Genomic DNA, 115,343 nt, shown 5'->3' with positions numbered 1-115,343 from the left:
GCCGACACGCCCAGAGCCATCCCCGGATGCACGCCATAGGTAATCATCGGCTCAATATCGGCGGCATTCAGCGTGACAACATGGTCATAACGCGCGCCATCATCGCTTCGCAGCGTTCGCCAGTCCGCCAGCGCCTTGTCCCAGGCCTCGCCTTTGGGCGCAAACGGGCGCCCGGCCAGATAATCAAACGTCGTCTGGTCAGGCGCAATCAGGCCGACGCGTGCCCCGGCCTCAATGGCCATATTGCAGACGGTCATGCGTCCTTCCATCGACAGGTCGCGAATGGCGGAACCCGTAAACTCAATGGCGCACCCCGAACCGCCGCCGACGCCGATTTTAGCGATAATCGCCAGAATGACGTCTTTCGCGGTGACGCCGGGCGCAAGCGCGCCCTCGACGCGAACTTCCATGGTTTGAGACGGCGTTTGCAGCAGGCATTGCGTGGCCATTACGTGGGCGACCTCGCTGCCGCCGATGCCGTGGGCCAGCGCGCCGAACGCGCCATGGGTGGCTGTATGGCTGTCGCCGCAGACGATGGTCATACCGGGCTGGGTCAGGCCTAATTCCGGGCCGATGACGTGGACGATGCCCTGATTTTCGTGATCCACGTCAAACAGCGTGACGCCAAATTCGCGGCAGTTCCGCGTCAGGGTGTCGACCTGATGACGCGTCGCGTCGTCGTGATAATTCAAGCCGCCGTCGCTGCGTCGCGGCGTGGTGGGGATGCTGTGATCCATGGTCGCCACAGTCCGATCCGGACGTCGCAGGGGCAGGCCGCGATCGCGCAGTTCTTGAAACGCCTGAGGCGAGGTGACTTCGTGAATCAGGTGGAGATCGATATACAGCAGGCTGGGCAGGCCCGGGCCTTCATGGACGACGTGTCGTCGCCAGAGCTTTTCGTACAGGGTCTGGGGTCCGGTCATTGCGAGTTCCTGAGCTTGTGGGGGAACGCGCCTCTCATTGTAATCGCCGCAGGCGCGCCAGAAAACCCCCATGCTGTTCGCTTGCTCTGGCGCGCGCGCCTTTTTGTTAGAGTGGAATCGCTGTGAGATGCCAGAGGAAGTCCGCTATGTCCGCAACCGTTTTGATGCGCCTGCGCGCCGCGATGCTATTAATCGGGGGCGTGTGGCTGGCTGTCTTTGCGGCGCAAGCCCCTGCGCAGAAAATCCCCGCTGTTGCGCCTGCGCCTGTTGGCGCTGCCGCACAACTGGGCGCTGCGATAATGGACGGCGACCTGATTCGCGTTGGCATCAGCGATGACGCCATGCGCGATTACGAATACCCGCAGGCGCGACTCGGCGCGACCGGCCCCTGCGTAATCTGGGATGTCGCCTCCAGGCGCGTCCTTGCCACGATGCCAGCCGGAGCGACGGCCCTGGCGACTGTCACCAAACGCGGGTTTCTGATTCGGCGTTCGGGGTTAGCCGCGCCCCTTGGGCCAATCGCCGGGCCCGTTCTGTTTCGTCCTGTTAATGCGCAATCGCTGATGCTGCTGCCATCGAGTACGCGTCGGGGTCAGACGCCGCGCTACCGCGGATCGCTGGAGTTGGTGCGCGGGTTCAGCGCTCCCAACAAGCTGACGGTGGTCAATATCTTGCCGATTCAGGACTATCTCAAGGCGGTTGTTCCCAACGAGCTGCCGCCGCGCTTCGGGCTGGAAGCCATCCGCGCGCAGGCTGTCGCTGCGCGTAATTATGCGATTCGTCCTCGTGAGAAGCCGTGGCCGCAGTTCGATATCTGCGATTCGCAGTATTGTCAGGTATATTTCGGCGCGCAGACAGAGCATCCTGCTACCACCAAAGCGCTGGAAGAGACGCGCGGTTTAATGGCTCTGTACGACGGCGAGCCGATTCTCGCCCTGTACAGTTCTTCTCACGGCGGCGTGTCTGAAAATTATGAGAACGCCTTCTCAGAGCCGCGCACGGAGCGTTTTCCGGCGACGCCCTTGCCGTATCTGGTGAGCGTGTCGGATTCGGCGACGATGACCGAACGCTTTGGCGATCTGCGTCTGGAGGCCAATGCGCGCGCGTTCTGGAGCGCTCGCGGTCTGCCCAGTCACGATTCAGGGTCTTCGTACAATCGCTGGCAACGCGAGTGGACGGCGCTGACGCTGCTGCAAACCCTGCGAAAAACCCTGCCGGAACTGGCTCAGGATAAACTGACTCGGGCCTTTGTTCAGCCGCCGCCGAGTCGCGCAGTGGGCGCGCTGCAAGAGATGCGCGTTACCCAGCGCGGGGCTTCTGGCAAAGCGATGACGCTTGAAATTTTTACCGATCAGGGCGTCTGGACGGTGCGCAAGGAATTTGTCATCCGTAAGGCGCTGGCTGTGGGCGGGCGGATGCTGCCCAGCGCCAATATTGTCTTCACCCTGCGACGAGACGCCGATGGACGGCTTGCGGCGCTGACGGTTCATGGAGGGGGATTCGGCCATGGCGTGGGCATGAGCCAATACGGCGCCGGGGCCTTAAGCGCCAAGGGGTGTACGTTCGTCGATATTCTCCAGCATTATTATCGCGGCGCGGCCATTGGCGCGATTCCCTTGCGGGTGGGAAGCGGGGCGTCGCTGATTCCGGCGCGCGTGACGTTCTACGCCAAAAAGCGCGCAGGCGTTTTGTATTACGTCGCCGAAGAGGCCGACGGCGACGCCGCGCCGCGCGTCTCGCTTAACGGCAAGGTAATTTCTCTTGCTGGCGTGGCCAGTGGTCCGCACAGCGGCAAGCGACTCGCTCCTGAGGATCTGCGCGCGCCCGGCGTCAATGAGCTGACGCTCTGGCCCGATGTAAAGCGCCCTGAACGCCGCATCCGCGCGTGGATTGAGCTGTATCCGGCGCGAGGCGAGACATAAACCGCATCGGTCCGCATACCGCACGTCGCGACTTCCCCATTTAGGGTATAGTGAAGGGCGTTTGCGATAAGCGCAAGAGAGATCCTCTAGAGAAATCTTCTCAAGAGATCTTTTTAGAGATTGGCATGACACGGGAGGGCTCTATAAATGGCATCCACAGCTCAACGAATCCTGATTGTGGGCGGCGTTGCAGGCGGCGTCAGCGCGGCGGCGCGCTTGCGACGGCTGAACGAAGACGCTGAAATCATTATTTTTGAGCGCGGCCCTCATGTGTCGTTTGCCAACTGCGGATTGCCCTACTACCTGGGGCGCGAGATTCAGGAGCATGGCGCCCTTACGCTCGAATCGCCCCAAACGCTGGCCGAAAAGCTCAATCTGGATGTGCGCATTCATCATGAGGTCAAGTCGATTGATCGCCAGCGACGTGAAATCGAGGTATGGGATTCCCACAATCATGTGGCCACGCGCGAGTCGTACGATGCGCTGATTCTAGCGATGGGCGCCGCGCCAATTCGCCCGCCGATTCCCGGTATTGATCGCCCCGGTCATTTCACGCTGCGCAATATTGCCGATATGGACGTGATTGAAGCGTGGATTCGTGAGGAGCGCCCGGAAACCGCTGTTATCGTCGGCGGCGGATTCATCGGGCTGGAACTGGCGGAGCAGTTGGATCAACGCGGTATTCGCGTGACGGTAATCGAAGCGCTCGATCAAGTGATGGCCCCGCTCGATCTGGAGATGGCCACGCTGTTGCACGAAGAACTCGATCGCAACGAAATCGCGCTGTCGCTGGGCGATCCGGTGACGGCCTTCGTGGATCCGTCTTTGCCCGACGAGCGCGGAAAAGCTTCTACCGTCCTGCTGAAGAGCGGCGAGCGCGTTGCGGCGGATCTTGTCGTGATTGGCATTGGCGTTCGCCCTGAGACCTCGCTGGCGCGCGAAGCCGGGCTGGAACTGGGCGACTTGGGCGGTATTCGCGTCAATGAACGCATGCAGACGTCTGATCCGTCGATTTGGGCTGTGGGCGACGTAATCGAGGTTAAAAATCCCGTGACGGGTCAATGGTCGCTGGTTCCCCTCGGGGGGCCTGCGAATCGACAGGGACGTATTGCGGCCGATACCATTGTCGGGCGTCAAAGCGTCTATCGGGGAACGCTGGGGACTGCGATTCTGCGCTTATTCTCGCTGACCGCCGGCTGCACCGGCGTGAACGAAAAGACGCTTCAACGCTTGCACGTCGATTACCGGGCGGTTCACCTGCACCCCAATCACCATGCGGGGTATTATCCCAATGCCAGCCGTATGGCGATGAAAATCCTGTTTTCGCCCGGCGACGGTCGCCTGCTGGGCGCGCAAATTGTGGGCGCGGCTGGCGTCGATAAGCGAATTGACGTCTTTGCCACGGCTTTGCAAGCGGGCATGACAGTTCATGATCTCGCGGCGCTGGAGCTGTCGTACGCGCCGCCCTTTGGCTCGGCCAAGGATCCTGTCAATCTGGCGGGCATGATTGCGCAAAACATTCTGGCGGGCGATGTCTCGATGGCGCATTGGCCTGAAGCGCTTGCCGCTTCTGAATCGTCAGACTCTCAAAAGCCGCTGATTATGGATGTGCGCGATGAAGACGAGTTTGCCGAAGACAGCTTGCCCGGCGCGGTGAATATTCCCCTGTCTCAAGTTCGCGATCGGCTGCCGGAGCTGGCCTCGCATGCCGAGCGCGATATCATTGTCCACTGCGCCACGGGACAACGCTCTTATTACGCATGCCGGATTCTCAGTCAGCGCGGATTTCGCCGTGTGCGCAATCTTTCCGGCGCGCTTAAGACGCTGAATCCCATGCGCGTCGCGCGCGCAAGCGCTGCGGCGAACGCAGACGCCTTGCCTTCGTCCAGATAATGCCGTCTGGCGCGCTCGCCGGCAAATCGGCGCTGGTGACCGGCGCTTCGACCGGCATCGGACGCGATTGCGCGCTGACGTTGGCGCGTGTGGGCATGACGACGTATGCAGGCGTTCGACGCGCTGAAGACGCCCAGGCATTGCAGGCCCAGGCAGAAGGCGATCTGCGTCCGATCTCCCTTGATGTCACTGACCCGGCGTCGATTACGGCTGCGCGTGAACGCCTTCAGGCTGACCAGGGCCCGCGCGGACTGGATGCGTTAATCAACAACGCGGGTTTCTGTCTCGTCGGCCCATTGGAAACAACGTCGATGACCGCGCTCCTGAATCAGTTTCAGGTCAATGCAATCGGGCCGATTGCTGTTACTCAGGCCTTCTTGCCGATGCTGCGCACAGCGCGCGGGCGCGTGGTCATGATGAGTTCCATCTCAGGTCTGTTCTCTTCTCCGTTTGTCGGCCCTTACGCTGGCTCTAAATTCGCGCTGGAGGCGCTGAGCGATTCGCTTCGAATGGAGCTTCTGGCGCAAGGGGTGACAGTCAGCGTGCTGCAGCCGGGGCCTATCCGCACGCCCCTGTGGCAAAAAACAACGTCTGAGGCGGCGTCAGCTTTCCCCCAAGTGCCGCAAGAAATCCAGCAATTGTATGCGCCGCTGTTTCTTAAAATGGGCGAGCGCGCCGCGCGATCCGGTCAAACGGGCGACGATCCCAGCGTCGTCACCCGCGTGATTCTGCGCGCATTAACGGATCGCTCTCCCAAATCCCGCTATGGCGTCGGGCGAGGCGGGTTCTTGTGGCGCACGATGCGCGCACTGCCCGATCGCTGGCGCGATGCGATGATTCTCTACGCTTTGCGTCACTAGGCGTCAGGAGCGACGGGTTTGCCCCACCGTCGGACGATGGCTGGAATCGTAAAATCGCGTATAGTGTCAGCAGCGGTTCTATGGACGTCCTGCAAGGCGTCCGCAGGCGGATAAAAAAGGCGGCTTGCTCATGTACGACATGAACTATTACGGCACCCAGGACGATCCCGGCGCACAAGACGAAACCAGGGCCGATTTGCCGGATTTCTGTCATAAATGCGGTCGCTGCTGTCGCTCCGCTACCACGTATGCGCCCTACGAAGAGCTTCAGGAAATGGCCGCGCGCGGAGAGGCCGAAGCCATCGAGTTTTTGAGTATCTTTCAGCCTTACGAAACCCTCGAAGACGCCCGCGCCGCCGTTCCAGATCAGGTGGATCAGGTGTTGCGCGAAGCCGAGCATAATCCCGATCTGCAGGGCAAGAAACTCACGTTTTATCATTGCCGCTATGTTACGCCGGAAGGTTTGTGCGGCATTTATGAGACGCGTCCGCGCTGTTGTCGAGAAGCGCCGGCGCATGGCTGGTCCGTAATGCCCCCGGGCTGTGGTTTTGAAGGCTGGCAGTTCTTGCAGCGCGAGAAGCAGAAGCGCGCCATTCGCGACTTGAAAACCAGCGCCTACGTCATCGAACAAATGTCCCCTGATGGCAAAACGCATCCCTTGCGTCCCGAAACCACGCTCGACGAGCTGCGCGCGATGGTGCAAAAGAGTATTCGTCCCTGGAAGCGCTTCGGCGCAGACTACTGGTAGGGGGCGTTCGGCACGGGCCCATGGCATATTGCGTTTGTGTCCAGCTCGCATCGGCGCACTCTCTGGCGGGAGGGCCGTTATGGCCTTGAGCGATTCAGAATCGCCTCTGGGAATGGCTCAGGAGGTTGAGCGTCTGCTCAAGATGCCGCAGACGCTTTGCAAGCAGCGCGGCATTTGTTGTCGTGTTGCGACCTTCAAGGGATCGCTGTCGATCGAGGAGATTCACGCTTTAGGACAGGGCGATACGCCGGATGCTGAGCATGCGCGCGCTTTTGCGTCTATCTTTGAGGCGTATCCGTCTCAAGCCGCCGTGCGCGAAATCGCCGACGCGTTTGTGGATCGCGTGCGCGAAAAAGCGCTCGCCAAGGGGAAAAATCCCGATGACGTGACGTTTTTCAAATGCCGCTTTGTTCTGCAGGACGGTCGCTGCGGCGTTCATGAAGATCGCCCGACGGGGTGCCGGGCTTACCCGTTTCCCCACAAAAACACGGTGTTTCATCCCGGCTGCGGCTTCGAGGCGCAAAGCGCTCAAAACTGGGCCAGAATCGAGGAAATCCTGCGCGAATTGGGGATGGATCCTGATTCGCTGGGGGCCTGGGCGTCAGATTCTTGATATAATACATAGGGCCATTGGCTTACAGCGCCGTCTGCGGGGGACAATCAGGTCAATTATTCGAGGGGCTGGGGTTTGCTTTGGCTATGACAGCCTGGGAAAAAACTTTCATGTCGCCCTCTTTCTCGATAAGACAAGGGCTGACGCGCCGTGTCGCGTTTGGCAAAGACCAGACGCCCCCGTCGACGCCTCATGGCGATTCTTTCAACGCCAATGCCGACGCTGATCCTGTATCTCCGGTAATGCCCGTCGACAAGCCGGATACCGCCTTGGGCCGCTGGATGCAATCGGCGATTGATCGCAGCGGCATTCTTCTGTACTACGTATCCGCGAATCCATTGACCCGCGCTCATGTCACGTATGCGCGCGAGGCGATGACGCAGGCGGGATTCGGGCATGTGGCGTTTCTGGTGGGTGGGCGTCCTCCGCATAAGCAGGGCAAGCCCGATTTCCTGCCAGGAAAAGAACGTCTGACTCTGGCGAAATTAGCGCTTTCGGACGAAAAGCGCATGGCGGTCGCTTCGCTGGATGTGTTGCTGTCGTTGCTGCGTCGCAGCAGCGCCATGTACGCTGAGAATCAACATGGGCAAGATTCAGCGCTGATCGCCACGCTGAAGGCGCTGCCTCGAAACGTACGTTTTCCGCTGTTGATCGGGCGAGACGCTCTGGAAGGGGATCAATTGTCGCATCGCGGGGTCTCTTCGGGTGCGCTGCTCGACCATGCGCTCATTATTCAGGGCGTTTGCGAAGGCGAAGCGCCGATCGAGCAGGTCTCTCTGAAAGGCGCTGCCGCGCCTGTGCCAATCGCGACGCGCGCGTTTCAGCGAAGCGCCGAGGGCATTCATTCGACGGCGGTCCGCCGCGCAATGGCCGCGGGCGAGTTGCCGCCTCGCGATAGCATCACCGTATCGCAAGGCGAGTATATCCGAGCGCGTCAACTCTATGGCGCGCCGCATCCACGGCCTTTCCCGCCATGGGATGATGCGCAGTAGACGCCCACGCTGGTAACAAAAATTTACACGCCTGCGCCGCTTGACTTCCCCCTGGCATTAAGGCATCATACTACTCCGCCGACGGTGATACCTTCGCCGCAGGCGCCAACCGTACCTTGACAACTGCATAGATCAGACGTATCTGCGGTACTTCGTTAGAAGCGCAAGTCTCACAAGGACGCGTGTTTTAAGCGGAGTTGGCGCAGATCTGTCGACGAAATGCGTAGAATGATTTCGACGAAATCATCTCGCACCAAAAGGATAAATCACTATGTTGAACTTAGTCAGTATCGACACAATCGAGGTGTGACTAGGTGAAGCTACAAAGAGCGCATGGTGGATGCCTTGGTACGAGCAGCCGATGAAGGACGCGTAAAGCGGCGATACGCCACGGGGAGCTGCAATGAAGCCTTGATCCGTGGAATTCCGAATGGGGCAACCCCGCCAGATGCTGTCTGGCGACCGTTATCTGAATACATAGGGTAACGGAGGCAAGCCGGTGAACTGAAACATCTTAGTAACCGGAAGAAAAAAGACCAACTCAGGGATTCCCCTAGTAGCGGCGAGCGAACGGGGACCAGCCTAAACCGATTGCATGTCATAGCGTGCAGGCGTTGTGCAGTCGGTGTAGTGGGAGCCTACGGCTGACGCTGCAAAGTCAGCAAGGAGTTACAAAGCCCAAGTTAGCGAAACACAGCTGGAAAGCTGGGCCATAGAGGGTGATAGCCCCGTATGCGAAAACGAACGGCCTCCTGTAGGATTTCCCGAGTAGCACGGCGCACGTGAAATGCCGTGTGAATCCGCCGGGACCATCCGGTAAGGCTAAATACTGCTCGTAACCGATAGTGAACCAGTACGGTGACGGAAAGGCGAAAAGAACAGTGGAAAGCTGAGTGAAATAGAACCTGAAACCGTGCGCTTACAAACTGTCAGAGCCCTATTGATAGGGTGATGGCGTGCCTGTTGAAGAATGAGCCGGCGAGTTAACGTCCGTAGCAGGTTAAGGGGTTGATACCCGGAGCCATAGCGAAAGCGAGTCCTAACCAGGGCGATTTATTGTTACTGGCGTTAGACCCGAACCCGGGTGATCTAACCATGACCAGCGTGAAGCGTGAGTAACATCACGTGGAGGCGCGAACCTTTGAGTGTTGAAAAACTCCTGGATGAGTTGTGGTTAGGGGTGAAATGCCAATCGAACCCGGAGCTAGCTGGTTCTCCCCGAAATGTATTGAGGTACAGCGTCGGATTTATCTTACCGGGGGTAGAGCACTGATTCGGTGCGGGCTGCAAATCGCGGTACCAAATCGAGACAAACTCCGAATACCGGTAATGTTACTGTCCGGCAGTGAGACTGTGGGAGATAAGTTCCATGGTCAAAAGGGAAACAGCCCAGACCATCGGCTAAGGTCCCCAAATGTATGCTAAGTGATTAACGAGGTGTTGTTCCATAGACAACCAGGATGTTGGCTTAGAAGCAGCCACCATCGAACGAGTGCGTAATAGCTCACTGGTCAAGGGACAATGCGCGGAAAATGTACGGGGCTTAAGCATACTACCGAAGCTGTGGCAGACGTCCGTTCAGGGCGGCTGGGTAGGGGAGCGTTCCGTTGTAGGTTGAAGCATGACCGATAAGGACATGTGGACGAAGCGGAAGTGAGAATGTCGGCTTGAGTAGCGAAAACAAAGGTGAGAATCCTTTGCACCGAGAACCTAAGGTTTCCCACGGAAGGCTCGTCCGCGTGGGGTTAGTCGGATCCTAAGGCGAGGCCGAAAGGCGTAGTCGATGGACATCAGGTTGATATTCCTGAACCACGGTATAACCGTTAGGAGCTGCGGAGGGACGCAGGAGGCTATGTGCGCCGGCGACTGGATGTGCCGGTCCAAGCGTGTAGCGAGTTCTTGTAGGCAAATCCGCAAGAGCGCTGAACGTGAGGCGTGACGGAAAGGGGCTACGGCCCCGAAGGCATAGACGCCACACTGCCAAGAAAAGCTTCGCAAGCCAGGTTATAACGTGTCCGTACCGTAATCCGCCACAGGTGGGTCGGTAGAGAATACCAAGGTGCGCGAGATAACTCTCTCTAAGGAACTCGGCAAAATAGCCTCGTAACTTCGGGAGAAGAGGCGCCCTGCTAGCGTGTAAGTCCCATGCGGACCGAAGCGCGATAGGGTTGCAGTGAAATGTCCCAGGCGACTGTTTACCAAAAACACAGGTCTCTGCTAAGTCGCAAGACGATGTATAGGGGCTGACGCCTGCCCGGTGTCGGAAGGTTACGGGGAGAGGTTAGCGACTTCGGTCGCGAAGCTTCGAACCTAAGCCCCGATGAACGGCGGCCGTAACTATAACGGTCCTAAGGTAGCGAAATTCCTTGTCAGGTAAGTTCTGACCCGCACGAATGGCGTAACGATCTGGGAGCTGTCTCGGAGAGAGACTCGGCGAAATAGGAATGGCTGTGAAGATACGGCCTACGCATGCCAGGACAGAAAGACCCTATTGAGCTTTACTCTAACTTGCTATTGAAATTTGACTTTGGTCGCGCAGGATAGGTGGGAGGCTTTGAACCACAGATTCCGGTCTGTGGGGAGCCATCCTTGAGATACCACTCTTCCAAAGTTGGATTTCTAACGGTTGGCCGCTAACATCCGGCAACCGGACAGTGGCAGGCGGGGAGTTTGACTGGGGCGGTCGCCTCCTAAAGAGTAGCGGAGGCGCCCAAAGGTTCCCTCAGGCCGTATGGAAATCGGCCGAAGAGTGTAAAGGCAGAAGGGAGCTTGACTGCGAGACCTACAAGTCGAGCAGAGACGAAAGTCGGGCTTAGTGATCCTGCAGTAGCGAATGGAAGCGCTGTGGCTCATCGGACAAAAGTTACCATAGGGATAACAGGCTGATCTCCCCCAAGAGTCCACATCGACGGGGAGGTTTGGCACCTCGATGTCGGCTCGTCGCATCCTGGGGCGGAAGTACGTCCCAAGGGTTGGGCTGTTCGCCCATTAAAGCGGTACGTGAGCTGGGTTCAGAACGTCGTGAGACAGTTCGGTCCATATCCGGCATGCGCGCAAGAGATTTGAGTGGAGCCGTCCTTAGTACGAGAGGACCGGGACGGACAGACCGCCAGTGTACCGGTTATCACGCCAGTGGTAAACGCCGGGTAGCTGTGTCTGGAGTGGATAAGCGCTGAAAGCATCTAAGTGCGAAGCCCACCACAAGATGAGATCTCTCACGGAGTTAATCCGGTAAGTCCCCTGCAAGAGAAGCAGGTTGATAGGCGGCAGGTGGAAGCGTGGTAACACGCGTAGCCAAGCCGTACTAATCGGACGAGGGCTTCTCCTAATTTCACCCTCGATTCAGTGATAATTGCCTTTTGGCTCGTTGGCAGCTTTACTCCGGTAACGGAGCAATCACGTCTGATTTTATGCAGTCGTCAGGGAACGACCCGATAAGTTCCTTGGTGGTTTAGCTGCGGGAAAACACCCGTTCCCATTCCGAACACGGCCGTAAAGACCGCACGCTGCGACAATACTTGGACCGAGAGGTCCTGGAAAGATAGCTTCCGCCAAGGGTTCATTTTAAAACCGCCTCTGGAGTCTCGACTCTGGAGGCGGCTTTCGTATGCGCCTATTTTCGAACAGCTCTGAGCCGGTTTTTGCTATTACGCCAGTAAGGCGGACATCGGCTCAATCATCGGCTTAATCATGCCATTGGCGTCCGGCGCGATAGCGACCATGTGGCCCACCGGGATTTCCGCCCACTGCGTCGTCGGTGGCGAATGCTGGGGCAATTCTGAGCATAAAATATACTGATAATGCGTCGAATCCACGAGCTGCTTGCCCAGAAACAGCCCGCGCGCCCCGCGATAGGCTAACTGAACGCCATGATCCGTTAAAATCAAAGACGGGTCGGGTCCGGTTTGAATTCGTCCGCTCAGCCCAAGGGCATTGGGAGCGACTGCATTGTAATCTGGCGTCGAAAGCGTGTTTACCTGATGCAGGAGTCGCGCAAAAACCTGAGCGCGGCTCCGCGCAGAGACTTGTTCGGGCGCGATCCCTTGTTGTTGGGCCATTTGCGTCAACCGTCCCTGATACAGATACAAGAACCGTTCGGCGCCTGTGCGCCCTTTGGGCCCCGCGCCTGTGGGATACTGTTGCGCGATTTCCTGTTCGAAGATGGGGTTCCAGATTCCCGAGAACTTGCCGTTCAGCATCAGCGTCGCGCCCCCGGCCTGAAAAGGCGGCGCCTCCAGTACGCTGCTTGGCGGGCTGTCAGGTTTGCGTTTGACGGCCGCAAGGGCGTGCGCCATTAACACTTGCGACCCGCTCTGCTGCATTGTCGCCACGCCTTGCGCAAAAACCCCCGGGTTGGCGCTGGCCGATCCTGGAAATCTAAACGCTTGATGCGGAGGGGTATTGGGTCCTGTTGCCACCAGGCCAAAGGCGTCTTTTGAGCCTTTCTGGTTCAAGCCGGCCAGATCCTCAAGCGTCGATGGCCGTCCGAGCGTTTGGGACGGCCAATGGCCTGGAGCGGCTTGCGCGATCAACGCGTTGGGATCTTGCTGAAGCATCCATGAGCGGGCCGCCTGTTCGTTTATAGAGGGCGTCTGATTGCTGTAAAACGCCATCTGACGACACCCGAAACGCGCACTGGGATTGGATAAAAAACCGGACGGATCCATGCTGCGAATCCCTTTGGAAAAGGACAATGCTTCTATAAACCCACTCAACGCGTCTTCGTGCGTTAGCTGAGCGGTTTGCCCTGTAAGAGTTCCATGGTGTACTTTTTTGCTTCCGCCATATCGTCTTCGTCGTCGGCGTAGTGGGGCTGAGGCGCTGGAGGCGGGGCTTCTACAGACGTCTCCATTGCCTCGGGCTCATCATCATCGGGCGGCGCTGGGGGAAGGGGCGGCGCGGGCTCGCTATCGGTGGGAACTTGATGCAACGGACGCGCGGATTCCATGGCTGGCGGCGCGGCGGAAACAGCTGCCACGGCTCGCGCGGGGCCGGGGGGGACGCTGGCCCCACGGGCCGGACGGGTTTTTTCAAGCACGATGACCACTTGCGTCGTGCGACCCATGGCCGCATCGACGGCTTTCTGCAAGTGAAAGAACCTGTCTTCTTTTTTGAGCATTTGCAGAACCGGTTCGCTGGGACACCCGATTGTCACGCGCGTGCCCTCAATCCCTAATAAGAACGCCTGTTGGGTCAGCTGCGCCCGAAGCGGCATACTGGGAATACTGGCTATCATGGCATCCCAGTCCAGCCCGCCGCCAGAAATGGACGGCTGGACTGAAGCCGGCGTTGCGGAAGCCGCCGCAGGAGAAGAAAATCCGGTCGCTGGTTGGCTCGCTGGCGTTGTCGAACGCTGAGGCGTCAGCGGCGCCGTTGCGCTCGTCGCGGGCGCAGTCGGCGGTAATCCGCCGCTGTTAGGCGCAGCAGACAGGAGCGTGCGCGCAGCCTCGCCGGCCAACGCGTCTTCTAACGACGCTACGCGCTCGGATAAGCCTTTGAGCGTGTGGACGTCGGTGCGAAAGGCGAGGTCCATCAAACCAATTTCCAGCCAGAGCTGCGGCTGTTGCGTACGGCGAAGATCGCGCTCCAGCGCCGCCAGCGATTGCAGCAGTTGCGGATACTCTTCGCGAGAAAACGACGGCGACTGCGTTTGCAATCTCGCCAGCGCATCGACGGAAACCCCGAGTTCCTGGGCTTGAACGCTGGGCCCGCACACGGCGGTAAGAAACAAATCCCGAAGGTGTTGGGCGAGGTCGCGCGCCAACAGAGCGGGGTCCACCCCGCGATCGTTGAGATTGCCGAGTTTGGCCAGCAGCGCGGCGGCGTCCTGACGCGCAATGGCGTCGGTCAATTCAAACAGCGCGTCCTGCTCAAGCGCCCCGATAAAACGGATGACGTCAGCCTGAGACACCACGGTTTGCGGATTGGCTTGTGACAGGACGCCGACCTGATCCAGCATGCTCAGCGCGTTTCGCATTCCGCCGCGCGCATGACGGGCGATTGCCTGAAGGGCTTCGGGCGCAATGCGAATCCCCTCTCGCTCAGCCGTCTGGGTCAGATGCGCAATGAGCTGATCGGTCGTGATGCGCGAAAAATCGAAGCGCTGACACCGGCTGATAATCGTGGGCAGGACTTTATGGGCTTCCGTCGTGGCGAAGATGAATACCACGTTGGGCGGCGGCTCTTCCAGCGTTTTCAGCAGCGCGTTAAAGGCGGCGGTACTGAGCATATGGACTTCGTCCACGATGTAAATCTTGTAGCGACCCGACATCGGCGCAAACTGGCAGTTCTCGATTAAATCGCGGGCGTTTTCCACGCCGTTGTTGCTGGCCGCGTCGATTTCAATGATGTCGATGGCTGCGCCGTTGGTGACGCCGACGCAGGCGTCACAGGTCTGGCAAGGGGTGGCGGTGGGTCCCTGGGCGCAGTTGAGAGATTTCGCCAGGATTCTCGCGGTGGAGGTCTTGCCGGTGCCGCGAGGGCCGCAGAGCAAATAGGCGTGCGCGACCTTCTGGGTCTCGATGGCGTTGGTCAGGGTCTGGACAATGGCTTCCTGCCCAACGAGATCGGCGAACGACTGCGGGCGGTATTTGCGGTAGAGCGGGACGTAGGTTTGAATGGCGGGCATGGGGGCGACGACGCCTCTTCTTCATCGCGGACCTTCGCTGTCAGCCTACCCCAAGCGTCCGGCGAAAAAAAGCGCCGCCCGCCACAAAACAGGAGAGCCAATTTGCCATGCGACTCGCTTGTGGGTAGAGTAAGGGCGGTGCGTCACGTCAGCCAGAGAGGTCGTCGGGAATATGACGGAGTCTTCGCAAAACCCGTGGCAAGTTTGCGTCATTGGCGCCGGGCCCGGCGGCTATGTTGCCGCTATTCGACTGGCCCAGCGCGGCATGCGCGTGGCGCTGATTGAAAAAAACGCCGTGGGCGGCGTCTGCCTGAACTGGGGATGTATTCCGTCCAAGGCGCTGATTCATGCGGCGAGCATACTGGATGGGTTACGCGGCGCCGACAAAATGGGTATTCTCGTGGACAATCCCCGGGTGGATTTCGCCCGGTTGATGGGCTGGAAAGATGGCGTCATTCACAAGCTTCAGGGCGGCATTCGTCAGTTACTGGGCGCTCATGGCGTGACGCTGATAGAAGGCGAGGCCGAATTCCTGACGCCCCATCGCTTGCAGGTTCGCCCTGCTCAAGGCGACGTCCTGACGCTCGATGCAGAGAACTTCCTGATCGCCACAGGCTCCAGCCCGCAAGCGCTGCCGGGATTGGCGGTGGATGGTCAACGTATGCTCGATGTGCGCGATCTTCTGTCGATGACGACGCTGCCCGCCTCGCTGGCCGTCATTGGCGGCGGGGTGATTGGGCTTGAAATGGCGATGGCGTTTTCCAAGCTCGGCGCGCAAGTCACGGTTCTCGAAGCGCTGGAAGACATTCTGCCTGACATAGACCCGGATTGCCGTCAAATCCTAAAACGCGCCTTGAAGCGCCGCAAAATCTCGCTGAAGACAGGCGTTCGCGCAGGCCTTTCGCCGGATGCGTCTCAATCGGGGCCCTTGCTGACGCTTTCTTGCCTGGATGACGCCGGTCAGACGACTTCTCTGGCTGTAGAAAAGGCGCTGGTTGCGGTGGGGCGCTCGCCCAATACGGCCTCATTGGGCTTGGCGCGCGCAGGCCTCGCCACCGATGAGCGCGGCTTTATCCCGGTGGATGCGCAATGCCGCTCGCGTTCGGCGCATATTTTCGCCATTGGCGATGTCACGCGCGGCCCGCTGTTGGCGCATCGCGCCTCGCACGAAGGCCTTGTCGCCGCCGCCGCGATTGCGGGCGATGGGGCGGCCAGCGTGGATACGCGCGCGATGCCCGCAGCCGTCTACACGGACCCGGAGCTGGCCTCGGTAGGATGGACCGAAGCTCAGGCGCGCGCCGCGGGAAGGGAGGTCCGTATCGGCTCGTTCCCGTTACAGGCGTCGGGACGGGCCCTCACCATGGACGCGGGCGATGGCTTGGTAAAGCTTATCGCGGATGCGCAAACCGATGAATTGCTCGGCGCTCACATTGCAGGGCCCCATGCGGCGGATTTAATCGCCGAAGCCGCTCTGGCCATCGAGCTGGGCGCGTCGGCCGCCGATGTGGCGATGACGGTTCATGCCCATCCGACCTTACCCGAATCGCTGATGGAAGCGGCGGAAGCCTTGCATCATCAGGCGATTCACTTGTACCAGAAGCCATGACGGCGGGGGCCGCCCCTGCGCTTCTCTCAAATACGGGCCTTTCCGTCGAAGATTTCGGCTTGGGCGAGTATGGCGAGATTCATCGTCGTCAGTTGGCTTTGGTAGAGGCGCGCGCAGAGGGTCGGGCGGGCGATACGCTGCTGATTGGCGAGCACCTGCCGGTGATTACCTGCGGCCGCGCCGCCCGCCCGACGGATTTGCTGTCGCCTGTTTTCCAGACAATCCCGGTGGAGCGCGGGGGGGGCGTTACGTTGCATGCGCCGGGGCAACTGGTGGCTTATCCCATTCGCTGGCTTGCGCCGCGAGAGCGCGATTTGCGTCAGCTTTTACGCGCGCTCGAGCAGGCGGTAATTGAAACGCTTGCCGCTTATGGCGTGGCGGGCGAGCGACGCGAAGGGTTCTCGGGCGTGTGGACGCGCCTGGACTCCGGCGGCGTCTGCAAAATCGCGGCGGTGGGCGTCGCGGTTCGCCGCTGGGTGACGTATCACGGCGTGGCCTTCAACGTGAATAACGCGTTGTCGGATTACGCCCAAATCCGCCCATGCGGGCTGGAAGCGATTTCTGTGACGTCACTGGCGGGCTGTTTGGGCGCGCCGCCGCCGTTGGAAGGCGTCAAGCGGCTCTTTACGTCGACGCTGCTTCAGCAGTTTCAGCAGGCGCAGGCTTCAGAAGAGACTCGATTGCGTTAAAAAAGCGGCTTGTTGCGCCTTCTAAATGTTTCACAGGAATGTCGACGAGGAGGGCAAATAAATTCTCGTGATTAGAGGGCTTTGGCAAGACCGGCTTTATGGCAGGGATTTCTGTCGACGCAATGCCCGGGGGCCATGTATATTCCTGACCTGTCGGTAATGTCAGCACCATACGCCTATTGGTGAGGGACTCTGGCGGTAAGCCATTAGCGGTTTGTGCAATAAATGCCGCCATTTGGCTTAAATGCCCAGCCGAGCCTGTCCAGGTGAATTGACGATCAGAGTCTTGAGTGCCTTGATACTTAAGGGTTAGCAAATCGGAAGGGGGGGCGCCATTTTGTTGGGCATATTCTATTTCTGTTGGGGTTCTGGGAATCACGATGGGTAAAAAGATTCTGTCGACATCTCCAGAATCTGGTTTTTGAGTTTGACATCTTGAAGAGACGCTCGGCAAAAAATTTTTAGTCATCTCCATTTTAGATGGCCTTAAAGGCCGACGGGGTGTTTGAGGGGCTTGAATAGTCAACGTCAGCGTTTGCGGCGTTTCTCGCTGAGGGGACTGAAACCCAAAATGCGCAGCCCGGGGCTGCGTGGATGTGATTTGCATGAGAAAAAGCGCCTCCAATGAGCGCGAGAGATTGTGAATACCGTGAAAATGAGCGTGTGCCCAAAATAGCTGCTGTTGCCATGTAATGTAACACGTCAAAATGATGCGCCACTAGGCGTTTGGCTTAGCCTGAAAGGGCAGCGTGCGGCTGGCCCGCTGGCAGGGGGCGCGTGGGACGCCTAGACGGTTCCAAACGTGCGATCGCCCGCATCGCCCAGGCCGGGGACGATATAGCCCTTCTCGTTGAGGCGCTTGTCCACCGCCGCCGTAATAATGCGCACGCCGGGATGCCGCTCCTGCAAGTGCGCAATGCCCTCCGGCGCGGCAATGACGCAGACCAGCCGCAGATGATCCAGCGAGGCGCCGAGGCGCAGAATCATATCAATGGCCGCAACGGCTGAACCGCCGGTGGCCAGCATCGGATCGAGAACGAAAACCCGCGCGCGCGAGTAATCGATGCTCTCGGGTAACTTGTTATAGTACGTGACAGGCGTCAGCGTGGCCTCGTCACGATACACGCCGATGTGATACACGCTGGCCTCCGGCAAAAAATCCAGCGCCACAGCCGATAATGCCAGTCCGGCGCGCAAAATCGGCGCGATTAAAATCGGAGCGTCCGGGGCCAGGGTTCGGCACTCGGCGCGCGCGACCGGGGTTTCTACCAGCGCGGGCGTCAGGGGTAAATCGTTGGCGGCTTCGTGCATCAGCAGGCGCGCGATCCGCGTCAGCGCGAGTCGAAATCGTTCGTTATCGCAGTGACGGCTACGCAAGACGCTCAGGTTATGCTGCGCCAGCGGATGCTCGCATAGCGTCACGGACTGCAGGGCGGCGGATTCGTTCATGTCGCTCATGGTCGGGGCGGAGTCTCCTGACAAGCGGGGATGCGCCAAGTTAGGTATGGCGAAGGGCGCGCTCGGTGGTTTTTCGTGATAGGTTCAGGGTAGAATACACGGCCCTGAATGCCAATCCCTAGAAGGAGTTTTGCTCCCATGAGCGCTACTGAATCGAGTGCTGCCGAACCGTCCCCCGCTGCCTTGAAGCCCCCTTTGTCCGCCACGTTTGGCCGCGACTTGATGGCGTCTCTGGTGGTGTTTCTGGTCGCCTTGCCCTTGTGTCTGGGGATTGCGGTGGCCTGCGGCGCGCCCCCTGCTATGGGTTTGATTGCGGGCATTATTGGCGGCGTTGTCGTTGGAACGCTCTCGGGCGTGCCGCTTCAGGTGAGTGGTCCTGCGGCGGGTCTGGTCTCTCTGGTGCATGATGTCATTCAGACCCATGGAATCGAAGCCTTGGGCGTCATTACGCTGCTGGCGGGCTTGATTCAGATTGCGGTGGGCGTCTTTAAATTCTCCGGCGTGTTTCGCGCCGTCTCCCCGGCGCTGGTGCAGGGAATGTTGTCGGGCATCGGCATGATTATTGTCGCCAGTCAGTTTCACGTGATGGTGGATGATAAGCCCAGTAGCAGCGCGCTTCAAAACCTGGCCCTGATTCCCCAGGCGGTCCAGAAAGGGCTGTTTCCGATGGATGGCGCCAGCCATCATCTGGCGGCGGCGGTGGGCTTGTTCACGCTGTTAATTATTTTGCTGTGGTCGGCAATGCCCAAGCGATTCCATTTGCTGCCTGCGGCGTTACTGGCGGTTGCGGCTGCCGTGATTGCGTGTCATTTCTTGCAATTGCCGATTAGTTACGTCCAGATTCCTGCTCAAACCTTCGCCTGGCCGTCTTTGCCTCAACCGGCGCAGTTGGGGGCGTTACTGATGAATCAGGATGTCTGGATTATGGCGATTTCTATCGGTTTTATCGCTGCGGCGGAAACCATTCTAAGCGTGACTGCGCTTCAGCGTCAGGATGTTCGCGTGACGGCCGCCTATGATCGCGAAGTGACGGCGCAAGGCGTCGGCAATGCGATGTGTGGTTTACTGGGCGGCCTGCCGTTGACGGGGGTGATTGTCCGTAGCAGCGCCAATTTCCAGGCGGGCGCGCAAACCCGGCTTTCGACTATTCTGCATGGAATCTGGATTGCGGCGTTGGTGCTGTTATTTCCGGCCCTGCTGGCGAAAATTCCGATTGCAAGTCTGGCGGCGATTCTGGTTTATACGGGCTTCAAGCTGATTCGCTTCCAGGCGATCCCTGAGTTGTTTCGCATCAGCAAGGGCGAATTGGTGGTATTTCTGGTGACGTTTATTGGCGTTATCAGTACCAATTTGCTGGAAGGCGTGCTGATGGGATTTATTCTGGCGTCTCTGCGCCTGCTGCATACCCTCAGCAAACTGAAAATTGATTGCGTCAGCGAGCCTGATTCCGCCAAGACCCACGTGTATTTACGCGGCAGCGCCTCGTTCTTGAGCTTACCGACTCTATCCGCAACGCTGGAGCAACTGCCTGCGGGGCGCGATATCCACTTACATGTGGATGGCCTGCATTATATCGATCACGCTTCGCTGGAGTCCCTGGCCTGCTTTCAGAACCGGGTGGAATGCTCAGGCGGCCAATGCCGCATCGAATGGGCGGATTTGTCCCGGAAAACGCCGCATCGCGTTAAACTGCCCATGGTCCTGTTGTAATTAACCAACCAGAGGAGAGACTGATCATGGTTCCCATGCCGCGTGACCCTCAGGCATCTTTAAACGACTTGATTCGCGGGGTGCGTAAGTTTCAGCGTGACGTGTACCCTGGTAAACAGGAGCTGTTCAAGACGCTGGCCAAAGGACAATCGCCAAAAATCCTGTTTATCACCTGCTCGGATTCGCGTATTGACCCCTCGCTGATTACCCAGAGCGATCCCGGCAGTCTGTTTTTGATTCACAACGCCGGTAACATCGTGCCGCCGCACGGCACGCCGTATGGCGGAACCGGCGCGTCGATCGAATATGCTGTTTCGGTGCTGGAGGTCGAGCATATTATTGTCTGCGGTCATAGCGCGTGCGGGGCGATGACGGCGCTGTGCGAGCGGCATCAGGGCGATGGCATTCCCATTATTCGCCAGTGGATTTCTTATGCCGACGCCACGCGCGCCATTCTCGACACGGTTGCTCATGGCGCCGATGAAGCCCAGCGTCTTGAACGTTGTATTGAAATCAATGTCGCTGTGCAAATGCACCATCTGGAAACCATTCCCTCGGTCGCGGCGCGCATGGCGGCGAAGACCCTCGCCCTGCATGGCTGGGTTTACCATATCGAAAGCGGCGAAATTGACGTCTACGACCCTCTCACAGAGGGCTTTAAATCTTTTGAGCAGGCCTATCAGGGCCAGACGTCTATCGTTTAGGCGTTTAAAAATCTGCCCGCTGAACGGGTAGCGTTATCCGTACATTTCGGCATATTCGCCGCCGCCAATCGAACCGATGGCCTCCACGCGAATATCCGGGATTAATTCGCTATAGCTGAGAACCGCGACCATTGGAATATGCCGATCCAGCAATTGGTATAACGGTAAACGAATGCGCGGCGAGCACAAAATCACGGGCATGCGCCGGTAGGTTTCTTGCGCGGTACGGAGCGATTCGGCGGTGGATTCCACCAGCTCCTGAACGTGGCGCGGATTGAGCAGAAACATCGTGCCCAATTCCGTGCGTTGGCACGAATCGTCCAGGAGTTTTTCCCATTCGTTTGAAAGCGTGACGGCAATCATGGTTTTGTTGGCGTCGCACTGCGACAGGCAGATTTGCCGTCCCAGCGCCGCCCGCAGGCGTTCTGAGAGCACGTCGGGCTCTTTGCTGAAGCGCGCGTAATCGGTGAGCCGCTCGAAGACGAAAATAACGTCCTTAATAGAGACTTTTTCGCGCACCAGATTGACAAAGATTTTACGCAGGTCATTCGGCGTTAAAATCGACGGCACCAGTTCCTGAATCAGCGATTGATCCTGCTGGCGCACCAGTTCCATGAGTTTCAGCACGTCCATCTTGGTCATTACGTCGTCGACGTATTTGACGATGATTTCCGACAGGTGCGCGATGATGGCGTCTGTGGCTTCCAGCGCGCGTTTCTGCATATCCGGCGGGAGTTGTTGCGGATCGAGCCAGTAGGCGGTTTGTCCGTAAATGGGGTCGCGATCTTTATGCGCGCCCGGCGGCGGTTGTTGTCCCATTTCATCAAAATGCGCGCTGGTCAGCATATAGCGATCCGGATACACGTTGCCGTTGGCCACCGGATTATTGCGAATTGAAATTAGATACTCGTTGGGACCCAGCGTCATGCTGTCCATAATGCGGACGTTGGGCATGATAAAGCCGAGTTCATCAGTCAGGCGCGAGCGCAATCCGGCGATTTTGCCGAGCAGTTGGCCGTCTTGCTCTGGATCGGCGATACGCAGGAGATCGGTGCCGACCTGCAGGCTCAGGACATCCACGCCGAGCTTTTCGTACATGCGGTTGGGGTTGATGAGTTCAGCCATACTTTGCTTGGTGGCTTCCAGTTGGCCGAGTTCGCTTTGCGCATGGCTGGCGACAAAGACGCTCAGCGCTACGATTCCCACTAAAATCGAAATGGGGATGAACGTCCACCACGGCAGGCCCGTCCAGCCGCTGGTGACGCCAATGAGAAAGAGAAATGCCGCTGCAAATAGCAAACCGTAAGGCTTGCCTTGCACCTGCTCAAAAAGTTCTTTCCCCAGGCTGTTGCCGCCCGAGGTGGAGCGCGTCATCATCAAGCCGCTGGAGACGGCCATCAGCAGGGCGGGAATTTGCGCTGCCAGTCCGTCGCCGATGGTCAGCAAGGTGTATTTGTTGACGGCCTCGCCGAATCCAAGGCCTTTCATCATCATCCCGACGCTCAAGCCGCCGATGATGTTGATGACAATAATAATAATCCCGGCGATGGCGTCCCCTTTGACGAATTTCATCGCCCCGTCCATGGCGCCGTATAGAGACGACTCTCGCTGAAGATCTTCGCGCCGCTTGACGGCTTCTTCCGGCGAAATCAGGCCCTGGTTGAAGTCCGCGTCAATGGTCATCTGTTTGCCGGGCATCGCGTCCAGAGCAAAACGCGCGCCGACTTCCGCAATCCGCTCCGACCCCTTGGTAATAACCAGAAACTGAACAATCGTGATAATGACGAAGATCACGACCCCTACTACCAGATTGCCGCCGGTGACGAATTTACCAAACGTGTCGACCACGTGCCCGGCGTCGCCCTTGTCCAGAATGGCGCGTACGGTCGCGATGCCCAGCGCCAGGCGAAACATCGTCCCCACCAGAATAACCGACGGAAAGGCCGCCATATCGAGGGGCTTTTGCACGTACAGGGCCATCATGAGCAGGACGACCCCGAGCGTGACGTTGAGCGAAATCGCGATATCAATAAACCACGATTCCAGCGGTAGAATTACAATACAGACCAGCCCCAGCACCAGCAGCGCCAGAATAAATTCGCTGGGAGAAGGCATTTTAAAGCTTTGCGGGCCTTGCGGTTGCGCCATATCGCTTTACCCTGCCCCGCCGAACAGACGCCGCAGCATCTCCAGCCGCGTGGAGAAGGTCGCGTCGATCAGGCCGCTATTGGTTTCGACCACGCAACTGCCGCGATCCACGGCAGGGTCGTCCATCACCATGATTTCTGCGTTGAGATGCGAGGGGGGCTTCTGGCGCAGGCTGTCTTTTACGAGTCTTACATCATCAGGGTGGACTTTAATCAGCACGCTTTTATTGCTGCGACTGACCTTTTGCAATGTGTCGTCCACAATGCCGCGCACCAGGGTCTCATCGCAGGACACTTCGGTTTTGATGATGCGTTCGGCGATTTCTACGGCCAGCGGCGCGATTTCATCGGCGATTGTCATCAGCGCGTCGGCGCGACCGGCCAGCAGGGCCTCAAGATTCTCCTGAAGCGCCCGGATCGATTCGTGCGCTTGTTGCAATCCATTTTCAAAGCCCTCGCGCGCAGCGTTTTCGCGGATAGCGGTCGCCTCGTCGTTGGCGCGACTAATCAGGGCGCGATCTTCCAGTCGGCGATAGCCTCGACGGCGTTCACCCGATTGACGATCCCGCGCGCGCCGGTCGCTGACCAGACCGTGTTCTACCGTTTGTTCGTTCCATTCCAGCGCCGGTTCTACAGGTTGGGCGTGGGCGGATGCTGATGTTTCGCTGCTGTCGGCTTCTCTGGAAGCGGGCGGAGGCGGGGGCGCTGCGATAAACGCGCCCTCTTCCAGCAGTTTTTCCAGCTTGCGTCGTTTGATAATCATGCCTAGGCGCTCTGATTTTTGAGATAAGCGTAAAGCGCGGCTTCAATCTTGAGCGGCAACGCAGCGGCGTCGCTTCTGGCGTTCAGCGCCCCTTCGATATAGGCGCGAATTGCCGGTCGCTCATGGCGTACGACGGCGCGCAGGGCCTGCGGCTGCCATTGCGCCGCCAGCGCAAGCATCGCCTTGCGCGTTTGATTCAAACCTTGAGACTGGGTGAATTGCTCCTTGAGCCGACCTAAGTGACGGACCACGCGTTTGAGATCCAGCGATGCGTCCAGATTCTCCGGCGCGCTGTAATGCGCGGTGAGTTGCTGCGCCTGCGGAGACAGCCTTTGTAGAATGGCGCGTCCGCGAGCAGGGGGCAGCGTGCTGACAAATAACGCTAGCGCCGCATAACGCTCATGCGCCAGTGCGTCATGAGGGGGTGGTGCGGTGGGAATCGCTGGCGCAGGCGCCGGCGGGGCCGCCTCTGGTTGAGGCGCTTCGGCGTGCGAGGCAGGCGCGTCTTCGATGGGCGCGGGTAATGCGGGGGCGTCCGCTCCCTGTGAGTCCGCGTCTTTATAAGGAATCGGGCCGTGCTGCTTTTCGTATTCGCCGCAATAATACGTCAGGGCGTTATCCGTGGTCTGGCAAATCATTTCAATCTGCTGGGCATCGGAAATCGTGACGCCGGGGGTATCTTCCTGGCCATACGTGGTCAGCGCCATTTGTTTGGCGTTTTCAAACAGCACCCCGGCCAGATTCTGCAGCATCCACGTGCGGAATTCATCCGGCACGTCGAGCGGATGCGATCGGATAATGCCGAAATACAGCCCTTCGCAAAAGAGCATCATCATTTGACTGGCCATCGGCGGGGTAATGGGGACGCCGGGCTGATCTTCCTGGAGCTTGATCACGCGCTCGTTAAAAATGAAATTTGCGGCGACCTCGGCCATGCGGCCCAGATAATCGGCCATCGCCTCGGCTTCTTCCGCCGTCATTTGTTCGCGCATCCGCTCCAAATACTGGTCGCGTTGTTGCGCGGCCACCTGCTGCGGATTAAATTCGTCCTCGAAACCCATGAACCACTCTATTATCCGGCGTTGACGCAGTGGGCTTGATTGTCCTGCGTAGAGGCTCCTCTTGTATCATAGCTTATCGGGCATAGCCTATCGGGTGAATGCTGTTCAGGAGGACTCAATCCAGCTTTTGACCTGCCGGTTGAGGGCGTCGGCGTCCAGATCGTCCTCGTCGTCGACGGCGGCGCGCAATTCGTTGAGGGTCTGGCGCAAGGCGGCCAGCGTTGCAGCGTCCGGGGATGCGGCGATTTGTACAGGGGCGGCTGTTGGGGCGCCGAGCGCAGGTTGCGCTTGCTGGTTTTCCATTAAGAGTTGGGTTTGACGGATGGCGGCTTGTAATTGCTGTTGCTGTTGCGAGGCGAACTCCTGCAAACGGCGGATTTCCTGTTGATGTTGTTCGGCCAGCGGTTCTTGCGGCTTTCCGCGAAACAGCAGGGTGGAAATCAGTAAAATCACAAGTAATCCGCCGCCTGCCGCCCACAGCATCCAGCTATTATCCGCGACGGGCTCGCTGATGGCGGTTGGGCGCACGGCGGGCGATTTATCACGGAAGCTGATCTTGGCCAGACTCACGTTCTGAAGCGATATTTTGGGGCTGGCCGCACTGGCGATGAGACGCTTCAAGTCGCTGCCATCCATTTGAACCTGTTGCCCGTAAGCGTTAAGCGTCATCGGATAATGATCTTCATCCAGCGTAACGGCGATGGAAATGTCTTCCACCATGCCGGGCAGGTAGGTTTCAATGGTTTGGGTTTTGGTATTGGCATAGCTCACTTCTTCGCCGCTGCGCTGATATCCGCGCGAATTCGACGACTGGGAACTGACGGCGCTTTGCAGCTCATTGGGAATAAAGCTGCTGGCGACGCCTCCCGCCGCGCCGGTTCCGCCGGATTTGGCGTTCAGATTTTCGCTGAACTTCTGACGCGTGGCGATGGCTGATTGATTGGGGTCGTAGCGCTGGGTCATGACCTCTTGCGGCGCCTCGCGCAGTTGCGTGCTGACGGTGACGACGTAGTTGCCTGCGCCCACGAGCCGATCCAGCTGATTCGCTACTTTTTGCTTCATGTAGTTATCCTGTTCCTCCAGCCGATCGTTCATCTGGCTTTCGGCGTCCAGGACGCTGTTATAGGTATTGCCATTGGTGTCGGAGAGGGCGACATGTTTGGCGTCCAGTCCCTGCACGCTGCCCACCATCAGGTTTATAATGGCGCGCACCTTGTCGCGCTCCAGCCGCGAACCGCTGGGAATGCTCACCTGGACGGAGGCCGACTTTGCCTGTTGATCGCGGGTAAAAATAGACGGCTCTGGAATCGACAGACTTACCGAGGCGTCCTCAATCGGATTGATTTTACGAATCAGGCGCGCCAGCTCGCCTTGCTGGGCGCGAATAAGCTTGATGTTCTTCTCTTCGCGAGAAGCGGTTAAATCGCCCTTGTCGAAGGCTTCCAGCCCGATATTTTTATCCATCAGACCCGATTGCACCAGCGTCACGAGCGCCTGATCGCGCTCGCAATAGGTCGCCTTCTCCCGCAGCGAGATGGTCGACTTGCCGCCCTCTTCGTCGCGACGCTCCGTGCGGATGCCTTCTCGCGCCAGCAGCGCCTGAATCTCGATAGCCTTACCCGCCCCGCCTTCTGTTTTGGCGAGCGTCCGCTCTTCATTGGTCTTCAGTTCCTGGCAGGAATTGTCTTTGCCGCCTTTATCGCCGCCGCTGGCGGCCACGCCCCAGATAATGCCGCCGATCGCCAGCAGTAAAACCGCGCCCGCAATAATGAGGAGCTGCGGTCGCTGGCGGAGCGTTTCAACCAGTTGTTGCGGATTGGCCATTGGCGTTTGCGCTGTTTCCGTCTGTATTCAGGTTGCCCTGAGAACCCCTGCAATGCCGCGCGCGTGCGCTTACCCTTATCTTAAGAGGATTTGCAAGGCGCGGTATCGGTCGAATCGCCGATTTTCCCGCCACGCGGCTCCTTCTGATGATAATCGGATTCCTGCATTTGGCAGGGTTTGTCGCGTTAGGGGTCGGCGTTCAGCGAGAGTGAAACTTGTTGCTGGAGCGCGTTCATATTAAAGCGCTTCGGCATTTCCGGGTTACTTACGACGCGTTGTACCGAGAAATCCTGCGTCTGGATGACGCATACGTCAGAAGAGCCCAGGTCGGCAACGTAGATTTTCTGGCCATCGCGGCTGACCGACACGCTGTACGGATTAACGCCGACGTTAATCGTGCGGGCGACCGTGTTGGATTTGGCGTCAATGACGCTGAGCGTGCCGTCTTGCGCATTCACGACGTAGGCTTCTGTTTTGCTCGGGTTGAACGCGATGGCCTCAGGCCCTGCGCCAACGGCGATCCTGCGAAGAATAGCGCCCGATTGCGCGTCAATCACGGCGACGGCGTTATCTCCGCTGCTAATCGCGTACAGCGTTTTGCCATCGGGCCGGATGTCGACGGCGGCGGGCCGGTTAACGCCTCGAATCGTCGCAATTACTTGATCCGACTGGGTATCAATCACACAGATGGAATCCGCGAGTCTGTTTGCGACGTAAAGGCGCTCGCCATCGCCGCTCATTGCCATACTTTCGGGCCGATTTTCGACGGGGATTTGTCCAATCACCTTTTGAGACGTCGTATCGATGACCGAGACCGTGTCGCTGAGGCTGTTTGATACATAGGCTTTCTTCATCTGGCGATTCACCAGAACCGTATGGGGCGAATTCCCGACCGGAATCATTTTAAGAACCTGATCATTGACTGGCGTAATAATATAAACGCTGTCGCTGAGCGAGTTGGCAACGTAATCGAGCGCGCCGACGTCTTTTGCTTCGTAGTTATACGATCCGTCGCCAAAGGCCACCGCCGCGTTCAGAACGTCGTCGGGCCGGTCAGCGACGATTTTGCCGTCGCCAATGTTGTTGATAATCGCATACGTAGGCGTGTTGCCGCTAAATGCGTCAATTTGTCCCAGGAAGTCGGAGAAATTCAGTAAAATGCCGGTATTAAACGACGCTTCGCTCAGGAGCGCTTCCAAGGGCGTCGGTCCTGCCGTTGTATTTAAATCGATGCCATTAAACAAGACCTGCCCTGGGAAAAAGCCTGATAATTGCAGCGTATTGCTGGGGTTGACCACGCCATTAATATTGACGGAAACGCCGTTCAGAATGCCGCCAGCCATAACGCTCAGATTGCCGCCCGTCAGGTTGACTTCAAATGCGTTGATATCCGTGCCGATAGTCCCGAGGAGCGCCGACAGGGAAGAATTGGCCCCGGCAGTGAAATTCATTGCGGCCCCGTTGCCGTCCAGCAGGCTGCCGATCGTCGCAGTTAGCGAGAATCCTGCGTTGCCGACATTAAAGGCGCCGATATTACCGCCCTCCGTCAAATTAATATAGGCGTCTGCATTATGGGTCAGCACGCTTAATAAGCCGCTTCCGCCAATACGAACGTCGAGATCCGCCAGCCCCGGCGCTGCAATCTGCCCGCTGCCCAGGCCGCCTGCGCCGCTGAAGCTCAAATTGCGATTATTCGCCAGCGTGATATTGGCGACCGTGTCATCGCCCGGCGTGAAGTCGGTGAACACGCCAGCAGTATTCAGAGTCAGATCCATCGCCTGAGCGGAGAGGTTCACTGTTCCAAGGCTGATATCGCCCGTTGTGGCGGCGTCGCCAATCGTCAGCGATCCTGCGTGAATATTACTTAATTCGCTCACATCCAGATTAAACGCCCCCGCGCCTCCACCCAGGCCAATCGTGGTCGCCGCCGATGTCGCGGCCAGCAAGATTGAGCCGGAACCTGAATCTAACATTCCATTATTGATATTGATTTGATCGGCAAGAATCGACATGGCGCCGTTGCTGGTTTGCAGTTGACTACCGCCCAGTAACGAAAACGTCCCGCCCGAGGCCGTCTGTAAGGAGACCGTATTGTCTCCCAGAGCTGTCACGCCGCCGAGGATGTTAATGTTCCCCACGCCGCCGGTGGTTGCTAAGGTCAACTCGTCGCCGACGCTTACCCCGCCCACAATGCTCAAAGAGTCGCCGGCGGAAATTTCAAGCGTGCCGCCGACGGCAGAGGCATTGAGGGTGAGGTTACTGGCTTCAGAGAGGAAGGCGTCGCCTGTGGTATTGAGAGAAGCTGCGGTGGCATTGGAATCGATGGCGTTGCCTGCGGTTCCGATGTCGCCGGAGGTCGCGCTCAGCGCGAGTGTTCCGGCGTTGAGTACGCCTGCGGACTGGGTAATATCGCCAGTGCCTGAGGCAGTAATGGTGAGGGAAGTAGTCCCTGTGACGTTATGATTGAGGGTAATATCGCCATCGGGGTCAGAGGAGGCGAGGGTTGTGGCATCGGCGGAGATGTCGCCAGCGGTGGTAATATCGCCAGCGGCGGCGATCTGGAGAGTGCCGCCGACGGCAGAGGCATTGATGGTGAGGCCGTTGGCTTCAGAGAGGAAGGCGTCGCCGGATGTATTGAGAGAGGCTGCGGTGGCATTGGAATCGATGGCGTTGCCTGCGGTTCCGATGTCGCCGGAGGTCGAGCTCAGCGCAAGGGTTCCGGCGTTGAGGACGCCTGCGGACTGGGTAATATCGCCAGTGCCTGAGGCGGTGATGGTGAGGGAAGTAGTGCCCGTAACGTTATGATTGAGGGCGATATCGCCATCGGGGTCAGAGGAGGCGAGGGTTGTGGCATCGGCGGAGATGTCGCCGGCGGTAGTAATATCGCCAGCGGCGGTGATATCGAGTGTTCCGGAGGCGGAAGAAGCGTTGATGGAGAGGTTATTGGCTTCGGCGAGGAAGAGGTGGTGAGCGGGCCCCTGGATAGTGGCGGAGAGGTTGGAGATATTGGTATCGAGCCTGTCGAGTGCGGAGCCGACGGAGGTATGGGTATCGAGGGAGAGAGTTTGCGCGGAGAGGACGCCTGCGGACTGGGTGAGGACGCCGGTTCCGTCGAGTGTGAGAGTGAGGTTGTTGGTGGCGGTGAGGTTGTCGTGCAGAGTGATATCGCCATTGGATTGAGTGATGAGTGAGATATTACTGGCGGAGAGGGTATTTGCGGCGTCGATATGTCCGAGGGCGGCGGTGATGGAGAGGTTGGTAGCGGCGGAGAGGGAGTTGAGGTTAAGATTGGAGGCGGTATCGGTGGGTGAGAAGCTGCCATTGGTGGCGTAGCCGGAGAGTTCGGCCTGGTTGAAGTTGCCTGAGAGGTTGAGGGAGTTATCGATATGGAACTGAACGCCGCCGGTGGCGTTAATGAGGAGTCCGGTTCCGGAGACGCTGTGGTTATTGGCGGTGGAAATGAGGACGTTGACGGAGTCGCCGAGGGCGGAGAGGGTTCCGTTATTGGCTGGGCCTGAGGGGAGGTCGTTGAGGAAGGTGATAGTACCGCCGCCGCCGCCGCCAGCGTTGATGGTGACGTTGGAGAGGTCGAGGTCAGAGTTCTGGTAGTCGATGGAGACGGTGCCGCCGGCTTGTGCCTGTAGGGTTCCGACGGAGGCGAAGTTGCCATCGATGGTGATGGTGCCGCCTGCTCCGAGAGCGTTAATGGTATCGCCGGGGTTGACGGCGGTTCCGCCGTGGTCGTCGAAGGAAGCGCCGCCGGAGTTGCCGATGGCGTGTACGAGAGTGCCGGCGTGAGCGATATCGATGTTATGTGCGGTAAAGGAGATGGTGGAGGACTGGTGAGTGAGCGCGGCTCCGTTATCGAGGTGGATATCGCCAGTGGCGGAGTTGAGGGTGAGGGTATCGGCGGCGTTGAGGTTGCCTTGCAGGGTGATATTGCCAGCGGCGGCGAGGTCGAGGGTATGGAGGGCGGTGGCGGCGTTGAGGGTAATGTTATCGGTTTCGTTGAGGAAGAGGTCGCCGGCGGTATTGAGTGTGAGTGTGGCGGCATTGATATCGAGTCTGTCGAGAGCGGTTCCGAGTCCGCCGTTTGAGTTAAAGGTGAGGAGTCCGCCTGTAATGGTTCCCGCGGACTGGGTAATATCGCCAGTGCCTGAGGCAGTAATGGTGAGGGAAGTAGTCCCTGTGACGTTATGATTGAGTGTAATATCGCCATCGGGGTCAGAGGAGGCGATGGAGGCGGCATCGGCGGAAATGGCGCCAGCGGTGGCGATATCGCCAGCGGCGGAAATTTCAAGCGTGCCGCCGACGGCAGAGGCATTGATGGTGAGGTTATTGGCCTCAGAGAGGAAGGCGTCGCCGGATGTATTGAGGGAGGCTGCGGCGGCATTGGAATCGATGGCGTTGCCTGCGGTTCCGATGTTGCCAGAAGTCGCGCTCAGCGCAAGGGTTCCGGCGTTGAGGACGCCTGCGGATTGGGTGATATCGCCAGTACCTGAGGCAGAAATGGTGAGGGAAGTAGTGCCCGTGACGTTATGATTGAGGGTAATATCGCCATCGGGGTCAGAGGAGGCGATGGAGGCGGTATCGGCGGAGATGGCGCCAGCGGTGGTAATATCGCCAGCGGCGGAAATTTCAAGCGTGCCGCCGACGGCAGAGGCATTGAGGGTGAGGTTACTGGCTTCAGAGAGGAAGGCGTCGCCTGTGGTATTGAGAGAAGCTGCGGTGGCATTGGAATCGATGGCGTTGCCTGCGGTTCCGATGTCGCCGGAGGTCGCGCTCAGCGCGAGTGTTCCGGCGTTGAGTACGCCTGCGGACTGGGTAATATCGCCAGTGCCTGAGGCAGTAATGGTGAGGGAAGTAGTCCCTGTGACGTTATGATTGAGGGTAATATCGCCATCGGGGTCAGAGGAGGCGAGGGTTGTGGCATCGGCGGAGATGTCGCCAGCGGTGGTAATATCGCCAGCGGCGGCGATCTGGAGAGTGCCGCCGACGGCAGAGGCATTGATGGTGAGGCCGTTGGCTTCAGAGAGGAAGGCGTCGCCGGATGTATTGAGAGAGGCTGCGGTGGCATTGGAATCGATGGCGTTGCCTGCGGTTCCGATGTCGCCGGAGGTCGAGCTCAGCGCAAGGGTTCCGGCGTTGAGGACGCCTGCGGACTGGGTAATATCGCCAGTGCCTGAGGCGGTGATGGTGAGGGAAGTAGTGCCCGTAACGTTATGATTGAGGGCGATATCGCCATCGGGGTCAGAGGAGGCGAGGGTTGTGGCATCGGCGGAGATGTCGCCGGCGGTAGTAATATCGCCAGCGGCGGTGATATCGAGTGTTCCGGAGGCGGAAGAAGCGTTGATGGAGAGGTTATTGGCTTCGGCGAGGAAGAGGTGGTGAGCGGGCCCCTGGATAGTGGCGGAGAGGTTGGAGATATTGGTATCGAGCCTGTCGAGTGCGGAGCCGACGGAGGTATGGGTATCGAGGGAGAGAGTTTGCGCGGAGAGGACGCCTGCGGACTGGGTGAGGACGCCGGTTCCGTCGAGTGTGAGAGTGAGGTTGTTGGTGGCGGTGAGGTTGTCGTGCAGAGTGATATCGCCATTGGATTGAGTGATGAGTGAGATATTACTGGCGGAGAGGGTATTTGCGGCGTCGATATGTCCGAGGGCGGCGGTGATGGAGAGGTTGGTAGCGGCGGAGAGGGAGTTGAGGTTAAGATTGGAGGCGGTATCGGTGAGTGAGAAGCTGCCATTGGTGGCGTAGCCGGAGAGTTCGGCCTGGTTGAAGTTGCCTGAGAGGTTGAGGGAGTTATCGATATGGAACTGAACGCCGCCGGTGGCGTTAATGAGGAGTCCGGTTCCGGAGACGCTGTGGTTATTGGCGGTGGAAATGAGGACGTTGACGGAGTCGCCGAGGGCGGAGAGGGTTCCGTTATTGGCTGGGCCTGAGGGGAGGTCGTTGAGGAAGGTGATAGTACCGCCGCCGCCGCCGCCAGCGTTGATGGTGACGTTGGAGAGGTCGAGGTCAGAGTTCTGGTAGTCGATGGAGACGGTGCCGCCGGCTTGTGCCTGTAGGGTTCCGACGGAGGCGAAGTTGCCATCGATGGTGATGGTGCCGCCTGCTCCGAGAGCGTTAATGGTATCGCCGGGGTTGACGGCGGTTCCGCCGTGGTCGTCGAAGGAAGCGCCGCCGGAGTTGCCGATGGCGTGTACGAGAGTGCCGGCGTGAGCGATATCGATGTTATGTGCGGTAAAGGAGATGGTGGAGGACTGGTGAGTGAGCGCGGCTCCGTTATCGAGGTGGATATCGCCAGTGGCGGAGTTGAGGGTGAGGGTATCGGCGGCGTTGAGGTTGCCTTGCAGGGTGATATTGCCAGCGGCGGCGAGGTCGAGGGTATGGAGGGCGGTGGCGGCGTTGAGGGTAATGTTATCGGTTTCGTTGAGGAAGAGGTCGCCGGCGGTATTGAGTGTGAGTGTGGCGGCATTGATATCGAGTCTGTCGAGAGCGGTTCCGAGTCCGCCGTTTGAGTTAAAGGTGAGGAGTCCGCCTGTAATGGTTCCCGCGGACTGGGTAATATCGCCAGTGCCTGAGGCAGTAATGGTGAGGGAAGTAGTCCCTGTGACGTTATGATTGAGTGTAATATCGCCATCGGGGTCAGAGGAGGCGATGGAGGCGGCATCGGCGGAAATGGCGCCGGCGGTGGTAATATCGCCAGCGGCGGAAATTTCAAGCGTGCCGCCGACGGCAGAGGCATTGATGGTGAGGTTATTGGCCTCAGAGAGGAAGGCGTCGCCGGATGTATTGAGGGAGGCTGCGGCGGCATTGGAATCGATGGCGTTGCCTGCGGTTCCGATGTTGCCGGAGGTGGAGGAAAGCGCAAGGGTTCCGGCGTTGAGGACGCCTGCGGACTGGGTAATATCGCCAGTGCCTGAGGCAGTAATGGTGAGGGAAGTAGTGCCTGTGACGTTATGATTGAGGGAGATATCGCCATCGGGGTCAGAGGAGGCGAGGGTCGTGGCGTCGGCGGAAATGGCGCCAGCGGTGGTAATATCGCCAGCGGCGGAAATTTCAAGCGTGCCGCCGACGGCAGAGGCATTGAGGGTGAGGTTACTGGCTTCAGAGAGGAAGGCGTCGCCTGTGGTATTGAGAGAAGCGGCGGTGGCATTGGAATCGATGGCGTTGCCTGCGGTTCCGATGTCGCCGGAGGTCGCGCTCAGCGCGAGTGTTCCGGCGTTGAGTACGCCTGCGGACTGGGTAATATCGCCAGTGCCTGAGGCAGTAATGGTGAGGGAAGTAGTCCCTGTGACGTTATGATTGAGGGTAATATCGCCATCGGGGTCAGAGGAGGCGATGGAGGCGGCGTCGGCGGAAATGGCGCCAGCGGTGGCGATATCGCCAGCGGCGGCGATCTGGAGAGTGCCGCCGACGGCAGAGGCATTGATGGTGAGGTTATTGGCCTCAGAGAGGAAGGCGTCGCCTGTGGTATTGAGGGAGGCTGCGGTGGCATTGGAATCGATGGCGTTGCCTGCGGTTCCGATGTCGCCGGAGGTCGAGCTCAGCGCAAGGGTTCCGGCGTTGAGGACGCCTGCGGACTGGGTAATATCGCCAGTGCCTGAGGCAGTAATGGTAAGGGAAGTAGTGCCTGTGACGTTATGATTGAGGGTAATATCGCCATCGGGGTCAGAGGAGGCGAGGGTTGTGGCATCGGCGGAGATGTCGCCGGCGGTAGTAATATCGCCAGCGGCGGTGATATCGAGTGTTCCGGAGGCGGAAGAAGCGTTGATGGAGAGGTTATTGGCTTCGGCGAGGAAGAGGTGGTGAGCGGGCCCCTGGATAGTGGCGGAGAGGTTGGAGATATTGGTATCGAGCCTGTCGAGTGCGGAGCCGACGGAGGTATGGGTATCGAGGGAGAGAGTTTGCGCGGAGAGGACGCCTGCGGATTGGGTGAGGACGCCGGTTCCGTCGAGTGTGAGGGTGAGGTTGTTGGTGGCGGTGAGGTTGTCGTGCAGAGTGATATCGCCATTGGATTGAGTGATGAGTGAGATATTACTGGCGGAGAGGGTATTTGCGGCGTCGATATGTCCGAGGGCGGCGGTGATGGAGAGGTTGGTAGCGGCGGAGAGGGAGTTGAGGTTAAGATTGGAGGCGGTATCGGTGAGTGAGAAGCTGCCATTGGTGGCGTAGCCGGAGAGTTCGGCCTGGTTGAAGTTGCCTGAGAGGTTGAGGGAGTTATCGATATGGAACTGAACGCCGCCGGTGGCGTTAATGAGGAGTCCGGTTCCGGAGACGCTGTGGTTATTGGCGGTGGAAATGAGGACGTTGACGGAGTCGCCGAGGGCGGAGAGGGTTCCGTTATTGGCTGGGCCTGAGGGGAGGTCGTTGAGGAAGGTGATAGTACCGCCGCCGCCGCCGCCAGCGTTGATGGTGACGTTGGAGAGGTCGAGGTCAGAGTTCTGGTAGTCGATGGAGACGGTGCCGCCGGCTTGTGCCTGTAGGGTTCCGACGGAGGCGAAGTTGCCATCGATGGTGATGGTGCCGCCTGCTCCGAGAGCGTTAATGGTATCGCCGGGGTTGACGGCGGTTCCGCCGTGGTCGTCGAAGGAAGCGCCGCCGGAGTTGCCGATGGCGTGTACGAGAGTGCCGGCGTGAGCGATATCGATGTTATGTGCGGTAAAGGAGATGGTGGAGGACTGGTGAGTGAGCGCGGCTCCGTTATCGAGGTGGATATCGCCAGTGGCGGAGTTGAGGGTGAGGGTATCGGCGGCGTTGAGGTTGCCTTGCAGGGTGATATTGCCAGCGGCGGCGAGGTCGAGGGTATGGAGGGCGGTGGCGGCGTTGAGGGTAATGTTATCGGTTTCGTTGAGGAAGAGGTCGCCGGTGGTATTGAGTGTGAGTGTGGCGGCATTGATATCGAGTCTGTCGAGCGCGGTTCCGAGTCCGCCGTTTGAGTTAAAGGTGAGGAGTCCGCCTGTAATGGTTCCCGCGGATTGAGTAATATCGCCAGTGCCTGAGGCAGTAATGGTGAGGGAAGTAGTCCCTGTGACGTTATGATTGAGGGTAATATCGCCATCGGGGTCAGAGGAGGTGATGGAGGCGGCATCGGCGGAAATGGCGCCAGCGGTGGCGATATCGCCGGCGGCAGAGACTTGAAGCGTGCCGCCGACGGCAGAGGCATTGATGGTGAGGTTATTGGCCTCAGAGAGGAAGGCGTCGCCGGATGTATTGAGGGAGGCTGCGGCGGCATTGGAATCGATGGCGTTGCCTGCGGTTCCGATGTTGCCGGAGGTGGAGGAAAGCGCAAGGGTTCCGGCGTTGAGGACGCCTGCGGACTGGGTAATATCGCCAGTGCCTGAGGCAGTAATGGTGAGGGAAGTAGTGCCTGTGACGTTATGATTGAGGGTAATATCGCCATCGGGGTCAGAGGAGGCGAGGGTCGGTTCCGATGTCGCCGGAGGTCGCGCTCAGCGCGAGTGTTCCGGCGTTGAGTACGCCTGCGGACTGGGTAATATCGCCAGTGCCTGAGGCAGTAATGGTGAGGGAAGTAGTCCCTGTGACGTTATGATTGAGGGTAATATCGCCATCGGGGTCAGAGGAGGCGATGGAGGCGGCGTCGGCGGAAATGGCGCCAGCGGTGGCGATATCGCCAGCGGCGGCGATCTGGAGAGTGCCGCCGACGGCAGAGGCATTGATGGTGAGGTTATTGGCCTCAGAGAGGAAGGCGTCGCCTGTGGTATTGAGGGAGGCTGCGGTGGCATTGGAATCGATGGCGTTGCCTGCGGTTCCGATGTCGCCGGAGGTCGAGCTCAGCGCAAGGGTTCCGGCGTTGAGGACGCCTGCGGACTGGGTAATATCGCCAGTGCCTGAGGCAGTAATGGTGAGGGAAGTAGTCCCTGTGACGTTATGATTGAGGGCGATATCGCCATCGGGGTCAGAGGAGGCGAGGGTTGTGGCATCGGCGGAGATGTCGCCGGCGGTAGTAATATCGCCAGCGGCGGTGATATCGAGTGTTCCGGAGGCGGAAGAAGCGTTGATGGAGAGGTTATTGGCTTCGGCGAGGAAGAGGTGGTGAGCGGGCCCCTGGATAGTGGCGGAGAGGTTGGAGATATTGGTATCGAGCCTGTCGAGTGCGGAGCCGACGGAGGTATGGGTATCGAGGGAGAGAGTTTGCGCGGAGAGGACGCCTGCGGATTGGGTGAGGACGCCGGTTCCGTCGAGTGTGAGGGTGAGGTTGTTGGTGGCGGTGAGGTTGTCGTGCAGAGTGATATCGCCATTGGATTGAGTGATGAGTGAGATATTACTGGCGGAGAGGGTATTTGCGGCGTCGATATGTCCGAGGGCGGCGGTGATGGAGAGGTTGGTAGCGGCGGAGAGGGAGTTGAGGTTGATATTGGAGGCGGTATCGGTGAGTGAGAAGCTGCCATTGGTGGCGTAGCCGGAGAGTTCGGCCTGGTTGAAGTTGCCTGAGAGGTTGAGGGAGTTATCGATATGGAACTGAACGCCGCCGGTGGCGTTAATGAGGAGTCCGGTTCCGGAGACGCTGTGGTTATTGGCGGTGGAAATGAGGACGTTGACGGAGTCGCCGAGGGCGGAGAGGGTTCCGTTATTGGCTGGGCCTGAGGGGAGGTCGTTGAGGAAGGTGATAGTACCGCCGCCGCCGCCGCCAGCGTTGATGGTGACGTTGGAGAGGTCGAGGTCAGAGTTCTGGTAGTCGATGGAGACGGTGCCGCCGGCTTGTGCCTGTAGGGTTCCGACGGAGGCGAAGTTGCCATCGATGGTGATGGTGCCGCCTGCTCCGAGAGCGTTAATGGTATCGCCGGGGTTGACGGCGGTTCCGCCGTGGTCGTCGAAGGAAGCGCCGCCGGAGTTGCCGATGGCGTGTACGAGAGTGCCGGCGTGAGCGATATCGATGTTATGTGCGGTAAAGGAGATGGTGGAGGACTGGTGAGTGAGCGCGGCTCCGTTATCGAGGTGGATATCGCCAGTGGCGGAGTTGAGGGTGAGGGTATCGGCGGCGTTGAGGTTGCCTTGCAGGGTGATATTGCCAGCGGCGGCGAGGTCGAGGGTATGGAGGGCGGTGGCGGCGTTGAGGGTAATGTTATCGGATTCGTTGAGGAAGAGGTCGCCGGTGGTATTGAGCGTGAGGGTGGCGGCATTGATATCGAGCCTGTCGAGAGCGGTTCCGAGTCCGCCGTTGGAATTAAAGGTGAGGAGTCCGCCTGTAATGGTTCCTGCGGATTGGGTGATATCGCCCGTGCCTGAGGCGGTAATGGTGAGGGAAGTGGTCCCTGTGACGTTATGATTGAGGGTAATATCGCCATCGGGGTCAGAGGAGGTGATGGAGGCGGCATCGGCGGAAATGGCGCCAGCGGTGGCGATATCGCCAGCGGCGGAAATTTCAAGCGTGCCGCCGACGGCAGAGGCATTGATGGTGAGGTTATTGGCCTCAGAGAGGAAGGCGTCGCCGGATGTATTGAGGGAGGCTGCGGCGGCATTGGAATCGATGGCGTTGCCTGCGGTTCCGATGTTGCCGGAAGGTGGCGCTCAGCGCGAGGGATCCGGCGTTGAGTACGCCTGCGGACCGGGAAATATAGCCAGTGCCTGAGGCAGAAATGGTGAGGGACGTAGTCACTGTGACGGTAGGATAGAGGGTAATATCGGCAGCGGGATCAGAGGAGGCGAGGGACGTGGTGTCGGCGGAGATGGCGCCAGCGGTGGTAATATCGCCAGCGGCGGAAATTTCAAGCGTGCCGCCGACGGCAGAGGCATTGAGGGTGAGGTTACTGGCTTCAGAGAGGAAGGCGTCGCCTGTGGTATTGAGAGAAGCTGCGGTGGCATTGGAATCGATGGCGTTGCCTGCGGTTCCGATGTCGCCGGAGGTCGCGCTCAGCGCGAGTGTTCCGGCGTTGAGTACGCCTGCGGACTGGGTAATATCGCCAGTGCCTGAGGCAGTAATGGTGAGGGAAGTAGTCCCTGTGACGTTATGATTGAGGGTAATATCGCCATCGGGGTCAGAGGAGGCGATGGAGGCGGCGTCGGCGGAGATGGCGCCAGCGGTGGCGATATCGCCAGCGGCGGCGATCTGGAGAGTGCCGCCGACGGCAGAGGCATTGATGGTGAGGTTGTTGGCCTCAGAGAGGAAGGCGTCGCCTGAGGTATTGAGAGAGGCTGCGGTGGCATTGGAATCGATGGCGTTGCCTGCGGTTCCGATGTCGCCGGAGGTCGAGCTCAGCGCAAGGGTTCCGGCGTTGAGGACGCCTGCGGACTGGGTAATATCGCCAGTGCCTGAGGCGGTGATGGTGAGGGAAGTAGTGCCTGTGACGTTATGATTGAGGGCGATATCGCCATCGGGGTCAGAGGAGGCGAGGGTTGTGGCATCGGCGGAGATGTCGCCGGCGGTAGTAATATCGCCAGCGGCGGTGATATCGAGTGTTCCGGAGGCGGAAGAAGCGTTGATGGAGAGGTTATTGGCTTCGGCGAGGAAGAGGTGGTGAGCGGGCCCCTGGATAGTGGCGGAGAGGTTGGAGATATTGGTATCGAGCCTGTCGAGTGCGGAGCCGACGGAGGTATGGGTATCGAGGGAGAGAGTTTGCGCGGAGAGGACGCCTGCGGATTGGGTGAGGACGCCGGTTCCGTCGAGTGTGAGGGTGAGGTTGTTGGTGGCGGTGAGGTTGTCGTGCAGAGTGATATCGCCATTGGATTGAGTGATGAGTGAGATATTACTGGCGGAGAGGGTATTTGCGGCGTCGATATGTCCGAGGGCGGCGGTGATGGAGAGGTTGGTAGCGGCGGAGAGGGAGTTGAGGTTGATATTGGAGGCGGTATCGGTGAGTGAGAAGCTGCCATTGGTGGCGTAGCCGGAGAGTTCGGCCTGGTTGAAGTTGCCTGAGAGGTTGAGGGAGTTATCGATATGGAACTGAACGCCGCCGGTGGCGTTAATGAGGAGTCCGGTTCCGGAGACGCTGTGGTTATTGGCGGTGGAAATGAGGACGTTGACGGAGTCGCCGAGGGCGGAGAGGGTTCCGTTATTGGCTGGGCCTGAGGGGAGGTCGTTGAGGAAGGTGATAGTACCGCCGCCGCCGCCGCCAGCGTTGATGGTGACGTTGGAGAGGTCGAGGTCAGAGTTCTGGTAGTCGATGGAGACGGTGCCGCCGGCTTGTGCCTGTAGGGTTCCGACGGAGGCGAAGTTGCCATCGATGGTGATGGTGCCGCCTGCTCCGAGAGCGTTAATGGTATCGCCGGGGTTGACGGCGGTTCCGCCGTGGTCGTCGAAGGAAGCGCCGCCGGAGTTGCCGATGGCGTGTACGAGAGTGCCGGCGTGAGCGATATCGATGTTATGTGCGGTAAAGGAGATGGTGGAGGACTGGTGAGTGAGCGCGGCTCCGTTATCGAGGTGGATATCGCCAGTGGCGGAGTTGAGGGTGAGGGTATCGGCGGCGTTGAGGTTGCCTTGCAGGGTGATATTGCCAGCGGCGGCGAGGTCGAGGGTATGGAGGGCGGTGGCGGCGTTGAGGGTAATGTTATCGGATTCGTTGAGGAAGAGGTCGCCGGTGGTATTGAGCGTGAGGGTGGCGGCATTGATATCGAGCCTGTCGAGAGCGGTACCGAGTCCGCCGTTGGTATTAAAGGTGAGGAGTCCGCCTGTAATGGTTCCTGCGGATTGGGTGATATCGCCCGTGCCTGAGGCGGTAATGGTGAGGGACGTGGTGCCTGTGACGTTATGATTGAGGGTAATATCGCCATCGGGGTCAGAGGAGGCGATGGAGGCGGTATCGGCGGAAATGGCGCCAGCGGTGGCGATATCGCCAGCGGCGGAAATTTCAAGCGTGCCGCCGACGGCAGAGGCATTGATGGTGAGGTTATTGGCCTCAGAGAGGAAGGCGTCGCCGGATGTATTGAGGGAGGCTGCGGCGGCATTGGAATCGATGGCGTTGCCTGCGGTTCCGATGTTGCCAGAAGTCGCGCTCAGCGCAAGGGTTCCGGCGTTGAGGACGCCTGCGGATTGGGTGATATCGCCAGTACCTGAGGCAGAAATGGTGAGGGAAGTAGTGCCCGTGACGTTATGATTGAGGGTAATATCGCCATCGGGGTCAGAGGAGGCGATGGAGGCGGTATCGGCGGAGATGGCGCCAGCGGTGGTAATATCGCCAGCGGCGGAAATTTCAAGCGTGCCGCCGACGGCAGAGGCATTGAGGGTGAGGTTACTGGCTTCAGAGAGGAAGGCGTCGCCTGTGGTATTGAGAGAAGCTGCGGTGGCATTGGAATCGATGGCGTTGCCTGCGGTTCCGATGTCGCCGGAGGTCGCGCTCAGCGCGAGTGTTCCGGCGTTGAGTACGCCTGCGGACTGGGTAATATCGCCAGTGCCTGAGGCAGTAATGGTAAGGGAAGTAGTCCCTGTGACGTTATGATTGAGGGTAATATCGCCATCGGGGTCAGAGGAGGCGATGGAGGCGGCGTCGGCGGAAATGGCGCCAGCGGTGGCGATATCGCCAGCGGCGGCGATCTGGAGAGTGCCGCCGACGGCAGAGGCATTGATGGTGAGGTTATTGGCCTCAGAGAGGAAGGCGTCGCCTGTGGTATTGAGAGAGGCTGCGGTGGCATTGGAATCGATGGCGTTGCCTGCGGTTCCGATGTCGCCGGAGGTCGAGCTCAGCGCAAGGGTTCCGGCGTTGAGGACGCCTGCGGACTGGGTAATATCGCCAGTGCCTGAGGCGGTGATGGTGAGGGAAGTAGTGCCCGTAACGTTATGATTGAGGGCGATATCGCCATCGGGGTCAGAGGAGGCGAGGGTTGTGGCATCGGCGGAGATGTCGCCGGCGGTAGTAATATCGCCAGCGGCGGTGATATCGAGTGTTCCGGAGGCGGAAGAAGCGTTGATGGAGAGGTTATTGGCTTCGGCGAGGAAGAGGTGGTGAGCGGGCCCCTGGATAGTGGCGGAGAGGTTGGAGATATTGGTATCGAGCCTGTCGAGTGCGGAGCCGACGGAGGTATGGGTATCGAGGGAGAGAGTTTGCGCGGAGAGGACGCCTGCGGACTGGGTGAGGACGCCGGTTCCGTCGAGTGTGAGAGTGAGGTTGTTGGTGGCGGTGAGGTTGTCGTGCAGAGTGATATCGCCATTGGATTGAGTGATGAGTGAGATATTACTGGCGGAGAGGGTATTTGCGGCGTCGATATGTCCGAGGGCGGCGGTGATGGAGAGGTTGGTAGCGGCGGAGAGGGAGTTGAGGTTAAGATTGGAGGCGGTATCGGTGAGTGAGAAGCTGCCATTGGTGGCGTAGCCGGAGAGTTCGGCCTGGTTGAAGTTGCCTGAGAGGTTGAGGGAGTTATCGATATGGAACTGAACGCCGCCGGTGGCGTTAATGAGGAGTCCGGTTCCGGAGACGCTGTGGTTATTGGCGGTGGAAATGAGGACGTTGACGGAGTCGCCGAGGGCGGAGAGGGTTCCGTTATTGGCTGGGCCTGAGGGGAGGTCGTTGAGGAAGGTGATAGTACCGCCGCCGCCGCCGCCAGCGTTGATGGTGACGTTGGAGAGGTCGAGGTCAGAGTTCTGGTAGTCGATGGAGACGGTGCCGCCGGCTTGTGCCTGTAGGGTTCCGACGGAGGCGAAGTTGCCATCGATGGTGATGGTGCCGCCTGCTCCGAGAGCGTTAATGGTATCGCCGGGGTTGACGGCGGTTCCGCCGTGGTCGTCGAAGGAAGCGCCGCCGGAGTTGCCGATGGCGTGTACGAGAGTGCCGGCGTGAGCGATATCGATGTTATGTGCGGTAAAGGAGATGGTGGAGGACTGGTGAGTGAGCGCGGCTCCGTTATCGAGGTGGATATCGCCAGTGGCGGAGTTGAGGGTGAGGGTATCGGCGGCGTTGAGGTTGCCTTGCAGGGTGATATTGCCAGCGGCGGCGAGGTCGAGGGTATGGAGGGCGGTGGCGGCGTTGAGGGTAATGTTATCGGTTTCGTTGAGGAAGAGGTCGCCGGCGGTATTGAGTGTGAGTGTGGCGGCATTGATATCGAGTCTGTCGAGAGCGGTTCCGAGTCCGCCGTTTGAGTTAAAGGTGAGGAGTCCGCCTGTAATGGTTCCCGCGGACTGGGTAATATCGCCAGTGCCTGAGGCAGTAATGGTGAGGGAAGTAGTCCCTGTGACGTTATGATTGAGTGTAATATCGCCATCGGGGTCAGAGGAGGCGATGGAGGCGGCATCGGCGGAAATGGCGCCGGCGGTGGTAATATCGCCAGCGGCGGAAATTTCAAGCGTGCCGCCGACGGCAGAGGCATTGATGGTGAGGTTATTGGCCTCAGAGAGGAAGGCGTCGCCGGATGTATTGAGGGAGGCTGCGGCGGCATTGGAATCGATGGCGTTGCCTGCGGTTCCGATGTTGCCGGAGGTGGAGGAAAGCGCAAGGGTTCCGGCGTTGAGGACGCCTGCGGACTGGGTAATATCGCCAGTGCCTGAGGCAGTAATGGTGAGGGAAGTAGTGCCTGTGACGTTATGATTGAGGGAGATATCGCCATCGGGGTCAGAGGAGGCGAGGGTCGTGGCGTCGGCGGAAATGGCGCCAGCGGTGGTAATATCGCCAGCGGCGGAAATTTCAAGCGTGCCGCCGACGGCAGAGGCATTGAGGGTGAGGTTACTGGCTTCAGAGAGGAAGGCGTCGCCTGTGGTATTGAGAGAAGCGGCGGTGGCATTGGAATCGATGGCGTTGCCTGCGGTTCCGATGTCGCCGGAGGTCGCGCTCAGCGCGAGTGTTCCGGCGTTGAGTACGCCTGCGGACTGGGTAATATCGCCAGTGCCTGAGGCAGTAATGGTGAGGGAAGTAGTCCCTGTGACGTTATGATTGAGTGTAATATCGCCATCGGGGTCAGAGGAGGCGAGGGTTGTGGCATCGGCGGAGATGGCGCCAGCGGTGGCGATATCGCCAGCGGCGGAAATTTCAAGAGTGCCGCCGACGGCGGAGGCATTGATGGTGAGGTTATTGGCCTCAGAGAGGAAGGCGTCGCCGGATGTATTGAGAGAGGCTGCGGTGGCATTGGAATCGATGGCGTTGCCTGCGGTTCCGATGTCGCCGGAGGTCGAGCTCAGCGCAAGGGTTCCGGCGTTGAGGACGCCTGCGGACTGGGTAATATCGCCAGTGCCTGAGGCGGTGATGGTGAGGGAAGTAGTGCCCGTAACGTTATGATTGAGGGCGATATCGCCATCGGGGTCAGAGGAGGCGAGGGTTGTGGCATCGGCGGAGATGTCGCCGGCGGTAGTAATATCGCCAGCGGCGGTGATATCGAGTGTTCCGGAGGCGGAAGAAGCGTTGATGGAGAGGTTATTGGCTTCGGCGAGGAAGAGGTGGTGAGCGGGCCCCTGGATAGTGGCGGAGAGGTTGGAGATATTGGTATCGAGCCTGTCGAGTGCGGAGCCGACGGAGGTATGGGTATCGAGGGAGAGAGTTTGCGCGGAGAGGACGCCTGCGGACTGGGTGAGGACGCCGGTTCCGTCGAGTGTGAGAGTGAGGTTGTTGGTGGCGGTGAGGTTGTCGTGCAGAGTGATATCGCCATTGGATTGAGTGATGAGTGAGATATTACTGGCGGAGAGGGTATTTGCGGCGTCGATATGTCCGAGGGCGGCGGTGATGGAGAGGTTGGTAGCGGCGGAGAGGGAGTTGAGGTTGAGACTGGAGGCGGTATCAGTGAGTGAGAAGCTGCCGCCCGAGGAGCCTGACAAAATTCCATTATGGAAATTTCCGCTCAACGTGCTATTACCGGCAACATTGAAAACAATATTATTGGCCGTGATGTTGGTATTGGTTCCTGAAACATTATGCCCATTGGTGATGTTCAGGGTGACCGTGCCGCCGCTGCTCCCGGCTTGAGCGTCAATAGTGCCATTATCTCCCGCGCCCGACGGCAGGTCGTTTAAAATGCTAATGCTTCCATTTGCAGCCGTTGCGGTATCAATTGTGACGTTATTGAGGTTTAAGTCGCTGCTGCTATAATTAATCGTAATATCGCCGCTGCCAGATGACGCGCGCAGCGTGCCGACGCTTGAGAAGTTTCCGTCGACTGTCAGTGCGCCTGCGCCTCCCACTGCGGCGCCGATGCTATCCCCTGGATTAATCGGCAGATAAGGCGTCCCGCCGTTATCATCATAAGTGGCGCCGATGCCGGTTCCGGTCGCCTGCACGAGAGAGCCAGCGTTGGACATGCTGATGGTTCCGCCGCCAGTGGCGGTAATGGTGACGTTTTGCCCTTTGTGCGTGCGCGCGCTTCCGGCGTCGTCCAGCGTAATATTACCGCCGCCGTTGGCTGTTAACGTTAAATTGCCGCCGGTCGTTTGAATATTGCCGTTGAGGTCAAGAAGTCCATTGGATTGCAGGATTAAATTGCCAAGGCTGGTAATCGCGCCATTCTGGGTGAGTCCACCGGTGCGGGCGTAAAGTCCTAAATTGTTGGCTCCGGTGGTAATGCTTCCGGCTCCGGTAATGCTGCCGCCGTACACGTCGATATCGTACGCTTTGCCGCTGAAATCCCAGCCGGTTGCGATGTTGACGGCGCCGGTCCCTGCGGCGCTGTCGCCGAGAATTATTTTGCTGGGCGAGGCCGTGGTGGTATCAATATAATTAAAGAAATTGGCGTTGGTAAAGCTTAATGCGCCTGCGCCGCCGTTAATGCCGATAGTCGTGCTGGCGGTTCGCGGTTTAAAGATAATATTACCGCCATTATTGCGAATCTGGCCGTAAGTAAAATCAAAACTGTTGCCAATCATGACGATATCACCCGTCATCGTGTTGGCGCCAATTGTGCTGGTTGCGCTGGGAAATGGCATGCCGATATCGGCTGAGTTGCCGTCAATGGCAGTGCCTGTAATCGTGAGCGTGCCGCTGGCGGTATAAACCTGGGCTGAACCATCAAATTCAACGCCGTTATTTTCCCAAATGCCGCCGCCATCAAAAGTGCCGAGTCCGCCCGTACCTGTCAGGGTGATATTGCCTGTGCCAGTGGTGAACACTTGTGCAGAGTTATAGATGCTAATTCCATTTACATATGCAGCGCTAGGATTATTACTCCCGCCCGTGCCGACCATGCTAATCAGTCCGTCAGCAGACGATATCGTTGAACTCTGTATTACAATTCCACTGCCTGCCCCGACGCTATTTCCAACTAGAGAAATATTACCCGTCGATGAAGAGATGGTTTGTCCAGACAAATGTATTCCCTCATCTCCTCCTAATCCAATGCCGGAAGTCCCCGTGATGGTCATAATGCCATCTTGCGTGGTTAGAGAACCCGATAAATAAATCCCCTTATTGTTTCCTCCGGTGCCATTGCCGCCAGTACCCGTCAGCGTGATGTCTCCGTTTTGCGTGCTGGCCGCAAGAGAGCCAAATATCCCGAAAAGATTGTCGCGTCCTGTGCCTCCGCTGCCAATCAGGGAGACATCGCCTGTGGTAGTGCTAATGACTGCACTCAGGTTGATCCCGTAATGGTTATCGGTTCCGGCCTGACTGAAGCCTTGCCCTCGGACAGAGATATTGCCGGCGCCTGTGTCCAGGCTGCCATTTAAATAAACGCCGTCATAATAAGTTGCGTTTCCTCTGGCTGCGCTCAGGCTCGGGTCGGCGCCGCCGCCGATGGTGATATTGCCGTTATTGGTGGTGAAATCAACATAATCCAGAAATACAGCCCCACTGCCGGAGGCGTCGCTGTCGGAGTTGATAACGACATGGAGTTTGTTGCTGCTGGAAGAGACAGTGTTATAGTTGCCGACGGTGGAATCCAGAATGACATTCCCGGCGGCCTTCAGGGTGAGTGTTGCGTCGCCGCCGGCGCTTTTGGTGATATCTCTTCCGGCGGTCAGTTGAACGTTGTTGGCGCTGGAATAAGCCGTAAAGTCATAGCCGCCCAGCGTAATATTGTTTTGCAGATTGATTTTATTCATATTCTGTAAGGTGAGCGCGAATTTACCGGCGCCGGCGCCGGACATGTTCAGCACGCCCATGGCGTAAAGCTGATTGTTGGTGGTGGTTGTATCGCCGATGGTGACGCTGGCGGCGGTGATTCGGTTGAGTTCCGGGTTTGAAACGTCAAAAAGCGTTGCCGTGTCGTTATTGTCGGTCGCATTGCCAACATCTATTCGAATATTATTACTGGCGGTAATGCTGACGCTGCCGCTTCCGGCGTTGAGCGCGTTGTTGAGGTCAAATTGATCGCCTTTGAGCGTGACATTGGCATTGCCGGAAGTGATATTGCCGCTGATCGTCAAGGCTCCGGCGCCGCTGCCGTCGTTGTCTGCCGTCAGGGTAATGGCGCCATTGCTGGTGGTGATGCCGCTGTTGAGCGTCACGTCGTCATTGGCGGTAAGGGTGACGGTATGGGCGCCAGCGGTAATGCCGGTGGCGGCGTCGAAAATAACATCGCGCTTATTCAGCAGTTGAAGATTAAATTTGCCAGCGCCGGAACCGGAGAGATCCAGCGCGCCTTTCAGGATGGTATCCGAATTGGGCGTCGTCGTATCGCCGATGGTGACGGTCGCGGCAGTGATTCTGCCTAATTCCGCGCTGGAAACGTCGAATATCGTGCCGCTGTCGGCGTTATCCGTTGCGCCTGCCACGTCAATTTCCTTATCGCTCATGGCCGTGAGCGTGACGGTGGAGGAACCGGCGTTGACGCTGGCGTTTATATCGGCTTGTGCGCCTTTGAGGGTAATGGCGTTATTATTACTGGTGAGAACGCCGTTGCTGGTGAGGGAGCCGGTGTTATTGCCGTCGCTGTCGGCAATTAACGTTAAAGCGCCGGTAGAAGTCAGCGCGCCGCCTGCGGTCAGGTGCGTGATGCTGGACAGGCTCAAGGCGCTCCCGGCGGTCAGGGCGCCGGTGGTAATGTCACTGGCGGTGTCGGTAAGCGAAAAGCTGCTTCCAGACGAGCCCGACAGAATACCGTTATGGAAATTCCCGCTCAAGTTGGCGCTGCCCGAAACGCCGAATATAATATTGCTGCTGGTGATATTCACGTTGCTTCCAGAAACGCCGTATCCGCCGGTTGTATTGAGGGTGACCGTGGAGCCGCCGGTTTGTTGCGTGAGCGTGCCGTTATTGCCGCTGCCCGATACGTCGCCCGATAAATTAATGGATCCGCTGCTGCCGGTGACGGTTATCGTAACGTTATTCAGGTTTAAATTGCTGCTGTCATAATTAACCGTGACGCTGCCGGTTTTGCCAAGAGCGCGAAGCGTCCCTGCATTCGCCAGATCGCCGGTGCTGTTAATAATGCCGCCTGCGCCGCCGGTTGCGCTAATGGTATCGCCGGGCGTGATGGGTAAAATGCCGGCCGTACCCGCATTGTCATCGTAACTTAAGGTTGTATTGCTGCCGCTGCCGGTGGCTTCAACAACGGTACCGCTGTTGGCCACGGTAATGCTGCTGCCGGTTAAATTAATATTTTTCGCCTGATGCGTTCTGCTCGTCCCGGCTGTATCGAGCGTTAAAGCCCCGGTCGCGCTCAGGCTCAAGTCTCCTGAGGACGTGAGATTCCCGCCCGCGGCGTCCAGCGTGCCGGCCGTGGTTTGAAGCGTCAGGTTGCCCGTGGTGGTAATGGCGCCGGCGGTTGTAATATTACCGCCCGCAATCACGCTGACGGCTTGCGTTGCGCTGGAAGCGTTAATGGTGATGGCATTCGCTTCGGTAATACTGATGCTGCCGGCTCCTGTGCCATTAATTGCGAGCGAGCCCACTGACGTATTAAAAGTAGAGGTATTGCCGACGTTGCCGCCCGCATTCAGCGTAAGAAGTCCAGAGGTCGACACGCGATCGGTTGCGCCGTCGTCGTTAATCGTGCCAGAAGCCTGTAATAACACGTTACCTGTTCCGCTGATGGTATTATTCAGCAACAAATTGCCGCTGAGCGCATAGAGTCCCGCATCGTTGGCGCCGGTGGTCAAGGCGCCTGCCAGCGTCACGCTGCCGCCGGCGATATCAATATCATAGGCCTTGGCGCTGTAGTTATACGCGTTAATATTCACCGCGCCGCTGCCCAGCGATTTATCGCCCAGGATAATTTTGCCCGGAGAAACCGTCGCCGTATCGATAAAATTAAAGAAGCTGGCGTCCGTAAAACTCAGCGCCCCCGCGCCGCCTGCCACGCCAATGCTGGTGCTGGCGGTTCTGGGTTTAAACGTCAGCGTCCCGCCGTTATTCTGGAATTTAAAATCCGAGAACGTGTAACTATTGCCAATCAGCGTAATATTACCCGTCATGGTATTGGCGCCGATCACATTACCCGTTCCGGTAGAGAGCGATTCAAACCGAAGGTCGTTATTGGCGCCGCCGCCCGTGCCAGTCAGCGTAATATTGCCAGAGGCTGCAATCACCTTGCTGCTGCCTTCGAGCCAGATCCCATACGAGTCTGCGGCGCTGCCGGTGGCGGTTCCGGTAATCGAGATGTTCCCAGTGCCGGTGGCTTGAATCGTGGACAGGTCCCACATATCAATACCCGCGCCGCCGCCGGAGCTGCCGCCCCCGGTGGCGGTGATGTTGATGTTACCATTCTGAGAAGAAATACCAGAAGAATACCCTAATAGCACTCCTAGATTCCAACTGCCCGTCGCGCTAGCCAGTCCGTTCCCCACGATGGTGAGGTCCCCAGACGCCGTACTCACGCTGGACGTCTGGCGAATATCGACCCCATGGTTATCATTGGTCCCCTTACCCCCGGTCCCGGTTAAGCTCAACGTCCCCGCGCCGGTCGTAGAGACAGACGATGCATTGATAAAAACGCCATGATTCTCAATTCCCGTAGCTGTGCTACTGCCGGTCCCGGTAAACGCAATATTCCCGCCCAGAGTATTGATGGTAGAAGCGTCAACAGAGACGCCATTGTTATAATTCGCGCCGGTGCCGTTGCTAGTGCCTGACAGGCTGATAGCGCCCGTATTGGTCTGAAAGGTATTAACAACTTTAACCGCGACGCCATAAGCATTATTGCCGCTCCCGGTTCCGGTTCCCGTGATACTGATTCCCCCAGAACCGCTGGCGGAAAAGGAGCCGTAGTTGAACTCTACGCCTGTATTTTCTGTTGCTGCGCTAGCCCCGCCTGTGCCGGTTAAAGAAATCGCGCCATCTGCGGTCGTGAGTGTGAGGTAAGAGGTTAGAATTCCGCGGTTTCCGGTGCTACTATTGCCGGTGCCGCCTGTTCCGACGAGGGTCATATTTCCGCTGGTGCTGGAAAGTGTTGTGCCGTCAATATTAATCCCATGATGAGCGCCGGACGTACCGATACTATAGCCTTGGCCCCGAATGCCGAGATTGCCGGCGCCTAATGTAAAGGCGCTCTGACTGATGTTGACGCCATTGAAATAAGTTGCGTTTCCGCGGGCGGCTGTTGTGGTGGGGTCTGCGCCGCCGCCGAAGGTTACGTTGCCGCTATTGCTGGTGAGGTTGACATAATTTAAATAGATGGCCCCACTGCCAGAAGCGTCGCTATCCGAATTGAAAATGACATTGAGTTTATTGCTGCTGGAGGTAAGGTCACTGGTTGCGCCTGCTGCCGCGTTGAGAATAATATTGCCCGCAGCTTTGAACGTGAGCGTCGCGTCTCCCCCGGTGGTTTTGGTGATGTCTTTATTACTGGTCAGTTGAACGTCGCCGGCGCTGGAGTAGGCAGTAAAGTTATAACCGCCCAGCGTGATATTATTCTGCAGATTGATTTTGTTCATATTCTGCAGGGTGAGCGCGAATTTACCGGCGCCGCTTCCAGAGAGATCCAGATCGCCCATCGTATAGAGCTGGTTGTTGGTGGTGGTGGTATCGCCGATAGTGACGCTGGCGGCGGTAATACGGTTGAGTTCCGGGTTGGAGACGTCAAAAAGCGTGGCGCCGTCGCCGTTATCTGTCGCGTTGCCCACGTTAATACGAATATTATTACTGGCCGTGATGCTCACGCTGCCGCTTCCGGCGTCGAGCGCGTTATTCAGGTCAAATTGATCGCCTTTGAGCGTGACGTTGCCGCCGCCGGAGGTGACGTTGGCGCTGACGGTGAGGGTCCCGGCGCCGCTGCCGTCAGAATCCGCATTGAGGCTAATGGCGCCGTTGCCGGTATCAATCGTCCCGCTGGCAGTGAGCGCATCGCGCGAACTGACGCTGATCGCGCCGCCGGTTTTATCGCCCGCCGCGCCCTTGGTGCTGAGTTTGCCCAGCGTGACCGACGCGCCGCTGATGGTGATATTACCGCCCTCTGTGCGAATGACGTCGGCCGTATCGGCCATCGAGAACGTCCCGGCCCCGCTGTTGTCGGCGTCGGCGGTCAGCGTGATGGATCCGGTGGTGGCGGCCAGCCCCAGCGTGTTATCCGTCAGGTTGTTTACGGTGATGTTGTTGTTGGCCTGAAGCACCACGTTGGAAGTGGCGGCCATCGATTCCAGCTTGGTTTCGCCGATGTTCATGGTGGCGGGCGCGTCTGCGGCGAGAATCTGGTCGTCATTGAGTTGCGCGTCGTCCGCCCCGGCGCCGTCGACGATGTTGATATCCGTCGGATCCAGCAGGACGGTCCCCATGGCGCCGTTGACGGCGCGGGTGTCGACGTCGCCCATAAAGGCGAGGTTTTCTTTGCCGGAGACTTCTACCAGGCCGCCGTCGCCGCCTTGTGCGCCGCCTTGGGCGCTGATATGGCCATAGTATTGGGTCGATTGATCCGCCCAGACGATGACTTTACCGCCGTCGCCCTGTTGCGTGGCGTCCGCCTTGATTTGAACGTCGCGGGTCACCCATGTTTTCTGCGCATTGCGGATTGCGGGGTTTTGGCCCTGGAAGTCGCCGCCGATAAGCACTTCGCCGCCGCCGGTCCCGCCGGATGCATCTACAATGGCGGTTCCATGAAACGCCACCTGTCCGCCCAAGGCGTGAATACGGCCGCCGTGGCCCGTGTCGGCCCCGCGCGCCAGCAGGTTGCCCGTATTATCAACCCGATCGCCTTCCATCGTCAGTTCGCCGCCGTCAAATGTCGTGACGGCGTTGGCGCTTACGTCGAGGGTTCCGGCGTTGCGGATCTGCGCGAGCTGATTATCCGTGTAGCCCAGGACCTTGATGCTGGCGCCTTCGCGCGTGGCGCTGACGGTACGCATCACGCCTTCATTGTTGATCGTGCGTTCATAAAGCGCTTCGCTCAGCTTGGCCTGAAGCTCAATGGTATGAGCGTCAATCACGCCCGTGTTGCCGATCGCGTCGCGCAGGCCCTCTATCGCGCTGAGCAGACTCTGGTCGATGGTGACTTCTACCGCCTGCTGCCCACTCATCGACAGGCGGATTCGGTCGCCGACCGCGAGTTTTACCGCGCCATCAGGCGCAAAGATATTGCCGCTGTTGCTGACAGCCCCGCCCGACAGGACGACAAAGCCGCCTGATTGCGCGGCGATGTTGCCGCTGTTCTGGATCGCGCCGGGGCCCATCCCGTCCACCCGCCCGAAGGTCCAGTTATTGGCGAGGTAGTCGGCGCTGGACAGATGCAGACTGGACGCAATCAGGCTCCCGACGTTCACGTTGGCCGTGGCGCCAAAGTTAATGCCCGCCGGGTTGGTCAAAATGACGGTTCCGGTATTGGCGCTGAGGTTGCCCATAATCGAGCTCGTCCCCCCGCCCAGAATCCGGTTGAGAATAGAGGAGAAGTTATTGCCCAGAAAGAAGTTGACGCTTTCTCCCTGGGCGATATGAAAGCTCTGGTAATTGACGATAGCCTGCTGGCTCTGGCTGGTGATATTGAGCGTATTGCCGTTGACGACCTCGAAATTGACGTCGCCGCTCTCGACCTGCCAGCCGGTGGGAAGGGCCTGAACCTGCTGCATAATCATCATCGAGAGCAGCAGCGCGCCCACAAAGCGTTTGAGGGCTTTTCCCCAAGTCAGGCCGCCGTTGAGGACGCCGAAAAGGCGTCCAATCCATCCCACCAGGTCGTCTTCGTGGGTCTGAAGGGTGCGTGCGCCTTTGGCGGTCAGGCAAATATACCGGTGTTGATTCCCGGCTCGTCTGACTATGCGGTTTTCCGAAGGAGGCGGCATGCGCGCAATACCCATATCACACCCATCTGATACGCTATCGGCGCCCGGTCAAATTTCTTGAGGGTCCGCCGTGGGCGCGCGCCCTGCGCCGTGGGCGCGAGAATGCGGGCGGCGAGGGCGCTTGTGGTAAACTGGCGGGAGTTGGTCGGATCCTCTTTTCACAGTAGTTATTGGCAGGAGAGTCGTGGTGACTGCTTCTTTTTCTCCTCAGGATGCTTTTCCGTCAGATTCTGGCTCGCCCAGCGCTTCTGCGGGGTTTTCCCGGGCGGCGATTCGGGTGGTTTTCGGGGCCGATCATGCGGGATTCCCGCTCAAGCAGGCGCTGATTCAAGCCCTGACGGCTCAAAACGTCGCAGTTCAGGATATGGGCTGCTATGACGCTGCGCCCGTCGATTACCCGCCGGTCGCCGCGCGGGTGGCGCAGGCGGTTTTACAGGCCGGGGCCGACGAAACCGTCATGGGCGTGCTGTGCTGCGGTAGCGGCGTGGGGATGGGCATCGCCGCCAATCGATTTGACGGCGTGCGGGCCGTAGTCGCCCATGACGTGACCACTGCGCGACTCAGTCGCCAGCATAACGACGCCAACGTCTTGTGTCTGGGCGCGCGTTTTCTCGCCGCGCCGCTGGCTCAGGAGATTCTCGACGTATTTCTGGCGACGGACTTCGACGGCGCTCGTCACGCCGATCGCGTCGCCCAGCTCGATTGTCTGATACGACCGCAAGGAGACGCCCTTTCGCCATGTTGAATCTTGATGCCCTTCGCCGCTGTGATCCCGACATTCACGCGCTGATTCTGCGTGAACTGGCGCGCGAGCAGCAAACGCTGGAGATGATCGCCAGCGAGAACTTCACCAGCATGGCGGTGATGCAGGCCATGGGAACGGTTCTCACCAACAAATACGCCGAAGGCCTGCCCCATAAACGCTATTATGGCGGATGCGAGTTTGTCGACGAGGTGGAAGTTCTGGCAATCGAACGCGCCAAACGTATTTTTGGCTGCGATCATGTCAATGTTCAGCCTCACAGTGGCGCTCAGGCCAACATGGCGGCCTTTCTCGCCGCCGGGCTTCAGGCCGGCGATACCATTCTGGGCATGAACCTCTCTCATGGCGGCCATTTAACCCATGGCTCGCCGGTGAATTTCTCCGGTCTGTTTTTCAACATTGTGCCTTACGGCGTGAATCCGCAAACAGGGCGCATCGATTACGACGCTGTGCGCCAACTGGCGCTGGAACATCGTCCCAGGCTGATCATCTGCGGCGCGAGCGCCTACGCCCGTACGCTCGACTTCCCCGCCTTCCGCGCCATTGCCGATGAAGCGGGCGCGCTCTTGCTGGCCGATATCGCCCATATTGCCGGTCTGGTGGCCACAGGCCATCACCCGAGCCCGTTCCCGCATTGCCAGTTGGTGACCACTACGACGCACAAGACCTTACGCGGTCCGCGCGGCGGTATCGTCATGTGTCAGGCGGATCTCGCCAAGGCTGTCGATAAGGCCGTCTTCCCCGGCATTCAGGGCGGCCCGCTGATGCATGTGATTGCCGCCAAGGCTGTTGCGTTTCAGGAAATCCTCTCTCCGGCCTTCAATGCCTACTCCGCCGCCGTGATTGCCAATGCCAGGGCGCTGGCCGCCGCACTAAGCGCCGATGGCGTCGATCTGCTCAGCGGCGGTACCGACAATCACTTGATGGTGCTGGATCTGCGCCGCCTCAATCTCACCGGTAAAGAGGCTCAGGCCCGCCTTGAAGCCATCGGCATCACCGCCAACAAGAATACCGTCCCCGATGACCCGCAAAGCCCCTTTGTTACCAGCGGCATCCGTTTGGGGACGCCCGCGCTCACGACCCGTGGCTTCGACGTCGACGCCATGGCCCAGATCGGCGCGATTATTGCGCGCTCCTTGAAGCCGGCGTATGACGAATCCCAGCTCGCTCAGGCCGTGGCGGCGCTGGCGCAACGATTCCCGCTGTACCCGGAACTCTCTGCGTCGGCCGCTGTCGTCTAGGCCGCCCACTTACAGGAGACCGCCGCTATCGTCCCTCACGTGTTTACCGACTTGCAACTGACGGGGTTTCTGCTCGCCCTGACGCTGGCGCTGATTCTGGCGCCTCTTGTTGCGCGGACCGCCTTGCGTCTGGGTCTGGTCGATCAGCCCGGCGAACGTAAAATTCACCAGACGCCCGTACCGCGTTTTGGCGGCGTGGCGATCTGGATGGCCTACATGATTGCCATCCTCATCCTGATGCTGCTGTCGGGCGGCTATCCGCACGGGGCCAGCATGTTCGGCATCCTCACAGGCGCAACGCTGATGTTTTGCGTGGGCGTGCTGGACGATCGTTTCAACTTGTCGCCGTATGTCAAGTTTGCCGGTCAGATTGCTGCCGCCTGCGCCGCTTTTTATCTCGGGGTGCAGATTCAGACCATTGATCTGCCCGGAAACGTTGTCCTGTTGCTGCATGCCTTTAGTCTGCCGGTGACCGTGCTGTGGCTGGTGGGCATTGCCAACGCCATGAATTTTATCGATGGCGTAGACGGTCTGGCGGGCGGCGTCGCGACGATTTCCGCCGTGACGATGGCTGTTGCCGCCGGATTTACGCATCAGCCAATCGCGGCTGTAATGGCGGCGTTGCTGGCCGGGGCCACGCTGGGTTTTCTGGTCTACAACTTCTTTCCCGCGCGGATTTTTATGGGCGACAGCGGGTCGCTCTTCTGCGGCTTCGTGTTGGCCAGCATCGCGGTGACAGGGGTGATGAAAACCCCGGTCGTCGTCGTCGTCGCGCCCGTGGCGATTCTGGCCGTCCCGATTCTGGATGTCGCCTATTCCACACTGCGGCGGGTTTTTAAGGGGCGTAATCCATTTATTGCGGACGCTGGGCATATTCACCATAAACTGCTCGACGCGGGGCTAACGCAGGTGCGCATTGTCGGCCTGTTATACGCCGTCTGCGCCGTCACGGGGATGGCTGCGACCTATTATCTGCATCTGTTAGGGTCGTACCTGCTGCTGTTGGGCGGCCTGCTGGCCTTGACCCTGGGGCTGCTGATGCTGCGCTTTTCTTCCAACGTTGAAGAATTCCGAAAGCTGGAGACTGCCGAGCGTCGCCGGGCTGCCCGTATCGTTACCCCAGACGCCCGCTCGCCGCAAGCATTGACGCCTTCCTCGTAAAAATTTAATATTCAATTTTTCTCCGTCGGCGCCGATAGGCCATTCACGACCCCCAATGAGGGATGTGTTGCGTGATGCGTCTATCTCTGTCTCGATTTCTGACGGCTGTGCTGTGTTTAAGCGCTCTGCTGCTTCCTGCTGACGTCTGGAGTGTGGCTTTAACGCCTGCGGATGCCTCGTCTGCCGATATTGCCATTGTCTCCGGGCTGGAGCCGCTTGAACTCATCAGCGATCCCGCTGTGGAGAAGTCCGGGGCGGTGCAGTACGGCGAGGTTTCCAATCAAACCCGCGTGCGTATTGCGGTCGTTCCCTTCGATTATCGCGATCCGTACAACGTCGGCCCCTTCGATGAGCGCCTGGGCGCGGTCGACTGCTCGATGAAAGGCGTCTATGCCCGCTGCACCTATACCCAAAGCGACGCCGACGCGCCGCAACTCGCCGACGATCTGCCGCCCGAGCCCGCAAAAATCGCCTCGCACTAAGGCTGCCAGTTTTTCCGCTCTATGGTAAAAGGCTCCCTGCATCAAACAGGGAGCCTTTTATCGGACCGACTGGATTCGAACCAGCGACCCCTACCACCCCAAGGTAGTGCGCTACCAAACTGCGCTACGGCCCGTCGTGACAAAGCGTCCAGAAAAAGCGGGGGGGTCTCGAAGCCTCTATTATGATCGAAAGCCACAGGCGCTGACAAGGGGAGGTCCTCGCCGCAGGGCCTGCGGCGTCTGGGGGGCGGGTTACCGCGCGGGCGTAGGGCGCGTGATGACGAAAAGCCCCGACGCGGCCAGCACATTGGCTGAGCGCTGGGCAAGCGTCCCCATGCGCCAGTGGCCGCCAATCAGATACTCGCCGTGGATGACCTCAATGCCTTCCTGGGCGCACAGATCAAAGAAGTCGAGCATCGTACACAGGTGAATATTGGGCGTGTCGTACCACGAGAACGGCAAAACGTCCGACTTGGGCATGCGTCCGCGCGACAGAAAGCTCAGACGAATGCGCCAGTGAGCAAAATTGGGGAAGCTGACCACGCCGTAGCGCCCGACGCGCAGCATTTCCAGCATCACCTCGCGGGGGCGGGTCAGCACTTGCAGGGTCTGGTTGAGGATGACGAAATCAAAGGCCCCGTCAGGATATTCGGCGAGCCCCTCGTCGATATTCGATTGATAGGCCGATAATCCTTGCTCGACGCAACGGATGACGTTTTCTTCGTTGAGTTCGACGCCACAGGCCTGCGCGTTTCTCTCGTGGGTCAGACGGCGCAGGAGTTGGCCGTCGCCGCAGCCCAGGTCCAATACCTGCGCCTGGGGTGGAATCAGCGCGAGAATGCGGTCATAGTCCGAACGGAAGACGTTGGGACCGACTCCCGCGCCCGGGCGGTTCAAAGACGATGGGGGGGCGGGAGACGCCATGGGCCGCAAAAGCCTCCGATTTCATGCGCTTGACGGTTTCGACCTTGTTCAGAAACGACTGAATCAGCCGCGTCATTTGGGCGGTTTCCAACAGGAAGGCGTCGTGGCCGTAGTCGGAATCCAGCGTCACAAACGTAACATCCTTGCGGTTCTGTTTCAAAGCGTTGGCGATCTCGCGCGACTGCTCCACCGGAAACAGCCAGTCGCTGCTATAGGCGATGACCAGCGCGCTGGCCTGAATTCGCGCGAAGGCTTCCTGTAAAGGCCCGTACTTCTGGCGTAAATCGAAGTAGTCCATCGCCTTGGTGAGATATAGATAGCTGTTGGCGTCAAATCGCTCGATGAAACGCTGTCCCTGATGATGTAAATACGATTCAACGGCGAATTCGGCGGCAAAGTCGTAACGAATGCGGTCGGCCCACTGGAGCTTGCGTCCGAATTTGCGCTCCAGCGATAGTTCCGACAGGTAGGTAATATGCCCGAGCATGCGCGCCGTCGCCAGACCGATATCCGGGCCGGGGCCGGTCTCGTAATACGCGCCCTCGCGCCAGTTCGGGTCGTTGATGATGGCATGACGCCCTACCGCATTGAACGCGATCCCCTGCGCCGATAAGCGCGCCGCGCTGGCGACGCAAATCGCCGAGGCGACCGCTTGCGGGTAGCGCAGCATCCACTCCAGCGCCTGAAATCCGCCTAGGGATCCGCCGGCCAGCGAGTGCCACTGCGTAATACCCAGATGCGTCATGAGCGCATGCTGCGTGTCGACGATATCGCCGATGGTTACCATCGGGAAGGTCGCCCCATAGGACGCGCCCGTGGCCGGATTCATCGACGAAGGGCCCGTGGAACCCTGGCACCCGCCAATCGCGTTGGCGCAAATGACCCAGTAACGGCGCGTATCGAAGGCCTTACCGGGACCGATCATATTGTCCCACCAGCCAGGCTTGCGATCGTCTCGGGTATAGAAGCCCGCCGCGTGCGAATCGCCCGTCAACGCATGTAGAATCAGGATAGCGTTGTCGCGCGCTTCATTGGGTTCGCCAAACGTCTCGTAGGCAAGCGTAACCGGCCCCAGCGTCGCGCCGGATTCCAGCCGCATGGGGCTTTCCGCCGAGGCGAAGGTGAAATAGCGTTTCTCGCTAAGGCCGACCGATTCGGGTGGCGCGGGATGCGGCGTCATTGCGCGATGCGCTAGGCGCTTGCGCCGACAGGCTGACCCACGCGCGCCAGCGCCTGATCCAGATCGCCGATAATATCGTCAATCGACTCAATGCCGACGCTCAAGCGGATGAAATCCGGCGTGACGCCTGCGCTGAGCTGCTCGGCTTCGCTGAGCTGCGAGTGCGTGGTCGACGAGGGGTGAATAATCAGGCTTTTGGAGTCGCCGATATTGGCCAGATGGCTGAAGAGCTTGACGGATTCAATCAAGCGAATCGCCGACTCGCGGCCTCCCTGAATGCCGAAGCCCACCAGCGCTCCATGGCCATTGGGCAGATAGCGCGCGTTGAGGTGCGCCGTGGGAGACGAGGCCAGACCCGGGTAATTGACCCACGAGACTTTGGCATGCGATTCCAGAAATTGCGCGACTTTCAGCGCGTTTTCAGAATGCCGTTGCATCCGCAGCGAGAGGGTTTCCAGCCCTTGGCAGAACAGCCATGCGTTAAACGGGCTCATACAGGCGCCGACGTCTCTCAAAAACAGGGTCCGCGCTCGCAGGATAAAGGCCAGCGGGCCAAACGCGTCAACAAAGCGCAGGCCGTGATAGGCAGGTTCCGGATCGACGAATTCGCTGAAGCGGCCTGACGCCGCCCAGTCAAAGCGCCCCGAATCGACAATCAGCCCGCCGATGGAGGTGCCATGTCCGCCGATAAACTTGGTGGCCGAGTGCAGGACAATCGCCGCGCCGTGATCAATCGGGCGTTGCAGGAACGGCGTCGTCACCGTGCTGTCGACGACCAGCGGAACGCCGTGACGCTGGCCGATCTCGGCGATTCTCTCCAGCTCGACGACTTGCAACCGGGGATTGCCGATGGTTTCTGCGTAAAGCGCCTTGGTGCGCGGGGTAATAGCTGCTTCCCATGCTTCAAGATCGTTACCCGGAACGAATTTAACCGTGATGCCAAACCGCTTGAGCGTGTTGGAAAACAGGCTGACCGTGCCGCCATAGAGATCCGTGGAGGATACGATTTCGTCTCCGGCTTTGGCAAGCGTCAGGATCGCCCCGGTGATTGCTGACTGGCCTGAGGAAACGGCCAATGCCCCAACCCCGCCTTCCATTTCGGCGATACGCTTTTCCAGAACATCCGTAGTGGGGTTCATCAGCCGGGTATAGATATTGCCGAAGGCTTGCAGGGCAAACAGATTCGCCGCATGGGCCGTATCATCGAAGACATACGATGTCGTCTGATAAATGGGAACGGCGCGCGAATGCGTCGTCGGGTCGGGGGTATAGCCGCCGTGTAAGGCCTTGGTTTCAAGCCCCTTGCAAGATTCCGTCATTAGAGCCAGTCTCCTCTCACGCGTCTCCAAGCAAAATAGCCCTCCATCGTAGGGGAAACCTTGCCGAAATTCAATCCGGGCAGACTGTGACGATTTATCGCGCGGAGCGTGACGAAAGACAATCTTGTCATTTAGCTTGTTTTAATATATTATAGAGAAGGGCTCTGATACCCTGCTAAATCGTCCCTTCCCCAGCCGCGTCCAGTGCAGGTCAGAGCAACATAAGATCCGCGGGAAGCAGAATGTACGATTCAGCTTAAACGCTTCAATTACGCGCTGTGACGGCGCGCGCATCTGTCATGCCTGCTGAAGGCGTGGAATGCGCGTTCATGTGTTCCGTGCGCGTTTGCCTCGCCTGGCTTTCAGGCTTTTGCGTCGTGATAATTCAATGGAGGGTTCCGCTAGCGATACAGTCCCCACGCTTTTAGATCTGATTCTCTACCCGATTCGTGTTTAAGGAGGAAACAATGGGCAAACGTCGTCATGAGAAATTCGACGCCTTCGACACCCAAGGAAAATACAGCGCTCGCAAGGCCCCGCGCTGGAATCGCCAGATGACGGGCCGCGAATTATACGATTATCTCGAAAGCTTTTCACAAGAAACCGTCATGGAGGACGTTTTAAACGGCCTGCTACCCCAGCCTCCCGTGTGGCAGCCGCTCGCGGACACCTAAGAACGGCGCGAACAACTGAATACAAGAAAAAGGCGATGTCGTTGCTTCGACGTCGCCTTTTTCCTGTTTTTAATGGGGACCGGGGGAAACGAGAGGCTCAGGCTGCGTTTGCGCGCGCCAGCAAGGACGCCCGGCGTCTCAAGGGAATCGACAGGGGGAATCCAGCCGTCGCTTTAAGGCGGATGACGACTGTCGTCCGCGACGCGGCGCGGTTCCCGGCTTTGGAGATCGTTCTGTAACTGCTTCAGGACGCGGTGATCACGATCGCTGATCGTGAGAATTCTCTTTTCTGGCGCTGATTCTGGCGGCAAGGGATCATCGCTTTTCGGGTCGGGTAGCGCCTGAGGCCGTGGTCGTGGCTGCAACGCGCGGGCGATATCGTCGAGACGTTCGGGGCGAATGTCGGCGTCGCGCCACCAGCCCTCATACTGGGCGCCGCCCCATGCCGGGTTGCTGAGCAGAATACGCTGGCGCTGAAGCAGATCCATCCAGCGCAGGCGCGGAAAATTCGGGGATTTTTCCGCAAGGGCGCGTGGATTGGGAGCGGGCTCGCCCCATTGTGATGGGACGGCCTCCCAGTGGACCTGTGGGCCGCTCATGAGGTCATCGTCATCGCCCGATTCGTTTAAGAACGCCCCGTCCACGCGGCCTATGCCCGCTTCATACGGCTTGGGCGTCGCGGGATCCAGCGCCTGGAGCATGCTCAGCAGGCGGTCGATCAGGGCAACGGCCGCTTCGCCCTGCGCATCCGTCTCGGCGCCGGGCTTTTTCTCGCTCGCCATGCGGCGTATGACCCGCGTCATCAGGACCGGAAACCAATACTTACTGAAATGACTGGCCCAGGCGCGGACTTTGGCTTGAGAATCCGAATACAGCGCGTCCATCAGCGTGCTGAACAGGCTGATGTTGGTGAGCAGCGCCATAAAAAACGGCGCATATCGATAAGAAGGCGAACGCGCCCACATCGTCGAAAAAGACCTCTTCGTGTGACCCCTGTATAAGTATATAAAAAATATAGCTGATTTCGCGCTGCGTGTCTAGCCTTTTTTGAAAAATTCTTGTCCTGCTTTCGAATTTTCTGTCTGACGCGCGCTTGCCGTGGGTCGGCGTAAAGGCGATAGGCAATGCCTGCGCAAGCGCCTATTCTCAAGGACGAAAGCCTGATTAAAAAACGAAAATCCTTTTGGGGCCAGATTAAGCGGCGTCTGAGGCGACATGATGCCCCTGTAGAAGCGGCTGGAGCAGATGTCTCGCCAGATGATCGACCACGGGAACAGCCACGCCGTCGCCCAGCAGGTGATACGCCTCGTTATAGCGAGGCGGCAGACGGTAGACGTCCGGTAAACCCATCAGGCGGGCGGCTTCGCGGCTGGAAAGCAGGCGCGAGCGCACGCAATCGCCCGTCACGCTGAGAATTCGCTGACGGCTGGAGCCGCCCGCAGGCGTGCGCAGACAACCGGCGATGCCGTCAAAACGGACTTCTGCGCGCTGGATTTTTCGGCCTGAGGCGTCGCAACGCGTTCGTTTGTAAAGGGTTCCGAACGTCGGCGCGCCGCAAAGGCGGGCGTCTTCAATCTTTTTGAGCTGACAATCGCTCATCATCGCCAGTAACTGCGCGGTTTCTTCCGGCGACTGCCAGCGAACGTCCGGGGGGTTGTCCTCTAGTAGGTCGCTCAGGCGCAAGGACCGTGGGCTGGGGGCGGGTAGACGCCACCAGCGCCAACGCGAGCGCAGCGGCGAAGGCAGCCGATCATAAGCGGCGCGAAGCCCCGGCGGCGCCCACAGGCAATGAGGATGCTCGTCGGTCAGCGCCGCCGAAAAAGGCGTATCGTGGCGAACGCCGATAATAAACAGTCGGGGGCGCGATTGCGGCAAGAACAGCGCAGCGTCGACGGCCAGCGCGCCGATCGTATAGCCCGCCCCGCAGAGCGCGGCGCAAATCGCGGTGAAATCCTGTCCGCCGTGTGCGCTGAGGGCGCCCAGGACGTTTTCCAGCGCAATGACGCGGGGCGCCCGCTTTTCGGCGACAAGGCCTTCTATCAGCGACCAGAACGGCCAGAAGACGCCCGATCGCGCGCCTGCTAACCCGGCGCCCGGGCCTGCCAGCGATAAATCCTGACACGGGAACGAGGCCCAGACCAAGGCCGCGCGCCCCGGCAGGTCGCGCGGGCGCAGCGTCCCAACGTCAGCGGTCCGCAAGCTGTCGTCGCCCCAGTTATCGGCATAGGCGCGGGTTTTGCGCGGATCGATGTCGTTGGCGAACAGGCAGCGCCAAGGCGAGCCGTTCAGCGCGGCGCGCGCCATGCCGCCGCCGCAAAAAAATTCGTAGTAACCCAGACGCGCGCTCATCCCGTCATTTTATCCCATCTTTTCGGCCTTGGGGGGCGGCTTTTGCGGGGCGCGCAAGGCATCGAGAAGCGCTTCGGCGACGCTGAGAGGCATGCCGCCTTCTCGCGCCAAATCGGCGGCAGAGGCTTCGCGCATGCGGGCTAGTGCGCCATAGCGGGCTATCAGTCGCTCGCGGCGTCTGGGACCCAGGCCGGGGACGGTTTCCAGAAGAGAAATCTTCGCGCCTTTCTGGCGCAGCAAGCGGTGATAGGTGATGGCGAAGCGGTGCGCCTCGTCACGAATCTGTTGCAGCAGGTGTAAGGCCGGATCATCGTGAGAGAGCCTGACAGATTGCGATTCGCCCGGCGTAAAAACCTCTTCCAGCCGTTTGGCCAGCGAGATGATCGGCTGATCGCCGAAACCGTGGGCGATGAGGGCTTCCTGAGCCGCGTGGAGCTGGCCCTTGCCGCCGTCAATCACCACGAGATCCGGCGCGCGCCAGGCGCTTTGCCCCGGATCAGGCGATGCCGCCCGCGCAAAGCGGCGACGGATGACTTCCGCCATCGATTTGAAATCGTCCGGCTTGCCTTCCGCCAGGCGAATCTTAAAACGTCGATACTCGGCCCGATCGCTCACGCCGTCGGTGAAAACGACCATCGAGGCAACGGTGTAAGCGCCCTGAACGTGCGAAATGTCATAGCACTCCATACGCTGCGGGTAGCGGGGCAGGTGCAGCGCGTGTTGCAGCGCGCTCAGCGCTCGGGCCGGGTCGGCTCGCAGGCGGCCCGCGTCAAGGAGCGCGGCTTGTTGCAAGGCCTCTTGCGCGTTGCGCTCGGCCAACGCCAACAGGTCGCGTTTGGGCCCTTTTTGCGGATGCAGCAGGCGCGTGCGGGCGCGACTCAGGCCTGCGGCCCGGCGTCGATCGCTCAGCCACTGGCTCAGCGCCTCTTCGCCGTCTTCCCATTCGCGCGGCATCGCAGGCAAGAGCAGCTCTTCGGGCAGATCGTCGTCTTCCACGGCGGCGTAGCGCTGACGGATGAAAGCGCTCAGCGCCTCTTCGCGGCTGGCTCCGAAGGGGAGCGGAAGCTCAAAGGTTTGACTGCCAATCATCCGGCCTTCGCGAATGCGCATCACGACGGCCCAGCAGCGTCGCTCGTCACTGTCGGCGCCGATTGCGTCAATGCTGAGCGCAGGATCGTCGAAGGCGACCGATTGTTGATAGCCCATGACGGCCTTAACGGCTTGCGCGCGATCGCGCAGACGGGCGGCCCGCTCGAAATTCAGGGCGTCGCTGGCGGCCTGCATCTGCGCTTCAATCTCGCGGAGCAGTTCCTGATTCCGGCCTTTTAAAAATAAGGCCGCCTGGGCGACTGTCTGGGCGTAAGCGTCCGGCGTTACCAGCGACTGACAAGGGCCGGGGCAGGCGCCAATAAAATAATTCATACAGGGGCGCTCTTTAAACAGCGGCTTGCGGCGCTGGCGCATCGGAAAATGCTTGCGCAGGACGCGCAGCGCTTCGTAGAGCGCGCCGGGATTACTATACGGCCCGAAATAGCGCTCTTTCCCGGATTTTTTGGCGCGCCGGGTGACAATCAGGCGCGGAAAGGGCTCGTCAGTGATGCAAAGCCACGGGTAGCGCTTGTCATCGCGCAGCAGGATATTAAACGGCGGCCGGTGCGCCTTGATCAGGCTGTCTTCCAGCACCAGCGCCTCGACTTCGCTGGCGGTCACGATGGCCTCAAAGCGATGAATGCGCTCGCACAACGCGCGCGTCTTGGGCGATGCGTCGGGGTTTTTCTGGAAATACTGCCGCACGCGGGATCTCAGGCGCTTGGCTTTGCCGACGTAGAGCAGGCGTCCGTCGGCGTCCAGCATACGGTACACGCCGGGCGACTGCGGCAGGCGCGCCAATGCGGCGGCGATATCAAAACAGGACGACGCGTCCGGCTCGGTCATGAGCGCTATTCGAGGACGTCGTCTGGGTCTTGCGTCATCGTTGCCCGATCGCGCGCGCGGCGCGATCCCGACGACTGAAGGCGCGGCGGCGCGCCGGATTTTCGCCCGCGCGAGCTGGTATGAACGGCGCTGGGCGCGCCATAAATCACGCGATTCTTGCCCTGATGCTTGGCTTCATACAAGGCCGCGTCAGCGACTTCCACCAGCTCAAAAGCGGTGTGATTCAGTAAATCCAGCTCGGCGAAGCCCACGCTGAGCGTCAGCGTCAGGGGATTGTCCGGCAGGCAGAACACATGGCGCTCTACTGTGGCGCGCAGACGCTCCAGCAGTTCATAGGCTTCTCCCTGCCTGGTTTCTGGGAGAATCAGCGCGAATTCCTCCCCGCCGTAGCGCGCTGCAACGTCCGATTCGCGAACATTCTCCAGTAGCAGGGCTCCCAGCTCTTTGAGAATGCGATCGCCCACCGGGTGGCCGTAAAAATCGTTCAGGCGCTTGAAATTATCGATATCAAACAGCGCCAGCGTCAGATACGCGTGATGACGCCGCGCGCGCGCCATTTCGGCGTGCAGGCGGTGATTAAACTGGCGTCGGTTAATCAGGCCGGTGAGTCCGTCCGTGGTCGCCAGCGATTGCAGATGCGTCACCTGTGAAGACGTACTGCGCACCAGCGTGGATACAAACGATCCATAATGAAACAGCGCCAGCGTCAGCGGAATTGCCATCGCCACGCGCGCCAGCGTCGCGTGCAGCGGGTTGGCGGTCATCACGCCTTCATGCGGATAGCCCAGCGTCACGCCGAGCAGGGCCAGCCCCAGCGCGGCCAGCGCCAGCGTGCGCGCCATGCGCGTATGACCGAAGAATTGCGCCTGCAACGCCGGGAGAATCAAAAACGGTAACGTCCACGTCTGGCCCGTTAGCAGGTAGCCCCAACTGATAAACGACAGGAGAATAATCGGCAGAAAGACGCTGACCTTCTCAAACGGCTGCGATTCCGTCTCGCCGAACTGCTTGAGCATGGCGCGCGCCAGTTCGTTGGCGGCAATAAAGGCCAGCGCCGAGACGCCCAGCGCCAGCGTCGCCCAGAATGGCGGTGGGGCGGTCCAGGTCGGCATCAGCGCCGGAAAAACGGCGTAAAACAGGAACGCGCCGCCAATGGTGCGGTTCAGACGCAGGGTTTTCTTGAGATTTCCGTATAACATGGCCTGTTATTCCGCCAGAGCGGCTTGGGGCGTCGGCGCCGAGAGCGCGTTTTGGGCGTCCGCGCTGTCAGAGGCGTGCGAGCGCTTCTCTTTTTTACGGTCTTTCTGACGATTCTCATCGCGCTCGCGGTCCTGCTCGCGCGATTTCGCCGCTGATGCCGCGTTTTGCTCGCTCTGGATCTGTTTTTTCAGCGAGTCGATGGCCTGGATGCGATGAACTGCCTCCAACCCGACGGGATTACTGATATCAACCGCCTTGGCCTTCTGATAATAGCCGACCGCGCCGTCATAATCGCCCTGATTCTCCAGCAGCGTGGCCAGATTAAACAACGCGCGCTGGTCCTTGGGATCGAGCTTTAACGCCTGTAAATAGGCGGCCTGAGCTTCTTCTGCGCGCGCCGCTTTTTGCAGCACGCTGCCGCGATTGAAAAAATACTGCGGATTGGTCGGATCAAGCGTTGTCAGACGGTCAAACGTCTGTAACGATTGCGGCAGCCGGTCGGCGAGCGCATACGCTGTCGCCAGCCCGTTGAGCGAGTTGAGATGATTGGGATTTACGGCGAGCGCATCCACAAACGCGCGAATCGCGGGCTTATAATCGTTGAGCGTCAGATAAACGAAGCCCAGATTGCTTTGCGCGTTCACCTGTTTGGGATCCAGCGCCGCCGCTTTTCGAAACGCGTCGGCGGCCTCTTTCAACAATGCCTTCTGCCCTTGCGGATTGCCTTTTTCTGCCTGGATCTGCGCGACTTGAAATAGCTCCACGCCGCGGTTATAAGGCTCCAGCGCCTGCGATTCCGGCGAGTCGGAGGCTGGTGTGGTAGAAGCCTCTGGCGCTTTGGGCCTCTCTGTCGTGGGCGCGGGCGGCTCTGCTTGAGGGCGGCGCTTGGCGAGCGCAGCGTCTGGCCGTGTTGCCGCGAGACTGCTGACGCACGCCAGCAAGACGAGGATCCAGCTCCCGCGACTGCGGTAACGGGCGAAAAGTGAGATACTCACGGCAAAACTCCTGCGATTAGACGGTATCGCGCCACGTCTCAGGGTGATTCAGCACGTCGCGTTTGAGCTCGCCCTCGTTGGCCGCCACGATCGCCGCAACCACCACGCTGCCCACGACGTTAATCACCGTTCGGCACATATCCAGTACGCGATCAATCGACCACAACAAGGCGACGCCCCCGGCGAACATTTCGACGGTAAAGCCCTGGCCCAGACTGTTGAGAATGATGCTCATGGTAATCAGGCCCGCGCTGGGAACCCCGGCTGCGGCAATCGAGGCGATGACGGCCATCACCATAATCACGCCGGCAGTCATCGGCGTCAGCGGCATGCCGTAGACCTGCATCAGAAACATCACCGCCATTACTTCGAACATTGTCGTGGCAGTTTTATTGAGCGAGGCGCCCGTAGGCAGGACAAAACTGGCGATGCGATTGGAGATACCCGCGCGCAGCTCGCTGTTGGCGATGGTAATGGGCAGGGTCGCCGAGCTGCTGGCGGTCCCGAAGGCGACCAGCATGGCTTCCGATACGGCGCGATACAGATTCAGCGGATCGATGCGGGCGAAAAGCTGCAGAAATAACGGGAATACAACGACCAGCAACAGTAAAAAGCCTGCAATGACCATCCCGACAAAGGGCAGCAGCTTGATAAAGACCGTGGTGCCGGTGGACGCGACGGTGACGAACGTCAGGGCGAAAACCCCCGGCACGGCCAGCATCATCACCCAGTCGGTCAGCTTCATCATGGCGGTAAAGAGGGATTCAAACAGGGCGATCATGGGACGGCCGGCCTGACCGATGAAGGCGAGCGCAAAGCCCATCAACAGGGTGAAGACCAGCGCGGCAATCAGGTTATCGCTGCCCAGCGCCTGCACGGGATTGAGCGGGATCATTTGCAGAAACAGGTTTTTCAGGCTGTGAGACTGGGCGCCGAGATGCGTCAGATCAATCGGCGCCGTGGACATGACGCCGTGCAGATTCTGCGTAATAAGGCCTAAGTCCTGATGCAGCAAGCGTCCCGGTTGAATCAGCATGGCGAGCGTTGCGCCCAGCGCAGATGAAATCCCCATAAAGGACAGGAAAATCAGCACGACTTTGACGCCCAGGCGTCCAAGCTGGCGGGCGTCCTTGAGAGAAGAAATCCCGACGATCAGCGAGCTGACCACCAGTGGGATGACGATCATGGAGATCAGTCGGATAAACCCCTGGCCGATGAACTCAAAGCACTTGTAAAAGGCTTGTCCACGCGGATCATGGCTCCAGCCTGCGTCATAAAACGCGACGCCCAGCGCAAATCCGGCCAGAATGGCCAGGAGGATTCCCCAGTGGCGCTTGACGCCGAAAAACAGCGCCATCAGCACCTTGATGACAAATTCCATAAAAGTGACGCCCTTTCCGCCGAAGACACAGACTAACGGCCCGCCGTCTCGCACTTGCATCCGTCGCGGGCCGGGGTTTCCCTATTATAATCCAAGCGCGTCGTCGCGCGCGTCGACTTTGCGGCCCCCAATAGAAAGGCCTCCTCGCCCGAAAGGCTGGGAGGCCGGTCGAATTTTCAGGTTGGGAGTGAGGGGGATAAAACCATGGCCGCGCGAAAATCCCGCGCGTCTAACGCGTTTACAGGCCAAAGACGTCTAAAGCCAGCCCCAGCGAGGGCAGCAAAACGCCGCTTAACTGAAAAAGCGCCGGGCGCTACGCCCTGACTCAATACCCTGTTCCATACCCCGAATCTTATTGCGTATTGTGTTACATTTCTTTATTTTTGTCAAGCCGCTCGACGCGGGCCCGATGCGAGGGTAACCTCAGACGCGCTTCCCCCCAAAACGGAATTTCCGTGTACACTAGTGGGGAAAGAAACCGTTACGGCATTTTGACAAAGGGGATTACGCGTGTTTACCGTTGACACCGTATTAGAGAGTTTACAGAAGTTTGATATTGATGAAGATACCTTGCGTCAGTGGGAAGGCGAGCTGGGCCTGAATATTCCCACCGATGAGTTCGGGCGTCGCCAGTATAGCCCGCATCATATCAATCTGTTCAAGAATATCCGCAAGAATCTGGCCTTGGGGCGCACGTTGCAGGAGATTCGCGAAATTGTCTCCCTGCCGCCAGAAAACGCATCCCGTCCCGCGCCGATTAGTCGCGTCACGCGACCTTATGCCCAAATGCCCGCCCGCTCGGCGCGTGGCGCACAGGCCATGTCGTCGGAGCGCTCCACGCAAGTCGTGCAGATGCTCGATCGCCTGATGGCCGAAAAAGACTCGCTGCAAGGCAAGCTCGTTGAAACCGAGAAGCTCAACTCGCACCTGTACAATGCCAACAGCATGTTTCACCGGAAGGTGAAAGAGCTCAGCGGCATGATCGGCAGTCTGAAAGAGCAGCTCGACGAGAACCGCCATTTTAAACTGCTCGATGAGAAATCGCGCCTGCACGCCCAGTTAATCGAGTCCGAAAAGAACGCGCACCTGATGCAGCGCGATCTTGAACGCGTGCAGCAGGATCTGGCCGTCGCGCGGACGCAGACGCAAGAAACCGAGGCCATTCTCAATACCCGCGTGGAAGAACTCAAACAGCAACTCGAAGCCGCCACCCGTCGTTTTGACCCCAAACGCTTCTGCGGCGATTGGGAGGAGCAGGCGTCGTTGATGCAGGTGGACTACGATAATTTCGGCATCAACGTGGAGCCTTCGCGCAACCGGGTGTTTCGCCTCAGCGAAGCGCCGGAGCTGACCTTCGGCAATACGGCGGTGATTACCACCCAGTACGAATATGAAGCCAATCCGCTGTGGAAGCGTGTTGAGACCATCGCTCTGTGCTACGTCGAAGACGCCCGCTTGGAAGGGATTCTGACGGCAGAATACATGATCGATGGCGTTCCGGTCGCCAAAGCGAGCTATCGCGTGCAATGCGCGCGCGTGCGAACGCCCCGAATCTGACGGGATCTGGCGCGTCAGCCGTAGTCGCCCCCCTGAGCAGAGGGCTTCCTGAAAATAAGACCTCTGTCCGTTGCTCGCCGCTGATTACAGCGGGCGCGTCTGCGGCGATGGCAGTATGCTGTGGCCGTTAGGCTTTTGCCCGCGCACTAACGAACGTTCGCCCGGAAAACTCGCCATTGGCGACGATTCGCGCGGGGTGGAAGCGGGCGGAAGACCCTTTTGGAGAAATTCCAGTAGGCACGCTTCGTTCAGGTTTAAATTGGTTTGCGTCACGGTCCAGACGTCCCACTCGCGCTGAAAACTCACGGCGGCGATCCGCAGAGGCCGCGCCAGTTTTATTATGGGGTCTGGCGCGGCGCTTTTCATCCATCAAGGGATTTAAACCCGGCTGAATGGGCGAGCCCTGCGCATGGCGCGGGTCTGTGATTTAATAGAACGTATGACGGACGTATGCCAACCTTCCGTAGGCCGATTGGGTCTTCTCGCCGGTAGCGGCGAGTTGCCGGCGCGCGTGGCTCAAAATGCCATGGCGTATGGCTGGGACGTCGCCGCCTTTACCATGGATCGCGATAACGCCGCCGCCTTGCGCGCGCTGGGCGTGAGCAGCCTGGATGCGATTTCTCCCGGCCTGCTGGGGCAGAATCTGGCGCTGTTTAAACAGCGCGGGGTGTCGCATATCGTGTTTGCGGGCAAGGTCAGCAAATGGCTGTTGTTTCGCAATCCGCGCCTCGACGCAGTTGCGCTGAACGCCTTGCGTCGTCTTGCCCTGCGGAACGACGATCGCATGATGCTGGGCCTGATTGATATTATCGAGGCCGAGGGGCTTCAAGTGCTGCCGCAAACGGCTTTTTTGAAGGACCTGATTCTGCCCGCCTGCCGCCTGAGTCAGCGCTCGCTGTTCGATGAAGAAGTGCGCGATGCCGCCTATGGCTTTCATCTGGCCAAGGAGATGGGGCGACTGGATATCGGACAGACGGTCGTGGTCAGCCAGGGGATGACGCTGGCCGTAGAAGCCATTGAAGGGACTGACGAATGCCTGCGCCGCGCCGGAAAATGGGGCGGTCGCAAGGGCGGCGTTGCCGTTAAAGTCGCAAAACCCTCTCAAGATCAGCGTTTTGACGTGCCAACCGTCGGCGTGCGTACGCTCAAAATGATGCGCGACGCCGGCTTGCGCGCGCTGGTCACCGAGGCGGATGCGACTCTGTATCTCGACCCCCAGGAGATGGCGGCTTTTGCCGATCGCGCGGGCATGACGGTAATTTCTGTGACGGCGGACGATTTGGGCGTGGCGGCTGATGCGGCGGCGCCGGGGCGCGCGTTGCGCGAGCGCGCAGTTGCTGAGCGCTAGTTCGCGCGCGTGGTTTTGAGGGTATGAATCGCGTCACTCGCTTGGCGATCATCACCGGGGATCCCTCGGGGGATCAGCATGCGGCCAGCGTCGTGGCCAAGTTGCGGGCCTTGCGGCCGGATGTGGAAATTGCCGCAGTGGGCGGCGCGTCGCTTGCGGCGCAAGGCGTGCGATTGATCGCCGATCAGACCGGGATGGGGCGCGTCGGCGCGGGCGCTGTGTGGGGCGCCTGGCATCATTATTGTCTGGGGCGCCAGATTTTGCGCTTTCTGGAGGATTTTCAGCCGCAGATTGTCTTGCTGATCGACTACGGCGGCTTTAATCTGCTGCTTGCAGAGCAGATTCGCCGTCGATTTGGGGCCGATTCGCCCGCGCTCTGGTATTTTATTCCGCCGCAAATCTGGGCGTCGCGTCCCGGACGCATCCGGCGGATTCAGGCGCATGTGGACCGGGTGTTCTGCATCTTTCCGTTTGAGGTTGCGCTCTATGAGACGCACGGCGTGCCGGTGACCTATGCGGGTCATCCGCTGACGGGCGTTTTGCCGCCGCCTGCCGATCGCGTCGCGTTTTGCGCCGAACATGGGCTTGATCCGGCCCGGCCCGTGCTGGCTCTGCTGCCCGGGTCGCGGGGGATGGAAATCTCGTATCTGCTCGCCCCGCTGATTGGCGCCGGGCGGCGGCTTCAGGAGACCATGGGTCTTCAGGCGCCGCAACTGGCCCTGTCGCGCTCGTCAGCTCTCTCGCTCACGGCGTTTGATCGCGCCTTGCAACAGGCTTACCGGCGCGAGGGGCGTCCGCCGCTGAGGTTTATTGACGGCGATGCGCGCGCGCTGCTTTCCATCGCCGATGCGGCTATTGTGAAATCCGGTACGTCGACGCTGGAAGCTGCGCTGTATCAGACGCCAATGATTATCGTGTATCGCGGGCACCCTCTGTTTGCGGCTATTGCCCGCCGCGTATGCCTTTTGCCCAGTATTGGCTTGCCGAACATTCTCACTGATCCGTATCATCCCTTTGTGATAGAGCGCTTGCAGGAATCCGTGACGCCGCAGCGCCTGAGCGAGGATATTCAACCCTTACTGCTCCCGGATACGCCCGAAAGAGAGGCATTAAGGGCGGGATATGCGCGCATTCGAGACGCGCTAGGCTCGCAGAGCGCCTCGCAGACAGTCGCAGGCGCGCTGGCCGACGCGCTGCCCCGTCTGCCCTGATTCCAAAGCTAAGCCTTGGCGAGAAATGCCGCCAGCGCGCGGGCCAATGCGTCGGCATCCTTCAGTTCGCATTCCCACAGAATCAGGACGCGCCATCCGTCGGCCCGGAGGCGCGCGAGATGATCGGCGTCACGAGCGCGGTTGCGGGCGAGTTTGGCGTCCCAGTAATCCTGGTTTGAACGCGGCGTGTTGCGCCCCGCCTTGCACGTATGGCTGTGCCAGAAGCAGCCGTGGACGAAAATCGCCTTGCGCTGCGCGCTGAATACGATATCGGGCGCGCCGGGAAGATCCCGGCGGTGGAGGCGATAGCGTGCGCCCATGGCGCATAAGGCGCGACGAACGCGGCGTTCGGGGCCGGTGTCGCGGCTGCGCACCCGGCGCATGGTTCGGCGACGCTGATCCGGCGTGAGCGTGTCCATGGCAAGAACGTTTCCTGTTTCGGCGCGCGATGCGCGTCTGGCAAAATCTTCAAAAGCCTGGCAGCGCTCCAGCCGCCAAACTCCTCCAGATGAACGAGGAAAGCGCCCGCAAGCGGCCCTAGACTAACACTATACAGATGTACGCGTGACGTGGGAATGATGTTGATGGATTGGGTGTCCTCGTTTACGAGCGACGTCGTGGGCAAATCGCTGGATGGGCTCGCGCTGCGGCATACCGCCATTGCCAGTAATCTGGCCAACGTCGACACGCCCGGCTATAAAAAGCGGGAAGTGTCGTTTGAGTCGCAATTGCGCTCGGCCATTGAAGCGCGACAGTCAGACGGCTCGCAACAGGCCGATAATTCGCGCCCGCTGGCGATGCGCGCGTCTTCAGCCAGCCATATCGCGCTGGATGCGGCGCCTGAGTCGCTGCAGCAGGTACAGCCGCAGCTCAACGAGCGAGACGGCGAACAGTTCCGCAATGACCGCAACGGCGTCGATGTGGAAGGCGAAATGGTCAGTCTGGCGCGTAATACTGAGCGCTATCTGGCGCTGAGCAACCTTCAGAGCCGGATTTTCCGCAGTACGCGAACCGTTATCAGCAACGGGGGCTAGGCGATAGATGGATATTTTTGACGTTACCGGCTCCGCTCTCAGCGCTCAGCGCCTGCGGCTCGACGTGATTGCGGGTAATCTGGCCAACGTCAACACGACGCGCAAGGCCGATGGCTCTATCGGCGCGTATCGGCGCAAAAACGTGGTGTTTGCGCCGTTGCTCAATGAAGCTTCGCAATCGTTTGCGGCCGCTTCCAAAGGCGGACGCGGCGACGGCGCGCTGGAAATGACCAGTGGCTCCAGTGGCATGAGCATCGGTCCCGACGGCAAGCCGATGCTGCGCGCCAGTATTTCCGCCAGCCCGGCGGGCGGGGTTGGGGTGCAGGTCGACGCAATTACTGACGATTCCAGGACGCCGATGCGTAAAGTCTTCGACCCGTCTCACCCAGACGCCGACGCGCAAGGCTACGTCGAGCTGCCCAACATCAATGTGGTCAGCGAAATGGTCGATATGATTTCCGCTACGCGGGCTTATGAGGCCAATGTCACGGCCTTGCAGTCGGCCAAGAGCATGATTCAAAGCGCGCTCGAAATTTAAGGCTTGAGCCGCGTCGGCTTGTGGGTTCGGGCGTTATAATAGCGGGATGCGGATAGAGGGTGATCTGGAAAGCGCGCTGGCGCCATTTGACGAGGGCGCGCAAGCCTTTACGACCTATATCGCCCTCAACCGCAATTTATCGCCGCATACGCTGCGCGCCTACGAAGCCGACTTGCAGGATTTTCTGCCATGGCTGCGTCAGACCTTGCGCGAGGCGCTGGGCGATCAGTCGCTGATATCGCCGGCGGGCTTTGCCCAAGCCTTGCGCGAAACGCCGAATCGCTATATGGGGGCGCTGGCCAATCGCGGGCTGTCACGTACCAGCGTTGCGCGACGCATGTCGGCGGTTCGGACGTTTTTCAAGTTTCTGGCGCGTGAGCACTACGTAGAGGCCGCGACGCTGCCGTTGCAATTCCGTCGCCCCAAGACGCTCAAGCGCTTGCCGGATTTTCTCAGTGAGGAAGAAGTCGATCGCTTACTGCGCGCCGCCGACCCGTTTGAAGCTGACGGATCCCATGACGACGGGCATCATCTCACCGGGCATGACGCGAAAGCCGTTCGCGCGCGCGCTATTGTCGATGCGTTGTTCTCGTCAGGGTTGCGCGTCAGCGAACTCGTGTCGCTGAATACCGACGATATCGCCTGGGAAAACGCTGAGCTGCGCGTGACGGGCAAAGGGGGACACGAACGGGTCGCATTTGTCAGCGACCGCGCGTTGTCTGCCCTGCGTCAAACCATTGCCCTGCGGCCCGATGCGCGACAACGAGCCGTCTTTCAAAACAGCCGGGGCGGACGGATGACCGCGCGCAGCGTGGCCCGGATCCTGAATGCGCTGGCAGAGGCGGCGTCCCTGGGCAAGGCGGTTCATCCGCATATGTTTCGCCACGGGTTTGCGACCCATTTGCTGAATCATGGGGTGGATTTACGCGTGGTCCAGGAGCTGCTTGGGCATGCGAGCATCCGCAGCACGCAGATCTATACCCATGTCAGCACGGAGCGCCTGCGCCGCGCTTATCTGGGAGCGCACCCCAGAGCGCAGCAGGCAGATAGCAAGCCGTCGGGAGACGCTTGCGCCGGGTAACGGAAAATTCTCAAAACAAAACTGACAGCCGGCCCTCCGTTGAATGGCTGTCAGTAAACCCTTAGCAGGTGAATGCTGTTAACAAATGCAGCCCATGCGCCTATCACGGTCGCCTGGCGAAAAATCCTTAAGTCGGGTCTGATCGAAGGTCTGCAGAAATTCGTAAAGAAGATGGACACGGCGTCCCGCTTCTCGCAGTCAATGCTTCGGGCATTGTCTATATACCCCATTCAGCCGGGACGCCGTAGTTATGAGTATGCCATTGCGAGGCCGATTTGAAAATGGGCTTTTGGGTACTATCCGCTCGGGTAGAAGAAAGATTAGCCGTCGTTACAATGCTCATTACAAAACGTAGCCATCAGAGCAGGGTCGTGGCGGGGCGTATTTTGGGCGATGATATGATGAAAGGGAAACGGCGCGCGTCTTGCCATGGCGGCGTTCGCTGTTCAGCCTGTCCCTGTTTGCCTTTGAAAGTTGCTGTTAAAGCCCCTGCTCTGCTGAAAAATGTCTGATTCTCACTCTCGTCGTCCCTGGTTTCCCTTTACGCGTCGCGCCTTAAGCGGCGTGGGGCGCGGCAGCGTCAGTTTTTTCAGGACCATTGGCGAAACCGTGGTTCTGGCCGGGCAGATGTTCGGTTTTCTGGTGCGCGGGCGTATTGGCTGGCGTCATACGATGGATCAGGCTGCGTTTGTGGGCGTCGACGCGCTGGGCGTGTCGATGATTCTGGTGACGTTTTCTGCGATGGTGATCGCGCTTCAGGTGGCCCAAGAGATGGCGCGCCAGGGCGCGGGCGAATACGTGGGCGCGCTGGTCTCGCTGGCGGTGCTGCGCGAGTTGGCCCCGATTATGACCGGGGTGGCCATCACGGCCATGGCGGGCTCGGCTTTTGCCGCAGAGCTGTCGACCATGCGTATTACAAGCCAGATTGACGCCTTGCGGACGTTGCAGATGAGTCCGGCGCGTTATCTCGCCTTGCCGCGCGTTCTGGCGAGCATCCTCGTGACGCCGATGATGACGCTGATGACCGCCATCGTCGGTATTCTGGCCGGAATGGTGATTAGTTACTGGCTGGCGGACGTTCAGTTTCTGGCGTATTTAGATTCAGTGTGGCGTCAGACGTCGTTTCGCGACGTGGGCGCGATGCTGATCAAATCAAGCGTCTTCGGCTTTCTGATCGCGATTCTGTCGACCAGTATTGGGCTGAATACGCGCGGTGGCGCAAAAGACGTGGGCGTGGCGACCACCCGCGCCGTGGTCTGGTCCTTCTTATCGGTCGCCGTGTGCGATTATATTCTGACGTATCTGATTTACGGGAGCGCCCTGTAATGGCTCAAACCGCGCCCGAATTGTCCCCCTCCTCTGACGATTTGCTGATCGATGTTCGACACGTCAGCAAGTCGTATGGCGAGCATCCCGTCATTCGCGACATCAGCATGGAGGTGAGCGAGGGCGAGGTTGTTTGTATCATCGGCGTGAGCGGTTGCGGCAAAAGCACGCTTCTCAAGCTCATTGGCGGGCTGGAAACGCCGGACGATGGCGAGATTATTCTGGGCGATCCCAATGTGGCGTTTGTGTTTCAGTATTCGGCGCTGTTTGATTCGCTCAATGTATTTGAGAACGTGGCCTTCTCGCTCCTTGAAGAACCGGATCAACGCCAGAAAAAACGCCCGACGCTTAAACCGCGCGAAATTCGCGCGCAGGCGGAAGAAAAACTGCGGCTTGTCGGGCTTGAAGGCATCGAGGATAAATTGCCCAGCGAGCTGTCCGGCGGGATGAAAAAACGCGTCAGTTTTGCGCGCGCCATTATGAGCAATCCGCGTATTATTCTCTACGACGAGCCGACCGCAGGCCTGGATCCCATCGCTTCGACAATGATTGAAGATTATATTTTAAAGCTGCGCGACGAATTGGGCGCTGCCAGCGTGGTCGTCACTCACCAGCATTCGACGATCCAGCGCACGGCGGACCGGGTGTTACTGCTGCACGAGGGTGTGGTGCAATGGAGCGGCTCGCCGAAAGAGTTGCTGAGCAGTGACAATCCTTACGCCCGTCAGTTTTCTCAGGCGTCACTGGAAGGCCCGCTGGCCGATTAATGGCGAGGCCCTCCGTCGAGTATGATCCCATGATAAAGTCAGCCTCTTGGGGGCGGGAACGGCCCCCAAGAGGCCGGCCTTATAATGGGATCAGTCCGGCGACGGCTGGCAAACAGGTAACAGAACGCTGAAGGTCGAGCCCTTGTCCGGCTCGCTCTTGACCAGAATCTCCCCGTGATGCAATTCAACCAGCGTTTTGCTGAGCGCCAGCCCCAGCCCGACGCCTTCCTGCTGGGAATGCAGCGTGCTGTAGACGCGATAGAATTCCTGAAAAAGTTGTTTCAGCGCCGCTTCGTCGATACCCGCGCCCTGATCCTGAAAATGCGTCCGCACGTAGCCGTCGGGCGCATCCCAATCTTGCGAGATCATGACCGCGCCGCCCTCAGGCGAATATTTAATAGCGTTGCTCAGCAGATTGATAAACACTTGCCGCAGGCGCTGTGGATCGGCCGTGATGCGTGGCAGTGACGCCAGCGGCGAAAAATGGAGCGTCATGGATCGCCGCCTGGCCTGCTCGCCGACGATCAGGAGGGCTTCTTCAATAACCTCATTGAGCGCCACCGACTGCATCGCCAAACGGATTTTGCCCGCCTCAATCGCGGCGATATCCAGAATATCCCCGACAAGGCCCTGAAGCTGATGAAGAGCGCGCTCAATGCTGTGAATCGCCTGTTGATGGCCGTCGCTCAGAGCGCCTTGCGCCGAAGAAGATTTCAGAATATCCGTAAAAAGCTGAATAGCGTGCAGCGGGTTTTTAAACTCATGCGCGACAAACGCCAGCACCTGGCTTTTACGGCGATTGGCCTGTTCGGCGAATTCCTTGGCTTTGGCTAAATCTTGCTGGGCCTGGGCTAATAAGCGGCGTTGTTCGGCCTCGTCAATTTCGCGCAGTACGACGCGCGATAGTTTGGAGAGCCGGTCTTTGAGCAGATAGTCGCTGGCTCCGGCCTTGAGGGCGGCGGCGGCGGTTTCTTCGCCGATTTTGCCGGACACCAGAATAAACGGAAGATGGGGGTGATGCTGCTTGGTCAGCGCCAGCGCGTCAGGGCCGCTAAAGCTGGGCAAATTGTAATCTGACAGCACAATATCCCACGGCTCGTTTTGCAGGGCCTGGTCTAATTCAGCAGCATTTTCGATGCGATGAAACCGGGTGAGCTCGATCTGCGCGTCGTATCGGAGTTGATTATGAATGAGAAGGGCGTCGCTTTCGTTGTCTTCAACCAGCAGGACGCGCAGCGCGTTAGCCATGAAGGGGGCTGAGTGCTTGGGCCTGAGACTGGTACGGAATTTCGTTTAACAGCAGCCAGAACATGCCCAGATGCTTAACCGCCTGCGTAAATTCCAGAAAATCAATCGGCTTTTGAACATATGCGTTGACGCCGAGGCGATAGCTTTCCACCAGATCTTTTTCTTCTCGCGAAGACGTCAGAATGACGACCGGCGTGAATTGTGTAAAGGGAGACGTGCGAATATAGCGCAGAACCTCAATGCCGTCGACTTTGGGCAACTTGAGATCCAGCACAATCAGTTGCGGAGGCGTCGACGGATCGCGGTCGGCGTATGCGCCCTGGCCGCTAATAAAGTCGATGGCTTCGGCGCCATCGCGCGCGACTTTAATGGGATTTAAAATGTTATTTTCGCGAAAGCCCATCAACGTTAAGCGTTCGTCATCCGGGTTGTCTTCAACAAGGAGGATGGTGCTTCGTTTTTCCATGACGCGCTCCTTTATGGCATTGTTCCCAGTACGGGCATTATAACGTAAACGAGAACGTAGCGCCTTTGCCGGGCTCGCCTTCGCACCAGATGGATCCCCCGTGGCGATGCAGAATCCGTTGGACGGTAGCCAGCCCAATCCCGTTGCCGGCAAACTCTGAAACCGAATGCAGGCGCTGAAACGCGCCGAAGAGCTTGTGCGCGTATTTCATATCGAAGCCGGCGCCGTTATCCTGGACGAAAAAGACGTTTCGATCGCCTTCAAGACGTTGTCCGACACGGATCTGGGCGTGGCTGGCCTTGGCAGTGAATTTCCACGCGTTGCCGATGAGATTTTCAAGAACCGCATATATCAGCGCTTTATCGGCCGTGGCCGTGAGATCGGGCGCAATGGCGATTTCGACCGAACGTTCCGGGTGGGTTGTTTTCAAATCGGCGGCGATGGCTTGGGCCATCTGCGAGAGATTAATCTCCTGCTTGTTGAGTTCGGCGCGGGAGAGTCGCGATAATTGCAGTAAGTCGTCAATCAGGCTGCCCATGCGCTGGGAGTTGGCCATAATGCGATCCAGAAATTCACGGGCCTCGTCATCTAACAGTGACGCTTTATGGCTCAGCAGCGCCTGACTGAATCCAGAAATGCTGCGCAGGGGCGCGCGTAAATCGTGAGAAACCGAGTAACTGAAGGCTTCCAGCTCTTTATTGAGTTTGCCTAAATCATCATTCATCTGCTGACGTTGATGAATTTCGCGGCTGAGCAGGTAAAACGCCCAGAGCTGAAGCGAAGTCGCCAAGAGAAACCCCAGTCCCATTAAAGCGCGGGACCACCAGTCTGCGTTTTTGCTGTCGGTTAAGGCATCTCGCTGGAGCTTGGTTTCGATAGCGCCCAGCGCGTCGATCTTTTGGCGGATCTGCCCTGATAGCAGCTGTCCTTGGCCTGTGAGCACAATGAGTCGAGCGTCCTGCTGCGAGGGTTGATCAATGATTCGCTCCATGTGGGTAATTTTTTGGTCGATCAACGTAAACAGAGACGGTAATTGCTGGATCACCCTTCTATCCTTGGCAATTGACATCAAACCTGTTTTGACGGACCTCACCTGAGAGCGTGCGTTGGCGAACGGCTCCAGAAAGCTTTTTTTACCCGTAATGGCGTATCCACGGGTATTTGATTCCATGTCAAGCACAAGAAAAAACAAATACGTCATTTGTTCGCGAATGGTGAGCGAGCGATAGAGCTGCTCCTTTGCGCGTCCCGCTTCCGACTGACTCCAGAATGTCACTCCTGCAATACATAAGAGCAGGATAAGAGAGCCCAGTAACATCGAAATAACACTTTTATGCATGCCAAAGTCCTAATGCTTTCAAGTCTTTAGGCTGGGGAAGGTCAAACGCCGGGGCAAGGCCCTTGGCGTCTTGTTGATTTTGGCAAAAAAAAAACGATGGTCAATGCCATCGTTCAGAGCCCAAGAGTTATAGCTAAAAAACCCGATTAAAAATCTCTCCTGCTAATTTTATGAGTTGCTAATTTTATGAGTGATCAAAATTGATCAGTTAATGTCTGAAGTATGGGATAGGCGCTACAAGGCGTCCCAGATATGGACAGGCTGCAATTCGCCTTGAATGCGATAATTAAAGCCCATTTTCTTGAATTCGCGTAAGGCCAGTTTGACTTCTTTGAGAGTCGTCTCGAACAAATTGGCGATGGTTACAATTGAGGGCAGCGTGACCATCTCGCTGTCTTTCTGTAGATAAATAATCCGTTGCAGGTATTCTTTGATGAGGATGATCGCAGAGGGCGTGACGGCTTCTGTCGTAACGGCGCTGAGGCGAAAAGCAATAGGGCCGTTCAGCTTGCGGAAGGCATCGAAAGAATCGCGTAATTGCGACTGGGGAGCAGAAAAAGTATTGGCTTGAGCGGCCATTTGCGTATCTCCTTTGCTTGGCGCGGTGGGTATGTCATTGGTTATACAGAATTTTTTGAACGCCCTCAATCCGACAATCGTCTAATTCTCAAATACCCGGTTGTCTATGCTGGACCGTTCTTCTCTGTTCTTACTTTTTCTCTATATAAGAATAACGCTGCGCGCCTTGGGAGCCTTTGGACAGCTTCTCCAGAATGGGAACGTCTGTAGTGAAGAGCTCCCCCAAGGCCCCGCGTCCACATGGAGATAGAGCGGGAGAATAAGGGATATCCTCTGTATGGGGCTCCAGGCGCTTGGCGCATCGATATCATGTCGCTTTCTTAATAATCGAGCGCCCACGAATGTTCACATTGGGAGTGAGAACCCTTTTTGTCGGCTCAGCGCATGGGTTTTGGCGTCAATAGTCAGTCGGCTATTTGTTTTTTAGCTGTTCGACGGATAGGCGAAACATACGCAAAGCGCGATGATAAACGCAGTCGCCGCGAGATGAACATCTCCAGCAGGCTGTCACTGCAAAAGTATTCCTCACATTTTCCCTTGTTCAGGTTTCTTTTGCGACGCGACGCCTGATTCTCATAGATGACCATTAAGAGACGACCCTTAAACCCTGTTGAATGCGTTGTGTACTGATTTTCGCTTTTTTTACCGTTTAGTTAATGAGTTAATGAAGGAGACTGTTATCATGACCATGCAAACGCCTGTTAAAACCAAAAATATTGCCGGTATTTTTTCGGAAGATGTGTTGAATTCTCTTTATCAAGAGCTTCAGCAGCGGCACGTTCCTGCTGACCAAATCAGCATTCTGATGTCCGAAAATACTGGCAACAAGATCAACGTCAAAGATGGCAATAAAGCCCCTGAGGGCGCCACTATCGGCGGTCTGAGCGGCGCGGCTATTGGGGCGATTATCGGCGGCCTGACGCTGGTTGGTTCCGTCCTGCTGCCCGGCGTGGGCTTGTTGGCGGCGGGTCCGCTGGTTGGCGCTCTGGCCGGAACGGCTGCTGGCGCTAGCGCGGGTGGTCTGTTGGGCGGTCTGATTGGCTTGGGCGTGCCTGAGCATGAAGCCAAAGTGTACGAAGACGCCTTGAAGCAGGAAGGCAACATGATGGTCGCCGTCCAGGCTTCCGAAGAGATGGTTCCTGAATTGAAGGCGCTGTTTGAGCGTCATCAGGGCAAGGCTATTAACATCTCTTAATCTTCTCCCACGGTTTCAACCAAGGGAGAATGCGCGCTCAGCCTGTCGTCCGATGGGCTGAGCGTCGCTTTTGGCGGGCGCGGCGTTTGCAGACAGAGCGTTCGGAAACGGCGAGCGCGTGCTATGATGGCCCGAGCGTTCAGAGCCTTCGTTAGATACTGTAATTTGTTGCCGTCGATCAGACCCGCTTTTTTGCAGGGTCAAAAGGGATCTTGCCATGCCTGACGCCAAGCGTCCCATTCGCATTGTGTTTACGGATGATTACGAGCTGATCCGCATGGGCGTCTCCGCTTATCTGGACGCCTTGCCCGATATGGACGTGCTGGCGCAGGCAGGCACTGCGAATGACGGAATCGAGGCCATTCGGCGTCACGAGCCCGATATTGCTTTAATGGACGTGACATTGCCGGATATGAGCGGTATTGAAGCCACGCGCCTGCTCAAAGCCGAAATGCCGCAATTAAAAGTGATTATGCTGACTTCTCACGAGTCCCAAGAGACGGTGATGGCCGCTCTGGGCGCGGGCGCTAACGCCTATTGTCTCAAGGGGATTCCCACCGAGCGCCTCGTAGAAGTCATTCGTTCGGTGATGGATGGGGCGGCTTGGCTCGACCCGGCGATTGCGACGGTTGCGCTGTCGGTGTTTTCTGAAAAAGCCCCTCGTTCTGGCGAAACCCTGGACGCGGCATCTGTCAAGCCTGCCGAGGAAGGCGCGTCGCCCTCTCTGGGCGCGCGAGAGCGAGAAGTGTTGCGACTACTGACCGAAGGCAAAAATAATCAGGAAATCGCCAATCAGTTATTCGTCAGCGTTCACACCGTGAAGTTCCAGGTTAGCGCTATCTTGCAGAAACTGGCGGTCCATGATCGCGTACAGGCCGCCGTGAAAGCCATTACTACCGGACTGATTCGACCAGAAGAACTGCACAGTCTTTAATTGCCCGATTTAAAACCTGATTTTCTGACGACGACGCGTATGGGCGGGCTAAAACAGGGCGCTTTGCAGCCCAAAATGAACGCGCAGCCGCTGAGAGTCGAGCCGATAGCGCAGCAGCGGGAGCGCGAGATCGAGTCGTCCGGTCAGCCGTTCGCTGAGACGGGCGCGAACGCCAAGGCCGCTGGCGGCCATGTATTCAGACTTGTCTCCGTTGGCCAGCGGCCGATTGGTCCAGCTCGCGCCGAAATCGCTGAAGGCAACCAACTGGATCGCATCTGCAAGAGGGTGCGGGGGGCGCAGGATTGTTTCGCCGTTAGCCCCGCCCGTTGTTTGCGCGCGTCCTAAAAACGCGGACAACGGCAGGTAGTACTCTGCATTGAACGACAGCCCGGCGTCGCCGATTTGCGATCCCTCCCGGTATCCTCGCACGGAGTACGCGCCGCCGAGTTGCATCTGTTCAGAAGAAACCAGCCGGTCGGGGCTCACCTGATAATTGAGTCGCAGCACGGCAATGGCCTTCAGTGGCAGGCGGTGGATGCGCATCAGTTGTCCGGCGTAGCGAAAAAATCGGCTTCCGGCGTTTCGTCGGCTGGCCATTCGACTGCCGCCGTCTGTGGCTCGAAAAATCGGCAGGCCCACGCCGATTTCCTGATGCAAAATTGTTCGTCCCAGACGGTCCCATTGTTCAATGTCCAGCCCGGATTGCCATACGCGGATATTATCCGCGTATAGAGGCTGATTGTGCAGGGCGGTTTCCATATTTTTAATATCAAGCGACTGGCTCCCTGTGATTTTGAGCCAGTCTCCGCGGTAGAGAGGCTGCGTCAGATTGATCGAATACGTTGTCGAATGGCCGCTGATCTCGTATTTCGTCAGATTGTTGCCCAGTCGCAGGGCGCTGCGCCCGAAATCAAAACCGACCTCGGCGCCATACGCGCCGACGGGGAGGCGGTAGCGCGAGAAATGGCCAAACGATCGACGGGTCCAGACCAGACTGCTGCTCAATTGATCGCCAAACCCCAATAAGTTGGTGTCTTGCGCCGTCAGACCAACGCGTAGATCGCCAATGGTCTCGCGTCCCATGTTATCCAGTGACGGCGATATGTGCAGCGGAAAACGCGTCTTGGCCGTGAGCGTCAGATCTGTTGCGCCGGGGGTTTGCGAGGCCCGGATCGTGGCGCCGACTTTCATGTCGGGATGCTCGTTAATCGTATTGAGTTGTGAGCGAATCGCCCGCAGATTGAAGATATCGTTTCGATCCAGATTCAAGCGCGGCGCGATCGCGCGACGGCCGACCAGCGGATGCGCGGGGTCCATCTCGAGTTGGACGTCGCCCAGACGTCCTTCGATTGCCTGAAGCTGAACGCTATGTCCTTCCAGCGTTTGAGGCGGCAAGACGACCTGGCTCGTGACAAAGCCCTGCTCGTGATACAGCGCCGTCAGGGAGTCCGCCAGAGCTTTCAATTGTCGAAACGTGACGTTGCTTTCTTGAAACGGAGCCAGCCGGCGCGCGAGCTCTTTACGGTTTAAGGCAGAGACGCCTTCCACGGAGACGCTTTGAACAAAAAACGGCGTGTCTTCGGTGATCGGGGACGCCTCCGGGGTGACCGTATCTGATTGGGAAACGGGCGCTTCCACGGGGGCCGCCAGACTGGCGGGTTTTTCGGCTTGGGGATGCGTTAGAGGCGAGCGCGGGTCCTGGCGCAGCGTCTGAATCAGATCGCCCAAAGCGGGCGTAGCAGAAGATGGCGGCGGCGATTCTGCGCTGGCAGGGGTATTCAGCGGGTTCAGCAGCCAGGCGCTGGCCAGTAAAACGCAGATGGCCCGCAGATTTGAGATGCGCGAAAAGCGCAGCGGCGCCAGCCTCCCGGCCCTGGAATCGTGTTGCCAGTCCGCTCGCCCCATTCCTGCCCACCTGTTCGTCTGATTTTAGGGTCGAATAAATTCAAGTCCCTATAAAAATAGTCGATAAGAATCATACGGAATTGTACGTTTCCACGCTCCGGGCGGGATCCTGCGTCTTCAGGAGGAAGGCGAAAAATCCTGCAATTGAAGGAGTAAGGCTTGCGTTAACAGGAGGTTTTGCTCGCTCAACGCCTCTGCCACGATGGAAGAAACGACTTTTCCGGTGAGGTCCCGGTAAAATCCATGACACGAGCGTTTTGCCATAACGGTTCTAAGCGGTCCGCGTCCCCGTCGGGGCGTTGGCTGTCTGCTGTGTTGGCTGGGATGCTATTATTTTCGGTTCCGTTTCTCAATTCACCTTCCGCCATGGCGTTACCGACTGGGTATGCTGTGGAATCCGGCGACGTGCAGTTTGATCAGCCAGACGCCAATACGCTGAACATTACCAGTCGTTCGCTTCAGTCGATCGTCCGTTATCAGCAATTTGATATCGCTGCCCACGAACGGGTTAATTTCTTTCTGTCGCTGCCGCAAGGCAGCCTGTTGAATTACGTGATCGGCGGTCAAACGTCTCGTATTCTGGGCGCGATGAACGCCAACGGTCATGTGTTTCTCGTGAATCCCGCCGGAATTGAGATTGGTCCCATGGCCCGGCTCAACGTGGGATCGCTGGTGTTGTCCACCCTGTCAATGAAGCCGCAGGACTTCATGGCGCGCGACTATACGTTTCGCCGCGATCCGGCGCAATTGGCGGCGGCGTTGAGGAACGAAGGCCACATTGAGGCGGCTCCCGGCGGCTATGTTGTTCTGAATGGCCCGGCGGTGGCCAATACGGGCAATATCCATGCGCCCGGCGGCAGCGTCCAGATTGCCGTCGGAGATGAGATTGCCATGCGTACGCCGGACGGCGTGGCGGTACAGGTGCGCGTCGACAAGGCTCTCAGCGGCAAGGTTGAAGGCTATCAGGACGCTATCCGCAATGCGGGCACGATTGCGGCCAACGACGGCCTGGTGCGACTTCAGGCAGATTTATCCAGGCAGCTTTATGCCCGCGCGATTAACAATACCGGCGTGATTCAGGCGCAGTCGATCACTCGCAACGGCCAGGGACAAATCGCCTTGCAGGCCGCCAGCGAAGATCGATCGGCGTTGGTGGTAAATACGGGCGTCATTGACGCCAGCGCGGCGACAGAGCAGGCGACGGCGGGAGATGTGTCGATTCAGGGTGACGCAATCACTTCTTCCGGTCAGGTATTGGCAACAGCGGCCGAAGACGGCGCGGGCGGCTCGATTGACATTGCCTCTCGTCAGCAAACGCGTCTGGAGTCGGGCGGCGTCACCTCGGTTGCGGCGGTGGGCGAGTCGGGTTCGGCGGGTAGCGTGCGCATCTGGTCGGATGTCGATACGCTTTTTCAACGCGACGCGCTGATCGATGTTCGTGGCGGACGACGCCATGGCGACGGTGGGTTTGCGGAAGTCAGCGCGCAAAACACCGTGATTTACGAGGGGCTTGCGCGAGGCGAGGCGCCGGGCGGTACGGCAGGCTCCCTCCTGATTGATCCGGTGAATATCGTAATTCAGAATGGCGGGAGCAACCCCGGTGGCGGGACAGTGGCTTATACCGTTAATCCGGGAGCAGATTCTGCGTTTGATCCGTCATTTTTTAGCGGATTTGCCACGGTTAACTTGCAGGCGACCAATGATATTACGATTGTCGATGCCTTTGATCTGCCTGCGACGACCAGTTTTACGCTGTCGGCCAATAATGACATCAATATCTACAACGCCTTAACCGTTGGCACGAATGCCACCGCTTCCACTCTTACCCTGACGGCCGATGCGGCCAATGGCAGCGCCAGTAACGGCGTGGGCAATATTTATCTGCGAAACGATGGCAGCATCACCAAGCTGGGTTCTGGCGCGATGACGCTGACGGGAAGCAATATCACCCTGGATGGCGCGATGACGCTGGGCTCCGGTTCCGTGACGATGAATGCCAGCAATCATCTCACCCTCAACAATACTTTGAGCGTCGCCGCCAATGCCGGTATTTCGCTGACCGCTGACGCCAATCTGGCCGGCGCGGCGAGCAATGGGGTTGGCGATTTGCAGATCACCGCAGCCGGCGTTATTTCCAAGCCAGGGACCGGGACTCTGACGCTGAATGGGGCCAACGTGACGTTGGACGGGACGTTCTCCTCCTTTGGCGCGGGTAACGTGGGCATTAACGCCAGTAATCATCTCACCCTGAATACCCTGCTGGCGATAGCCGCTAATGGGGCCGTATCCTTGACGGCGGACGCCAATCTGACCGGCGCCGCCAGCAACGGGGTCGGTGATTTATCGATTACCAGTCTGGGCGGTATCACCAAACCGGGAACCGGCGCGTTAACGCTGGCCGGAACCAACGTCTCAATCGATGGTGATATCAGCAATGGATCCGGCGCGTTAACGGCCAGTGCGAGTAACGATTTGACGCTGAATGCCGCGGTCGTCAACAGCGGGGCCAATACCTTCAATGCCGACGCCAACCTCACCGGCGCTGCAACCAACGGCGTCGGGATTCTGACGATTACGGGGGCAGGATCGATAGCGGCCAGCGGCAGTAGTACGCTTACTCTGAGCGCGCCGACGATAGATCTGGACGGAACGCTGAACCCCGGGACAGGCCCTATCGCCTTTCTCACCAGCCAGGTCTCCCGTCCTATCGAAGTTGGCGGCGGATCGTCGCTGGCTGATGCAGAGCCTGGCAGTGCGCTGTGGATCTCCGATCAGGAGTTAGATCGGATTACGGCGGTAAACTACAACACCATCTTCGGCAGCACGACGCATACGGCGGGGATTACCGCGGTAGGAACCTTCTCAAGCGGGCGTCAACTGGAATTCAGAACACTGGGAAGCTTTGTTTCCAATGTGGGCGCGCCGATTTCTACTACGAATCGCCAGTTGGTGATTACTGCCAATACGGTGGATATTAATGACACTATCAGCATCGGCAGCGGGGCGCTGTACATTCGCCCCACGACGCTGACCCGCGCGATCGAGCTAAACGCCGCCGGCGCCATCACGGACGCCGAACCTGCGCTGCTTTCGGTGAATGCTGCCGAACTGGCGCTCTTATCCACCACCGGCAGCCTGAATATCGGACAAACGACCACGACCGGCGGTCTTAGCATTTCAGGATCCATCAATCGCGGATTTGATCTTAATCTTTACAACAGCGCCAGCATCACGCAGCCCAGCGGCGTTACGATCACGCTCACTGGCTCAAAATCGCTGATTCTTCAGGCGGATAGCATTGATATTAACGACGCTATTAACGTGGGCGCCGGCAATATCACATTGAGCGCTTCCGGCGCCGCGCGAGCTACGCAAATCGGCGGCCCCGCCCTGCTGGGCGATGTCGAGCCCGGCGGTAACCTCCTGATTTCTGATGCGGAATTGGCCTTGCTCACCAATACGGGCACGCTCACGCTGGGCAATACGACATCGACGGGCGCCACCACGGTCACGACGCCTTACGGCTTTGGTAACCGCAACCTGTCGATTGCCAGCAACGGCTCGACCATTATTAACACTGGATCCGCGCTGTCAGTCTCTTCGGGTAAAAGTATTAGCCTGTACTCCCAGACGCTGGATCTCAACGCGACATTAGACACCGGCGCCGGGGTGGGGAACGTGAATTTTTATACGGCGCAAGCGGCGCGCAATATCGAGGTGGGCGGCGGCGTCAGTACCGCTGATGCCGAGCCGGGAGCGGCCATGCGCGTCAGTAATCCTGAGCTGGCGTTACTGACCACCGGCACGGTGACGATCGGTAACGATAATACCGGCACGTTTACCATTATCGGAGCGACTAATACGAATGCCGCCAATTTGTCGTTGTACGCCCGTAATCTCATTACAGTAAACGCTTCCAGTCCGATTACGCTGGCGAATAAAAACCTGACGGTGCGCGCCAATGATGTCGCCATTAACAGCGCGCTGGACGTCGGAACCGGCATAATGACGTTCGTTGCGCGAGATACGACCCGGCTGTTTAATTTGGGCGGGCTTTCGTCTCCGGGCGGAACTTTGGGGGTGAGCAATCCCGAATTCGCCTATCTCAGCGCCGGTACGATCGTTATTGGCAGTACAAGTTATACCAATGGACTGACAATATCGGGCGATGTGACGGTCAATAGTCCTTTGACGCTCATCAATACGGGAACGGTAGGCAGTTATACAGGTATTCGCCAGACCGCGGGGACCATTACGACCAATAACAGAAATCTGACCCTGCAAGGCAATCAGGTTGATCTGGATGGCGTCATTAACGCTGGAACGGCAACGGTGACAATTTTACCGGCCAGTGCGGCGCGTCCCGTTACTTTGGCCAGTAGTCTGGCGTCTGGGGCGAGTGAGACGGCGCTGAGCGACTTGAACATTTCTATCAATGAGATGAATGCCATTACCTCTGGGCAACTGACCGTCGGAACCACGTCCAACACCGGCGGAATCACCATTGCGGGGGATTTTGATCTGAGTTCGCGCTATAACCTGTCGCTCATCAATGCAGGCGTCGCCGGAACCACGCCCGGCTTGACGGCAAGCGATCGTTTTTTCAATACGGGCGCCAAGTGGATTGACGTCAACGCCGTCAGTTCGTCGATGAGCTGGACGACAGCGGGCGATAACCGGGCCATCTCGCTGCGCAACGTCACCGCCAATGGTGGAACGACATTTGGCGCGACGGGCGATAATAGCGGTATCAGCCTGAGCAGCTTGAGTTCGACCGGCGGAACGACGATTTCAACCGAAGGGCTGGCCAGTCCGGTGCAGATTGGCGCCTTGACGTCGTTTGGAACCGGCAATGTGAATGTGCTGATGGATGCGCTGCAAAGCGACCTGAGCATTACCGGGACTTTCATCCATAACGGTGTGGGCGGCAGTACCGTGCGCCTGAATGCGGGGCATAGCGCCGATGGACTGACGCTGTATAACGCCGCTGCGGCTTTGTCGCTGGGCGCTGGGTCGACGATTGCCAGCGGCGCGACCAAAAATCTGTCGGTTTTCACGGGCGGGGGGAGCGTGTTCAACACGACCAGCCTGTTTAACCGCAGTTTTACGTTTAATAACCTGCTTTTCAGGACCGCGGCCGATAACACGGGGCTCGATTTTTCAGCGGCAAGTAAGCCTTTGGCTGCTTTCACGGCCGCGAATCTGACGCTGCAAACGCAGGGGGCCAACAGCGCGATTCTGCTTGGGGGCTCTGTTTCCGCCAGCGGGAATCTGGATATTCTTGCCGCTCGCAGCAACGTGACGTTGGCGGGCGCCCTTTCGCAAAGCGGCGGCGCAGGGACATCGGCGCGACTATCCGCCGGATATGATGCATTGGGCGTTTCTCAAAATGCCTCTGCGGCGCTCTCTCTAGCGGGCGTGACGATTGCAAACGATGCCGCCAAAGATGTCAGCATCTGGAGCGGCGGCGGCGGGGTTTTCAGCAATGCTTACTTCAATAATGCCATTGTCCTGAACTCCCTGGACCTGCGCAGCGCCAGCGCAGCGACAATCAACGTGGGTTCAACGCTGGCCTCGACGATTAACGCGCTGACTTTCCAGACGCTGGGCGACGCGTCCGTCAATAACAGCGGGAGTCATCTGACGCTGGGCGGCGCAGGCGGTCAAACCCAGGTCGGCGGCGTCCTGACGGTTCAGAATACCCAAAATGTGCTGACGGGCGCAGATATGACCATCGGATCGCTGTCGCTCGCGACAACGGCCGCAAACGGCAGCGTAACCCTTGCGCATGACGTCTCCGCTACAAACGGGCTTGCCATTACGACCCATGGAACGGGCGCCCTGATCGCGCAGACCGGCGCCGATATCACGTCGATCAACGGTCCTGTGACCCTGCTGAGTCGAAGTCTGGAGATGCAGGGAGCCAGCCTGATTCAGGCGGGTAGTGGCGTATTGACGCTTGCGCCCAATGCCAGCGGCGTGGACATGGCGGTTGGCGATGCGGGCGCGGGGTCGGCGACATACGACATTAACGCCAGCGAGTTCTCGCGCCTGTCTGGGGCGTCGCTCGTGATCGGCGATACCGCCAAAACGGGCGGATTAACGCTGGCGGGCGATCTGTCGACCAGCAACCGGTTTAATTTAACGCTGCGTAATGGCGGCAATATAACCGGCTCAGGACGCGCCGTTACGGCGGATAATCAATCCATCGCGTTTGAAACGCCCGGCGCGGTGACCTTGGGCGCGGTCAGCGGCGCCAATACAATCCTGACGCTGGACGCGGGAACAGGGATCGCCACCCAGGGCGCCGTGGCGCTCACTGGAACGGGATCAGCGTCTTTCATCACCCGCAACAACGGCGCAATTGCCATTAACGAGAACGTGTCGGCTGCCAGCGGATTTTCTGCGACTGCGGATGGAAGCGGTACGCTGAGCGTGGCGACCGGCAAGAGCGTGTCGACGCAAAACGCCCTGTTGGCGATTACCGCACGTGATGTGGCGCTCAATGGAACCTCTACGCTGAATGCGGGCTTCACGGGCGCCGTAACGCTTAAGCCGAATGACAATGTGGCGATCTCGCTGGCTTCCGGCGGCGCGGGTGCGGGGCCGTTTGATGTCAACGCCAGTGAACTGGGACGTATCACGGCGGGGAGCCTGCAAGTAGGGGATACGGGCAAAACAGGCGGTCTGACGATTCTGGGCGATATTAATCTGGCGGGGCGTTATCATCTGGATCTTCAGAACGGCGGCGATATTACAGGCGCGGGCGTTTCGCTGGCAAGAGGCGGTAAGATTCTGACGCTGGCTTCAGGCGCAGATGTTACGCTGAGCAGCTCAGCCGTCGGCGGCCTTTTCGATATCAGCGGCATTACCGCAAATAATCTGTCGTTGATCGCGAGCGGCGCCAATGCGCCCATCACGTTGGGCAGCGACGTTAGCGCGCATCATCTCACGTTGAAAACCCTCGCCTCAGGAAGCTCGATTGCCACAGGCGCGCTTGCCAGCAGCGGAAATCTAGATGTTTTATCCGCATACGGCAATGTTACAGCCAGCGGGGCTGTCTCGCATACCGGCGGCGCGGGGACTTCCGCAAGATTGTCGGCGGGATATGATGAATTGGGCGTTTTACGCAACGCCGCCGCGCAGGCGTCGCTTCCTGCGGCGAGTCTCAGCATTAGTGCCGATGCAACGAAAGCGGTCCGCTTATGGGATGGGGCCGGGACGGTCCTGAGTCAGTCATGGCTGAATACAGGCGCTACGCTGTCCACGCTGGATCTGCGTACTGCCGCCAGCGCTAATCTGGGCTCGCAAGCCGCGCCGCTGACGCTGAATGCTTCGCAATTAATTTTAAAAACCTCGGGCGACGCCTTTCTGCAAACCAACGGCCCCTTGACGTTGGGCGGGGCGGCTGCGGGCGAGACGATCGCCATTGGTGGAACGTTTTCACTCGACTCGCTGGGCGATGTGACGGTTGCGAACGCGGTTACGGCGCAAACGATGCTGCTTAGCGCCGCTTCCGGGGGCGATCTTTATCTGGGCGATGGCTTAAGCGCTGCGCCGGGAGCCGTATGGCTTGACGGCTCCGAATTGGGCCTGCTCAGCGCCAACCAGATAACCTTTGGCCGCGACGTCGCCACCGGGGAAATCCGTCTGGGGACGGCGAATTTATCCGCATCAGGAGCGCATGTGACTTTAAACGCCTCCGGTCCGATTACCGATGGATTAAATAGCGCCAATACCGTGAATCTAACGCTCGCTTCCGGCAAAAATCTGTCGATTACGGGCGGCGGCGGCGTGGGCAGCGGCGTAGTGGGCGCGAGCGGGGCGGGCGATGTTGGCGTTCTCACCAGCGGCGGCGCAACGGTGAGTATTCTGACCAATGGACAGGATGTGCATCTGTATCACGGCGGTTCGTTGTTAATTGACGCCATTCAGGCAGGCGCCGGCGCTGTCCGTCTCGCCAGCGTCGCAGGACTCAGCGGTATTACGGGCGCAGGGCCTCACATTTCGACCACAGCGAACTTGTCTTTGTCGAGCGGCGGCGTCATTGGCGGGCCAAGCTCGAACGGCCTGATAATCGATGCGGGCGCGGTGACTATCACCGGTTCTGGCGGAAACGCGATTACCCTCACTGATGTGGGGACGCTGACCCTGGATCGCATCGTCACCGGCGGCGCGGGCGATATCAAGTTGAGCGCAGCGGGCGCAATCGATGATCTTGACGACGCAGGCGATAACATCGCGACCACGGGCACGCTATCGCTGACCAGCGCGGGCGCGATTGGCGGCGCGACGGCCCAAGGGCTGAACATCAACACCGGCGCCGTGACGGTCACCAGCACGGGCGGCCATCACGTGACGCTAAGTGACAGCGGCGCGCTGACGCTGGATCGCATCATCACCGGCGGCGCGGGTAATGTGAGCCTCACCGCAGCGGGCGCGATTGATGATCTTGACGACGTAGGCGACAACATCGCGACCACCGGGACGCTCTCGCTGACGAGCGCGGGCGCCATAGGCGGCGCGACGACGCAAGGGCTGAACATCAACACCGGCGCCGTGACGGTCAGCAGCACCGGAGGCCATCACGTGACGCTGGTCGATAGCGGCGCGCTGACGCTGGATCGCATCATCACCGGCGGCGCGGGTAATGTGAGCCTCACCGCAGCGGGCGCGATTGATGACCTTGACGACGTAGGCGACAACATCGCGACCACGGGCACGTTATCGCTGACGAGCGCGGGCGCAATAGGCGGCGCGACGGCGCAAGGGCTCAACATCAACACGGGCGCCGTGACGGTGAGCAGCACCGGCGGCCATCACGTGACGTTAAGCGACAGCGGCGCGCTGACGCTGGATCGCATCATCACCGGCGGCGCGGGCGATATCAAGTTGAGCGCAGCAGGCGCGATCGACGATCTTGACGACGTAGGCGACAACATCGCGACCACGGGCACGCTATCGTTCACAAGCGCGGGCGCGATTGGCGGCGCGACGGCGCAAGGGCTGAACATCAACACCGGCGCTGTGACGGTGAGCAGCACGGGCGGCCATCACGTGACGCTAAGCGACAGCGGCGCGCTGACGCTGGATCGCATCATCACAGGCGGCGCGGGCGATATCAAGTTGAGCGCAGCGGGCGCAATCGATGATCTTGACGACGTAGGCGACAACATCGCGACCACGGGCACGCTATCGCTCACAAGCGCGGGCGCGATTGGCGGCGCGACGGCCCAAGGGCTGAACATCAACACGGGCGCTGTGACGGTGAGCAGCACGGGCGGCCATCACGTGACGTTAAGCGACAGCGACGCGCTGACGCTGGATCGCATCATCACAGGCGGCGCGGGCGATATCAAGTTGAGCGCAGCGGGCGCAATCGATGATCTTGACGACGTAGGCGACAACATCGCGACCACCGGGACGCTCTCGTTGACGAGTATGGGCGCGATTGGCGGCTCAACTGCGCAAGGGCTGAATATCAACACCGGCGCCGTGACGGTCACCAGCACCGGCGGCCATCACGTGACGCTGGTCGATAGCGGCGCACTGACGCTGGATCGCATCATCACCGGCGGCGCGGGGAATGTCACCCTAAGCTCGGCGGGCGCGATTGACGATCTTGACGACGTGGGCGATAACATCGCGACCACCGGGACGCTCTCGCTGACGAGCGCGGGCGCCATAGGCGGCGCGACGGCCCAAGGGCTGAACATCAACACCGGCGCCGTGACGGTCACCAGCACCGGCGGCCATCACGTGACGCTGGTCGATAGCGGCGCACTGACGCTGGATCGCATCGTCACCGGCGGCGCGGGCGATATCAAGCTGAGCGCAGCAGGCGCAATCGATGATCTCGACGACGCAGGCGACAACATCGCGACCACCGGGACGCTCTCGCTGACGAGCGCGGGCGCGATTGGCGGCTCAACTGCCCAAGGGCTGAACATCAGCACCGGCGCAGTGACGGTCACCAGCACCGGCGGCCAGAATATCACGCTAAGCCATAGCGGCGCGCTGACGCTGGATCATATCGCGACCGGCGGCGGGGGCGATATCAAGCTGAGCGCAGCAAATGGCATAATCGACTTGAATCTCGCCGATACGGCGGCGCAATTGGTTACGACCGGCGCGATTGATCTGACGGCCCTGTCAGGCTCAATCGGTAGCGCCACGAATGCGCTCGGCGTTGCTCCCGGAACAGGGGCGAGCGCCTTAAAAGCTGCGGCCCCACAGGGAGGCGTCTATTTAAAAGCGTTTTCTGCGCAGACGCGTGTGGACAACATGACGGCCAATGCAAGCAGCGGCGCGATAGTCCTGACGGGCGGCCATGTCACGGTTGGGGCGGGGAAGATCCTGTCAGCTAAAGAGATTAGCCTGATAGTCGACGCGCTGACGTTAGATGGCAGCCTGAGCGCGCCCACCGGGACGATTGCCATTACGCCGGGCAATCGCTCGGCCTCCATCGGGCTGGATCATGCTGCCAGCGCATTTAATCTGACCACCGCAAATTTAGCGAATATTACAGCCGGAACGCTGGTCATGGGCGATGCCTTGACCCAGGGAGATATTACTCTCGGTGTGACGACCCTGGCTGGCGGATTAACGCTTTCGACCACAGGCCGCGTTCACAACGGGACGGCCGTGGGCTCGAACGCCGTCAACGCAACTCTGGGATCCGACTCCAACTTCCGGATTCAAGGCGGCGGCGCTATCGGCTCAGGGCAAGTAGGCGCTGCTGACAATGATTTAAAGATTCACTTGAGCGGCGTGGGCAAGTTGGATGTTAAAACCAACAACGCGCCCATTTATATTAATCTGACCCATGGCGGCTATCTGGGGCAGGTCAACGCCGGGAGCGCGGGGATTCAGCTTTCTGCCGGCAATACGGCGATCGGCAGTCATGGGAGTCTGTTAAATGGTAACGGAGCCGCTTATAACCTCGTTGCGGGGGCCGACTCTTCTTTAATAAGCGGTTATAACGGTTCGTCCAGTATCGGATCCCAAAATGACCCGATTCGGGTCCTGATGCCGAGCGGTCAGCTGCGAATTCAAACGTTTGGGGCCGATAATGGCACATCGATTAACCTGACCGGCAATGTCGCCAATCCCATTGTGGTGGTGAGTCCTCCGCCTGGCGCTATTGTGACCAATGATCTTCAGTTGATCCTGCCGGCTGCGGAGCCGACGGTACAGGCGGTGCAAACGCCCTATTTACTGGATCATAAAGTATTTCCCGGCGGATTCCTGGAAAAGCGGGATACGCATAGTTTTTCACTTCGAGGGTCAAGTGAGAACGAGGATGTGCTCACCGTCAGACGCATAGAGCCCGCGCCCATTCCTGAAGCGGATCTGCTTGACATGGGTCCTGCCCCTGTTCCACAAGCAGAGGAAGATCCGTCAGAACTATTGGATCAAAATCTGCGTGTTCGTAAACGCGTCAAAACTTCTGGTCTTTATGGCGCAGGAAGTCCAAGCGTCAAACGGGTCCTGGGATCAAATCCTCGTTAAGAGTAAAGACACAAAACAGGACTGCGTCGCTGAGATTTGTTACTTGCGATTTTCGTAATAAAATAATCGCTCGCTGAATGATTTGTGTTTTTTATGAGCGTTTTATCTTCTCTTTTACGCCCGGAAGTTCGCGGACATGAACGATGGCCCAGTCAAGGCCCGGCTGCCGTCCGACCTTTGCGCTTTGGGCAGGATTTCCTTGAAAATCCGGACGCTTTTTATAGCGAGCGGCTGAATCAGGCCATGGCGTTTGCGCTGGAAGCGCACCGGTCTCAAAAACGAAAAGGGCGTCAAACGCCCTATATGGCGCATTTGCTTACCGTCGCGGCTTATGTCTTGACGTTTGCGCCTATTCAAAAGGGACACTCCGTTATAGAGACGGACACTCTGCTGAAAAGCACCGGCCATCGCGTGGATATTACGCTGGAAGATGCCTACATTGCAGCCTTGCTGCACGATGCGATCGAAGATCAAGGCGGCGCGGAGATGAAAGCCCGGATTCGCCAGCGTTTTGATCAGGCGGCTTTTGGGCCTGTCGTCAGCGAGCTGGTCGATTACTGCACGACGCACGACCCGCCGGACGGCGCGCCGCCGATAGATTACAATGCCAAAAAGCGAGCTCAGCTGATACGCGTGGCCTACGAGGCTCCCCAAACCGCGACGCTCATCGCCGCTTGCGACAAGTTGGCCAATATTCGCGACACGGTTCAGGAATACGCAGAAGAGGGCGACCGCTTTTGGGAGAAGTTCAAGGTCAGTCGCGCCCAGAAATTGCGCTATATTGACGATATTGCGGAGGTCTTCACGGCGTGTGGTCGCGTTCCGCAAGTGGCCAATGAAATTTCGCAAACGGTTCGACGCTTGAAACGCCTGATCCGTCGCAACGAGAACCCGATTGTCCGGTTGTGGCGCCGCTGGGTGATATTGCCTTTGCAGAAAGCGTATCAGCAGGCCTCTCAAAAGATGCTGCATCGTCTGCGCGGCTTGCGCGGCGCGCCCGCTTCGGCTGAACCGGCGCTTGGGCTATAATAAACCCCAGCTCGTGAGAACTTGTCGAACTTACGCTCTGAAGCCCTATTCAGCCAAGAAAGACCGTTGCCATGGCCAGCGCCGTTACTCCTGCTACTACGTACGAAACCGTTATTGGGCTGGAGGTACACGTTCAGCTCAAAACCGCCTCCAAGCTGTTTTGCCCTGATTCGACGACGTTTGGTCAAGCGCCCAACGTCAATACCTGTACGGTCTGTCTGGGATATCCAGGCGCGCTGCCGGTTTTAAACCGTCAGGCGGTGGAATACGCCATTATGCTGGGCTTGGCGATTCATTGCGAGATTGCGGAAGTCTCAAAATTCGATCGCAAGCATTACTTTTATCCTGATTTACCGAAAGCGTATCAGATTTCGCAGTTTGATATGCCCCTGTGTCAGCACGGCTGGATGGAGCTGAACAGCGGGCGCCGGGTGCGGATTCTGCGCGCCCACCTCGAAGAGGATGCCGGCAAGCTGGTGCATGCGGGCGCCGATGGCTTGTCGGGTTCCGATTACAGCCTGTCGGACCTCAATCGCGCCGGAACCCCGCTGCTGGAAATTGTCAGCGAGCCCGACCTGCGATCCGGCGAAGAAGCGCGGGAGTATTTGACGCAACTGCGCAACATCGTGCGCTATCTGGGGGTGTGCGACGGCAATCTGGAAGAGGGGTCGATGCGCTGTGACGCCAATGTGAGCGTGCGTCCCCTCGGCGAGCAGGCGCTGGGCGTCAAGGCCGAGATCAAGAATATGAACAGCGCGCGCGCCCTGCAACGCGCCATTGAGTATGAAGCCCAGCGTCAGATCGAGCTGATTGAAAGCGGGGGACGCGTCATCCAGGAAACCCGCCTGTGGAATGAAGCCACCGGCGTGACGCTTTCGATGCGAGGCAAGGAGGGTTCCGCCGATTACCGCTATTTCCCCGAACCAGACCTGCGCCCGCTGGTCGTCTCGCGCGAATGGGTAGAACGCCTGCGCGCCGCCTCGCCGGAATTGCCGCATCATCGCTTTGAGCGGCTCACCGGAGAATTCGGTTTGAGCGCTTACGACGCAAATCTGTTGGTGGACGTCAAAGAACTGGGCGATTGCTTTGAGGCCGCCGCTGCGCTGACGCCGCGCTATAAAACGCTCGCCAACTGGCTGATTGGCGACATTACCGCCGCCCTGAAAGCCGACAGGCGCTCGCTGGCCGATACCCGCCTGACGCCGCAAGCCCTGGCCGAGCTGGCGGATCTGCTGGAAGAGAATGTTATTTCCTCGGCGATTGCCAAGAAAATACTCCCCGACGTTCTCAACGACGGCGCCTTGCCGCGCGTGCTGGTTGAAAGCCGGGGACTGGCTCAGGTGAGCGATACGGGCGCGTTGCGCGATCTCGTCGCTGCGGTGATCGCGGATAATCCGCAGCAGGTAGAGCAATACCGCGCCGGAAAAGACAAGCTGTTGGGCTTCTTCGTGGGGCAGGCCATGAAGCGCTCCAAAGGCTCCGCCAATCCTGAGCTATTGGCCCCGATTATTCAGGCCATGTTGGCGGAATAATCAGCGCTTTTTAGCGGCAGAAGCTTTAAATTAAGGCGTGGGCGGCTTCCAGCAGGCCGACAATGGCGCACCCGTCAGCGGCGTCGGTGCGAGGCGGATGATTGTCGCGCACACAGTTTAAAAAATGCTGACATTCCAGCTTTAAAGGCTCGATAGCCAGATAGTCGGCGAATTCGCGGACCGGAATGGGGTCGTCCTCTTTGCGGAAAATCTGAAGTTTGCCGCTCTCCAGCGTGTCATCCAGCACGGCGGTCCGCTCAGAGCCGCGCACGATGAGCTTGACGTGCTTATGCGGATGAATCCAGCTGACGTGAATATGCCCGCCGATGGGCCGTCCGTCCGCGCCGCCGGGAAACGCCAGTTCCAGGTGCGCCACGTCAATGCGCTGATCGGGGCTGGTGCGGTGGCCTTGCGCCGAAATAATCCGGTCCGGCTGTGCGCCGAGCAGATAGGCCATCATGGATAAATCATGCGGCGCCAGATCCCACAGGACGCTGACGTCTTGTCGCCACGGGTTAATATTGAGCCGATCGCTTTGAATATAGCGAATTTCACCCAGAAAGCCTTCTTCAATCAGTTGCCGCAGACGCGTCACGGCAGGATGATAAAGCAGCAAATGGCCCACCATCAGGATGCGATCCGTCTGATCCGCCAGCTCGCAGAGGGCTTGCGCATCATCGCGGCGAATCGCCATGGGTTTTTCGACGTAAACATGCTTGCCCGCCTGTAACGCTGCGCTGGCCAGCGCGAAATGCGAATGACTGGGTGTGGCGATGACCACGGCGTCGATATCCGGGTTCTGGAAAATCTTGTCCGGCCTGGAAGTGAGGGGAATCCCCTCGTAAGCCTTGCCAACGGCAAGCAAATGCTCTTTGTCGAGATCGCACAAGGCGCCGAGAGCTTCCAGATAGTGGAAGTTCCGCGCCAGATTGCGGCCCCAGCGACCGCAGCCGATGACGGCCACGTGAGGCGTTCTTTCGCGAAGAGGCGCGTCAAAATTGGAGGCGTACGGGGTGGGCGTCATTGAAGATAGCGTCATGTCACGCGAAGCCTTTCGCCGAAAAAGCGCTGGAAGCGGGCGGGCGCGGATCGCGTGAGACGCGCCTATTACAGGCTATCATAAAGGAGCGGTTCTGCGTAAAATAAGGGCTTCTCGCCCGGCGCGACGCCGCCCTTCGCTAAAAGCGACTCACAGGAAACGCGCGATTGAAATTTTTACGCGGGCAACCCGCCCAAACCCGACGCGACGCATGGCTGGAAGTAAATTTAAGCGCCATTGAGCGTAACGCGCGTGGTTTTCGCGCCGCAATGCCTTCTCATGCGGGCATGATGGCGATCGTCAAAGCGGATGCTTACGGCCATGGCGCAGCAACGCTTGCTCCTGTACTCGAAGCCGCAGGCGTGGCCATGGCAGGCGTCGCCTCGGTCGATGAAGCCTTGCATTTACGACGGGCCGGGCTCTCGATGCCCATCCTCGTGATCGGCTCCGTGCCCGATTGGGCGATGCGCCAGGCGGCGGAAGAAGATATTCGGCTCACGGTATTCGATGACCGTCATCTGGACGGCGTTCGCCGCACGTACGCGCAGACTGGCAGGCCCATGGCTGTTCATGTCAAGATCGACACCGGCATGCACCGTATCGGCGCGCCGTGGGAAGATGCCCCGGCCTTCGTGCGTCGTTGCCGGGCGACTCCCGGGCTGATTCTCGAAGGGATATTTTCGCATCTGGCGTGCGCTGAAACCCCGGATGCGCGAGAACGTCAGCAGTCCCGATTTTTTCAGACGCTGGCGCAATGCGGCCCTCTGCCGCCGTTATGTCATCTCGATAATACGGTCTCGACGCTGATGCGCTTAACCGAACCCGGGACATGGCCGTCTGAACTCGCGATGGCGCGTCTGGGGCTCGGACTTTACGGTTACAGCGGTTTCAGCCAGGGATTTTTGCCTGAGGCGGCTCTGGTTGATGTCCTACAGCGCCTGGCTCTGACGCCCGCCATGGGGCTGAAGGCCCGTATTGCGCACCTGCAACCTGTCGCCGCTGGGGAAGGCGTCAGCTATGGCGCTCATTTTGTCGCGCCGCGCGAGGGCGTCCGCCTGCTGGCCACCCTGCCCGTGGGCTACGCCGATGGCCTGCCCCGCGCCCTCTCCCAGCGCATATCAGGATGGCTGCGCGGCGCGCGCGTGCCGCAAGTGGGCGTGATTACCATGGATCAACTCATGATCGACGTGTCAGCGCTTGAATCGCCCGAAATTGGCGAAACCGTCACGCTATTGGGCCCGCAAGACGCCTGCGCCCAGTCGCCTCGCATCACTTTGGGCGACTGGACGCAGGCGTTGAGCGTCGTCGGGTATGACGCAATTGAGTATGAGCTGATGTGCGCCTTGCGCGTGAGACTCCCAAAAACCTATATCCGCGATTAAATTTCCAAAAGAAAAACCTGCTTTTGAAGACGACTGCCGGGAGGGGGCGGGGGAACCCAATGGGAGAGGAACCGGGACGTCAAAGCAGGTTGAATCGAGCGAGTGGTGAGAAAACCGGTTGAAAGAGAGTGGGGTGAGGAAGTGAGTCTGAATGCCAAAGTAGCTGCTACCAAAGCGAGCCTGATCCGGCCGGTAAGTTGATAGGCAAAAGCTCTCTCCTGAAACGAAGGGATGCCAACGCGGTGGCCCAGCGTGAGCATCGCTTGGGGATCAATCGGGAATGTCTTTGAGAGTGGGCGTTGTGATGCAAGGTAAACGGTAAGAGTGTAGATGAGACATCGGCCCGTTTATGGCGAGGCTTGCAATCTCATAAGGTTATAAAAACATTATTAAGGATAAATTTGTTATCGCCGCTAGATGTCTGTTACAAAAATTTTCTTCTACTGCTGTAATGACAGGCGCCCGATTTCTGGGGAGGCTGCCCCTCGGCGGAAATTTCTGTCAAAAGGTCGTTGGTTTTTTGTCCGGTCGGCTTGTCAGGGTTGAAGTATAAAACGACTGCTTCTAGCACCAGCTCTCTTAGCTGCTCTGCGCGCTGAAGGTTAATGCCTTCTTTTTTTGGTCCTAAACCGGGGATCAATGCGTTGCACACAAGGGGGCCCCCGGGAGATTGTTTAATATTCAATCCTTTGCCGCCTAACCCCTTTACCATACAGAGATGGCTATGCAGGCCCGTTGTGCTGATAGCGCTTTTGCTTGTTGAGGATTGTTCATGGATAAAGCGTGCTGCAGCCCCGTGAAATTGCACATCCCATTGCGCGCCATCGATGAGAACAGTCGCATTGAATGCAATAGGGCTATCCGCAGCTAATAAGCGCTCTAAAGTCAATGGCGGCGGGGGTTTTTCCTGAACGGGGGGAGGCGCGCCCAGCAATTGCTCGGCTATTTGAAAGGACCACATGATCCAGCCCATAAAGAAATTGGGCGGCGAAGGCGCGGCTTCTTCATTCTGGTTTTTTATACGCGCGTTGGCAACTTTACAGGTTGGCGCCTGCCCCTCTCCTTGCAGAAAAGTCAACACGGGTCCTGCGCCTGTTGTGCCGAAGCGCAAGCGCGGCGGGATGGCCCGGACGTAAGCAGGGGGGCGCGGGGTGGTTACGCGTGTCATGGGAGATCCATACAGTCAAAGATTTTTGGGGAGGACGGCTCGTTTATGCCGGGCTCGCCATACAGGGATGCTTCATGCAAAATCCCTGAATCCGGGCAATTGCGTGCGCCCGAAAAGACGCGAAGGCTCGCGCATCATACCGCAAGGTCGGCTATTCTCTGCGGGATAGCCGACCTTGCGCCGCTTTACTCGATGAATCGTTGCGGTTAAAGTGATTATCGACCGGATTCCAAAAAACTTGAGGGTTTTTTTGAAAATCCGGATCATCTTAATGATTCACCTTTCGGTGTGAGCCGAGACGGCTCCGGCGGCTGGTTTGGATTCCTGTTTGCTTAGCTTGTGTGATTTTAGAGAAGGGCGGAACGCGCCATGACGGCTCCCATTGATGCGCTGATTCGCGAAGGTAAGGCCAAGCGTCTGTTTCAAGGCGCGCAGCGAGAAGAAGTGCGCGTACAGTTTAAAAATTCGGCGACGGCCTTCAACGGCGAAAAATTTGCCGAGTTCCCCGGTAAAGGCGCGCTGAACGCAACGATTTCCGCCATGCTGTTTGAGTTTCTGGAGGCCAATGGTCTTCCGACGTGCTTCCTCGGACGCACTAACGCCGATGACGCCCTTATATACCGCTCATTGACGATGATTCCGCTGGAAGTCGTTGTGCGTAATCGCGCTTACGGCAGCGTGCGTAAACGGTTTGATCTGCAAGAGGGCGTTGTGTTTAGCGCGCCTCAGGTTGAGTTTTTCCTTAAAGACGATGCTCTGGGCGATCCGCAGATTTCCGAAGCCATGATCGTCGAGCGCGGTTTGCTGCCGTCTGGCGTCACGATCGACCTGCTGCGTCGGCGCGCCTTGCAGGCCAATGAGCTGTTCATCGCTTATTTCGCGGCCCGCGATATTGTCTGCGCCGATTTCAAACTGGAATTTGGCGTCGACGCTTCAGGCGCGCTGCGGGTAGGAGACGAACTCAGTCCCGATAATTTCCGTTTGCGGGACGCGCAAACCGCGCGCGTGCTGGACAAAGACGTCTTCCGTCAGGATCTTGCCGATCTGGTGGAAACCTATCAGGCGCTGCTCGCGCGTCTGCAATCGATTCCAAACCCGACGAACTTCCCTTTGCGTCGTTACGACGTCGAAGTCTTCATCTCCAGTCGCCAAAACATCTTGAATCCCGAAAGTCGCGCCGTCTTGAATTCCCTGCGCGCCCATGGCCATGCCGAAGTGAGCGCGCTTCGCGCAGGCAAGCGCTTTGAACTGACGCTGGAAGCGCCGACCATGATCGCTGCCGAGCGTCACGCTGCGGCTATCGCCGCCGAAGTGCTGTCCAATCCGGTGATTGAAGACGCGGATTTCCGTATTGCGCCTGCGCCCGCACTCGTTGGCGAGCGCTTGTCATGAAGATCGGCATCGTCGTTTTTCCCGGTTCCAATTGCGAGCAGGACTGTCTGGACGCCGTCACGCAGGCCATGGGCGCGCAAGGCGCATATTTATGGCATGACGAGACGGACTTGTGCGGCGTCGATGCGGTTCTGTTGCCCGGCGGATTTAGTTACGGCGACTATCTGCGCTCCGGCGCGCTGGCGCGCTTTTCGCCCGTATTGCGAAGCGTGCGCGCGTTTGCCGAAAAGGGCGGGCCGGTGCTGGGCATTTGTAACGGTTTTCAGATTCTCTGCGAGTGCGGTCTCTTGCCAGGCGCGCTGGTCAAAAACCGTTCGTTGCGCTTTCAATGCCAGGACGTCGCTGTGGAGGTTTGCCGCGCTGACACGCCCTTTACCAACGCGTATTCTGCCGGTCAGGTCCTGCGCTTGCCGATTGCGCACGCGGAAGGCAATTACTACGCGCCGCCCGAGACCATTCAGGCGTTAGAGGCGAACGGGCAGGTGATTTTCCGATATCAGCAAGACGTTAACGGTTCAGTGGGAAATATTGCGGGCATTTGCAACGAGAAGCGAAACGTCGTCGGCTTGATGCCGCACCCGGAGCGTAACCTGTCGGCGCAACCCCCCCTGTGGAACGGAGACGGCGCGGGGGCCTTCGAGTCGTTGAAGCGCTTCCTCTTGAAATCGTCGTTGGCTTCGCTATAGAATAGTCGCCACTGGAATCAAGGAGCCCGTTGCGGGAGTAATTCAGTGGTAGAATGCTTCCTTGCCAAGGAAGATGTCGCGAGTTCGAATCTCGTCTCCCGCTCCACCTTTATTTCAATCACCCCTCGTTAATTAAAAAGGGAATGGGACGCGCTGTGACGGTTAAATCTGAGATCAATCGCCAGGACAAGTTTCTCGCCAAAATCAACCTCGAAATCCCGCCAGAGCAGGCGTCTCAAGAATACAACAAGGCGTGCCGCCGCCTCAGCCAACGGATGAATATCCCTGGCTTCCGTCGCGGAAAAGCCCCGCGCGGCGTGATTGAAAAAACCGTCGGCATCGACCGTATTAAACAGGAAGCGATGGATCGGCTTCTGCCGCCCGCTTTTGCCGATGTTATCAGCGAGCATCAGCTTGATATCGTGGCTCCGCCACAGATCGAAGAGTTTAAATTCGACCTTGCCGCCGGTATTTCGATTCGCGCGCAAGTGGAACTGCGACCGGACTGCCAATTGCCGGATCTGGCTTCGCTAAAGGTGGCTGTCGAGCGCTTTGCTCACCCTCAAGATGCGATGGATAAGGAAATCAAGGCGCTATTGGAGCGCATGGCCTCTCTGGAGCCGGTCGTCAGCCGCGCTGCGGAAGCCGCTGATATCGTCAACATCGATTTTTCTGGCTCTGTCGATGGTCAGCCTGTCAAAGGTGGATCGGCGCGTAATTACCGCCTTGATCTTGCCAATAACAATTTTATTGATGGCTTCGCCCAGCAACTGATTGGTCATCGCGTGGGCGAGGAGTTCGTCATTCAGGTGACGTTCCCTGAGGCGTATCACGATGCTGATTTGGCCGGAAAGCCCGCGGAATTCAAGGTCAAGCTCAACGACATCCGTCAGCGCATCGTGCCCGAATTAAACGACGATCTGGTGCGCAAAATGGGTAAGCACGAGAGCGTCGACGCGTTCCGCGAGGAAGTGCGGCAAGCGATGGAGTCTGCTGCCGAGCGCGAAAACCAGTTCCGCAAGCAAAAAGCGCTGACTGAGCATCTTGTTCGCGAGGCTGATGTTGAAATCCCTGAGTCGATGGTCGCTCGCGAGGCGCGCCTGCTGATGGACGAGATTAAAAACCGTCTGCGCAGTCAGGGGCATTCGTGGGAACAGTTTATCGAAGCCCAGGGCCAGGAAAAAGTCTGGGACAACCTGCGTTCTGAAGCCGCCCAGCGGATTAAAACCAGTCTGGTATTTGGCGCTGTCGCCAAGCAGGAAAATATCGTGGTAGGCGAAGAAGAGTGGGCCGAGCAGGTGCGCGATTTGTCCATGAACGCTAACGTTGACGAAAAAACCGTCATGCGTCAGCTTGCCAATAACCCCGGCGCGTCGCAGTCGCTTAACGATCAGATTCTGAGCCAGAAAATTATTGAGCTTCTGTGCGACCGCGCGAAATTTGAATGGGTGGACGCGCCTCCATCAGAAGACGCGCCCTCGTCGCCGCCTGCCGCGCCTGAGAAAAAATCGGAACGGCCCGCCCCTAAAACTGAGAGCGAGCCATCTGCCGAGAAAGCCTCCGCAGAGGCCCGCGTCGAGCCCGCCCAGCCTGAGAAAGCGATTGCCGCCGCTCCCCCTGCCGCCGCTTTGGGCGACGACGAGGAGTTTGAAGTTCTCGAAGACGAAGACTAGCGTCGGCGCTCTCGTCGAGGGCCTGCTTGTCGCCCTGCCAACCTGCTTCATTCGCGTTTTTTACGAGAGAGGATCCTATGACCAGCTTGATTCAGCCCCCTGCGCACGCCTTTGTTCCCATTGTTATTGAGCAATCGAGCCGCGGCGAGCGATCCTTCGATATTTTCTCGCGCCTGTTACGCGAGCGCATTATTTTTCTGGGGACGCCGATCGATGATTACGTCGCCAACGCCATTGTGGCGCAATTGCTGCTGCTGGACTCTGAAAACCCTGAAAAAGACATCATGCTGTACATCAACAGCCCCGGCGGCAGCGTGACGGCCGGTTTTGCCATCTACGACACCATTCAGCACATCCGCTCCGATGTCTGTACGATTTGTCTGGGTCAGGCGGCGAGCATGGGCGCGTTTCTGCTGGCGGCCGGAGCAAAAGGCAAGCGTATGGCCCTGCCTCATTCGCGCGTGCTGATTCACCAGCCTCTGGGCGGCGCGCAAGGTCAGGCAACCGATATCGAGATTCAGGCTGCGGAAATCAACCGCATGAAAAAGCTGCTGAATGAGATTCTGGCGGAAAATACCGGCCAATCGCTCAAGAAAATCGAGAAAGACACGGACCGCGACTACATCATGTCCGCCGAAGAAGCCGTCGCTTACGGCATGGTCGATAAAGTCATTACAAAGGTGGAAGAGCCCAAAAAAGACTGATTGGGTCTTAATAAGGGCTCCCAAAGGATGACGTCTTCGTGAACGGCTCTCTGGAAATCGTCTCTCGACGCCCGGGCGTGCCGGTGGTCGTTGAGCAATCCTCGCGCGGCGAACGCGTGATGGATGTCTACTCTCGTCTGATGCGCGATCGCATTATCCTGATTGGCGACGAAGTCGACGAAGACGTAGCCAACGTCGCCATTGCGCAATTGCTGCTGCTCGACTCTGAAAATCCTGAAAAAGACATCATGTTGTACATCAATAGCCCCGGCGGCTCGATTTACGATGGTCTGGCTATTTATGACACCATGCAGCTTATTCGCGCCGATGTCTCGACCGTTTGCGTGGGCGAGGCGTGCAGCATGGGCGCCGTGCTGCTAGCCGCAGGCGCTCCGGGCAAGCGCTGCGCCTTGAAAAACAGCCGCGTGATGATTCACCAGAGCGCGGGCGGCAAACGCGGCCAGGCCAAGGATTTGGAGATTTACGCCGCTGAAATCAAGCGGCTGGAAAAAATGTGCAACGATATTATGGTGAAGCACACGGGTCAGTCGCTTTCTAAAATCGAAAAAGACCAGGATAGAGATTTTTTCATGTCCGCAGACGACGCGTGCGCCTATGGCATCGTCGACCGCGTGATCACTCGGGTTGAAGCCGCTGGATCAGGCGAGTAGAATACAAGTAGAATAGAGGAACCAATAGACCCGCAAAACCCAAACGCGTCGCGTCTGTGGATCCGGCGAAATGCCGAGGAGACGTTTCCCCATGGCCAAACAGGAAGATAGCCGACTTCGCTGCTCGTTTTGCGGCAAGAGCCAGGATCAGGTCAAAAAGCTGATCGCTGGGCCGGAAGTGTACATCTGCGACGAATGCGTCGAGCTGTGCAATGAGATCCTCGACGAGGAATTCTTTGAAGGCGAAGAAGGCGAAAAGCCCGCTGCGCCGCCGGAACTCACCAGCGTTCCCAAGCCTCAGGAAATCAAGGCCTTCCTCGACCAGCATATTGTCGGTCAGGATGACGCCAAAAAGATTCTCTCTGTGGCGGTCTATAACCACTACAAGCGTATCAACCATAATATTGCCGCCAGCGCCGAAAAAGGCGATATCGAGATTCAAAAGAGCAATATTCTGCTCATTGGGCCGACTGGCAGTGGTAAAACCCTTCTGGCCCAGACGCTTGCCAAGCTGCTCGACGTGCCTTTCGCTGTTGCGGACGCCACGACCCTGACTGAGGCAGGCTATGTGGGCGATGACGTTGAGAATATTCTGCTGCGCCTGTATCAGGCCGCCGACTACGACGCCGCCAAGGCCGAGCGCGGAATTGTCTATATTGACGAAATCGACAAAATCGCCCGCAAGTCCGAAAATCCCAGCATCACCCGCGATGTCTCCGGCGAGGGCGTTCAGCAGGCGCTGCTCAAGATGATTGAAGGCACGATTGCCAACGTTCCCCCTCAGGGCGGACGCAAGCACCCGCATCAGGAATTTATCCAGATCAATACGGGCAATATCCTGTTTGTCTGCGGCGGGGCCTTTGTCGGGCTGGATAAAATCGTCGAAAGCCGTCTGGTCGCCGGTAAATCCGTCGGCTTTGGCAGCGATCTCCCGCGCTCAGCGCTAGAACGCGAAATTCTGGCCGCGCGCCGTCTGAAAGAAATGCAACCGGATGATTTGCTCAAATACGGCATGATTCCCGAATTCGTGGGCCGCATTCCCGTTAACGCCGTTCTGGATCCGTTAGATGAGGATGCTCTGGTCCTGATCCTCACCGAGCCCAAGAACGCTATTTTCAAGCAGTATCAAGAATTGCTGTCGATGGACAATGTTGCCCTGCACTTTGATACCGGCGCAGCCCGCGCCATCGCCAAAGAGGCGATCAAGCGCAAAACCGGCGCGCGGGCCTTGCGCTCGATCGTTGAAGAGCTGATGCTCGATATCATGTATGAAGTGCCGTCTCGCGACGACGTCAAGTCCATCACCATCACTTGTGAGATGGTAGAGAAAAAGCAGTCGGCGCTGGCGCAGATTATTCCCTTGCCGGACAAAAAGCTGCGCGGCGAAACCGCTTAGCCCTTCTTCTCCCCGGAAACGCGCGTCATCCTGAGGCTGAGGGTTGGTATCTGGGCGCGCAAGCGTGCAGTGAAAAAGGCATGCGCACGTGTCTTTGCCGTTGCGATTTGGCTATGGCTTTGTTTGGGCGTTGGCTTTGTTTTCGCTACAATGAGAGCGACGAAAATAGATGCGTAAAGTTAAAGAAGATTCAGAAAGAAGACCCATTTTATGTCTATGACCGAAACTCCTACGGCGGACGCCGGCCTGCAATGTCAGACCCTGACTTTTAAAATCGGCGACAAGGATGTGCAACTGGAAACCGGACGCATGGCGCGCTCAGCTAGCGGCGCGGTAGTCGTGCGATGTGAAGATACCGTCATCCTGGTGACGGCCACCGGCAGCGAGGAACCGCGCTCCGGAATTGATTTTTTCCCCCTGCTCTGCGACTTCGAAGAAAAGATGTACGCAGTGGGCCGCATTCCCGGCGGCTTTATTAAACGCGAAGGCCGTCCCTCTGAAAAGGCTGTACTCACCTGCCGCCTGATGGACCGCCCCATTCGCCCCCTGTGGCCGGATAATTACTACAAAGATGTTCAGGTGGTGGCCTCGCCTCTCAGCGCCGACAGCGTTAACCAACTGGATACCCTGGCGATGTTTGGCGCCGCAGCAGCGTTGGAACTGTCCGGCTTGCCGTTTGAAGGCCCTATCGGCGCCATCCGCGTGGGGCGTATCGACGGTCGGATGATCCCCAACCCCACCTATCAGGAAACGGAACAGAGCGACCTTGATCTGATTGTCGCCGGAACCGAAGACTCCATCATGATGGTGGAAGCGGGCGCAAAATTCGTCTCGGAAGCCGATATGCTGGACGCGCTTGCTTTCGCTCATGAAGAGATCAAAAAACAAGTCGCCGTGATTCGGCGTTTCCGCGAACAGTGCGGCATTGCGCCTCGCGCCCAGTACGTTTGCCCCTACGACGTCTCACCGTTGAAAGCCTTCGTCGAGTCGCAAGTCGGTGACGATATTCGCGCGGCGTATCGCAATTTCAATCGCGATGAACGCAAGGCCTTGCTGAAGACCGCAAAAGACAAGCTCAAAGCCGCGATCGCAGCTTTGGCTGATGACCATGACATCCGCAAATTCATTGCCGAACAGCCGCTGGATCACGTGAGCGCTTGCTTCAAGGGTCTCGAAAAACGCGTTATGCGCGCGATGGTGCTGGACGAAGGCGTTCGCGCCGATGGTCGTAAAACGACCGAAATCCGTCCGATTACCTGCGAAGTGGGTGTTCTGCCCCGCGTCCACGGTTCAGCGCTGTTTACGCGCGGCAACACCCAGGTGTTGTCCATCTGTACGCTGGGCGCTCCCGGCGACAAACAGGATCTCGACGGCGTGGATCCGGCCACAGAGAAGCGCTGGATTCATCACTATTCTTTCCCGGCCTACTCGGTCGGAGAAGTGCGCCCGACGCGCGGCCCTGGACGGCGTGAAATCGGTCACGGCGCCTTGGCGGCACGCGCCATTGAAGCCGCCCTGCCGGAAAAAGAAGCCTTCCCTTATACGATTCGCGTGAATTCCGAAGTATTGGAATCCAACGGGTCGACGAGTATGGCCTCTACCTGCGGATCATCGATGGCCTTGATGCATGCCGGCGTGCCGCTTTGCTCTCCTATCAGCGGCATTGCGATGGGCCTGATTAAAGAAGGCGATCGCTATGTGGTGCTGTCCGATATCCAGGGTGTCGAGGATTTCCTCGGCGATATGGATTTCAAGGTGACAGGCAACGACACCGGCATTACAGCGCTGCAAATGGATATTAAAATCCGCGGCATCTCGCTGGAAATTATGCGCGAGGCGCTTGAGCAGGCGCGTCAGGGCCGGCTTCATATTCTGGGTAAAATGAACGCCGCCATTGCGCAGCCTAACGCCGAACTCTCTCCGTATGCGCCGCGTATTCTGACCTGGCGCATCGACAAAGAGCAGATTGGCTCGGTCATTGGCCCCGGCGGCAAAACGATTCGCGGCATCATCGAGCAGACCGGCGCAACGATTGATATCGAAGACGACGGCCTGGTCACGATTACCTCCGTGGGAGAAGGCGGCGAACGTGCACTGGCCATCGTTCAGCAAATGACGATGAAAATCGAGGCCGGCATGCTGTTCAAAGGCAAGGTCGTGCGGATTATTCCCATCGGCGCCTTTGTTGAGCTGACGCCCGGCAAAGATGGCATGGTGCATATCTCACAGGTCTCCAACGAACGTATTCAGGCCGTGGAAGAGTATCTGGCCGTCGATGACGAAGTTCTCGTCAAAGTCAAAGAAATCGACGAGATGGGTCGCGTGAACCTTACCATCAAGGGCATTGCGCCCGAGGAATGGGAACAGTTCGATATGTCGCCTCCCCAGGCGCGCCCGGATCGCGAAGAGCGTGCGGCGGCTGCGGCTGCGGCGGCTGCCAACAACGAACGCGGCGGATTCCGCGGTGGACGCGGCGGCGGTGGCGATAGAGGCGGACGCGGTGGCGGACGGCCCTATCGCTAAGGCGATTGCCCACTATTTAACGCTTCAAAGAAGGCGCTTTCATGTCCCTGGACATGCAGGGCGCCTTCTTTTTGAATCTCCTGGCTTGAGCGAAGCCTTGCTGGCCGCTGATCTCAGTGAAGTCGAAGGACTGGACGTTCTTTCACAACCAGAGGGTTGTATTGCGACGTCTCAGGCGCTGGCGGCGTCTATATACGGCGTAGGGCATAGCTTTTATTTAATCAATGGGGCTTCTGTGGGACTTCAGGCCGCCATGTTGGCGACGCTCAGGCCGGGCGATGACGTGCTGATCGCGCGCAATGCACATCGTTCGCTCATCAGCGGGCTGATTCTCACCGGGGCTAACCCCATCTGGCTGTGGCCCGAGCGCTTATCCGAATGGGGACTCTGGGCAGCGCTGACGTCTCAGACGGTTCGCTCCGCCCTGGAGGCTCACCCGAATGCGCGTCTGGTGGCCATGACCTCTCCAACCTATGAAGGCATCGGCTCCGATATCGATGCTATTGCCGAAATTTGTCGCGCATATGGCGCGCTGACGCTGGTGGATGAGGCGCATGGCGCGCTTTGGCCTTTCTCAGAAGACTTGCCCCCCACCGCTGCGCATGCCCGGGTCGATGTTGTCGTTCATTCCCTGCATAAATCTGCGGGAAGCCTGACCCAAACGGCGATTGCGCATCTACCGCATGGATCAGGCGTCTCGCCGTCGCAATTCCAGCAAGCGCTTAACGCGCTGCAGACGACCAGCCCTTCTTATCCCCTGTTGGCGAGCGCCGAAGCCGCCGTGTTACATCTGGCAAGCCCTGCCGGTCGGGCGCAGCTCCAGAACTGCATTGACTGCGCAACGCGCGTTCGTCACGAACTTCAGCGCGAATTGCGGCATTTACGTCTGTTTTCGCCGAAACCTCCCAGTGATGCCATCGCGTCGGCGGATTTAACCGCGCTTTATCTGGCTATTCCCGATGTCGCTGGGGATGAATGGGGCGTTCGACTCGAACAGGAATGCGGCATTGCCTTCGAGGCGACCACCTCGGCGGGGGCCCTCTACAAGCGAAGTCTGGGACTCCTGGAGAGCGATGATACGGCCCTGATACGAGCCCTTTGTTCTGAGGATCAGCGTTTACGCAGTCTGGGCGCTTGCTGTGCGCCCGAGTTGGCAGAAGGAGACGCAAGGCGGCTGGATTCAAATCAGTGGAGGTCAGCGAACGTCGCGATGACGCCGCGCGACGCCTTTTTCTCTGCCGGAGAACGCGTGTGCGCCGATGATGCCGTAGGGCGTATTGCCCAGGAAACCCTTGTTCATTGTCCACCGGGCATCCCCATTACGGTTCCGGGCGAGCGTATCTCATCCGCTCTTCGAGAGGCGCTGCCTGACACGGTCACAGTGGTCCGAGAACCATAGAGGGTGTAAATTTTTGATAACAAACCTTCAATAAATCGATTGGGCTGTCGATAGCAACTCTATTCGCTTCCTTTGCCGATTATTTCCCGGAGGTCTCCTGAATGCGGAAGGCCCTTAAAGGCAACGCCATGATGGAATATGGCTTATCGGGCGTCTTATTGTTGACGCTGGTCGGCTCTGCCTTTTCGCAAACCGACTGGGTCAGTAAAGTCGGGACGCTGCAACAAAACCTGCTCAACGCGGGCGTTGGCGCTGGTGGTAAAACCCTGACAGTTGAGCCCTTAGGAAGTGTCATTCGCCCGCACGCGGTGAGTTCGATCAAGTCTGAACAAGTTTGTTTTGCCAGCGGTACATGTGTGGACTTGCCTGTTATTCCGGCGGGGGCTACCGTCGCGGATACCACCGGCGCCATGGGCGGCGAGTTAACGGAGTCCTTCTCTTCGGTGATGACGAAACTTGCCGAAGAATTGGCGGCCAAAGGCGCGGATCCTATTTTGGTTCAATTAATCACGGATCTTGCGAATTCAGGGCATAACACGGCGAGATACGTTAAAAACGTGGAAGCTCTTATTAATCAATACGACTGTGATATCAGGACGTGTACGGACGAATTTGTCCCTTATAAAAGTCTCTGGACGATTGCCAGAGGCATGAGGGAGGCTAAAAACGTTTATTACGGGACGATTATGGCCGGTAAATACACGCTACTCAACGATTATTTAGCCAACAATCCCGATGTGACGGCGTCTTTTCCGGAAGCAAAAGCCATTATCGATTTGGAATACAAACAAATCGGCGTCCTTTTGGATGGAAATACAGACTACGGATGTTCTGATCCCAGTTCGTCCTGTTCTCAAACGACAGAGCCTGTCGAGTACGCGATTGTCCCCAAAACCACGAATTATTATGATAGCAATACGGGCGAAACCGTTTCGCTGGTTACGTATTATTCGGACGCTTCCAAAATCCCGTTATACGAAACCGTGACCATGAACGGGGTGAGTACCACGTATAAAATCGGCTTGGGGAATGTGCGTACCGTTTATACGGATCCCATTCCTGCAACGATTACGGCCAATTCAGGACTTTCGATGGTGGCGAATATTTCCAATAAAACGGTCGCTAATACGGCAGAACTCATTCATCAGGATAGTAATGTAATTTGCGGCGCGGGTGGCAATACGGGCAGTTGCGTCGTCGATCCCAATCTGGCCAGCAGTCTTCCTTAAGGACGGGAAATAGCTGCGGTTGTTGTCATCATTAAAACCGTGACGCTGGCGGCTACGGCTTCGCAACGCCCGAGCGGGCCAAGTTGTTCAGCTGTTTTGGCTTTGACGCTGACGCAATCGTCCTCGATTTGAAGCAGCTGCGCAATAGTCTGTGCCATGGCGCGCTTATAGGGGCCTAGTTTGGGAGCTTCCAGAAAGACTGTGGCATCTACGTTAATGAGCTCATAACCGCGTTGTTGCGCCTGACGCATCGCGCCATTAACAAACAGGGCGCTGTCCGCATCTCGCCATTGGGGATCGCTGGGCGGAAAAAAATCGCCGATATCGCCCAACGCCAGGGCTCCTAAAATCGCGTCGGTGAGGGCGTGAAGCAGAGCGTCCCCATCCGAATGCGCTTGTGCGCCGACGGGACTTTCCAGCGTGACGCCTCCTAAACGAAACGGCAGGCCTTCTGCAAGTCGATGCCAGTCAAAGCCTTGGCCAACGCGAAACGCAGCGGCGGGTTTCATCGCGTTAAAACGGTAGCTTGGGGCGCTTGTTGGGTATTGCCGGCGGCCTGAGGCAGTAGCCAGCGTTCAATGGCTGCGGCGACGCCGTCTTCGTCAACGGAGCGCGTTACGGCATTGGCACAGGCTTTAACGGTCTCAGGCGCATTGCCCATCGCGACGCCCCATCCGGCCTGTTCGATCATCGAACGATCGTTTTCCTGGTCGCCGATGGCCATGATATCTTCTGTCGCAATTCCCCAGCGATCGGCCAGACACCGTAATGCGGTCCATTTCGACACGTCGCGATTGACGATCTCGCAGAAACTGGGGCGAGAAAGACAGATATCCAGCCGCCCTTCAAAACGCGATGCCAGTTGGCGGCGGATCTCGGGCATGCGGTCCGCTTCGATGATCATCATTTTAGAAGGCGGCGCGACAAGGCGTTCTTCCAATTGATCGCAGACCACCGGGGTAATGCCAGAAATGGCTTCGTATTGGGCTGCATACGCATTTTCTGGATTCGTATACAGAACGTCGTCTACATACAGATTAACGGCGAGTCGTTCCGTCTGCGCAAACGCCAGAATTTGCCGGGCCAGCCCCAACGGAATCGGTGAGTGGTAATAACGTTCATACGGCGTCTGCACGTCTTGCGCCAGTGCGCCCTGATAGGCAATGAGAGGTTCTGCCAATCCCAGATCGCGCGCAATGGGCAAGGCCGAGCGAAACATGCGCCCGGTTGCGATGACCACGCGAACTTCTGTCTGCGTCTGAACGACGCGAATCGCCTCTCGCACGGCGGACGTCGGTTTTAGCGATTCCCCCAGAACGGTTCCA

Annotated in this window: 86 protein-coding genes, 2 tRNA genes and 2 rRNA genes (2 of these 90 cut by a window edge); 58 read left to right on the top strand and 32 right to left on the bottom strand. The window is 58.6% G+C overall.

Annotation, left to right across the window (positions count from 1 at the left end; all coding sequences use genetic code 11):
- Positions 1–923, bottom strand: the 5' portion of a protein-coding gene (gene leuC, locus IPK79_12215) for a 3-isopropylmalate dehydratase large subunit (GenBank protein ID MBK8191199.1). 523 nt of this gene lie to the left of the window's left edge; the window shows 923 of its 1,446 coding nt (coding positions 1–923); its start codon is at positions 921–923; its stop codon lies off the left edge, out of view.
- 146 nt (positions 924–1,069) lie between these two features.
- Here leuC and IPK79_12210 point away from each other — a divergent pair, with 146 nt between their 5' ends.
- The 8 genes from IPK79_12210 (at position 1,070) to rrf (ending at position 11,509) form a co-directional block, all read left to right on the top strand.
- Complete coding sequence (locus IPK79_12210) at positions 1,070–2,845, top strand: SpoIID/LytB domain-containing protein (protein ID MBK8191198.1); 1,776 nt, start codon at positions 1,070–1,072, stop codon at positions 2,843–2,845.
- Positions 2,846–2,992: 147 nt separating this feature from the next.
- Positions 2,993–4,738: an FAD-dependent oxidoreductase gene (locus tag IPK79_12205; protein ID MBK8191197.1), complete on the top strand. Its 1,746-nt coding sequence runs from the start codon at positions 2,993–2,995 to the stop codon at positions 4,736–4,738.
- Complete coding sequence (locus tag IPK79_12200; protein MBK8191196.1) at positions 4,738–5,598, top strand: SDR family oxidoreductase; 861 nt, start codon at positions 4,738–4,740, stop codon at positions 5,596–5,598. Before IPK79_12205 ends, IPK79_12200 begins: the two co-directional genes overlap by 1 nt.
- 130 nt (positions 5,599–5,728) lie before the next feature.
- Positions 5,729–6,346, top strand: a complete 618-nt coding sequence (locus tag IPK79_12195; GenBank protein MBK8191195.1) for a YkgJ family cysteine cluster protein — start codon at positions 5,729–5,731, stop codon at positions 6,344–6,346.
- Positions 6,347–6,425: 79 nt separating this feature from the next.
- A complete protein-coding gene (locus IPK79_12190) occupies positions 6,426–6,959 on the top strand; it encodes a YkgJ family cysteine cluster protein (protein MBK8191194.1) in 534 nt (177 codons plus the stop codon).
- 110 nt (positions 6,960–7,069) lie between these two features.
- Positions 7,070–7,951, top strand: a complete 882-nt coding sequence (locus IPK79_12185; protein MBK8191193.1) for a hypothetical protein — start codon at positions 7,070–7,072, stop codon at positions 7,949–7,951.
- A 313-nt stretch (positions 7,952–8,264) separates the two neighbouring features.
- Positions 8,265–11,279, top strand: a 23S ribosomal RNA gene (locus tag IPK79_12180).
- A 113-nt stretch (positions 11,280–11,392) separates the two neighbouring features.
- Positions 11,393–11,509 (top strand): 5S ribosomal RNA (gene rrf, locus IPK79_12175).
- An 89-nt stretch (positions 11,510–11,598) separates the two neighbouring features.
- On the opposite strand, the gene IPK79_12170 is transcribed toward rrf, so the two are convergent.
- Both IPK79_12170 and dnaX read right to left on the bottom strand, forming a co-directional pair.
- Entirely contained in the window at positions 11,599–12,618 is a 1,020-nt protein-coding gene (locus IPK79_12170; GenBank protein MBK8191192.1) for a hypothetical protein, read from the bottom strand.
- Between the two features lie 62 nt (positions 12,619–12,680).
- Positions 12,681–14,579: a DNA polymerase III subunit gamma/tau gene (dnaX, locus tag IPK79_12165; protein MBK8191191.1), complete on the bottom strand. Its 1,899-nt coding sequence runs from the start codon at positions 14,577–14,579 to the stop codon at positions 12,681–12,683.
- A 172-nt stretch (positions 14,580–14,751) separates the two neighbouring features.
- On the opposite strand from dnaX, the gene lpdA reads away from it, so the two are divergent.
- Both lpdA and lipB read left to right on the top strand, forming a co-directional pair.
- Entirely contained in the window at positions 14,752–16,185 is a 1,434-nt protein-coding gene (gene lpdA, locus IPK79_12160; protein ID MBK8191190.1) for a dihydrolipoyl dehydrogenase, read from the top strand.
- Complete coding sequence (gene lipB / locus IPK79_12155) at positions 16,182–16,874, top strand: lipoyl(octanoyl) transferase LipB (GenBank protein ID MBK8191189.1); 693 nt, start codon at positions 16,182–16,184, stop codon at positions 16,872–16,874. The genes lpdA and lipB overlap by 4 nt, the downstream gene beginning before the upstream one ends.
- Here the strand turns inward: lipB and IPK79_12150 are convergent.
- Together IPK79_12150 and upp are read right to left on the bottom strand one after the other, a co-directional pair.
- Complete coding sequence (locus IPK79_12150; protein ID MBK8191188.1) at positions 16,810–17,349, bottom strand: hypothetical protein; 540 nt, start codon at positions 17,347–17,349, stop codon at positions 16,810–16,812. The two genes, lipB and IPK79_12150, sit on opposite strands and share 65 nt — an antisense overlap.
- A 311-nt stretch (positions 17,350–17,660) precedes the next feature.
- Entirely contained in the window at positions 17,661–18,323 is a 663-nt protein-coding gene (upp, locus tag IPK79_12145) for a uracil phosphoribosyltransferase (GenBank protein ID MBK8191187.1), read from the bottom strand.
- A 147-nt stretch (positions 18,324–18,470) separates the two neighbouring features.
- Between upp and IPK79_12140 the strand changes: the two genes are divergently transcribed.
- Both IPK79_12140 and IPK79_12135 read left to right on the top strand, forming a co-directional pair.
- Positions 18,471–20,042, top strand: a complete 1,572-nt coding sequence (locus IPK79_12140; GenBank protein ID MBK8191186.1) for a SulP family inorganic anion transporter — start codon at positions 18,471–18,473, stop codon at positions 20,040–20,042.
- Between the two features lie 35 nt (positions 20,043–20,077).
- Entirely contained in the window at positions 20,078–20,746 is a 669-nt protein-coding gene (locus IPK79_12135) for a carbonic anhydrase (GenBank protein ID MBK8191185.1), read from the top strand.
- Positions 20,747–20,779: 33 nt separating this feature from the next.
- Here the strand turns inward: IPK79_12135 and IPK79_12130 are convergent, their stop codons facing one another.
- The 5 genes from IPK79_12130 to IPK79_12110 all read right to left on the bottom strand — a co-directional run bounded on the left by IPK79_12130 (position 20,780) and on the right by IPK79_12110 (position 28,703).
- On the bottom strand, positions 20,780–22,894 hold the full coding sequence (locus IPK79_12130; protein MBK8191184.1) for an FHIPEP family type III secretion protein: 2,115 nt from the start codon (positions 22,892–22,894) through the stop codon (positions 20,780–20,782).
- Between the two features lie 6 nt (positions 22,895–22,900).
- Entirely contained in the window at positions 22,901–23,656 is a 756-nt protein-coding gene (locus tag IPK79_12125; protein MBK8191183.1) for a hypothetical protein, read from the bottom strand.
- 2 nt (positions 23,657–23,658) lie between these two features.
- Entirely contained in the window at positions 23,659–24,717 is a 1,059-nt protein-coding gene (locus IPK79_12120; protein ID MBK8191182.1) for a hypothetical protein, read from the bottom strand.
- A 105-nt stretch (positions 24,718–24,822) separates the two neighbouring features.
- The gene (locus IPK79_12115) at positions 24,823–26,541 is read right to left on the bottom strand and encodes a hypothetical protein (protein MBK8191181.1); all 1,719 of its coding nucleotides are present in this window, start codon (positions 26,539–26,541) and stop codon (positions 24,823–24,825) included.
- 185 nt (positions 26,542–26,726) lie between these two features.
- Complete coding sequence (locus IPK79_12110; GenBank protein ID MBK8191180.1) at positions 26,727–28,703, bottom strand: beta-propeller fold lactonase family protein; 1,977 nt, start codon at positions 28,701–28,703, stop codon at positions 26,727–26,729.
- A gap of 297 nt (positions 28,704–29,000) precedes the next feature.
- Between IPK79_12110 and IPK79_12105 the strand changes: the two genes are divergently transcribed.
- From IPK79_12105 to IPK79_12025, 17 genes are all read left to right on the top strand, one after another.
- Positions 29,001–29,306, top strand: coding sequence for a hypothetical protein (locus IPK79_12105; GenBank protein ID MBK8191179.1), 306 nt, complete (start codon positions 29,001–29,003; stop codon positions 29,304–29,306).
- 36 nt (positions 29,307–29,342) lie between these two features.
- Complete coding sequence (locus IPK79_12100) at positions 29,343–29,732, top strand: hypothetical protein (GenBank protein MBK8191178.1); 390 nt, start codon at positions 29,343–29,345, stop codon at positions 29,730–29,732.
- 546 nt (positions 29,733–30,278) lie between these two features.
- On the top strand, positions 30,279–30,638 hold the full coding sequence (locus IPK79_12095) for a hypothetical protein (GenBank protein MBK8191177.1): 360 nt from the start codon (positions 30,279–30,281) through the stop codon (positions 30,636–30,638).
- A 99-nt stretch (positions 30,639–30,737) separates the two neighbouring features.
- The gene (locus IPK79_12090; protein ID MBK8191176.1) at positions 30,738–31,043 is read left to right on the top strand and encodes a hypothetical protein; all 306 of its coding nucleotides are present in this window, start codon (positions 30,738–30,740) and stop codon (positions 31,041–31,043) included.
- Between the two features lie 36 nt (positions 31,044–31,079).
- Positions 31,080–31,385 carry a hypothetical protein gene (locus IPK79_12085; GenBank protein ID MBK8191175.1) on the top strand — a complete coding sequence of 102 codons (306 nt, stop codon included), beginning with the start codon at positions 31,080–31,082 and terminating at the stop codon, positions 31,383–31,385.
- A gap of 36 nt (positions 31,386–31,421) precedes the next feature.
- Positions 31,422–31,727 carry a hypothetical protein gene (locus IPK79_12080; GenBank protein ID MBK8191174.1) on the top strand — a complete coding sequence of 102 codons (306 nt, stop codon included), beginning with the start codon at positions 31,422–31,424 and terminating at the stop codon, positions 31,725–31,727.
- A gap of 36 nt (positions 31,728–31,763) precedes the next feature.
- Positions 31,764–32,153 carry a hypothetical protein gene (locus IPK79_12075; protein MBK8191173.1) on the top strand — a complete coding sequence of 130 codons (390 nt, stop codon included), beginning with the start codon at positions 31,764–31,766 and terminating at the stop codon, positions 32,151–32,153.
- Between the two features lie 546 nt (positions 32,154–32,699).
- Positions 32,700–33,059 carry a hypothetical protein gene (locus IPK79_12070; GenBank protein MBK8191172.1) on the top strand — a complete coding sequence of 120 codons (360 nt, stop codon included), beginning with the start codon at positions 32,700–32,702 and terminating at the stop codon, positions 33,057–33,059.
- A gap of 99 nt (positions 33,060–33,158) precedes the next feature.
- Positions 33,159–33,464: a hypothetical protein gene (locus IPK79_12065; GenBank protein MBK8191171.1), complete on the top strand. Its 306-nt coding sequence runs from the start codon at positions 33,159–33,161 to the stop codon at positions 33,462–33,464.
- Between the two features lie 36 nt (positions 33,465–33,500).
- The gene (locus tag IPK79_12060; GenBank protein ID MBK8191170.1) at positions 33,501–33,806 is read left to right on the top strand and encodes a hypothetical protein; all 306 of its coding nucleotides are present in this window, start codon (positions 33,501–33,503) and stop codon (positions 33,804–33,806) included.
- Positions 33,807–33,842: 36 nt separating this feature from the next.
- The gene (locus IPK79_12055; GenBank protein ID MBK8191169.1) at positions 33,843–34,148 is read left to right on the top strand and encodes a hypothetical protein; all 306 of its coding nucleotides are present in this window, start codon (positions 33,843–33,845) and stop codon (positions 34,146–34,148) included.
- A gap of 36 nt (positions 34,149–34,184) precedes the next feature.
- Positions 34,185–34,574, top strand: coding sequence for a hypothetical protein (locus tag IPK79_12050; GenBank protein ID MBK8191168.1), 390 nt, complete (start codon positions 34,185–34,187; stop codon positions 34,572–34,574).
- A 546-nt stretch (positions 34,575–35,120) separates the two neighbouring features.
- On the top strand, positions 35,121–35,480 hold the full coding sequence (locus IPK79_12045; protein MBK8191167.1) for a hypothetical protein: 360 nt from the start codon (positions 35,121–35,123) through the stop codon (positions 35,478–35,480).
- Positions 35,481–35,579: 99 nt separating this feature from the next.
- The gene (locus tag IPK79_12040) at positions 35,580–35,885 is read left to right on the top strand and encodes a hypothetical protein (GenBank protein ID MBK8191166.1); all 306 of its coding nucleotides are present in this window, start codon (positions 35,580–35,582) and stop codon (positions 35,883–35,885) included.
- Between the two features lie 205 nt (positions 35,886–36,090).
- A complete protein-coding gene (locus IPK79_12035; GenBank protein MBK8191165.1) occupies positions 36,091–36,396 on the top strand; it encodes a hypothetical protein in 306 nt (101 codons plus the stop codon).
- A gap of 36 nt (positions 36,397–36,432) precedes the next feature.
- Positions 36,433–36,822 carry a hypothetical protein gene (locus IPK79_12030; GenBank protein ID MBK8191164.1) on the top strand — a complete coding sequence of 130 codons (390 nt, stop codon included), beginning with the start codon at positions 36,433–36,435 and terminating at the stop codon, positions 36,820–36,822.
- A 546-nt stretch (positions 36,823–37,368) separates the two neighbouring features.
- Positions 37,369–37,791 (top strand): hypothetical protein, encoded by a 423-nt coding sequence (locus IPK79_12025; GenBank protein MBK8191163.1) that lies wholly within the window; start codon positions 37,369–37,371, stop codon positions 37,789–37,791.
- Between the two features lie 184 nt (positions 37,792–37,975).
- Here the strand turns inward: IPK79_12025 and IPK79_12020 are convergent, their stop codons facing one another.
- Complete coding sequence (locus IPK79_12020; protein MBK8191162.1) at positions 37,976–52,552, bottom strand: filamentous hemagglutinin N-terminal domain-containing protein; 14,577 nt, start codon at positions 52,550–52,552, stop codon at positions 37,976–37,978.
- A 271-nt stretch (positions 52,553–52,823) separates the two neighbouring features.
- On the opposite strand from IPK79_12020, the gene rpiB reads away from it, so the two are divergent.
- The 4 genes from rpiB (at position 52,824) to IPK79_12000 (ending at position 56,199) form a co-directional block, all read left to right on the top strand.
- Positions 52,824–53,297, top strand: coding sequence for a ribose 5-phosphate isomerase B (gene rpiB / locus IPK79_12015; GenBank protein ID MBK8191161.1), 474 nt, complete (start codon positions 52,824–52,826; stop codon positions 53,295–53,297).
- The gene (locus IPK79_12010; protein ID MBK8191160.1) at positions 53,291–54,556 is read left to right on the top strand and encodes a serine hydroxymethyltransferase; all 1,266 of its coding nucleotides are present in this window, start codon (positions 53,291–53,293) and stop codon (positions 54,554–54,556) included. The genes rpiB and IPK79_12010 overlap by 7 nt, the downstream gene beginning before the upstream one ends.
- 39 nt (positions 54,557–54,595) lie before the next feature.
- Positions 54,596–55,717: an undecaprenyl/decaprenyl-phosphate alpha-N-acetylglucosaminyl 1-phosphate transferase gene (locus tag IPK79_12005; GenBank protein ID MBK8191159.1), complete on the top strand. Its 1,122-nt coding sequence runs from the start codon at positions 54,596–54,598 to the stop codon at positions 55,715–55,717.
- A 71-nt stretch (positions 55,718–55,788) separates the two neighbouring features.
- A complete protein-coding gene (locus IPK79_12000; GenBank protein ID MBK8191158.1) occupies positions 55,789–56,199 on the top strand; it encodes a hypothetical protein in 411 nt (136 codons plus the stop codon).
- Between the two features lie 60 nt (positions 56,200–56,259).
- Here IPK79_12000 and IPK79_11995 read toward each other — a convergent pair.
- The 4 genes from IPK79_11995 to IPK79_11980 form a co-directional block, all read right to left on the bottom strand.
- A tRNA-Pro gene (locus tag IPK79_11995) sits at positions 56,260–56,333 on the bottom strand.
- A 118-nt stretch (positions 56,334–56,451) separates the two neighbouring features.
- Positions 56,452–57,123: a methionine biosynthesis protein MetW gene (metW, locus tag IPK79_11990; protein ID MBK8191157.1), complete on the bottom strand. Its 672-nt coding sequence runs from the start codon at positions 57,121–57,123 to the stop codon at positions 56,452–56,454.
- Complete coding sequence (locus IPK79_11985; GenBank protein ID MBK8191156.1) at positions 57,044–58,303, bottom strand: homoserine O-acetyltransferase; 1,260 nt, start codon at positions 58,301–58,303, stop codon at positions 57,044–57,046. Before IPK79_11985 ends, metW begins: the two co-directional genes overlap by 80 nt.
- Before the next feature lie 11 nt (positions 58,304–58,314).
- A complete protein-coding gene (locus IPK79_11980; protein ID MBK8191155.1) occupies positions 58,315–59,622 on the bottom strand; it encodes an O-acetylhomoserine aminocarboxypropyltransferase/cysteine synthase in 1,308 nt (435 codons plus the stop codon).
- 467 nt (positions 59,623–60,089) lie between these two features.
- On the opposite strand from IPK79_11980, the gene IPK79_11975 reads away from it, so the two are divergent.
- On the top strand, positions 60,090–60,296 hold the full coding sequence (locus tag IPK79_11975; protein MBK8191154.1) for a hypothetical protein: 207 nt from the start codon (positions 60,090–60,092) through the stop codon (positions 60,294–60,296).
- Positions 60,297–60,469: 173 nt separating this feature from the next.
- Here the strand turns inward: IPK79_11975 and IPK79_11970 are convergent, their stop codons facing one another.
- The 6 genes from IPK79_11970 to IPK79_11945 form a co-directional block, all read right to left on the bottom strand.
- Positions 60,470–61,261 (bottom strand): hypothetical protein, encoded by a 792-nt coding sequence (locus IPK79_11970; protein MBK8191153.1) that lies wholly within the window; start codon positions 61,259–61,261, stop codon positions 60,470–60,472.
- 229 nt (positions 61,262–61,490) lie between these two features.
- Complete coding sequence (locus IPK79_11965; protein ID MBK8191152.1) at positions 61,491–62,645, bottom strand: DNA cytosine methyltransferase; 1,155 nt, start codon at positions 62,643–62,645, stop codon at positions 61,491–61,493.
- A 9-nt stretch (positions 62,646–62,654) separates the two neighbouring features.
- The gene (gene uvrC, locus IPK79_11960) at positions 62,655–64,580 is read right to left on the bottom strand and encodes an excinuclease ABC subunit UvrC (protein MBK8191151.1); all 1,926 of its coding nucleotides are present in this window, start codon (positions 64,578–64,580) and stop codon (positions 62,655–62,657) included.
- Positions 64,581–64,585: 5 nt separating this feature from the next.
- Positions 64,586–65,779, bottom strand: a complete 1,194-nt coding sequence (locus IPK79_11955) for a GGDEF domain-containing protein (GenBank protein MBK8191150.1) — start codon at positions 65,777–65,779, stop codon at positions 64,586–64,588.
- A gap of 6 nt (positions 65,780–65,785) precedes the next feature.
- Complete coding sequence (locus IPK79_11950; protein MBK8191149.1) at positions 65,786–66,775, bottom strand: tetratricopeptide repeat protein; 990 nt, start codon at positions 66,773–66,775, stop codon at positions 65,786–65,788.
- 16 nt (positions 66,776–66,791) lie between these two features.
- Complete coding sequence (locus IPK79_11945) at positions 66,792–68,156, bottom strand: dicarboxylate/amino acid:cation symporter (GenBank protein ID MBK8191148.1); 1,365 nt, start codon at positions 68,154–68,156, stop codon at positions 66,792–66,794.
- A 510-nt stretch (positions 68,157–68,666) separates the two neighbouring features.
- On the opposite strand from IPK79_11945, the gene IPK79_11940 reads away from it, so the two are divergent.
- Positions 68,667–69,713, top strand: a complete 1,047-nt coding sequence (locus IPK79_11940; GenBank protein MBK8191147.1) for a MerR family transcriptional regulator — start codon at positions 68,667–68,669, stop codon at positions 69,711–69,713.
- Between the two features lie 84 nt (positions 69,714–69,797).
- On the opposite strand, the gene IPK79_11935 is transcribed toward IPK79_11940, so the two are convergent.
- Positions 69,798–70,079, bottom strand: a complete 282-nt coding sequence (locus IPK79_11935) for a hypothetical protein (GenBank protein MBK8191146.1) — start codon at positions 70,077–70,079, stop codon at positions 69,798–69,800.
- A 73-nt stretch (positions 70,080–70,152) separates the two neighbouring features.
- Between IPK79_11935 and lpxI the strand changes: the two genes are divergently transcribed.
- Complete coding sequence (gene lpxI / locus IPK79_11930; GenBank protein MBK8191145.1) at positions 70,153–71,061, top strand: UDP-2,3-diacylglucosamine diphosphatase LpxI; 909 nt, start codon at positions 70,153–70,155, stop codon at positions 71,059–71,061.
- Positions 71,062–71,084: 23 nt separating this feature from the next.
- Positions 71,085–72,272, top strand: a complete 1,188-nt coding sequence (gene lpxB / locus IPK79_11925; protein MBK8191144.1) for a lipid-A-disaccharide synthase — start codon at positions 71,085–71,087, stop codon at positions 72,270–72,272.
- A gap of 8 nt (positions 72,273–72,280) precedes the next feature.
- Here lpxB and vsr read toward each other — a convergent pair whose 3' ends face one another.
- A complete protein-coding gene (vsr, locus tag IPK79_11920) occupies positions 72,281–72,691 on the bottom strand; it encodes a DNA mismatch endonuclease Vsr (GenBank protein ID MBK8191143.1) in 411 nt (136 codons plus the stop codon).
- Between the two features lie 150 nt (positions 72,692–72,841).
- Between vsr and flgB the strand changes: the two genes are divergently transcribed.
- The 5 genes from flgB (at position 72,842) to IPK79_11895 (ending at position 77,018) form a co-directional block, all read left to right on the top strand.
- The gene (gene flgB, locus IPK79_11915) at positions 72,842–73,306 is read left to right on the top strand and encodes a flagellar basal body rod protein FlgB (protein ID MBK8191142.1); all 465 of its coding nucleotides are present in this window, start codon (positions 72,842–72,844) and stop codon (positions 73,304–73,306) included.
- A gap of 7 nt (positions 73,307–73,313) precedes the next feature.
- Positions 73,314–73,844, top strand: coding sequence for a flagellar basal body rod protein FlgC (gene flgC / locus IPK79_11910; protein ID MBK8191141.1), 531 nt, complete (start codon positions 73,314–73,316; stop codon positions 73,842–73,844).
- A gap of 46 nt (positions 73,845–73,890) precedes the next feature.
- Entirely contained in the window at positions 73,891–74,925 is a 1,035-nt protein-coding gene (locus tag IPK79_11905) for a tyrosine-type recombinase/integrase (GenBank protein MBK8191140.1), read from the top strand.
- A 504-nt stretch (positions 74,926–75,429) separates the two neighbouring features.
- Positions 75,430–76,251, top strand: coding sequence for an ABC transporter permease (locus IPK79_11900; GenBank protein ID MBK8191139.1), 822 nt, complete (start codon positions 75,430–75,432; stop codon positions 76,249–76,251).
- On the top strand, positions 76,251–77,018 hold the full coding sequence (locus IPK79_11895) for an ATP-binding cassette domain-containing protein (GenBank protein ID MBK8191138.1): 768 nt from the start codon (positions 76,251–76,253) through the stop codon (positions 77,016–77,018). The genes IPK79_11900 and IPK79_11895 overlap by 1 nt, the downstream gene beginning before the upstream one ends.
- Positions 77,019–77,108: 90 nt before the next feature.
- Here the strand turns inward: IPK79_11895 and IPK79_11890 are convergent, their stop codons facing one another.
- The 4 genes from IPK79_11890 to IPK79_11875 form a co-directional block, all read right to left on the bottom strand.
- On the bottom strand, positions 77,109–78,266 hold the full coding sequence (locus IPK79_11890) for a hybrid sensor histidine kinase/response regulator (GenBank protein MBK8191137.1): 1,158 nt from the start codon (positions 78,264–78,266) through the stop codon (positions 77,109–77,111).
- Complete coding sequence (locus IPK79_11885) at positions 78,259–78,732, bottom strand: response regulator (protein ID MBK8191136.1); 474 nt, start codon at positions 78,730–78,732, stop codon at positions 78,259–78,261. Before IPK79_11885 ends, IPK79_11890 begins: the two co-directional genes overlap by 8 nt.
- Before the next feature lie 37 nt (positions 78,733–78,769).
- Positions 78,770–80,071, bottom strand: a complete 1,302-nt coding sequence (locus IPK79_11880) for a CHASE3 domain-containing protein (GenBank protein MBK8191135.1) — start codon at positions 80,069–80,071, stop codon at positions 78,770–78,772.
- A gap of 234 nt (positions 80,072–80,305) precedes the next feature.
- Complete coding sequence (locus IPK79_11875) at positions 80,306–80,650, bottom strand: hypothetical protein (protein MBK8191134.1); 345 nt, start codon at positions 80,648–80,650, stop codon at positions 80,306–80,308.
- A gap of 682 nt (positions 80,651–81,332) precedes the next feature.
- On the opposite strand from IPK79_11875, the gene IPK79_11870 reads away from it, so the two are divergent.
- Both IPK79_11870 and IPK79_11865 read left to right on the top strand, forming a co-directional pair.
- A complete protein-coding gene (locus IPK79_11870; protein MBK8191133.1) occupies positions 81,333–81,845 on the top strand; it encodes a hypothetical protein in 513 nt (170 codons plus the stop codon).
- 217 nt (positions 81,846–82,062) lie between these two features.
- Entirely contained in the window at positions 82,063–82,779 is a 717-nt protein-coding gene (locus IPK79_11865) for a response regulator transcription factor (protein MBK8191132.1), read from the top strand.
- Between the two features lie 48 nt (positions 82,780–82,827).
- On the opposite strand, the gene IPK79_11860 is transcribed toward IPK79_11865, so the two are convergent.
- Positions 82,828–84,684: a ShlB/FhaC/HecB family hemolysin secretion/activation protein gene (locus IPK79_11860; GenBank protein MBK8191131.1), complete on the bottom strand. Its 1,857-nt coding sequence runs from the start codon at positions 84,682–84,684 to the stop codon at positions 82,828–82,830.
- 366 nt (positions 84,685–85,050) lie between these two features.
- Between IPK79_11860 and IPK79_11855 the strand changes: the two genes are divergently transcribed.
- From IPK79_11855 to gatB, 3 genes are all read left to right on the top strand, one after another.
- Complete coding sequence (locus IPK79_11855; protein MBK8191130.1) at positions 85,051–96,195, top strand: filamentous hemagglutinin N-terminal domain-containing protein; 11,145 nt, start codon at positions 85,051–85,053, stop codon at positions 96,193–96,195.
- 93 nt (positions 96,196–96,288) lie between these two features.
- Positions 96,289–97,224, top strand: a complete 936-nt coding sequence (locus IPK79_11850; protein ID MBK8191129.1) for an HD domain-containing protein — start codon at positions 96,289–96,291, stop codon at positions 97,222–97,224.
- A 71-nt stretch (positions 97,225–97,295) separates the two neighbouring features.
- On the top strand, positions 97,296–98,756 hold the full coding sequence (gene gatB, locus IPK79_11845; protein MBK8191128.1) for an Asp-tRNA(Asn)/Glu-tRNA(Gln) amidotransferase subunit GatB: 1,461 nt from the start codon (positions 97,296–97,298) through the stop codon (positions 98,754–98,756).
- A 25-nt stretch (positions 98,757–98,781) separates the two neighbouring features.
- Here the strand turns inward: gatB and IPK79_11840 are convergent, their stop codons facing one another.
- Positions 98,782–99,795 carry a Gfo/Idh/MocA family oxidoreductase gene (locus tag IPK79_11840; GenBank protein ID MBK8191127.1) on the bottom strand — a complete coding sequence of 338 codons (1,014 nt, stop codon included), beginning with the start codon at positions 99,793–99,795 and terminating at the stop codon, positions 98,782–98,784.
- Between the two features lie 167 nt (positions 99,796–99,962).
- Between IPK79_11840 and alr the strand changes: the two genes are divergently transcribed.
- Complete coding sequence (gene alr / locus IPK79_11835; protein ID MBK8191126.1) at positions 99,963–101,177, top strand: alanine racemase; 1,215 nt, start codon at positions 99,963–99,965, stop codon at positions 101,175–101,177.
- A 424-nt stretch (positions 101,178–101,601) separates the two neighbouring features.
- Here the strand turns inward: alr and IPK79_11830 are convergent, their stop codons facing one another.
- A complete protein-coding gene (locus tag IPK79_11830) occupies positions 101,602–102,258 on the bottom strand; it encodes a hypothetical protein (protein ID MBK8191125.1) in 657 nt (218 codons plus the stop codon).
- A 456-nt stretch (positions 102,259–102,714) separates the two neighbouring features.
- On the opposite strand from IPK79_11830, the gene IPK79_11825 reads away from it, so the two are divergent.
- The 10 genes from IPK79_11825 (at position 102,715) to IPK79_11780 (ending at position 114,018) form a co-directional block, all read left to right on the top strand.
- A complete protein-coding gene (locus IPK79_11825) occupies positions 102,715–103,737 on the top strand; it encodes a phosphoribosylaminoimidazolesuccinocarboxamide synthase (GenBank protein MBK8191124.1) in 1,023 nt (340 codons plus the stop codon).
- The gene (purQ, locus tag IPK79_11820) at positions 103,734–104,423 is read left to right on the top strand and encodes a phosphoribosylformylglycinamidine synthase subunit PurQ (protein MBK8191123.1); all 690 of its coding nucleotides are present in this window, start codon (positions 103,734–103,736) and stop codon (positions 104,421–104,423) included. Before IPK79_11825 ends, purQ begins: the two co-directional genes overlap by 4 nt.
- Before the next feature lie 31 nt (positions 104,424–104,454).
- A tRNA-Gly gene (locus IPK79_11815) sits at positions 104,455–104,529 on the top strand.
- A gap of 49 nt (positions 104,530–104,578) precedes the next feature.
- Positions 104,579–106,096, top strand: coding sequence for a trigger factor (gene tig, locus IPK79_11810; GenBank protein ID MBK8191122.1), 1,518 nt, complete (start codon positions 104,579–104,581; stop codon positions 106,094–106,096).
- Positions 106,097–106,173: 77 nt separating this feature from the next.
- Positions 106,174–106,800: an ATP-dependent Clp endopeptidase proteolytic subunit ClpP gene (clpP, locus tag IPK79_11805; GenBank protein ID MBK8191121.1), complete on the top strand. Its 627-nt coding sequence runs from the start codon at positions 106,174–106,176 to the stop codon at positions 106,798–106,800.
- 119 nt (positions 106,801–106,919) lie between these two features.
- Positions 106,920–107,471 (top strand): ATP-dependent Clp protease proteolytic subunit, encoded by a 552-nt coding sequence (locus IPK79_11800; GenBank protein MBK8191120.1) that lies wholly within the window; start codon positions 106,920–106,922, stop codon positions 107,469–107,471.
- Positions 107,472–107,562: 91 nt separating this feature from the next.
- A complete protein-coding gene (gene clpX, locus IPK79_11795; protein ID MBK8191119.1) occupies positions 107,563–108,867 on the top strand; it encodes an ATP-dependent protease ATP-binding subunit ClpX in 1,305 nt (434 codons plus the stop codon).
- Positions 108,868–109,083: 216 nt separating this feature from the next.
- A complete protein-coding gene (gene pnp, locus IPK79_11790; protein MBK8191118.1) occupies positions 109,084–111,390 on the top strand; it encodes a polyribonucleotide nucleotidyltransferase in 2,307 nt (768 codons plus the stop codon).
- Complete coding sequence (locus IPK79_11785; protein MBK8191117.1) at positions 111,368–112,789, top strand: aminotransferase class I/II-fold pyridoxal phosphate-dependent enzyme; 1,422 nt, start codon at positions 111,368–111,370, stop codon at positions 112,787–112,789. The genes pnp and IPK79_11785 overlap by 23 nt, the downstream gene beginning before the upstream one ends.
- Before the next feature lie 101 nt (positions 112,790–112,890).
- Positions 112,891–114,018: a hypothetical protein gene (locus IPK79_11780; GenBank protein ID MBK8191116.1), complete on the top strand. Its 1,128-nt coding sequence runs from the start codon at positions 112,891–112,893 to the stop codon at positions 114,016–114,018.
- On the opposite strand, the gene ispF is transcribed toward IPK79_11780, so the two are convergent.
- Positions 114,015–114,527, bottom strand: a complete 513-nt coding sequence (ispF, locus tag IPK79_11775; protein ID MBK8191115.1) for a 2-C-methyl-D-erythritol 2,4-cyclodiphosphate synthase — start codon at positions 114,525–114,527, stop codon at positions 114,015–114,017. The two genes, IPK79_11780 and ispF, sit on opposite strands and share 4 nt — an antisense overlap.
- Positions 114,524–115,343: the 3' portion of an HAD family phosphatase gene (locus IPK79_11770; protein MBK8191114.1), read on the bottom strand. Its footprint extends 32 nt past the window's final position; only the last 820 of its 852 coding nucleotides appear in the window; the start codon falls outside the window, past its right edge — the gene reads right to left on this strand; its stop codon occupies positions 114,524–114,526. The genes ispF and IPK79_11770 overlap by 4 nt, the downstream gene beginning before the upstream one ends.

This window comes from Vampirovibrionales bacterium, assembly GCA_016712355.1.
Taxonomy (GTDB): Bacteria; Cyanobacteriota; Vampirovibrionia; order Vampirovibrionales; family Vampirovibrionaceae; genus JADJRF01.
The sequence above is the reverse complement of the archived record's forward strand: the minus strand, read 5'-3'. Positions and strand labels throughout refer to the sequence as shown.

Excerpts from the sequence above, each read along its gene's own strand:
- pnp (MBK8191118.1), top strand. The coding sequence starts at position 109,084 with ATGACCGAAACTCCTACGGCGGACGCCGGCCTGCAATGTCAGACCCTG.
- IPK79_11865 (MBK8191132.1), top strand. The coding sequence starts at position 82,063 with ATGCCTGACGCCAAGCGTCCCATTCGCATTGTGTTTACGGATGATTAC.
- IPK79_11850 (MBK8191129.1), top strand. The coding sequence starts at position 96,289 with ATGAGCGTTTTATCTTCTCTTTTACGCCCGGAAGTTCGCGGACATGAA.
- gatB (MBK8191128.1), top strand. The coding sequence starts at position 97,296 with ATGGCCAGCGCCGTTACTCCTGCTACTACGTACGAAACCGTTATTGGG.
- IPK79_11945 (MBK8191148.1), bottom strand. The coding sequence starts at position 68,156 with ATGGAATTTGTCATCAAGGTGCTGATGGCGCTGTTTTTCGGCGTCAAG.
- lpxI (MBK8191145.1), top strand. The coding sequence starts at position 70,153 with ATGACGGACGTATGCCAACCTTCCGTAGGCCGATTGGGTCTTCTCGCC.
- IPK79_11955 (MBK8191150.1), bottom strand. The coding sequence starts at position 65,779 with ATGTTATACGGAAATCTCAAGAAAACCCTGCGTCTGAACCGCACCATT.
- metW (MBK8191157.1), bottom strand. The coding sequence starts at position 57,123 with ATGGCGTCTCCCGCCCCCCCATCGTCTTTGAACCGCCCGGGCGCGGGA.
- IPK79_12075 (MBK8191173.1), top strand. The coding sequence starts at position 31,764 with ATGATTGAGGGCGATATCGCCATCGGGGTCAGAGGAGGCGAGGGTTGT.
- IPK79_11985 (MBK8191156.1), bottom strand. The coding sequence starts at position 58,303 with ATGACGCCGCATCCCGCGCCACCCGAATCGGTCGGCCTTAGCGAGAAA.
- IPK79_12060 (MBK8191170.1), top strand. The coding sequence starts at position 33,501 with ATGATTGAGGGAGATATCGCCATCGGGGTCAGAGGAGGCGAGGGTCGT.
- IPK79_11860 (MBK8191131.1), bottom strand. The coding sequence starts at position 84,684 with ATGGGGCGAGCGGACTGGCAACACGATTCCAGGGCCGGGAGGCTGGCG.
- IPK79_12100 (MBK8191178.1), top strand. The coding sequence starts at position 29,343 with ATGATTGAGGGCGATATCGCCATCGGGGTCAGAGGAGGCGAGGGTTGT.
- IPK79_12055 (MBK8191169.1), top strand. The coding sequence starts at position 33,843 with ATGATTGAGGGTAATATCGCCATCGGGGTCAGAGGAGGCGATGGAGGC.
- IPK79_12085 (MBK8191175.1), top strand. The coding sequence starts at position 31,080 with ATGATTGAGGGTAATATCGCCATCGGGGTCAGAGGAGGCGATGGAGGC.
- upp (MBK8191187.1), bottom strand. The coding sequence starts at position 18,323 with ATGAACGAATCCGCCGCCCTGCAGTCCGTGACGCTATGCGAGCATCCG.
- uvrC (MBK8191151.1), bottom strand. The coding sequence starts at position 64,580 with ATGACCGAGCCGGACGCGTCGTCCTGTTTTGATATCGCCGCCGCATTG.
- IPK79_11780 (MBK8191116.1), top strand. The coding sequence starts at position 112,891 with ATGCGGAAGGCCCTTAAAGGCAACGCCATGATGGAATATGGCTTATCG.
- IPK79_11890 (MBK8191137.1), bottom strand. The coding sequence starts at position 78,266 with ATGGCTAACGCGCTGCGCGTCCTGCTGGTTGAAGACAACGAAAGCGAC.
- IPK79_11905 (MBK8191140.1), top strand. The coding sequence starts at position 73,891 with ATGCGGATAGAGGGTGATCTGGAAAGCGCGCTGGCGCCATTTGACGAG.
- IPK79_11975 (MBK8191154.1), top strand. The coding sequence starts at position 60,090 with ATGGGCAAACGTCGTCATGAGAAATTCGACGCCTTCGACACCCAAGGA.
- IPK79_12035 (MBK8191165.1), top strand. The coding sequence starts at position 36,091 with ATGATTGAGGGTAATATCGCCATCGGGGTCAGAGGAGGCGATGGAGGC.
- IPK79_12200 (MBK8191196.1), top strand. The coding sequence starts at position 4,738 with ATGCCGTCTGGCGCGCTCGCCGGCAAATCGGCGCTGGTGACCGGCGCT.
- IPK79_12205 (MBK8191197.1), top strand. The coding sequence starts at position 2,993 with ATGGCATCCACAGCTCAACGAATCCTGATTGTGGGCGGCGTTGCAGGC.
- IPK79_11970 (MBK8191153.1), bottom strand. The coding sequence starts at position 61,261 with ATGTGGGCGCGTTCGCCTTCTTATCGATATGCGCCGTTTTTTATGGCG.
- IPK79_12195 (MBK8191195.1), top strand. The coding sequence starts at position 5,729 with ATGTACGACATGAACTATTACGGCACCCAGGACGATCCCGGCGCACAA.
- clpX (MBK8191119.1), top strand. The coding sequence starts at position 107,563 with ATGGCCAAACAGGAAGATAGCCGACTTCGCTGCTCGTTTTGCGGCAAG.
- IPK79_12210 (MBK8191198.1), top strand. The coding sequence starts at position 1,070 with ATGTCCGCAACCGTTTTGATGCGCCTGCGCGCCGCGATGCTATTAATC.
- IPK79_12040 (MBK8191166.1), top strand. The coding sequence starts at position 35,580 with ATGATTGAGGGTAATATCGCCATCGGGGTCAGAGGAGGTGATGGAGGC.
- IPK79_11825 (MBK8191124.1), top strand. The coding sequence starts at position 102,715 with ATGACGGCTCCCATTGATGCGCTGATTCGCGAAGGTAAGGCCAAGCGT.
- dnaX (MBK8191191.1), bottom strand. The coding sequence starts at position 14,579 with ATGCCCGCCATTCAAACCTACGTCCCGCTCTACCGCAAATACCGCCCG.
- IPK79_12080 (MBK8191174.1), top strand. The coding sequence starts at position 31,422 with ATGATTGAGGGTAATATCGCCATCGGGGTCAGAGGAGGCGAGGGTTGT.
- IPK79_11935 (MBK8191146.1), bottom strand. The coding sequence starts at position 70,079 with ATGAAAAGCGCCGCGCCAGACCCCATAATAAAACTGGCGCGGCCTCTG.
- IPK79_12020 (MBK8191162.1), bottom strand. The coding sequence starts at position 52,552 with ATGCCGCCTCCTTCGGAAAACCGCATAGTCAGACGAGCCGGGAATCAA.
- IPK79_12190 (MBK8191194.1), top strand. The coding sequence starts at position 6,426 with ATGGCCTTGAGCGATTCAGAATCGCCTCTGGGAATGGCTCAGGAGGTT.
- IPK79_12185 (MBK8191193.1), top strand. The coding sequence starts at position 7,070 with ATGTCGCCCTCTTTCTCGATAAGACAAGGGCTGACGCGCCGTGTCGCG.
- IPK79_12105 (MBK8191179.1), top strand. The coding sequence starts at position 29,001 with ATGATTGAGGGTAATATCGCCATCGGGGTCAGAGGAGGCGAGGGTTGT.
- flgC (MBK8191141.1), top strand. The coding sequence starts at position 73,314 with ATGGATATTTTTGACGTTACCGGCTCCGCTCTCAGCGCTCAGCGCCTG.
- IPK79_12135 (MBK8191185.1), top strand. The coding sequence starts at position 20,078 with ATGCCGCGTGACCCTCAGGCATCTTTAAACGACTTGATTCGCGGGGTG.
- IPK79_12090 (MBK8191176.1), top strand. The coding sequence starts at position 30,738 with ATGATTGAGTGTAATATCGCCATCGGGGTCAGAGGAGGCGATGGAGGC.
- IPK79_11900 (MBK8191139.1), top strand. The coding sequence starts at position 75,430 with ATGTCTGATTCTCACTCTCGTCGTCCCTGGTTTCCCTTTACGCGTCGC.
- purQ (MBK8191123.1), top strand. The coding sequence starts at position 103,734 with ATGAAGATCGGCATCGTCGTTTTTCCCGGTTCCAATTGCGAGCAGGAC.
- IPK79_12150 (MBK8191188.1), bottom strand. The coding sequence starts at position 17,349 with ATGGAGATGACTAAAAATTTTTTGCCGAGCGTCTCTTCAAGATGTCAA.
- IPK79_11885 (MBK8191136.1), bottom strand. The coding sequence starts at position 78,732 with ATGGAAAAACGAAGCACCATCCTCCTTGTTGAAGACAACCCGGATGAC.
- IPK79_12120 (MBK8191182.1), bottom strand. The coding sequence starts at position 24,717 with ATGGGTTTCGAGGACGAATTTAATCCGCAGCAGGTGGCCGCGCAACAA.
- IPK79_11870 (MBK8191133.1), top strand. The coding sequence starts at position 81,333 with ATGACCATGCAAACGCCTGTTAAAACCAAAAATATTGCCGGTATTTTT.
- IPK79_11980 (MBK8191155.1), bottom strand. The coding sequence starts at position 59,622 with ATGACGGAATCTTGCAAGGGGCTTGAAACCAAGGCCTTACACGGCGGC.
- lpdA (MBK8191190.1), top strand. The coding sequence starts at position 14,752 with ATGACGGAGTCTTCGCAAAACCCGTGGCAAGTTTGCGTCATTGGCGCC.
- lpxB (MBK8191144.1), top strand. The coding sequence starts at position 71,085 with ATGAATCGCGTCACTCGCTTGGCGATCATCACCGGGGATCCCTCGGGG.
- IPK79_12130 (MBK8191184.1), bottom strand. The coding sequence starts at position 22,894 with ATGGCGCAACCGCAAGGCCCGCAAAGCTTTAAAATGCCTTCTCCCAGC.
- IPK79_11840 (MBK8191127.1), bottom strand. The coding sequence starts at position 99,795 with ATGACGCTATCTTCAATGACGCCCACCCCGTACGCCTCCAATTTTGAC.
- IPK79_11855 (MBK8191130.1), top strand. The coding sequence starts at position 85,051 with ATGGCGTTACCGACTGGGTATGCTGTGGAATCCGGCGACGTGCAGTTT.
- IPK79_12115 (MBK8191181.1), bottom strand. The coding sequence starts at position 26,541 with ATGGCCAATCCGCAACAACTGGTTGAAACGCTCCGCCAGCGACCGCAG.
- IPK79_11880 (MBK8191135.1), bottom strand. The coding sequence starts at position 80,071 with ATGCATAAAAGTGTTATTTCGATGTTACTGGGCTCTCTTATCCTGCTC.
- IPK79_12140 (MBK8191186.1), top strand. The coding sequence starts at position 18,471 with ATGAGCGCTACTGAATCGAGTGCTGCCGAACCGTCCCCCGCTGCCTTG.
- IPK79_11875 (MBK8191134.1), bottom strand. The coding sequence starts at position 80,650 with ATGGCCGCTCAAGCCAATACTTTTTCTGCTCCCCAGTCGCAATTACGC.
- IPK79_12030 (MBK8191164.1), top strand. The coding sequence starts at position 36,433 with ATGATTGAGGGCGATATCGCCATCGGGGTCAGAGGAGGCGAGGGTTGT.
- vsr (MBK8191143.1), bottom strand. The coding sequence starts at position 72,691 with ATGGACACGCTCACGCCGGATCAGCGTCGCCGAACCATGCGCCGGGTG.
- lipB (MBK8191189.1), top strand. The coding sequence starts at position 16,182 with ATGACGGCGGGGGCCGCCCCTGCGCTTCTCTCAAATACGGGCCTTTCC.
- IPK79_11895 (MBK8191138.1), top strand. The coding sequence starts at position 76,251 with ATGGCTCAAACCGCGCCCGAATTGTCCCCCTCCTCTGACGATTTGCTG.
- IPK79_12065 (MBK8191171.1), top strand. The coding sequence starts at position 33,159 with ATGATTGAGTGTAATATCGCCATCGGGGTCAGAGGAGGCGATGGAGGC.
- IPK79_11965 (MBK8191152.1), bottom strand. The coding sequence starts at position 62,645 with ATGAGCGCGCGTCTGGGTTACTACGAATTTTTTTGCGGCGGCGGCATG.
- ispF (MBK8191115.1), bottom strand. The coding sequence starts at position 114,527 with ATGAAACCCGCCGCTGCGTTTCGCGTTGGCCAAGGCTTTGACTGGCAT.
- IPK79_12010 (MBK8191160.1), top strand. The coding sequence starts at position 53,291 with ATGTTGAATCTTGATGCCCTTCGCCGCTGTGATCCCGACATTCACGCG.
- IPK79_12050 (MBK8191168.1), top strand. The coding sequence starts at position 34,185 with ATGATTGAGGGTAATATCGCCATCGGGGTCAGAGGAGGCGAGGGTTGT.
- IPK79_12170 (MBK8191192.1), bottom strand. The coding sequence starts at position 12,618 with ATGGATCCGTCCGGTTTTTTATCCAATCCCAGTGCGCGTTTCGGGTGT.
- clpP (MBK8191121.1), top strand. The coding sequence starts at position 106,174 with ATGACCAGCTTGATTCAGCCCCCTGCGCACGCCTTTGTTCCCATTGTT.
- IPK79_11800 (MBK8191120.1), top strand. The coding sequence starts at position 106,920 with ATGGATGTCTACTCTCGTCTGATGCGCGATCGCATTATCCTGATTGGC.
- IPK79_12125 (MBK8191183.1), bottom strand. The coding sequence starts at position 23,656 with ATGATTATCAAACGACGCAAGCTGGAAAAACTGCTGGAAGAGGGCGCG.